At 33.8% G+C, this 115343-nt stretch carries 93 protein-coding genes, 6 tRNA genes and 3 rRNA genes (2 of these 102 running past the window's edge); 54 read left to right on the forward strand and 48 right to left on the reverse strand.

The genetic code is table 11. The annotated features are described in order from the left end of the window. Both OLM54_RS20970 and OLM54_RS20975 read right to left on the reverse strand, forming a co-directional pair. Window positions 1-1493 carry the 5' portion of a urocanate hydratase gene (locus OLM54_RS20970; RefSeq protein WP_264536472.1) on the reverse strand. The gene continues 484 nt to the left of window position 1, outside the view, so the window shows 1493 of its 1977 coding nt (coding positions 1-1493); it begins with the start codon at window positions 1491-1493; the stop codon falls past the left edge of the window. Window positions 1494-1645: 152 nt separating this feature from the next. After that, window positions 1646-1831: a DUF5522 domain-containing protein gene (locus OLM54_RS20975; RefSeq protein ID WP_264536473.1), complete on the reverse strand. Its 186-nt coding sequence runs from the start codon at window positions 1829-1831 to the stop codon at window positions 1646-1648. Window positions 1832-1945: 114 nt separating this feature from the next. On the opposite strand from OLM54_RS20975, the gene OLM54_RS20980 reads away from it, so the two are divergent. From OLM54_RS20980 to hemL, 4 genes are all read left to right on the forward strand, one after another. Further along, on the forward strand, window positions 1946-2281 hold the full coding sequence (locus tag OLM54_RS20980; RefSeq protein WP_264536474.1) for a hypothetical protein: 336 nt from the start codon (window positions 1946-1948) through the stop codon (window positions 2279-2281). A gap of 8 nt (window positions 2282-2289) precedes the next feature. After that, the gene (locus OLM54_RS20985) at window positions 2290-3186 is read left to right on the forward strand and encodes a 1-aminocyclopropane-1-carboxylate deaminase/D-cysteine desulfhydrase (RefSeq protein ID WP_264536475.1); all 897 of its coding nucleotides are present in this window, start codon (window positions 2290-2292) and stop codon (window positions 3184-3186) included. Beyond that, window positions 3179-4072, forward strand: coding sequence for a glucosaminidase domain-containing protein (locus OLM54_RS20990; RefSeq protein WP_264536476.1), 894 nt, complete (start codon window positions 3179-3181; stop codon window positions 4070-4072). The genes OLM54_RS20985 and OLM54_RS20990 overlap by 8 nt, the downstream gene beginning before the upstream one ends. A gap of 102 nt (window positions 4073-4174) precedes the next feature. Then, window positions 4175-5461, forward strand: a complete 1287-nt coding sequence (hemL, locus tag OLM54_RS20995; protein WP_264536477.1) for a glutamate-1-semialdehyde 2,1-aminomutase — start codon at window positions 4175-4177, stop codon at window positions 5459-5461. Window positions 5462-5505: 44 nt separating this feature from the next. Here the strand turns inward: hemL and OLM54_RS21000 are convergent, their stop codons facing one another. Continuing rightward, window positions 5506-6246, reverse strand: coding sequence for a hypothetical protein (locus OLM54_RS21000; protein ID WP_264536478.1), 741 nt, complete (start codon window positions 6244-6246; stop codon window positions 5506-5508). Between the two features lie 163 nt (window positions 6247-6409). Continuing rightward, window positions 6410-6856 carry a hypothetical protein gene (locus OLM54_RS21005; protein ID WP_264536479.1) on the reverse strand — a complete coding sequence of 149 codons (447 nt, stop codon included), beginning with the start codon at window positions 6854-6856 and terminating at the stop codon, window positions 6410-6412. A gap of 186 nt (window positions 6857-7042) precedes the next feature. Here OLM54_RS21005 and OLM54_RS21010 point away from each other — a divergent pair, with 186 nt between their 5' ends. Continuing rightward, window positions 7043-8068 (forward strand): 2-hydroxyacid dehydrogenase, encoded by a 1026-nt coding sequence (locus OLM54_RS21010; protein WP_264536480.1) that lies wholly within the window; start codon window positions 7043-7045, stop codon window positions 8066-8068. Window positions 8069-8132: 64 nt separating this feature from the next. Here the strand turns inward: OLM54_RS21010 and OLM54_RS21015 are convergent, their stop codons facing one another. The 3 genes from OLM54_RS21015 to lysS form a co-directional block, all read right to left on the reverse strand. Continuing rightward, complete coding sequence (locus tag OLM54_RS21015; protein WP_264536481.1) at window positions 8133-8435, reverse strand: type II toxin-antitoxin system RelE/ParE family toxin; 303 nt, start codon at window positions 8433-8435, stop codon at window positions 8133-8135. After that, window positions 8420-8653: a hypothetical protein gene (locus OLM54_RS21020; RefSeq protein ID WP_264536482.1), complete on the reverse strand. Its 234-nt coding sequence runs from the start codon at window positions 8651-8653 to the stop codon at window positions 8420-8422. Before OLM54_RS21020 ends, OLM54_RS21015 begins: the two co-directional genes overlap by 16 nt. Window positions 8654-8752: 99 nt before the next feature. Then, on the reverse strand, window positions 8753-10456 hold the full coding sequence (gene lysS / locus OLM54_RS21025) for a lysine--tRNA ligase (protein WP_264536483.1): 1704 nt from the start codon (window positions 10454-10456) through the stop codon (window positions 8753-8755). A 270-nt stretch (window positions 10457-10726) separates the two neighbouring features. Between lysS and OLM54_RS21030 the strand changes: the two genes are divergently transcribed. The 5 genes from OLM54_RS21030 to OLM54_RS21050 all read left to right on the forward strand — a co-directional run bounded on the left by OLM54_RS21030 (window position 10727) and on the right by OLM54_RS21050 (window position 14498). Then, window positions 10727-11452: a hypothetical protein gene (locus OLM54_RS21030; RefSeq protein WP_264536484.1), complete on the forward strand. Its 726-nt coding sequence runs from the start codon at window positions 10727-10729 to the stop codon at window positions 11450-11452. A gap of 65 nt (window positions 11453-11517) precedes the next feature. Then, window positions 11518-12273, forward strand: a complete 756-nt coding sequence (locus tag OLM54_RS21035) for a hypothetical protein (RefSeq protein WP_264536485.1) — start codon at window positions 11518-11520, stop codon at window positions 12271-12273. Between the two features lie 5 nt (window positions 12274-12278). Continuing rightward, window positions 12279-12980: a lipoyl(octanoyl) transferase LipB gene (gene lipB, locus OLM54_RS21040; RefSeq protein WP_264536486.1), complete on the forward strand. Its 702-nt coding sequence runs from the start codon at window positions 12279-12281 to the stop codon at window positions 12978-12980. A 12-nt stretch (window positions 12981-12992) separates the two neighbouring features. Then, window positions 12993-13820, forward strand: a complete 828-nt coding sequence (locus OLM54_RS21045; protein ID WP_264536487.1) for a helix-turn-helix domain-containing protein — start codon at window positions 12993-12995, stop codon at window positions 13818-13820. Between the two features lie 81 nt (window positions 13821-13901). Beyond that, the gene (locus OLM54_RS21050; RefSeq protein WP_264536488.1) at window positions 13902-14498 is read left to right on the forward strand and encodes an NAD(P)H-dependent oxidoreductase; all 597 of its coding nucleotides are present in this window, start codon (window positions 13902-13904) and stop codon (window positions 14496-14498) included. Here the strand turns inward: OLM54_RS21050 and OLM54_RS21055 are convergent. Further along, entirely contained in the window at window positions 14495-15154 is a 660-nt protein-coding gene (locus OLM54_RS21055) for a ribonuclease HII (RefSeq protein ID WP_264536489.1), read from the reverse strand. The genes OLM54_RS21050 and OLM54_RS21055 overlap by 4 nt on opposite strands. A 169-nt stretch (window positions 15155-15323) precedes the next feature. On the opposite strand from OLM54_RS21055, the gene OLM54_RS21060 reads away from it, so the two are divergent. The 5 genes from OLM54_RS21060 (at window position 15324) to OLM54_RS21080 (ending at window position 20975) form a co-directional block, all read left to right on the forward strand. After that, the gene (locus tag OLM54_RS21060; protein WP_413614458.1) at window positions 15324-17291 is read left to right on the forward strand and encodes a putative porin; all 1968 of its coding nucleotides are present in this window, start codon (window positions 15324-15326) and stop codon (window positions 17289-17291) included. A 48-nt stretch (window positions 17292-17339) separates the two neighbouring features. Further along, complete coding sequence (locus tag OLM54_RS21065) at window positions 17340-18701, forward strand: pyridoxal-phosphate dependent enzyme (RefSeq protein WP_264536491.1); 1362 nt, start codon at window positions 17340-17342, stop codon at window positions 18699-18701. 85 nt (window positions 18702-18786) lie between these two features. Continuing rightward, window positions 18787-19269 carry a 3'-5' exonuclease gene (locus tag OLM54_RS21070; protein ID WP_264536492.1) on the forward strand — a complete coding sequence of 161 codons (483 nt, stop codon included), beginning with the start codon at window positions 18787-18789 and terminating at the stop codon, window positions 19267-19269. Between the two features lie 76 nt (window positions 19270-19345). After that, window positions 19346-20620 carry a DUF2851 family protein gene (locus OLM54_RS21075; RefSeq protein WP_264536493.1) on the forward strand — a complete coding sequence of 425 codons (1275 nt, stop codon included), beginning with the start codon at window positions 19346-19348 and terminating at the stop codon, window positions 20618-20620. Between the two features lie 127 nt (window positions 20621-20747). Beyond that, complete coding sequence (locus OLM54_RS21080) at window positions 20748-20975, forward strand: PspC family transcriptional regulator (protein WP_042564002.1); 228 nt, start codon at window positions 20748-20750, stop codon at window positions 20973-20975. A 54-nt stretch (window positions 20976-21029) separates the two neighbouring features. Here the strand turns inward: OLM54_RS21080 and OLM54_RS21085 are convergent, their stop codons facing one another. Continuing rightward, window positions 21030-22535 carry an amino acid permease gene (locus tag OLM54_RS21085; protein WP_264536494.1) on the reverse strand — a complete coding sequence of 502 codons (1506 nt, stop codon included), beginning with the start codon at window positions 22533-22535 and terminating at the stop codon, window positions 21030-21032. A gap of 267 nt (window positions 22536-22802) precedes the next feature. Between OLM54_RS21085 and OLM54_RS21090 the strand changes: the two genes are divergently transcribed. The 19 genes from OLM54_RS21090 to OLM54_RS21180 all read left to right on the forward strand — a co-directional run bounded on the left by OLM54_RS21090 (window position 22803) and on the right by OLM54_RS21180 (window position 40437). Next, window positions 22803-23693: a ComEA family DNA-binding protein gene (locus OLM54_RS21090; protein ID WP_264536495.1), complete on the forward strand. Its 891-nt coding sequence runs from the start codon at window positions 22803-22805 to the stop codon at window positions 23691-23693. Window positions 23694-23706: 13 nt separating this feature from the next. After that, window positions 23707-24849: an acyl-CoA dehydrogenase family protein gene (locus OLM54_RS21095; RefSeq protein WP_264536496.1), complete on the forward strand. Its 1143-nt coding sequence runs from the start codon at window positions 23707-23709 to the stop codon at window positions 24847-24849. Between the two features lie 164 nt (window positions 24850-25013). Continuing rightward, window positions 25014-25208: a 30S ribosomal protein S21 gene (gene rpsU, locus OLM54_RS21100; RefSeq protein WP_007807454.1), complete on the forward strand. Its 195-nt coding sequence runs from the start codon at window positions 25014-25016 to the stop codon at window positions 25206-25208. 145 nt (window positions 25209-25353) lie between these two features. Further along, window positions 25354-26247, forward strand: coding sequence for a tyrosine-type recombinase/integrase (locus OLM54_RS21105; protein ID WP_264536497.1), 894 nt, complete (start codon window positions 25354-25356; stop codon window positions 26245-26247). Window positions 26248-26281: 34 nt separating this feature from the next. Next, complete coding sequence (gene hpf / locus OLM54_RS21110; RefSeq protein WP_264536498.1) at window positions 26282-26584, forward strand: ribosome hibernation-promoting factor, HPF/YfiA family; 303 nt, start codon at window positions 26282-26284, stop codon at window positions 26582-26584. A 91-nt stretch (window positions 26585-26675) separates the two neighbouring features. Then, a tRNA-Thr gene (locus OLM54_RS21115) sits at window positions 26676-26749 on the forward strand. A 52-nt stretch (window positions 26750-26801) separates the two neighbouring features. Beyond that, window positions 26802-26882: transfer RNA gene (locus OLM54_RS21120), tRNA-Tyr, on the forward strand. Window positions 26883-27000: 118 nt separating this feature from the next. Next, window positions 27001-27072 (forward strand) — tRNA-Thr (locus tag OLM54_RS21125). Window positions 27073-27127: 55 nt separating this feature from the next. Then, on the forward strand, window positions 27128-28315 hold the full coding sequence (tuf, locus tag OLM54_RS21130) for an elongation factor Tu (protein WP_042564007.1): 1188 nt from the start codon (window positions 27128-27130) through the stop codon (window positions 28313-28315). A 60-nt stretch (window positions 28316-28375) separates the two neighbouring features. Next, window positions 28376-28446 (forward strand) — tRNA-Trp (locus OLM54_RS21135). Window positions 28447-28464: 18 nt separating this feature from the next. Beyond that, window positions 28465-28662: a preprotein translocase subunit SecE gene (secE, locus tag OLM54_RS21140; RefSeq protein WP_041517377.1), complete on the forward strand. Its 198-nt coding sequence runs from the start codon at window positions 28465-28467 to the stop codon at window positions 28660-28662. A 10-nt stretch (window positions 28663-28672) separates the two neighbouring features. After that, a complete protein-coding gene (gene nusG, locus OLM54_RS21145) occupies window positions 28673-29224 on the forward strand; it encodes a transcription termination/antitermination protein NusG (RefSeq protein ID WP_029273444.1) in 552 nt (183 codons plus the stop codon). A 67-nt stretch (window positions 29225-29291) separates the two neighbouring features. Then, entirely contained in the window at window positions 29292-29729 is a 438-nt protein-coding gene (gene rplK, locus OLM54_RS21150) for a 50S ribosomal protein L11 (RefSeq protein ID WP_007807442.1), read from the forward strand. 13 nt (window positions 29730-29742) lie between these two features. Continuing rightward, window positions 29743-30432 carry a 50S ribosomal protein L1 gene (rplA, locus tag OLM54_RS21155; protein WP_007807440.1) on the forward strand — a complete coding sequence of 230 codons (690 nt, stop codon included), beginning with the start codon at window positions 29743-29745 and terminating at the stop codon, window positions 30430-30432. A 22-nt stretch (window positions 30433-30454) separates the two neighbouring features. Beyond that, on the forward strand, window positions 30455-30955 hold the full coding sequence (gene rplJ, locus OLM54_RS21160; RefSeq protein WP_264536499.1) for a 50S ribosomal protein L10: 501 nt from the start codon (window positions 30455-30457) through the stop codon (window positions 30953-30955). 91 nt (window positions 30956-31046) lie between these two features. Beyond that, window positions 31047-31418, forward strand: a complete 372-nt coding sequence (gene rplL / locus OLM54_RS21165; RefSeq protein ID WP_007807437.1) for a 50S ribosomal protein L7/L12 — start codon at window positions 31047-31049, stop codon at window positions 31416-31418. A 264-nt stretch (window positions 31419-31682) separates the two neighbouring features. Beyond that, complete coding sequence (gene rpoB, locus OLM54_RS21170; RefSeq protein WP_264536500.1) at window positions 31683-35495, forward strand: DNA-directed RNA polymerase subunit beta; 3813 nt, start codon at window positions 31683-31685, stop codon at window positions 35493-35495. Window positions 35496-35803: 308 nt separating this feature from the next. After that, the gene (rpoC, locus tag OLM54_RS21175) at window positions 35804-40114 is read left to right on the forward strand and encodes a DNA-directed RNA polymerase subunit beta' (RefSeq protein ID WP_264536501.1); all 4311 of its coding nucleotides are present in this window, start codon (window positions 35804-35806) and stop codon (window positions 40112-40114) included. An 11-nt stretch (window positions 40115-40125) separates the two neighbouring features. Continuing rightward, window positions 40126-40437, forward strand: a complete 312-nt coding sequence (locus tag OLM54_RS21180) for a DUF3467 domain-containing protein (protein WP_264536502.1) — start codon at window positions 40126-40128, stop codon at window positions 40435-40437. A 253-nt stretch (window positions 40438-40690) separates the two neighbouring features. On the opposite strand, the gene OLM54_RS21185 is transcribed toward OLM54_RS21180, so the two are convergent. After that, the gene (locus OLM54_RS21185) at window positions 40691-42283 is read right to left on the reverse strand and encodes a peptide chain release factor 3 (protein WP_264536503.1); all 1593 of its coding nucleotides are present in this window, start codon (window positions 42281-42283) and stop codon (window positions 40691-40693) included. Window positions 42284-42439: 156 nt separating this feature from the next. Further along, window positions 42440-43879 carry an alpha-amylase gene (locus OLM54_RS21190; protein ID WP_264536504.1) on the reverse strand — a complete coding sequence of 480 codons (1440 nt, stop codon included), beginning with the start codon at window positions 43877-43879 and terminating at the stop codon, window positions 42440-42442. Between the two features lie 515 nt (window positions 43880-44394). Between OLM54_RS21190 and OLM54_RS21195 the strand changes: the two genes are divergently transcribed. The 4 genes from OLM54_RS21195 (at window position 44395) to OLM54_RS21210 (ending at window position 52462) form a co-directional block, all read left to right on the forward strand. Then, window positions 44395-45828: a peptidylprolyl isomerase gene (locus OLM54_RS21195; protein WP_264536505.1), complete on the forward strand. Its 1434-nt coding sequence runs from the start codon at window positions 44395-44397 to the stop codon at window positions 45826-45828. Window positions 45829-45906: 78 nt separating this feature from the next. After that, window positions 45907-46860: an AAA family ATPase gene (locus OLM54_RS21200; protein ID WP_264536506.1), complete on the forward strand. Its 954-nt coding sequence runs from the start codon at window positions 45907-45909 to the stop codon at window positions 46858-46860. Window positions 46861-47294: 434 nt separating this feature from the next. Continuing rightward, on the forward strand, window positions 47295-50066 hold the full coding sequence (locus OLM54_RS21205) for a bifunctional aconitate hydratase 2/2-methylisocitrate dehydratase (protein WP_264536507.1): 2772 nt from the start codon (window positions 47295-47297) through the stop codon (window positions 50064-50066). A 131-nt stretch (window positions 50067-50197) separates the two neighbouring features. Next, on the forward strand, window positions 50198-52462 hold the full coding sequence (locus tag OLM54_RS21210) for an aconitate hydratase (RefSeq protein ID WP_264536508.1): 2265 nt from the start codon (window positions 50198-50200) through the stop codon (window positions 52460-52462). Window positions 52463-52542: 80 nt separating this feature from the next. On the opposite strand, the gene OLM54_RS21215 is transcribed toward OLM54_RS21210, so the two are convergent. Beyond that, complete coding sequence (locus OLM54_RS21215) at window positions 52543-53922, reverse strand: carboxypeptidase-like regulatory domain-containing protein (RefSeq protein WP_264536509.1); 1380 nt, start codon at window positions 53920-53922, stop codon at window positions 52543-52545. 238 nt (window positions 53923-54160) lie between these two features. Between OLM54_RS21215 and OLM54_RS21220 the strand changes: the two genes are divergently transcribed. Then, a complete protein-coding gene (locus OLM54_RS21220) occupies window positions 54161-55288 on the forward strand; it encodes a peptidoglycan endopeptidase (RefSeq protein ID WP_264536510.1) in 1128 nt (375 codons plus the stop codon). 7 nt (window positions 55289-55295) lie between these two features. On the opposite strand, the gene OLM54_RS21225 is transcribed toward OLM54_RS21220, so the two are convergent. Together OLM54_RS21225 and OLM54_RS21230 are read right to left on the reverse strand one after the other, a co-directional pair. Further along, window positions 55296-55685, reverse strand: a complete 390-nt coding sequence (locus OLM54_RS21225; RefSeq protein ID WP_264536511.1) for a response regulator — start codon at window positions 55683-55685, stop codon at window positions 55296-55298. Continuing rightward, complete coding sequence (locus OLM54_RS21230; RefSeq protein WP_264536512.1) at window positions 55675-57099, reverse strand: sensor histidine kinase; 1425 nt, start codon at window positions 57097-57099, stop codon at window positions 55675-55677. The genes OLM54_RS21225 and OLM54_RS21230 overlap by 11 nt, the downstream gene beginning before the upstream one ends. A gap of 572 nt (window positions 57100-57671) precedes the next feature. Between OLM54_RS21230 and OLM54_RS21235 the strand changes: the two genes are divergently transcribed. Continuing rightward, window positions 57672-59084: an APC family permease gene (locus OLM54_RS21235; RefSeq protein ID WP_264536513.1), complete on the forward strand. Its 1413-nt coding sequence runs from the start codon at window positions 57672-57674 to the stop codon at window positions 59082-59084. 212 nt (window positions 59085-59296) lie between these two features. Here OLM54_RS21235 and OLM54_RS21240 read toward each other — a convergent pair whose 3' ends face one another. The 5 genes from OLM54_RS21240 to OLM54_RS21260 all read right to left on the reverse strand — a co-directional run bounded on the left by OLM54_RS21240 (window position 59297) and on the right by OLM54_RS21260 (window position 63789). Beyond that, window positions 59297-59758: a DUF1810 domain-containing protein gene (locus OLM54_RS21240; protein WP_264536514.1), complete on the reverse strand. Its 462-nt coding sequence runs from the start codon at window positions 59756-59758 to the stop codon at window positions 59297-59299. 86 nt (window positions 59759-59844) lie between these two features. Next, entirely contained in the window at window positions 59845-60528 is a 684-nt protein-coding gene (locus OLM54_RS21245; protein ID WP_264536515.1) for an alpha-ketoglutarate-dependent dioxygenase AlkB family protein, read from the reverse strand. A gap of 36 nt (window positions 60529-60564) precedes the next feature. Next, on the reverse strand, window positions 60565-61941 hold the full coding sequence (locus tag OLM54_RS21250; protein ID WP_264536516.1) for an exonuclease domain-containing protein: 1377 nt from the start codon (window positions 61939-61941) through the stop codon (window positions 60565-60567). A 62-nt stretch (window positions 61942-62003) separates the two neighbouring features. Further along, window positions 62004-63263, reverse strand: coding sequence for a Y-family DNA polymerase (locus OLM54_RS21255; protein ID WP_264536517.1), 1260 nt, complete (start codon window positions 63261-63263; stop codon window positions 62004-62006). A gap of 76 nt (window positions 63264-63339) precedes the next feature. Then, window positions 63340-63789 carry a LexA family protein gene (locus OLM54_RS21260; RefSeq protein WP_264536518.1) on the reverse strand — a complete coding sequence of 150 codons (450 nt, stop codon included), beginning with the start codon at window positions 63787-63789 and terminating at the stop codon, window positions 63340-63342. Window positions 63790-63887: 98 nt separating this feature from the next. On the opposite strand from OLM54_RS21260, the gene OLM54_RS21265 reads away from it, so the two are divergent. Then, the gene (locus OLM54_RS21265; RefSeq protein WP_264536519.1) at window positions 63888-64661 is read left to right on the forward strand and encodes an XRE family transcriptional regulator; all 774 of its coding nucleotides are present in this window, start codon (window positions 63888-63890) and stop codon (window positions 64659-64661) included. Window positions 64662-64751: 90 nt separating this feature from the next. Here OLM54_RS21265 and OLM54_RS21270 read toward each other — a convergent pair whose 3' ends face one another. From OLM54_RS21270 to OLM54_RS21320, 11 genes are all read right to left on the reverse strand, one after another. Further along, the gene (locus tag OLM54_RS21270) at window positions 64752-65513 is read right to left on the reverse strand and encodes a phosphatase PAP2 family protein (protein ID WP_264536520.1); all 762 of its coding nucleotides are present in this window, start codon (window positions 65511-65513) and stop codon (window positions 64752-64754) included. Window positions 65514-65732: 219 nt separating this feature from the next. Then, window positions 65733-67454 (reverse strand): cell wall metabolism sensor histidine kinase WalK, encoded by a 1722-nt coding sequence (locus tag OLM54_RS21275; RefSeq protein WP_264536521.1) that lies wholly within the window; start codon window positions 67452-67454, stop codon window positions 65733-65735. A 130-nt stretch (window positions 67455-67584) separates the two neighbouring features. Beyond that, the gene (locus tag OLM54_RS21280) at window positions 67585-68706 is read right to left on the reverse strand and encodes a sensor protein KdpD (RefSeq protein WP_264536522.1); all 1122 of its coding nucleotides are present in this window, start codon (window positions 68704-68706) and stop codon (window positions 67585-67587) included. 93 nt (window positions 68707-68799) lie between these two features. Then, entirely contained in the window at window positions 68800-69876 is a 1077-nt protein-coding gene (locus tag OLM54_RS21285) for a porin (RefSeq protein WP_264536523.1), read from the reverse strand. A gap of 266 nt (window positions 69877-70142) precedes the next feature. Beyond that, the gene (locus OLM54_RS21290; RefSeq protein ID WP_264536524.1) at window positions 70143-70709 is read right to left on the reverse strand and encodes a K(+)-transporting ATPase subunit C; all 567 of its coding nucleotides are present in this window, start codon (window positions 70707-70709) and stop codon (window positions 70143-70145) included. 110 nt (window positions 70710-70819) lie between these two features. Beyond that, entirely contained in the window at window positions 70820-72853 is a 2034-nt protein-coding gene (gene kdpB, locus OLM54_RS21295; protein ID WP_264536525.1) for a potassium-transporting ATPase subunit KdpB, read from the reverse strand. Window positions 72854-72864: 11 nt separating this feature from the next. Beyond that, window positions 72865-74586: a potassium-transporting ATPase subunit KdpA gene (gene kdpA / locus OLM54_RS21300; protein WP_264536526.1), complete on the reverse strand. Its 1722-nt coding sequence runs from the start codon at window positions 74584-74586 to the stop codon at window positions 72865-72867. 117 nt (window positions 74587-74703) lie between these two features. After that, complete coding sequence (gene kdpF / locus OLM54_RS21305; RefSeq protein ID WP_073075461.1) at window positions 74704-74781, reverse strand: K(+)-transporting ATPase subunit F; 78 nt, start codon at window positions 74779-74781, stop codon at window positions 74704-74706. Window positions 74782-74956: 175 nt separating this feature from the next. Beyond that, on the reverse strand, window positions 74957-75238 hold the full coding sequence (locus OLM54_RS21310) for a hypothetical protein (protein ID WP_264536527.1): 282 nt from the start codon (window positions 75236-75238) through the stop codon (window positions 74957-74959). A gap of 309 nt (window positions 75239-75547) precedes the next feature. Then, on the reverse strand, window positions 75548-76891 hold the full coding sequence (locus OLM54_RS21315) for a sigma-54-dependent transcriptional regulator (RefSeq protein WP_264536528.1): 1344 nt from the start codon (window positions 76889-76891) through the stop codon (window positions 75548-75550). A gap of 51 nt (window positions 76892-76942) precedes the next feature. After that, complete coding sequence (locus OLM54_RS21320; protein WP_264536529.1) at window positions 76943-79387, reverse strand: histidine kinase dimerization/phosphoacceptor domain -containing protein; 2445 nt, start codon at window positions 79385-79387, stop codon at window positions 76943-76945. 209 nt (window positions 79388-79596) lie between these two features. Here OLM54_RS21320 and OLM54_RS21325 point away from each other — a divergent pair, with 209 nt between their 5' ends. Next, window positions 79597-81570 carry a sigma 54-interacting response regulator gene (locus OLM54_RS21325; RefSeq protein ID WP_264536530.1) on the forward strand — a complete coding sequence of 658 codons (1974 nt, stop codon included), beginning with the start codon at window positions 79597-79599 and terminating at the stop codon, window positions 81568-81570. Here the strand turns inward: OLM54_RS21325 and OLM54_RS21330 are convergent. The 3 genes from OLM54_RS21330 to OLM54_RS21340 are packed head-to-tail and all read right to left on the reverse strand — an operon-like array spanning window position 81567 to window position 84435. Then, window positions 81567-82352 carry an alpha/beta hydrolase gene (locus OLM54_RS21330; RefSeq protein ID WP_264536531.1) on the reverse strand — a complete coding sequence of 262 codons (786 nt, stop codon included), beginning with the start codon at window positions 82350-82352 and terminating at the stop codon, window positions 81567-81569. The genes OLM54_RS21325 and OLM54_RS21330 overlap by 4 nt on opposite strands. A gap of 19 nt (window positions 82353-82371) precedes the next feature. After that, window positions 82372-83382 (reverse strand): MBL fold metallo-hydrolase, encoded by a 1011-nt coding sequence (locus tag OLM54_RS21335; RefSeq protein WP_264536532.1) that lies wholly within the window; start codon window positions 83380-83382, stop codon window positions 82372-82374. Window positions 83383-83421: 39 nt separating this feature from the next. After that, window positions 83422-84435, reverse strand: a complete 1014-nt coding sequence (locus tag OLM54_RS21340) for an alpha/beta fold hydrolase (protein ID WP_264536533.1) — start codon at window positions 84433-84435, stop codon at window positions 83422-83424. A gap of 218 nt (window positions 84436-84653) precedes the next feature. On the opposite strand from OLM54_RS21340, the gene OLM54_RS21345 reads away from it, so the two are divergent. Together OLM54_RS21345 and OLM54_RS21350 are read left to right on the forward strand one after the other, a co-directional pair. Then, window positions 84654-85652 carry a polysaccharide deacetylase family protein gene (locus OLM54_RS21345; protein ID WP_264536534.1) on the forward strand — a complete coding sequence of 333 codons (999 nt, stop codon included), beginning with the start codon at window positions 84654-84656 and terminating at the stop codon, window positions 85650-85652. Window positions 85653-85673: 21 nt separating this feature from the next. After that, complete coding sequence (locus OLM54_RS21350; protein WP_264536535.1) at window positions 85674-85889, forward strand: hypothetical protein; 216 nt, start codon at window positions 85674-85676, stop codon at window positions 85887-85889. A gap of 107 nt (window positions 85890-85996) precedes the next feature. Here the strand turns inward: OLM54_RS21350 and OLM54_RS21355 are convergent, their stop codons facing one another. The 4 genes from OLM54_RS21355 to OLM54_RS21370 all read right to left on the reverse strand — a co-directional run bounded on the left by OLM54_RS21355 (window position 85997) and on the right by OLM54_RS21370 (window position 91266). Further along, on the reverse strand, window positions 85997-89536 hold the full coding sequence (locus tag OLM54_RS21355; protein ID WP_264536536.1) for an ABC transporter permease/M1 family aminopeptidase: 3540 nt from the start codon (window positions 89534-89536) through the stop codon (window positions 85997-85999). Between the two features lie 7 nt (window positions 89537-89543). Then, window positions 89544-90428 (reverse strand): ABC transporter ATP-binding protein, encoded by an 885-nt coding sequence (locus OLM54_RS21360; protein ID WP_264536537.1) that lies wholly within the window; start codon window positions 90426-90428, stop codon window positions 89544-89546. A gap of 113 nt (window positions 90429-90541) precedes the next feature. Continuing rightward, complete coding sequence (locus tag OLM54_RS21365) at window positions 90542-90748, reverse strand: helix-turn-helix domain-containing protein (RefSeq protein ID WP_008466864.1); 207 nt, start codon at window positions 90746-90748, stop codon at window positions 90542-90544. A 2-nt stretch (window positions 90749-90750) separates the two neighbouring features. Further along, entirely contained in the window at window positions 90751-91266 is a 516-nt protein-coding gene (locus tag OLM54_RS21370; protein ID WP_264536538.1) for a DUF2975 domain-containing protein, read from the reverse strand. Between the two features lie 181 nt (window positions 91267-91447). Here OLM54_RS21370 and OLM54_RS21375 point away from each other — a divergent pair, with 181 nt between their 5' ends. From OLM54_RS21375 to rrf, 6 genes are all read left to right on the forward strand, one after another. Beyond that, the gene (locus tag OLM54_RS21375) at window positions 91448-92449 is read left to right on the forward strand and encodes an LLM class flavin-dependent oxidoreductase (protein WP_264536539.1); all 1002 of its coding nucleotides are present in this window, start codon (window positions 91448-91450) and stop codon (window positions 92447-92449) included. Between the two features lie 945 nt (window positions 92450-93394). Continuing rightward, window positions 93395-94908, forward strand: a 16S ribosomal RNA gene (locus OLM54_RS21380). 121 nt (window positions 94909-95029) lie between these two features. Next, window positions 95030-95103 (forward strand) — tRNA-Ile (locus OLM54_RS21385). A gap of 145 nt (window positions 95104-95248) precedes the next feature. Continuing rightward, window positions 95249-95322, forward strand: a tRNA-Ala gene (locus OLM54_RS21390). A gap of 190 nt (window positions 95323-95512) precedes the next feature. Next, a 23S ribosomal RNA gene (locus OLM54_RS21395) occupies window positions 95513-98396 on the forward strand. Window positions 98397-98569: 173 nt separating this feature from the next. Further along, window positions 98570-98679: ribosomal RNA gene (rrf, locus tag OLM54_RS21400) — 5S ribosomal RNA — on the forward strand. Together the 16S, 23S and 5S rRNA genes with 2 tRNA genes alongside form the textbook arrangement of a ribosomal RNA operon. Before the next feature lie 274 nt (window positions 98680-98953). On the opposite strand, the gene OLM54_RS21405 is transcribed toward rrf, so the two are convergent. The 4 genes from OLM54_RS21405 to OLM54_RS21420 form a co-directional block, all read right to left on the reverse strand. After that, window positions 98954-99973, reverse strand: a complete 1020-nt coding sequence (locus OLM54_RS21405; RefSeq protein ID WP_264536540.1) for a proline-specific peptidase family protein — start codon at window positions 99971-99973, stop codon at window positions 98954-98956. Window positions 99974-100698: 725 nt separating this feature from the next. Next, the gene (locus OLM54_RS21410) at window positions 100699-101079 is read right to left on the reverse strand and encodes a hypothetical protein (RefSeq protein WP_264536541.1); all 381 of its coding nucleotides are present in this window, start codon (window positions 101077-101079) and stop codon (window positions 100699-100701) included. 5 nt (window positions 101080-101084) lie between these two features. Then, window positions 101085-101660, reverse strand: coding sequence for a hypothetical protein (locus tag OLM54_RS21415; protein ID WP_264536542.1), 576 nt, complete (start codon window positions 101658-101660; stop codon window positions 101085-101087). A gap of 55 nt (window positions 101661-101715) precedes the next feature. Further along, entirely contained in the window at window positions 101716-101862 is a 147-nt protein-coding gene (locus OLM54_RS21420) for a hypothetical protein (RefSeq protein ID WP_264536543.1), read from the reverse strand. A 340-nt stretch (window positions 101863-102202) separates the two neighbouring features. Between OLM54_RS21420 and OLM54_RS21425 the strand changes: the two genes are divergently transcribed. Further along, window positions 102203-102655: a macro domain-containing protein gene (locus tag OLM54_RS21425; RefSeq protein ID WP_264536544.1), complete on the forward strand. Its 453-nt coding sequence runs from the start codon at window positions 102203-102205 to the stop codon at window positions 102653-102655. Window positions 102656-102674: 19 nt separating this feature from the next. Here the strand turns inward: OLM54_RS21425 and OLM54_RS21430 are convergent, their stop codons facing one another. The 7 genes from OLM54_RS21430 to OLM54_RS21460 form a co-directional block, all read right to left on the reverse strand. Then, window positions 102675-102863 (reverse strand): hypothetical protein, encoded by a 189-nt coding sequence (locus OLM54_RS21430; RefSeq protein ID WP_264536545.1) that lies wholly within the window; start codon window positions 102861-102863, stop codon window positions 102675-102677. Window positions 102864-102923: 60 nt separating this feature from the next. Continuing rightward, on the reverse strand, window positions 102924-103409 hold the full coding sequence (locus OLM54_RS21435) for an HYD1 signature containing ADP-ribosyltransferase family protein (RefSeq protein WP_264536546.1): 486 nt from the start codon (window positions 103407-103409) through the stop codon (window positions 102924-102926). Further along, window positions 103378-103509: an RHS repeat-associated core domain-containing protein gene (locus tag OLM54_RS21440; protein ID WP_264538592.1), complete on the reverse strand. Its 132-nt coding sequence runs from the start codon at window positions 103507-103509 to the stop codon at window positions 103378-103380. Before OLM54_RS21440 ends, OLM54_RS21435 begins: the two co-directional genes overlap by 32 nt. 103 nt (window positions 103510-103612) lie before the next feature. Continuing rightward, window positions 103613-104485 (reverse strand): ankyrin repeat domain-containing protein, encoded by an 873-nt coding sequence (locus tag OLM54_RS21445; RefSeq protein WP_264536547.1) that lies wholly within the window; start codon window positions 104483-104485, stop codon window positions 103613-103615. Between the two features lie 9 nt (window positions 104486-104494). Further along, window positions 104495-108400 (reverse strand): DUF6443 domain-containing protein, encoded by a 3906-nt coding sequence (locus tag OLM54_RS21450; RefSeq protein WP_264536548.1) that lies wholly within the window; start codon window positions 108398-108400, stop codon window positions 104495-104497. 39 nt (window positions 108401-108439) lie between these two features. Beyond that, window positions 108440-110743, reverse strand: a complete 2304-nt coding sequence (locus OLM54_RS21455) for a hypothetical protein (RefSeq protein WP_264536549.1) — start codon at window positions 110741-110743, stop codon at window positions 108440-108442. A gap of 303 nt (window positions 110744-111046) precedes the next feature. Continuing rightward, entirely contained in the window at window positions 111047-111460 is a 414-nt protein-coding gene (locus OLM54_RS21460; protein ID WP_264536550.1) for a hypothetical protein, read from the reverse strand. Window positions 111461-111644: 184 nt separating this feature from the next. Here OLM54_RS21460 and OLM54_RS21465 point away from each other — a divergent pair, with 184 nt between their 5' ends. The 3 genes from OLM54_RS21465 to OLM54_RS21475 form a co-directional block, all read left to right on the forward strand. Beyond that, a complete protein-coding gene (locus OLM54_RS21465; RefSeq protein ID WP_413614459.1) occupies window positions 111645-112055 on the forward strand; it encodes a type IV pilin protein in 411 nt (136 codons plus the stop codon). 478 nt (window positions 112056-112533) lie between these two features. Continuing rightward, the gene (locus OLM54_RS21470) at window positions 112534-113937 is read left to right on the forward strand and encodes a GspE/PulE family protein (protein WP_264536552.1); all 1404 of its coding nucleotides are present in this window, start codon (window positions 112534-112536) and stop codon (window positions 113935-113937) included. 34 nt (window positions 113938-113971) lie between these two features. Beyond that, window positions 113972-115343: the 5' portion of a type II secretion system protein GspD gene (locus OLM54_RS21475; RefSeq protein WP_264536553.1), read on the forward strand. 812 nt of this gene lie beyond the right edge of the window; 1372 of the gene's 2184 nt are visible here — the first part of the coding sequence; it begins with the start codon at window positions 113972-113974; its stop codon lies beyond the right edge, outside the window.

A 115343-nucleotide genomic window follows, 5' to 3' on the forward strand; every position in this document is an offset into this window, starting at 1 on the left:
TGAGAACCTACAACCAATTTATTTTCCTGCGCACCTTTAATCCATTTAATATTATCCTGCATTTGCTGCTGAATTTCATTTGGAGCTGTTTTTGCCAATTCTTCTAAAACCTGACTTGCAATGTTATCTGTTTTTTGTAAATCTTCTGGTTTTCCAGATGTACAAACCCATCTAAAAGGACCAAAACCGTAATCAAAACACATTGGTCCCATAATATCCTGAACGTAACTCGGATATTTAAAATCGATATTATTCTCCGCCATTACATCTGCTCCGGCGCGGGAAGCTTCTAATAAAAAGGCATTTCCGTAATCAAAAAAGTAAGTACCTTTTGCGGTATGTTTGTTAATTGCTTTCGCTTGACGACGCAACGATTCCTGTACTTTTTCTTTGAATAATTCAGGATTGTTTGCCATCATTTCGTTCGCTTCTTCAAATGAAATCCCAACCGGATAATAACCGCCAGCCCAAGGATTATGAAGCGAAGTTTGATCTGAACCTAAATCAATTTTGATATTTTCTTTGTCAAAACATTCCCAAACATCAACCACATTTCCTAAATAAGCAATCGAAACCACTTCTTTATTGGCTTTCGCCGAATGGACTCTTTTAACCAATTCTTCTGTCGAAGTTACGATTTCATTAATCCAGCCTTGTTCGTGACGAATCTTGGTAATTTTTGGATTTACTTCGGCGCAGACCGTAATACAACCTGCAATATTTCCGGCTTTTGGCTGCGCGCCAGACATTCCGCCAAGACCTGAAGTTACAAATAAATTGCCTTCAGGATTTAATTTTATTTTTCTGAAACCATTCAAAACCGTAATCGTAGTTCCGTGTACAATTCCTTGAGGACCAATATACATATAACTTCCTGCCGTCATTTGTCCGTATTGCGAAACGCCCAAAGCATTCATTTTTTCCCAATCGTCCGGTTTAGAATAATTTGGGATCACCATTCCGTTTGTAACCACGACTCTAGGCGCTTCTGAATGCGAAGGAAATAATCCCATCGGATGACCTGAATACATAGTTAAAGTCTGCTCGTTTGTCATTTCAGACAAATATTGCATCGTTAATAAATACTGTGCCCAGTTCTGGAAAACAGCTCCGTTACCGCCATACGTAATTAATTCATGCGGATGCTGCGCCACAGCATAATCCAGATTGTTCTGAATCATGTGCATAATCGCTTTTGCCTGCAAAGATTTTCCCGGATATTCGTCAATTGGGCGCGCGTACATTCTGTAATCAGGACGTAAACGATACATATAGATACGACCGTATTTTTCTAATTCTTCTGAAAATTCCTTGATTAATTCAGCATGATGTTTAGCTTCAAAATAACGCAAAGCATTTTTTAAAGCCAGTTTTTTTTCTTCTGCCGAAAGGATTTCTTTTCTTTTTGGCGCATGGTTAATCGCTAAATCGTATGCTGCCTTTGGAGGTAATATACTTGGTATTCCTTGTTGTATTTGTTCTTTAAAAGTCATTTTTTTTATTTTAGATTTTAGTCCCGAAGCCTCGGGATAGATTTTAGATTTTTTTGAATCCGAATAATCAAACAACTAAATTAATTTAAGGTTAGTTTTAATGTAAGATTCACTTTGAAAAGAATTATCTCATTATCAAATTGGCACATTCTCTAATTAGCTTTCTTCTTTATTTCCCCGGTTCGTTTATCAAATCCATACGGACAATGACGGCAACCACTTTTACAGCAATATCCACGTTTTAAATGGTGTTTTTCAGTAAAGCATTTGTAACCTTCTGGTGTATAATAAAAATCTTCACCTTCGATTAATTTATTTTCATTACTTTGCTCTTTCATAAATCTGCTTTGGGTTCTTGTTTTATTTTCCCAAAAATCAAAAATAAATAATTTATTATGATTTTAATGGAATCAAACAATTTTACAGCTACAAATTTATAAATTTTACAGCCAATGTTTCTGATTGTTGCTAAATATTTAATTCCGAAAGGATATAGAGGAATGGCTGTATTTCCGTTTGTATTCATGAAATATGATTTGGATAAAACGAACGGAACTTTTGTGAATCATGAAAAAATTCATTTGAAACAACAAAAGGAATTGCTGGTTCTGCCTTTTTTTATCTGGTATTTTTTAGAGTATTTAATGCGTTTAATTCAATACAAAAACAAGGATTTAGCGTATCGAAATATTAGCTTTGAAAGAGAAGCTTATGCAAATGAAACTGATTTTGAATATTTGAAAAAGAGATCTTTCTTTCAGTTTTTAAATTACATCACATTAAAATAAAACCAATTTTGAACCAAGAAATTCATATTAATTTTCCAAATGATATCTCTTTGACAATTAAACGAGAAGACTTAAATCATCCGTTTATCTCAGGGAATAAATTGAGGAAATTAAAATACAATTTACTTCAGGCGAAAGCCGAAAACAAAACTACTTTACTGACTTTTGGCGGCGCTTTTTCGAACCATATTGCGGCCGTGGCTTATGCCGGAAAAGAGCAGGGTTTTAAAACAATTGGCATTATTCGCGGTGATGAACTTTTTGATAAAATTGATGAAAACCCAACCTTGAAATTTGCTCAGGAAAACGGAATGAATTTTGAGTTTATTTCGCGCGAAGAGTATCGAAATAAAAATGAAATTTCGTTTATGGAAAAACTAAAAGAAAAGTTTGGTGATTTTTATTTGGTTCCCGAAGGCGGTACAAATGAACTTGCCGTAAAAGGCTGCGAGGAGATTTTGACAGCGGAAGATGCTGTTTTTAATTATGTTTGCTGCGCGGTTGGAACTGGAGGAACAATTTCCGGTTTAATAAATAGTGCATTGCCAAATCAGAAAATTTTAGGCTTTCCGGCGTTAAAAGGTGACTTTTTAAAGGATGAAATTCGTATTTTTGCCAAAAAAGATAACTGGAATTTAATTTCTGACTATCATTTTGGAGGTTATGGCAAGATAAATTTAGAATTAATTGAATTTATCAATGCTTTTTTTGAAGAAAATAAAGTGCCTTTAGATCCAATTTATACAGGAAAGATGTTTTTTGGCGTTATAGATTTAATCTACAAAAATTATTTTCCTGCGCATTCAAAAATTTTACTCATTCATACAGGCGGATTACAGGGGATTGAAGGAATGAATATAAAGTTGAAGCAGAAAAAATTACCAACACTCAAAAGCAATGTTTAAAAAAATTACAATACTTTTCATAATCACAACTCTTGCAAGTTGTTCGTCGAGCAAACCGGCTATTGCCACAACCAAAAAGACGGCGGCGATTCAAAAAACAAGAACAGCTTCTACTAAAAAACCAACGTATACCAAACCAATTGCTAAATATCCAACGACCAATAATACAACCGAAGTTATTCAGTCTACTTCAAAAACGGTTGTAACCAGAAATGTAATTACAGATTATGTATTGCAGTATAAAGATATTGCAATGGGAAATATGCAGAAATACGGCATTCCGGCAAGTATTATTCTGGCGCAGGGAATTTTAGAATCAGGCGCGGGAAAAGGCGATTTAGCGATGGAAGCCAATAATCATTTCGGAATAAAATGTCATAAAGACTGGCTTGGTGAAAGTGTTCGTCATGATGATGATTCGGCTCAGGAATGTTTCAGAAAATATACAGAAGCTTCAGAATCTTACCGTGATCATGCCTTGTTTTTAGTTGGAAAAAACAGATATGCAACTTTGTTTACTTACGAAAAAGATGATTATAAGGCGTGGGCAAAAGGTTTAAGAGCCGCAGGTTATGCCACAGATCCTAATTATCCGGATAAATTAATTAGTTATATCGAACGTTATAATCTGCATCAATATGATTGTCAGGTTACCGGAAAAAGCTATAAACCTTTTGATAAACCAACTTCAGGTAAAAGTTCGTCAACTCCAACTAAAAGTTCGTCAAACGCAAATTCAAATGATCCTAATTTATACGAGGTACAGCAAGGAGATACGCTGTATTCGATTTCAAAAAAGTTCAACTTATTGGTTGATGACTTAAAACGAAAAAATGACCTTTCAGACAATGCTCTTTCGATTGGGCAAAAGTTGAAAGTGAGGTAGTTTTTTAGTTTGCAAGTCTCAATAACAGTTTTCAGTCTCAGTTCACAGTCATTTAAATCTAAAATCTATCCCGAGGCTTCGGGACAAAAATCTAAAATCATAATGATCTATAAAAGAAGTAGTCAGCTTTTTGCTGAAGCAGAAAAAGTAATTCCGGGAGGAGTAAATTCGCCAGTAAGAGCCTTTAAAGCGGTTGGAGGAACTCCTATTTTTGTAAAAAGTGCCAAAGGCGCTTATTTGTATGATGAAGACGGAAATAAATTAATAGATTACATCAACTCATGGGGACCAATGGTTTTAGGTCACGCTTATCAGCCTGTTGTTGATGCTGTAATCGAAAAAGCAAAACTGGGAACTTCATTTGGAATGCCAACAGAACTGGAAACTCAAATTGCTGCTTTAGCGGTTTCTATGGTTCCCAATATTGACAAAATAAGATTTGTAAATTCAGGTACAGAAGCTTGTATGAGTGCAATTCGTCTGGCTCGCGGATTTACAAAAAGAGATAAAATAATAAAATTTGCAGGTTGCTACCACGGACATTCTGATTCGTTTTTGATTCAGGCAGGGAGCGGAGCTGTAACTTTTGGTTCGCCAAATAGTCCGGGCGTTACTGAGGGAACTGCAAAAGATACTTTGTTGGCAAAATACAATGATTTAGAGAATGTAAAAACTTTAATCGAGGCTAATAAAAACGAAATCGCAGCAATTATTATTGAGCCAGTTGCAGGAAATATGGGATGTATTCCTCCTCAAAAAGGTTTCTTGCAAGGTTTACGTGATTTGTGTACGGCAAACGGAATTTTACTAATCTTTGATGAGGTAATGACAGGTTTTCGTTTGGCTCGCGGTGGCGTTCAGGAATTATATAACATCACTGCTGATATTGTAACTTTTGGAAAAGTAATTGGCGGCGGTTTGCCGGTTGGGGCTTTTGCTGCGCGTGAAGAAATCATGAATTATTTAGCACCGCTTGGTCCGGTTTATCAGGCTGGAACATTATCTGGAAATCCTTTGGCGATGGCTGCAGGATTGGCGATGTTGCAATCGTTAGATAATGATCGTGCTATTTTTACTCGTTTAGAGGAAAAAACAGCGTATTTAAAAGCAGGAATTGACAGGGTTTTAAAAGCAAATAATGTAGTTTTCACGATCAATAGAGTTGGTTCGATGATTTCTGTACATTTTGATGCAAATCCGGTTGTAGATTTTCAAACTGCTGCAAAAGGAGATAATGAAACATTTAAAAAATTCTTTCATGGTTTGTTAAACGAAGGTGTTTATATCGCACCATCTGCATACGAAACCTGGTTTATAACTGATGCATTAACGTATGAAGATTTAGACTTTACGATAAATGCGATTGATAAAGTTTCAAAGACATTCTAATAAACAAAAAAGAGGCTTTTAAAGCCTCTTTTTTTTGATCTCAATTACATTTTATCTTTTCGGTGATCTTTCATTTTGTCTTTATGTTCTTTTTGAATTGCTGTCCATTTTTTATATTGATCAGCATTCAAAATAGATTCCATTTTAGCATCTGTTGCTTTATGATCTTCTTCCATTTGTTTTTTCATGGCTTTTCTTTCAGCATCAGTTGGTTTTACGTCAGAGTCTTTTCGGCTCTTTTTAAGCATTTCCATTTTTGTACTTCTGTCAGATAAAAGCTGAGCAACTTGTTTTTGCTGATCTGCATTTAAGTTTAACTCCGTTGTTAATTTTTGCAAATGTGCCTGATCGCGTTCTTGTGAAGATTTTCCGTCTCTTTTGCCATTATGATCTCTGTGCCCTTTGTGTTCTTTTTTAAGTGCAGTCCATTTTGTGTATTGATCAGCATTTAAAATCGCTTTCATTTTAGCATCGTTGGCTGTTTTTTCAGCATCCATTTGTCTTTTAAAAGCTTCTCGTTCAGCGTCAGTAGGTTTTGTTTTATTGTCTTTTCTTGCCGCTTTAAACTTTTCCGCTTTGGCGCTTCTTTCTGCTAAAAGCTGCTTTACCTGTTCTTGTTGTTTCTTATCCAGACTTAATTCAGAAGTTAGTTTTTGTAAATGTTTCTCGTTACGTTGTTCTGGAGTTAAATTTTCTTTTTGATCACGTGCCGATTTCTGATTGATGTCTTGTGCAAAGCTTACTATTCCAACGAATAATAAAGCCGCAATAAATAATTTTTTCATAATTCGTTTTTTTTTTAGATTATACCATTTAGACTTCAAACAGTTTGCTAAGTTTAATGCGATTGTCAGATTTATCTTTTATTTAACAGAAAGTATTAATGAAAGCATAATGTATATGTAGAAATAAAAAAGAGGCTTTTTACGGCCTCTTTTCTATAAAATATTAATTGTTTTCTTTTCGGTATTCTTTAGCTTTATCTCTCATTTTGTCCTTGTTTTCCTCCTGAATGGTTTTCCATTTTGTATATTGGTCAGCAGTAAGAATTCCTTTCATTTTAGCATCATTTGCATCTTTTTCAGCCATCATTTCTTTTTTGAAAGCTTCTTTTTCCTCAGCAGTTAATTTTGTGCCTTTTTCTTTTTGCTCTTTTCTGGCGTCTCTTAATTTTTCAGCTTTGGCACTTCTTTCAGCAAGTAATTGTTTTACCTGTTCTTGTTGTTTTGCATCTAAAGTCAACTCCGAAGTTAATTTTTTTAATTGTTTTTCATTTCGTTGTTCCGGAGTTAATCTCTCTCTTTGTTCACGAGCTGGTTTTTGATCCATATCGCCATCTTGTGCAAAGCTTGCTACTCCAACGAATAACAAAGCTGCAATAAATAATTTTTTCATGATTTGTTCTTTTAAGGTTATAGCAATTAGACTTTATCAAATTGAATAGGTTTAATATAATATTCAGAATTATAAAATATTTAACAAATTGTAAGTTAATTCATAAATATCCCTGATTCTGTATAACATTAGAGAATTAATTCAGTATATTTAATATCAATAAGTTAAGAATTTAAGTAAAGAAGTATGAGTTTAAATACTGAATCAGATAATTCCAAAATCGCTTTTTTTTCGACACAGCCTTACGATAAAGCTTTTTTTAATAAATACAATGAAGATTTTGGTTTCGAATTGGCTTTTTTTGAAACACAGCTAAATCCGCAGACGGTTATTTTAATCGAAAACGCTTCAATTGTCTGCGTCTTTGTAAACGATATTGTCAATGAGGCAGTAATTAAACAATTGGCAGAAAAGAATGTAAAAATTATTGCATTACGTTGTGCGGGCTTTAACAATGTCGATTTAGAAGCTGCAAAAAGATACAATTTAAAAGTCTGTCGTGTTCCCGCTTATTCTCCACAAGCAGTTGCAGAACATGCAATGGCAATGATTTTAACTTTAAACCGAAAAACACACAAAGCGTACAACAGAGTTCGCGAACAAAATTTTTCACTAAACGGTTTGTTAGGTTTTGATTTATTTGGAAAAACAATCGGAATTATCGGAACTGGAAATATTGGAAAAGCGTTTGCTAAAATCGCTTTAGGTTTTGGATGCAAAGTTTTGGCTTATGATATTGTGACAAATCCGGAAATGGAAAAAGACGGAGTAAAATTTGTGTCGCTGGAAGAAATTTTTAAATCGAGTGATATTATTTCACTTCATTGTCCGTTAAATGATCAGACGAAACATATAATCAATAAAAAATCAATTGATTTAATGAAAGACAACGTTATGATTATCAACACAAGTCGTGGCGGATTAATTGAAACTGCATGCGTTATTGAAGGTTTAAAAGAAGGTAAAATTGGCTATCTCGGAATCGATGTTTACGAGCAGGAAGAAAAGTTATTCTTTAGAGATCTTTCAGCTGATATTATTCAGGATGATGCGATTCAGCGTTTAATGAGTTTTCCGAATGTTTTGGTTACTGCGCATCAGGCGTTTTTTACTAACGAAGCTTTAACGCAGATTGCTTTGGTCACTTTTAATAATATAAAAGATTTATTAACTAAAAATGATATTGAAAATAAAGCGGCGTTGTTGGTTTAAATTAAATTAAAAACCCGACAGGTTTTTAAAACCTGTCGGGTTTTTTGTTGGAACAATTAACTTATTATTTTAAAATTGTCTCTAGTATTTTAGGATTTTGTCGATTATCCCAAAACGCCATTATAATTAATTCTGTAGAAGTTGTTTTGTAAAAAATATTATAATGTCCTAATGTTGATGTTCTAATGTCAAGAAAACTTGTTCGAATGTAAATTTCAGGATTATTAGCTAAAAACTGAACTCTCTGAGTAATTTCATTAACGAGTTTTTTGGCATAAGTGGCTGATTTATTTCTTTTAGTCCAATATATTAGTGTTTTTCTTCTTTGTAAAACTGCAGTTTTTGTCCAGATTATTTTGATAGCCATTCTAAATCTTCTTTATCTAAATCATCTTGAGAGATAACTCTACCGTATTTTATATCTTCTTCACTTTCTTTCAACATCTGTATCTCATATTCCTCCAATTGATAAACTTTAGAGGTTTCTGCATTTTTTAGAAGAGTTCGGATTTTCTCTAGTAAACTTACATCTTCAACATTTTTTAGCTTGTCAAATATTTCTAATTTTATTTCCAGAGTATTCATAATATAATTATTTTCAATTTCAAACATATGTAAATATAAACAAAAAACCCGACAGGTTTTTAAAACCTGTCGGGTTTGAATATTATAAAGAATAAAAAATTATCCCACCAATTCCACAAATTTAAACTCACCTTCAACAGCAACTTTAGTCAAACCGTGTTTAGATAGATTTTTCATAGAAGCATCCCATTTTTTACCGCTTAAATTAGCAGTAATTTTTAATTGCTGAAGATCCATTTTATTTTCATTGCCTTTCAATAAATCTACTATAAATTTCTCTTCGTCAGACAATTCAATTTGAGCTTGTTTTTTCTCGGGACGCATTTGCGGGAACAATAAAACTTCCTGAATTGATGCGTTATTTGTTAAATACATAATCAAACGATCCATACCAATTCCCATTCCGGATGTTGGCGGCATACCGTATTCAAGCGCTCTTAAAAAGTCTTCATCGATAACTCCGTTTGCTTCGTCATCACCTTTTTCAGCCAAACGCATTTGGTCTTCAAAACGCTCACGCTGATCAATTGGGTCGTTTAATTCAGAATATGCATTTGCAATTTCTTTACCACAAACCATTAATTCAAAACGCTCAGTAAGTTCAGGATTATCGCGGTGTTCTTTACACAAAGGCGACATTTCTTTTGGATAATCAGTGATGAAAGTTGGCTGAATATAATTTCCTTCGCATTTAGCGCCAAAAATTTCATCAATCAGTTTTCCTTTCCCCATTGTTTTATCAACGTCAATTCCCATTCCTCGGGCAGCTTCAAACAATTCTTCTTCCGTTTTACCTGAAATATCAAAACCAGTAAAATGTTTGATAGAATCTGTCATGGTTACACGAGCATACGGTGCTTTAAAGTTAATTTGGTGTTCACCAAAAGTAACTTCGCTGGTACCGTTTACTGCAATTGCACAATGCTCAAGCAAACCTTCTGCAAATTCCATCATCCAGTTGTAGTCTTTGTAGGCTACATATATTTCCATTGCGGTAAATTCAGGATTATGTGTTCTGTCCATACCTTCATTTCTAAAGTTTTTCGAGAATTCATAAACACCTTCAAAACCACCAACAATTAATCTTTTTAAATACAATTCGTTTGCAATACGCATATATAGCGGAATGTCAAGCGAGTTATGATGCGTAATAAACGGACGCGCCGCAGCTCCACCAGGAATTGACTGTAAAACCGGAGTTTCAACTTCAAGATATCCTGCATCGTTAAAATAACCACGCATTGCAGTATACAACTTCGTACGTTTAATAAAGTTTTCTTTTACTTGCGGATTTACTGTTAAATCTACATAACGCATTCTGTAACGTAACTCAGGATCATTAAAAGCATCGTGTACATTTCCGTCTTCATCAACTTTTGGAAGCGGAAGCGGACGTAATGTTTTACTTAAAAAGGTAAATCCGTCAACACGAATACATTGCGCGCCCACTTTTGTCGTAAACAATTCACCTTCAATACCAATAAAGTCACCTAAATCAGTTAATTTTTTAAATACAGTGTTGTATAATGTTTTATCATCACCTTCACACAAAACATCGCGATTCACGTACAATTGCAAACGTCCTTCGCTATCCTGCAATTCAGCAAAACAAGCTTTTCCCTGATCTCTCACACTCATCAAACGCCCTGCAACGATCACCTTCTTACCTTCTTCAAAAGACTCCTTAATTTGCTTAGAAGTATGATTTACAGGAAAAAGATTAGCCGGATAAGGATTGATTCCTAAGTTGCGTAAGTTTTGAAGTTTTTCTCTTCGGATGATTTCTTGTTCTGATAATGCCATTTTGTGCTCTTTTTTAAGTGTGCAAAGATAAAGAAAAGAATGTAGATTTTAGAACGCAGTTTTTAGATTTTTTATAGTGGTAATTTTCATGTTTTCAAGAAGTTTTGGTTGGGTGTTTTGTCTTTGCGAGGAACGAAGCAATCTCACTATTAAAAATACACTTTGCGGATTCAGCAAGTGAGATTGCTTCGTTCCTTGCAAAGACAGCACTTAAAGAAAATGTAGAATCAAATAAAAACCTCCATATATTAGCAATTCAAAACTAAAAGAATGAAATTCATAAAAACCTTTTTACTTCTCATTATCTTTTCAAGCTGTCAAATTACTGAAACTATAACAATCAATCCTGACGGAAGCGGAAGCATTGAAACTGTTCAACTTAGGGATGAAAATAGTTATATGCAATTGGCAGGCGAAAGTTATTTGCATGAAGAAGCTTTTAAGGATACATCCTTTGTTTTTAAGGAATATATAGAGAAATATAAAGAGACATTTATGAAGTATACACCCGAAGAACAAAAATTATTTCAGAAATACTCGAATGTAAAAGTGCACATTAAAGAAAATTCTTTTGAGAAAGAATTTAAAACCATTTTTTCACTTGATTTCAATAAAGTTTCAGAAATCCCGGATTTGTATAAAACAGAAAATTATGCGGATGACATAAAATATAATTATGCTTTAACCGCTGAAAATCATTATTACAAAATAGCGTATGATTTTGACGGAAAAGTGTTTAAACGTTTGGTTTCAATTATAAATCCCGCCGAACTTCAAAAAACAAAAGTGCAGTTTAAGAATGCTGACCCTAAATATGCTTCCTTAAAATTAACACAAACGTATACGTTGAAATATCATTTTCCACGAAAAATAAAATCGGTTTCAAATGAAAAAGCGATTATTGGTTCTGATAAAAAAACGTTACGCTTAGAATTTCAACTTTCAGATTGTTTGCAGAATCCGGAAATGACGAATTTGGAAGTGGTTTTAGAATAGAATAAATAAATCCTGATTAAACAATTAAAAATACTCTTCGTATATTTGATAAAAAATTAACCACGATGAAATTATATAACCTACTTAGTTTTTCTTTTTTATTTGCAACATTAACAAGCTGCACTTTTACCGAAAATATTTATATAAACGATAACGGAACGGGAAAATTTTCTGTTGATATGGATGGTTCAGCTTTAATGGAAATGGCTGGAGATCAAATTGGAAACCAAATGGGAGCGGACGCTAAAAGAAATATTGATTCAACTTTTACCTTCAAGCAATTGTTAGCAGATAAAAAAGACAGTATTTCAAAACTATCTCCTGAGGCACAAAATGAGATTAAAAAACTGGAAGATCTTGTCGTTAATATTAAAATGAATGGCGAGAAAAAAGAATTTCTAATGACTTTTGGAAAGGATTTTAAAAATGTCAACGAATTACAGGATATTTTGCAATCAATGAGTACGCTTCAAAAATTAGAAGGCGGATCTAATGCTTCGAATCCTTTACCGGGTGGTTTAGGCACTAATAACAGTACGTTAAGTTATACGTATGACGGAAAGAAATTTACCCGTAAAGCAACAATAGATAAGCAAAAGTTGACAGAAAAAGCAAAAGATTCGGCAGCAGATATGTCTAAGATGGTTTTTGCCTCGTCTAATTATGTTTTAAAATATCATTTTCCTAAACGCATAAAAAAGGTTTCAAACCCAAGTGCTTTGTTTAGCGATGATAGAAAATCAATTACATTACAATACTCTTTCACGGATTATATGGAGAATCCTGACAAACTCAACTTTGATGTAGAGTTTGAAAAATAATAAAAATGAATAAAAAAATTCAACTTCAAGATTTAGGAAGTAGAGATTATAAATCGACCTGGGAATATCAGGAAGAACTTTTTAAAGACCTAGTCGATTTAAAAATCAAAAACAGAAGGGAAGAACTTGATCTTCCAACACCAAATTATCTACTTTTCGTTGAGCATCCGCATGTTTATACTTTAGGAAAAAGCGGCGATCTCGAAAATTTATTATTAAACGAAAAGCAGCTTGAGGCAAAAGGAGCGACTTTCTATAAAATTAATCGAGGCGGCGATATTACGTATCACGGACCGGGACAAATTGTAGGTTATCCTATTCTGGATTTAGAGAATTTCTTTACGGATATTCATAAATATTTACGTTTTCTGGAAGAATCAGTTATTTTGACTTTGGGAGAATACGGATTGGAATCTGGCAGAAGCGAAGGTGAAACAGGAGTTTGGTTAGGTGCCGGAACTCCGTTTGCGCGCAAAATTTGTGCACTTGGTGTTCGTGCTTCACGCTGGGTAACGATGCACGGATTTGCATTGAATGTAAACGTAGATTTAGGTTATTTTGATAATATTATTCCGTGTGGAATTCGCGGAAAAGGTGTTACTTCATTACAAGTTGAACTTGGCGTAGAAAAGGTTGATGAAGACGAAGTAAAAGCCAAAATCGTAAAACATTTGACTGAATTGTTTGAAGCTGAATTTATAAAATAGCTTCTTAAATAAATGGATATGGAAAATGCCGAAGAAAATAACAATTACAAAATTGCTGTTCCTTCGGCATTTTCTACTGTTTTCTCTCATTTTTACTTCGGAGAAAACAAATCCAATTTTCCTGTAACGAAAACATTATTGCCCAGTTTTCAAACCATTCTTATTTTTAATTTTGGAGCAAAAGCCTTTTTTAAGTCACAACAAAATACCATTCTTGAAATGGATAAATGCATTGTTTTGGGTCCAATTAAACAAGCAATCGAATATACTTTAGAGCCAGATTCAGAAATATTAGTAGCAAATTTTAAAGAAGATGCTTTTTACAGATTCTTCGGAAATGCTCTTTTAACGCATTCATTACCCATTCATCCGAATGCTTTAATTCCTGAAAATTGTTTTACGACATTATGGGAAGAATTAAAAAATATCGTTGATAATCAAAAGCGTGTCGATTATATATTAGAGTTTTGTAAGCCTTATTTAAGAGAGCAAAATGCAATAACAACTTTCCTGGCAGATTTTAAAGAAGAAGCTTTAAATCCAATAAAAGTAATTGCCTCAAAAATGAACCAAACGGAACGTAATATTCAGCTTAATCAAAAAAAGTTTTTTGGATATACTATAAAAGAGTTAAATCGGTATGAACGTTTTTTAAAAGCTGTTGAACAAATTGAGGAAAACATTTTGAATGATTTAAAAACAGACTGGCTTTCTATAGTTGATCAATGCGGGTATTATGATCAAAGCCAGTTGATTCATGATTTTAAATATTATATGAATATTTCACCAACAAAATTCCTCAAGTTTCAAAGTGATATCTGCAGCTCAAAAGCAGATTGAAATTCTCTTTTCGTTTTCTTACAATTCTTAATTATAATAGCGTTCTACATTTGTCATGTTCAATCTTAAAAAACAGAAAACATGAAAAATTTAGTTATTTATACGCATCCGAATTCTGGTAGTTTAAATCATTTTTTTAAACAAACTATTGTCGAAAACCTTCAAGAATCGGGACATGAGGTTATAGTTCGTGATTTAAATGAAATCAATTTTAATCCGGTTCTTTCTTTAAACGATATGAATGGTCAAAGAACGGGGCAGGTTGCCAATGATGTAAAAACAGAACAGGATTTTATTGCGTGGGCAGAGCAGATTATTTTTGTTTATCCGATTTGGTGGACTGGTATGCCGGCAATAATGAAGGGTTTTATCGATCGCGTTTTTAGCTACGGATTTGCTTATCGATACGATCAGGGAATTCAAAAAGGGCTTTTAACAGGGAAACAAACAATTATTGTCAATTCACACGGAAAATCTAATGCAGAATATGAAGCAACCGGAATGGATAAAGCACTTGCATTAACATCTGATAAGGGAATTTTTAATTATTGCGGACTGGAAATCAAACACCATTTTTATTTTGATAAGGCAGATCGCGCTTCTTCTGAAAATATTGCGGAATGGGAGAATCAATTAATTGCGATTTTAAAAGAAAATCAAATAGAGGAGAAAATTTAAAATTCCAATTCTAATTGTTCCGGCAAAAGTCTAAAACTCATTCGGTGGTATTTTGTTGTGCCAAATCTTCGAATGGCATCGCGGTGTTCTTTGGTTGGATATCCTTTATTTTGTTTCCAGTTATACATCGGAAATTCTTCATGGAGTTTATCCATATATTCATCGCGATACGTTTTGGCTAATATAGAAGCTGCGGCAATACTCAAAAATTTAGAATCGCCCTTTATAATGCTTTGGTTTGGAATTGATTTTAATAATTCAATTTCTGTTGAAGAAAACTGTTTTCCAAAACTGTTTTTTAAGCCTAATTTGGCATTCAGAGCACGGTTTCCATCCACAATAATAAATTCAGGAACCTGATTTAATTTCAAAATACATTCCTGCATTCCTTTCATAGAAGCATTGAGTATATTTATTTCATCAATTTCATCAGGAAGCAAATGTGTAACTGCAAAACAAATCGCATGTTCTTCGATTATTGGTTTTAAAAATGCTCTTGTTTTTTCAGATAATTGTTTACTGTCGTTTAAAATTTCGTGCTCAAAATGGGCTGGTAAAATTACTGCGGCAGCTGTAACCGGTCCTGCCAGACAACCTCGGCCAGCTTCATCAGTACCAGTTTCAAAAACAAATCCGGAGAAATTTTTTTCAAGCATTTTTTTAAAATTTAAAAGGCAATATTATAAAATTTTCTTTAAAAATATTCGTTCTTTAACTATTTGTCAAAGGAGTGGTATAAATTGAAGTGTTTTTTTATTTATACGTTTTTATCTTTTACCTTTGCCTGACAAATTTTGCCAAAATAATTATATATAAAGCTATCAAATGAGAATATTCTTTTTTCTATATCTATTAGTCGTACCTACTTTATTGTTTTCTCAAGAAAAAAAAGGGTCTAAAAGCAATTTAGATATGAATACAAAATATTCAAGTATTACTGATACATTGAAAAAGAAAGAAGCGAAAATAGCGAAAATCGAACAGTATCAAATTTATACTTTAGAGCACGATACAACTTATGCAGATACTTCTTTAACGCTAAAAAGTGCTTATAGACAAAATTATCTTCGTAAGGACAATTTCGGACTTTTGGACTTCCCTAATATTGGACAAACGTATAATACTTTGCAATATAGTTTAACTGATTTTTCGCCTTATCCGGAAATTGGCTTTAAGGGTAAACATTTTAGTTATCTTGAAGCTTATGATATTAGATATTACTCGGCAGCGACTCCTTTTACAGAGTTATTTTTTAATACAACTATAAATAAAGGTCAAAACGTAGATTCTTTTATTACGCTGAATACGTCAAAAAACCTTAATTTTTCTATTGCATACAGAGGTTTACGTTCTGAAGGGAATTATATAAATCAATTGGTAAGTACGGGAAATTTTCGTTTTACAACAAGTTATTTTACAACAGATAAAAGATATATTTTAAACGCTCATTTTACTTCTCAGGATATTTCAAATGAAGAAAATGGCGGTATAACAACGCCTGAAGATTTTGAAAGTGGAGATCCGGATTTTAAAAACCGTCAGAGACTGCAGGTTTATTTAACAGATGCAAAATCATTTTTAAAAGGAACGCGACTGTTTTTCGATCACGCTTTTAGGGTAAATCCAACGGAAGGAAATAATAATTTATATGTAACACATGAGTTTAATTACGAACATAAATTTTTCGAATACAACCAGCCAACAGTTGTTTCTACGGTTGATGGTGTTGCGGTAGAAAGATTTGGTGAATCTTATGTGGCGAATGGTATAAATGATCAGACGCGTTTTGAAAAATTATATAATAAAGTAGGTCTTGCTTACGAAAATTCACTTTTAGGAAAGTTCAACTTTTTTATAGATGATTACCGATCAAATTACGATTATAACAGAATCATCTTTAAAAAAGACGGCACTATGGTTCCGGATAATTTATATCTTCAGTTTAATAATGTTGGAGGTCAATATGAATATCAGAAGAATAAATGGAAAGGCCGATTTTTATATTCAAGATCAGTTACAAATCAATCACTTTCTGATTTGGATGCGAAATTACGTTACAATTTAAATGATAAAATACAGTTCGATTTTAGATACCGAAATATCAATAAATTGCCAAATAATAATTATAATCTGTATCAAAGTAGTTTTGTGGATTATAACTGGTCGAACGATTTTAAAAACGAAAAAATTAATTCGCTTAGCGCAAATATATATACACCTTGGTTAAATGCAGAGGTTCAATATACAGTTTTAAAAGATCATTTGTATTTTGATGATGTTTCTACAGATGCGCAAATTGCGGCTCAGACTCAAATTGTAAGCCCGGCACAATATGGAAATGTAATTAATTATTTGTCTGTTAAAGCCAATAAGGAGTTTAAATTTGGTCCTTTTGGATTTGATAATACATTTTTATATCAAAAAGTAGATCAGTCTGATTTAGTTTTAAACGTTCCGGATTTTGTAACCAGAAATACGCTTTATTATTCAAGTTACTTTTTTAAGAAAGCATTGTTTATGCAGACGGGATTAACTTTTAATTATTTTACTGAATATTATGGTAATGGTTATAATCCTGTTGTTGGAGAATTTTTTGTTCAGAATGATAAAAAAATTGGAGGATATGCTAACTTTGATTATTATATAAATTTCAGAATTCGCCAGACAAGATTTTACTTCAGAGCAGAGCATTTTAATGCTTCTTTTTCTGGAAACAACTATTATTCGGCACCTAATAATCCATATCGTGATTTCGCCATCCGATTTGGTTTAGTTTGGAATTTCTTCCAATAAAATCAGGTTCTTTACTATCTTAAACCAAATAAATTAAATTCATATAAAATGGACTTTTCAAATAATATTTTAGAAACAATTGGTAATACGCCATTAGTAAAACTCAACAAAATTGTTGCTGAAATCGATGCGTTAGTATTGGCAAAAGTCGAAACTTTTAATCCCGGAAATTCTGTAAAAGACAGAATGGCGGTAAAAATGATTGAAGATGCTGAGGCTGATGGCCGTTTAAAACCGGGCGGAACTATTATAGAAGGAACTTCGGGTAATACCGGAATGGGATTGGCGCTTGTAGCGATCATAAAAGGATATAAATTAATTTGTGTAATATCAGACAAACAATCTAAAGAGAAAATGGATATTTTGCGTGCCGTTGGTGCCAAAGTAGTAGTTTGTCCAACAGATGTTGAACCAACAGATCCACGTTCTTACTATTCGGTTTCAAAACGTTTGGCAGAGGAAACACCAAATTCATGGTATGTTAACCAATATGATAATATGTCGAACTCATTGGCACATTATGAGCAAACGGGACCTGAAATCTGGAGACAAACGGATGGAAAAATTACTCATTTTGTTGTTGGAGTAGGAACGGGAGGAACAATTTCGGGAGTTGGAAAATATTTGAAAGAGAAAAACCCGAATATTAAAATTTGGGGAATTGATACTTATGGTTCTGTTTTTAAAAAATATCATGAAACCGGAATTTTTGATGAAAATGAAATTTACTCTTATATCACGGAAGGAATTGGAGAAGATATTTTGCCTAAAAATGTTGACTTTTCTTTAATTGACGGATTTACTAAAGTTACGGATAAAGATGCTGCGGTTTATACGAGAAAAATTGCTCTTGAAGAAGCTATTTTTGTTGGAAATTCTGCCGGTGCCTGTATTAAAGGATTATTACAGTTAAAAGAACATTTCAAGCCTGAAGATGTTGTTGTAGTGCTTTTTCACGATTCAGGAAGCCGTTATGTGGGTAAAATGTTTAATGACGACTGGATGCGTGAACGTGGTTTTTTAGAAGAAAACATTACCAAGGCCGAAGATGTTATTAAAGATCATATTGATAAAGAATTAATTGTTGTTCGTACAGAAGAATTGGTTTCGCATGCGATTGAACGTATGCGTAAATATAAAATCTCGCAAATTCCGGTGGTAGATATTAACGGATTTGTTGGTTCTGTTGATGAAACAGATTTGTTTAGAAGTTATGTTGCCGATAAAAATGTTGCCGAAAAACCAATTAAAGAAGTAATGGGCAAACCTTTCCCGATTGTAAAATTAGGAACTACAATCGAAGAAGTTTCTAAGTTGTTTACCAAAGAAAATGACGCTGTTTTGGTAGAACTTGGAAATGGAAAACATCATATTATTACAAAATATGATATTATTGGATCGATAAAATAAGATAATTTTAATACCGTTATAAATCCATAAATCTAGTTTTAAGCCAATTAGATTTATGGATTTTTTTAGCTTAATATATTTAATAATGAATTTTACCGCCATAGATTTTGAAACTGCAACCGGATATCATCCTTGCTCTGTTGGAATTGTTACTGTCGAAAATGGAATAATTACGGATGAGTTTGTTACTTTAATTAAACCGCCTAATAATCAATATAATCCATATACGATTCAGGTTCATGGTATTTATCCTCGTGATACTGTAAACGCAAAATCATTTACGCAAGTATATCCTGAAATCGAAAGACGTTTGAGAAATAGAGTTGTAGTGGCTCATAATGAAAGCTTTGACCGTAATGTTTTAATGAAATCAATGGCTCTTTATGGGTTGCGATATGAAGATTTAAATATTGCTTTGAAATGGGAATGCACGGTTAAAATTTATAAAGCAAAAGGTTTAAAACCTACAAAGCTGAGTGATTGCTGTCGCGAAATGAAGATTCAGTTAAACCACCACGAAGCTTTATCTGATGCGCGCGCATGTGCTAAATTGTATATGCTGCGATAATTAAAATATTAATTTGTAGGATTAATATTATTTTATCTAATTTTAGGCTTTTATAAATTTTATATAAGCCCATAAAATGAAAGAAGATTTTCTTCATTATCTCTGGAAATTCAAAAAGTTTGATACATTGAATTTGAGAACTACCCGCAACGAGCAAATTACGATTATAAAATCCGGAGATTATTTAGAACTTTCAGGTCCTGATTTTTTTAATGCTCAGATTAAAATTGGAAATCAAAAATGGGCGGGCAATATTGAAATTCATTTAAAATCTTCAGATTGGTACGTGCATGGTCACGAAAAAGATAGTGCTTATGAAAATGTTATTTTGCATATCGTTTGGGAGCATGACATCGAAATCTTCAGAAAAAATAATACCGAAATTCCTGTTTTAGTTTTAAAAGATTATGTTTCTAAAGAAATAATAAACAATTACAATGCATTATTAAACCCTAAATCATGGATATTTTGCGAGAAGCAAATTGCCGGAATTGATGATTTTGTTTTTAAAAATTGGCAGGAAAGATTATTCTTTGAGCGATTAGAACGCAAATCAAAATTTATATACGATTTACTGGAAGAAACAAATCAGGATTGGGAAGCCGTTTTGTTTTGTCTCTTTGCTAAGAATTTCGGTTTAAATACCAACGGAAATTCATTTTTGCAAATTGCCAAATCAATTCCATTTACAATTATTCGAAAAGAAAGCTTTGAAGCCGAAAATCTTGAAGCATTGCTTTTAGGCATGTCAGGTTTATTAGATTTTGAGAAGGAAGATGTTTATTTTAAAGATTTGAAAATCAGATATTTTTATCTCTTGCATAAATACCAAATAGATAAAGTTTATACAGATCCTGTTGCGTTTTTTAAGCACCGTCCGGATAATTTTCCAACAATAAGACTTTCGCAATTAGCAAGTTTATATAACAAACATCAAAATCTGTTTTCTAAAATTATTGAGGCAAAATCTGTTGAAAATATTTATAAACTGCTGGATGTTTCGGCCAGTTTATATTGGCAAAACCATTATCAGTTTGATAAAGAAAGTCCGAAGAAATCAAAACCGTTATCAAAATCCTTTATTGATTTACTGATTATAAATACAATTATTCCTATTCAGTTTGCTTATTCAGGTATTATGGGAGAATCAATTTCAGAAGATTTAATTGTATTATTAAATGGGGTTTCTCCCGAGAAGAATTCTATTATAGATAAATTTAATTCCTTGAATGTTTTTTCAAAAAATGCTTTTGACACGCAATCTTTATTACAGCTTAAAAATGAATATTGCAATCAAAAAGCGTGTTTGAAATGCGCAGTAGGAATGGAATTACTGAGGAATGATAATTAGATAATTAGAAAATGGGGCAATTAGATAATTTTGTACTTTTGGGGTTATTATCTGAGTGAAGTTGTAATAATTATTATCCTGAGCGAAGTCGAAGGATAAAATCTAAAATCTAAAATCTAAAATCAATATGTCAGCTATTTTAAGACTTAAATTTTTCTTTGAAAAATACGGATTTCATGTTTCATCCAGATTAGCGGATAAACTGGGAATGCGTGTTACAAGCGTACGATTGTTTTTTATTTATATCTCGTTTGTAACGGCGGGTTTAGGTTTTGGTATTTACCTGACATTAGCTTTTTGGATTCGTCTAAAAGATTTAATTCGTGCAAAACGAACCTCAGTTTTTGATTTGTAATTTAAAATTTGACATAAAAAAAGCCCCTTAATTAAGGGGCTTTTCATTTATTTTTTATTCTTCTATTTCTTGTGGTCCGTTTAGTTTTGCTCGTTTTTTACTGTAAGCAAAATATACGATAATCCCTAAAGTTCCCCAGATCAAGAAGGCAATCCATGTTTCGTGTCTTACTTGCGTCATTAAGAATAAGTTAAAACATACACCTAAAGTTCCAACCAAATAAACAGCAGGAGTTCTGTAATGTCTTTCTAATTCAGGTTTTTTGTAACGTAAAATCATTACAGCAACACATACCATTCCAAAAGCTAATAATGTTCCCATACTACACATTTCGCTTACTTTCTCAATAGGAGTAAGTGCAGCAACAATAGATATGATAGTACCAACCAGGTAAGTACTTTTATATGGTGTTTTGAAGTTATGGTGTAATTTGCTAAAAAATGGAGGTAATAAGCCATCTCTTGACATTCCTAAGAATATACGGGTCTGACCTAACATCATCACTAACATTACAGAAGTTAAACCAGCCGTTGCAGCAATGGTTATAATAAATACAGCCCACGTTAATCCGTTTTCACTAAACGCAGATGCTACAGGAGCCGCTTTGTCTAATTGATCGTAATGAACCATTCCTGTTAATACTAATGAAACTAAAATGTAAAGAATTGTACAAATTATTAAGGAAGCAATAATAGCAAATGGTACATCTTTTTTAGGATTAATTGCTTCACCAGCCTGAGTTGATACAGCATCAAAACCAATATAAGCGAAAAATACAATTGTTGCAGCTGTTAAAACACCTCCAAAACCAAAATTCATTTTCCCTGTTAAATTTCCAAGATGATCCACCGCCGGAACTTCAGCAGGAATAAAAGGATGCCAATTGTCAACATTAATGTAAAAAGCACCGCAAATAATTACAAAAAGAACTACAGCAATTTTTACAATTACAATAATATTATTTGTACTTGCAGCTTCTTTAATTCCTTTAACAAGAATCGCAGTTACAACCCATGTAATCAAGAATGCAGGTAAATTAAAAGCAAATGTTGGAATGTCAATTAAGTCATTAGGAAATGCGATATTGTGTTCTCTGATTTTTTCTGTGGCTGTGGCTAAATCATTGCAGAGCCAAATGGGGATCTCGATTCCGAATAAATGAATGAGTTTTACAAAATAACCACTCCACGCAACGGCGACAGTGGTGGCACCCATCATATATTCCAGAATAAGGTTCCATCCAATGAACCAGGCAAAAATTTCACCTATCGTTCCGTATGCATACGCATAAGCAGATCCTTCTACAGGTAATACCGAAGCAAATTCAGCATAACATAAAGAAGCAAATAAACAGCCTATACCGGCAATAACGAATGATAAAGCTAAAGCAGGACCAGCAAAATCGTGGGCAGCGATACCAGTTAAAGTGAAGATTCCTCCACCTATAATTGCACCAATTCCCAACGAAGTTAGCCCCCACCTTGTAAGAACTCTTTTTAAATCACTTTTTTTCATATCAGCTTCAAAAGCTGATATTGGTTTAACTCTCCAAATTGACATACTATATTAGTGGTTTATTGTTATTAAGCTCCAAATGTATCGTTTTTTATAAAAAATAAAAACAATTACATGAGTTTAAGTTATAAAATCTTCAAAATTAATATTAGATCAACCGAAATTCTGTACTAACAACTCCATTCTGTCAACTTTACTTGCTAAAAAATGCATTATGTATTTTTTTTAAAATTATAATTATTTAGTATTTTTCTTATAAATAAGATCTTTTTTGACTTAATTTTGATTTTTTAAAAATTGAAAAGTTATCAAATGATTAATTTAAGATCCGTTACACATTATTTTAAGTTTACAAAGCAGCAACGAACAGGTATAGTTTTACTATTTGCAATTATTATAGCATTGCAAATCGTATATTTTGTTGTTGACTTTTCGATTCCGGAGAAAACTTTTCCTCAAGAACAACAATGGCTTTCTGTGCAATCTGAAATAGATTCTTTAAAAACAGTAAAATACAATGCTGTACCTAAGATATATACTTTTAATCCAAACTTTATTTCAGATTATAAAGGGTATAAACTGGGAATGTCAGTTCAGGAAATAGATCGATTATTGAATTTTCGAAAAGAAAATAAATATGTGAATTCAGCAAAAGAATTTCAGGAAGTAACTAAAATCTCCGATTCGTTATTAGCTGTTATTTCTCCACTCTTTAAATTTCCGGATTGGACTCAAAATAAAAAATCATTTAAAACAGATCGGGCAGAATATGTCCGCAAAGAATATCCTAAAAAAGAAAAAATAGTTTTATTAGATATTAATGAAGCAACTCAGGAAGATTTAATGAAAATATTTGGTATTGGTGAAGCTTTGTCATTTCGAATATTAAAGCAAAAAGAAATTTTGGGAGGTTTTGTTTCTATGGAACAAATGAAAGATGTTTGGGGACTTTCGCCGGAAGTTCTTTTTGAATTGAATACACATTTTAAGATTTTAACTGTGCCAAATTTTAAAAAGATCGCCATAAATGATGCTTCTTTAAAAGAACTGGCACAGTTTCCATATTTCAGATATGCCTTGGCAAAACAAATTGTAACTTATCGCAGTATGAACGGAAATTTTAAAAATATTGAAGATTTAGCAAAAATTAAAGATTTTCCTGTTGATAAAGCAAAAATAATTAGTTTATATTTGGAGTTCTAAAAAATAGAGTACAATGAATTTTGAATATAATGAAACGCAATCAATGATTGCTCAGTCAATAAAAGAGTTTGCTGAAAAGAATATCAGACCTAATATAATGGAATGGGATGAAGCACAAATTTTTCCTGTCGATTTATTTAAAAAATTAGGAGAAATGGGTTTTATGGGTGTTTTAGTACCAGAAGAATATGGAGGTTCAGGATTGGGATACCATGAATATATCACCGTTATAGAAGAAATCTCAAAAGTAGATCCTTCAATCGGACTTTCTGTTGCGGCTCATAATTCTTTATGTACCAATCATATTTTGACTTTTGGAAATGAAGAACAAAAGAAAAAATGGCTGCCAAAATTGGCAACTGCTGAATATATAGGAGCATGGGGTTTAACAGAACATAATACAGGATCTGATGCCGGTGGAATGAATACAACCGCTGTAAAAGATGGTGATTCCTGGATTGTAAACGGAGCAAAGAATTTTATTACGCATGCAATTTCTGGAGATATTGCAGTTGTAATTGTTCGCACAGGAGAAAAAGGCGATTCGAAAGGAATGACAGCTTTTGTTTTTGAAAAAGGAATGCCGGGATTTACATCAGGAAAAAAAGAAAATAAATTAGGAATGCGTGCCAGTGAAACAGCCGAATTGGTTTTTGATAGCTGCCGTATACCTGATGCAAATAGATTAGGAGAAGTAGGACAAGGATTTGTTCAGGCTATGAAAATATTAGATGGAGGGCGAATTTCTATTGGTGCTTTATCACTTGGAATTTCAAAAGGAGCGTATGAAGCTGCTTTGAAATACTCGAAAGAAAGACATCAATTTGGACAGCCTATTAGTAGTTTTCAGGGAATTTCATTTAAATTGGCTGATATGGCAACTGAAATTGAAGCTTCGGAATTGTTGTTGCACAAAGCAGCATTCTTAAAACAGCAGCATAAACCTGTTACAACGCTTGGTGCAATGGCAAAAATGTATGCTTCTGAAGCCTGTGTAAAAATTGCAAATGAAGCAATTCAAATTCATGGTGGTTATGGATACACAAAAGATTTTCCTGTAGAGAAATTTTACAGAGATTCTAAATTATGTACAATTGGAGAAGGAACTACTGAGATTCAAAAAATAGTTATCGCCAGAAATTTGCTGAAAGAGTAATCTCAGTTTACAGTCTCAGTAACCAGTAATTGAGACTGTAAACTGTAAACTGAGACTGCAAACCGAGACTATAAAATATTTTCAAAAATAATTAATAATTTATAACTCATAATTAATAATTAATACATACTTTTGCACCCTTAACGAGAGGAGGTGTCTATATTATGTTAATTATACCAATTAAAGACGGAGAAAATATCGATAGAGCATTAAAGCGCTATAAAAGAAAATTTGATAAAACAGGAACTGTTCGTCAATTAAGAGCACGTACTGCTTTTATTAAGCCTTCTGTTATCAAAAGAGCTCAAATTCAAAAAGCTGCTTACATTCAAAACATGAAAGATGGTTTAGAAAGTTAGTATTAGCTTTTCAGAAAATAATTACCGTTAGTTGTCAAGATTTTGATGCTAACGGTTTTTTTATGCTTAATTTTGAGATGAATATAGTTTTGATATATTATATAGGTGGAATGTTAAGTTTTGTGTAAAATGAAAAGGTTGTTTTATGAAATCAAATAAAGAAGCGTTTCGTGATTATTTACAGCTGGAGAAAAAATATTCTTCCCATACCGTCAACGCCTATTTAAATGATATAATGTTTTTTGAAACATTTAATAAAAACCATTTTGATCAGGATAATATTGAGCATGTAAATTATAGTCAGATCAGAAGCTGGATTGTTTCATTGGTGGATGCGGATATTTCGAATGTTTCTGTTAATCGAAAAATGGCTTCCCTAAAGGCTTTTTATAAATTTCTTTTAAAAACAAAACAAATAGAAGTTAATCCAATGCTGAAACATAAAGCATTGAAGGCACCTAAAATTATTCAAATTCCTTTTTCTGAAAAAGAACTTACAGATTTGATCAGGGAAGTTGAGAATCCTGTTGGGTTTGAAGAAATACGAGATAAACTCATTGTAGAAATGTTTTATACCACCGGAATGAGAAGAGCAGAGCTGATACATTTGATGTTTCGAAATGTAGATTTGTCTTCGAATGTGATTAAGGTTTTAGGAAAAAGAAATAAAGAGCGTATTATTCCTGTTCTTCCGGTTATTATCGGGCAATTTGATTCTTATATAAAGGAGAGAGCTTTGATTGAAAATATAGTTGACACAGATTATTTTTTTATTTCAAAAAAAGGGTTAAAATTGAGCGAATCTTTTGTGTATCGATTAATAAATTCTTACTTTAGTAGGGTCTCTGAAAAGGTAAAAAAAAGTCCTCACGTGCTTCGGCACACTTTTGCGACTCACTTATTAAATAATGGAGCAGATTTAAATTCAGTTAAGGAATTATTAGGGCATTCGAGTTTGGCATCTACACAAGTTTATACTCATAATAGTTTAGCAGAGCTTAAAAAAGTGTATACTAATGCGCATCCAAGAAACAAATGATAATTCTTAAATGTTTAACCCTAAAATTAGTATTATGAAGGTAGATGTTCATGCCGTTAACTTTACTGTTGACAGAAAGTTGGTAGATTTTATTCAAGAGAGAATGGATAAATTAGAAAAATTTTACGATCGAGTTGTCTCGGCCGACGTTTTTTTAAAAGTTGAAAGAACAAGTGATAAGGAGAATAAAGCAGTAGAGATAAAAATTAATGTTCCGGGGGATGATTTTTTGGTTAAAAAGCAATGCAAAACATTCGAAGAAGCAGTAGAACTTTCGGCAGAATCTTTAGAGCGTTTACTAGTAAAAAGGAAAGAAAAAATAAGAGCACACATATAATTGAAAAATTTTTTCAAAAAATGTTTTGATACAAAGATAAAATAGCTACATTTGCAGTCCGTTAGAAATAGCGGACTTTTTTATTGATATTGCCAGCGTAGCTCAGTTGGCTAGAGCAGCTGATTTGTAATCAGCAGGTCGTGGGTTCGAGTCCCTCCGCCGGCTCTAAATATTTCAAATACGATTTGAAATTGTTCATGCAAGTATTGATAAAAAAGGGGAGATACTCAAGCGGCCAACGAGGGCAGACTGTAAATCTGCTGTGTGAACTTCGCAGGTTCGAATCCTGCTCTCCCCACAATTTTGATTTCAGATTAATGATTTCAGAATTTAGATTTGTCTAAAAAAGATTTGAATTGATTCGGTTTTAGATTTTAATCTAAAATCAAGGATCTAAAATCTAAAATTAGGACTCTGCCGGTGTAGCTCAGGGGTAGAGTGCTTCCTTGGTAAGGAAGAGGTCTCGGGTTCAATTCCCGACATTGGCTCAAGTAAGTAGGAAATTGAAAATTAATATATAACTAAGATTAAAAATTAAGTAAAATGGCAAAGGAGAATTTTAATCGTTCCAAACCGCACTTAAACATAGGTACAATTGGACACGTGGATCACGGAAAAACTACATTAACTGCAGCAATTACAAAAGTATTGTCTGATGCTGGTTACTGTCAAGCAAAATCGTTTGATCAAATCGATAACGCTCCAGAGGAGAAAGAAAGAGGTATTACTATTAATACATCACACGTAGAGTATGAAACAGCTAACCGTCACTACGCTCACGTTGACTGTCCAGGTCACGCGGATTACGTAAAGAACATGGTTACTGGAGCTGCTCAAATGGATGGAGCTATCTTAGTAGTTGCTGCTACAGATGGTCCAATGCCACAAACTCGTGAGCACATCCTTTTAGGTCGTCAGGTAGGTATTCCAAGAATCGTTGTTTTCATGAACAAAGTGGATATGGTTGATGATGCTGAATTGTTAGAGCTTGTTGAGATGGAAATCAGAGACTTGTTATCTTTCTACGAATATGATGGAGATAATGGTCCTGTAGTTCAAGGTTCTGCTTTAGGAGGATTGAATAATGATCCTGCTTGGGTACCAAAAATCATTGAATTAATGGCAGCTGTTGATGCTTGGATCGAAGAGCCAGTGCGTGACGTAGCTAAACCATTCTTGATGCCGGTTGAAGATGTATTTACAATTACTGGTCGTGGAACTGTTGCTACAGGTCGTATCGAAACAGGTATTGCTAATACAGGAGATCCAGTTGAAATCATTGGTATGGGAGCTGATAAATTAACTTCTACTATTACAGGAGTTGAGATGTTCCGTAAAATCCTTGATAGAGGTGAAGCTGGAGATAACGTAGGTTTATTGTTAAGAGGTATTGATAAAGAATCTATCAAAAGAGGAATGGTTATCATTAAGCCAGGATCAGTAAAACCACACGCTACTTTCAAAGCTGAGGTTTATATCTTGAAAAAAGAAGAAGGTGGACGTCATACTCCATTCCATAATAACTACCGTCCACAGTTCTACGTACGTACAACTGACGTAACAGGAGTTATTACTTTACCAGAAGGAGTAGAGATGGTAATGCCAGGAGACAACTTGACAATCAATGTATCTTTATTAAGCCCAATCGCAATGAGCGTAGGTTTACGTTTCGCTATCCGTGAAGGTGGTAGAACTGTAGGTGCAGGTCAGGTGACTGAAATCGTAGGATAATCCTATAAAATATTTAAAAAGCCAGTTGATTTTCTTAATAGAAATCACTGGCTTTTAATTACGGGCGTAGTTCAAGGGTAGAATAGCGGTCTCCAAAACCGTTGATGGGGGTTCGAATCCCTCCGCCCGTGCAATATAAAATATATCAAATGACAAAAGTTACGAATTATTTATCAGAGGCTTTCGAAGAGTTAAAGTCAAATGTTACTTGGCCTGCTTGGGCTGAGGTTCAAAAATTGACAATTGTTGTAGCTGTATTTTCGGTTTTATTCGCCTTGGCAACATGGGGAGTAGACGAATTTTTTGCAAAAGCTTTGGCTGGATTTTTTAACTGGTTAAAAGGATAATTTTTTTGTGATGGCAGATAATAATGTGAAAAAATGGTATGTGGTTAGAGCTGTAAGCGGACAAGAAAATAAAGTCAAAGCTTACATCGAAACCGAGATTGCCAGACTAGGTATGGGTGATTATGTTTCCCAAGTTTTAGTACCTACAGAAAAAGTAGTTACTGTAAAAGAAGGAAAGAAAATGTCTAAGGATAAAGTTTATTTCCCTGGATATGTTATGATCGAAGCCAATTTAGTTGGTGAGATACCTCATATTATTAAGTCTATTACTAGTGTAATTGGATTTTTAGGTGAGATTAAAGGCGGAGAACCTGTTCCTTTAAGACTTTCTGAAGTAAATAGAATGTTAGGTAAAGTAGATGAGCTGGCTGTAAATACAGATACTCGTGCTATTCCTTTCAACTTAGGTGAAACTGTAAAAGTGATCGATGGTCCTTTTAATGGGTTTAATGGAACAGTTGAAAAAATTAATGAAGAAAAGCGTAAACTTGAAGTAATGGTGAAAATTTTCGGAAGAAAAACACCATTAGAATTGAGCTTTATGCAAGTTGAAAAAGTATAATTTTTGTTACATCTATAATAACCACTATAATCGCTTCCTATGATTATGGTGTTAAATTTTTTAAAAAATGGCTAAAGAAATTAGTAAGGTAGTTAAACTACAAGTTAAGGGAGGTGCTGCGAATCCGTCGCCACCGGTTGGACCTGCTTTAGGAGCTGCTGGGGTTAATATCATGGAGTTCTGTAAGCAGTTCAATGCTAGAACACAAGATAAACCTGGCAAAATATGCCCAGTACAAATTACTGTGTATAAAGACAAATCATTTGATTTTGTTGTTAAGACTCCTCCAGCTGCTGTCCAATTATTGGAAGCTGCAAAGCTAAAGTCTGGATCAGGTGAACCAAATCGTAAAAAAGTAGCTAGTGTTACTTGGGACGTTATCAAAGCTATCGCTGAAGATAAAATGGTAGATCTAAATGCTTTTACAATCGAATCTGCAATGAGCATGATCGCTGGAACTGCTAGATCTATGGGTATAACTGTATCAGGAGATGCTCCTTTTTAATTAAGAGAAAGAAATGGCAAAATTAACAAAAAAGCAAAAAGAGGCTGCTTCAAAAATTGAAAAGAACAAACTATACTCTTTAAAAGATGCAGCTGCATTAATTAAAGTTATAGCTTCTGCAAAATTTGATGAGTCTGTTGATATCGCAGTTCGTTTGGGTGTAGATCCAAGAAAAGCGAATCAAATGGTTAGAGGTGTAGTTACATTACCTCACGGAACAGGTAAAGACGTTAAAGTATTAGCATTGGTTACTCCAGATAAAGAAGCGGAAGCTAAAGAAGCTGGAGCTGATTATGTAGGTCTTGACGATTATTTACAAAAAATTAAAGATGGTTGGACAGATGTTGATGTTATCATCACTATGCCGGCTGTTATGGGTAAATTAGGTCCATTAGGTCGTATTTTAGGACCTAGAGGTTTAATGCCAAACCCTAAAACAGGTACTGTAACTATGGATGTTGCAAAAGCTGTTGCAGAGGTTAAAGCTGGTAAAATTGACTTTAAAGTTGATAAAACTGGTATCGTACATGCAGGAATTGGTAAAGTTTCTTTTGGAGCTGAGCAAATTTATGACAATGCACACGAAATTATTCAAACATTAATCAAACTTAAACCAACTGCTGCTAAAGGTACCTACATTAAAGGTATTCACCTTACAAGCACTATGAGTCCTGCAATTGCATTGGACCCTAAAGCAGTATAATTGGTAGTTAATAATTTTTAGTATGACTAGAGAAGAAAAATCAATCGCGATTGAAGATTTAACTGCACAGTTAGCTGGTACAAATATTATTTATGTATCTGATATTTCTGGATTAAACGCAGAAACTACTTCAAGCTTGAGAAGAGCTTGCTTTAAAGCAGGTATAAAATTAGAGGTTGTAAAAAACACTTTGCTTGCAAAAGCAATGGAAGCTTCTGCTAATGACTATGGTGATTTACCTTCAGTATTGACTGGTAATAGTGCTATATTTATTTCAGATGTTGCAAATGCACCTGGAAAAATAATCAAAGATTTCAGAAAAAAATCAGCAAAACCTGTATTAAAAGGAGCTTACATTAATTCTGAGATTTATATTGGAGATGATCAATTAGAAGCATTAGCTACTATCAAATCTAAAGAAGAACTTCTTGGAGAACTTATTGGATTATTGCAATCACCAGCACAAAGAATTATTTCTGCTTTACAAAACAAATTCGCTGGTAGCGAAGAAGCTGAAGCATAATAATTCGTACAAGGAATTTAATTTCCTTGTAGCTTAATTAGCGCACAATAAATAAATTATATTTTACAAATCATTTTAAACGATAGAAAAAATGGCAGATTTGAAACAATTCGCAGAACAATTAGTTAACTTAACAGTTAAAGAAGTTAACGAATTAGCAACAATATTAAAAGACGAGTATGGTATCGAGCCTGCTGCTGCAGCTGTAGTAGTTGCTGCTGGTGGTGGAGAAGGTGCTGCTGAAGAAGCACAAACTGAATTTACAGTTGTATTAAAAGAAGCTGGAGCTTCTAAATTAGCTGTAGTAAAATTAGTTAAAGAACTTACAGGTTTAGGTTTGAAAGAAGCTAAAGATGTAGTTGACGGTGCTCCAAGTAACGTTAAAGAAGGTGTTTCTAAAGAAGAGGCTGAAGGTCTTAAAAAATCATTAGAAGAAGCTGGAGCTGTAGTTGAACTTAAATAAGTTTACTCGGTTTTAAGAACTAGGTTTAGGTCTTGAGTTAAAGCTCAATGGCCTAAACCATTTTTCGTATAATAAAATATATCCCGTTTTATTATCAAATAGTTTAAAATACGAAAAAGTTTTTGATCAATACGAAGAAAAAAAATTGAACTTACTTTTACGGTTTATTTTTAAAGATGTATTGATTATAATAAGAAAGTATAGATTAAACAGTGTGTGTTTACACAAAAAATTACTTTTTTTTAATCAAAATTTTGTCCATTGATGATAACAAATCAGACTGAAAGATTGAATTTTGCCTCTACAAAAAATATTCCTGACTATCCGGATTTCCTAGATGTTCAGGTTAAATCTTTTAAAGATTTTTTTCAATTAGAAACTAAATCAGATGAAAGAGGCAACGAAGGATTATACAACACCTTCATGGAAAACTTTCCAATTACAGATACAAGAAATAACTTTGTATTGGAATTCCTTGATTATTTTGTAGATCCGCCACGTTATACAATTCAAGAATGTATAGAGAGAGGTCTTACTTATAGTGTGCCTTTAAAAGCCAGGTTAAAACTATACTGTACAGATCCAGAACACGAAGATTTTGAAACTATTGTACAAGATGTTTACCTTGGAACAATACCTTATATGACTCCAAGTGGTACTTTTGTTATCAATGGTGCTGAGCGTGTAGTAGTATCTCAATTACACCGTTCTCCAGGAGTTTTCTTTGGTCAATCATTCCACGCAAATGGAACAAAACTTTATTCTGCCAGAGTAATTCCTTTTAAAGGATCCTGGATAGAATTTTCTACAGATATCAACAGCGTAATGTATGCTTATATCGATAGAAAGAAAAAATTACCGGTTACAACTTTATTCCGTGCAATTGGATTCGAAAGAGATAAGGATATCCTTGAAATTTTCGACCTTGCTGAAGAAATTAAAGTTTCTAAAACAGGTATTAAAAAATATATTGGAAGAAGACTTGCTGCACGTGTATTGAACACTTGGCACGAGGATTTCGTTGATGAAGATACCGGTGAGGTAGTTTCTATTGAACGTAACGAAATTATCCTTGATAGAGATACTATTATCGACAAAGATAATGTTGAAGAAATCATTGATTCAAACGTTAAATCTATTTTGTTACACAAAGAGGATAATAATCAGGCAGATTATGCTATTATCCACAACACGTTACAAAAAGATCCAACAAACTCTGAAAAAGAAGCTGTTGAGCATATTTACAGACAATTGCGTAATGCAGAACCGCCTGATGAAGAAACTGCTCGTGGTATTATCGATAAATTGTTCTTCTCTGATCAACGTTATAACTTAGGTGAAGTTGGTCGTTACAGAATGAACAAAAAACTTGGTTTAGATATCCCTATGGAAAAGCAAGTGCTTACCAAAGAAGATATCATTACCATTGTAAAATATTTGATCGAATTAATCAACTCTAAAGCAGAGATTGATGATATTGATCACTTATCAAACCGTCGTGTTAGAACAGTTGGAGAACAATTGTCTCAACAATTCGGTGTTGGTTTAGCACGTATGGCTAGAACTATTCGTGAGAGAATGAACGTTAGAGATAACGAGGTGTTTACACCAATTGATTTGATTAATGCTAAAACATTATCATCAGTTATCAACTCTTTCTTTGGTACGAACCAGTTATCTCAATTTATGGATCAAACGAATCCATTAGCTGAGATTACACACAAAAGAAGATTATCTGCACTTGGACCTGGTGGACTTTCGAGAGAAAGAGCTGGTTTTGAGGTTCGTGACGTTCACTATACACACTATGGTCGTTTATGTCCGATTGAAACTCCAGAGGGACCAAACATTGGTTTGATTTCATCTCTTGGTGTTTATGCAAAAGTTAACGGAATGGGTTTCATTGAAACTCCTTACCGTAAAGTTACAGATGGTGTAGTTGATTTAGAAAGTACACCTATCTATCTAAGTGCTGAAGAAGAAGAAGGTAAAATGATTGCTCAGGCAAACATTGAAATGGATGCTTCAGGTAAAATTACAGCTAGCAATGTTATTGCTCGTGAGGAAGGTGACTTCCCGGTAGTTGAGCCATCTGCAGTACATTATACAGACGTTGCTCCTAACCAGATTGCTTCGATTTCGGCTTCATTGATTCCTTTCCTGGAACATGATGATGCGAATAGAGCCTTGATGGGATCTAACATGATGCGTCAGGCGGTTCCTTTGATCCGTCCGGAAGCACCAATTGTTGGTACAGGTTTAGAGCGTCAGGTAGCTTCAGATTCTAGAGTATTGATTAATGCTGAAGGAGATGGAACTGTAGAATATGTTGATGCTAACATCATTACTATCAAATACGACCGTACTGAAGAAGAAAGAATGGTAAGTTTTGATGCTGATGAAAAAACATACAACTTAATTAAATTTAGAAAAACCAATCAGGGAACAAGTATTAACCTGAAGCCAATCGTAAGAAAAGGCGACAGAGTAATTCTTGGACAAGTATTATCAGAAGGATATGCTACTCAAAATGGTGAACTAGCTTTAGGTAGAAACTTAAAAGTTGCGTTCATGCCATGGAAAGGGTATAACTTTGAGGATGCGATTGTAATTTCTGAAAAAGTAGTTCGTGATGATATTTTTACTTCTATCCACGTTGATGATTATTCATTAGAGGTTAGAGATACTAAGTTAGGAAATGAAGAGTTAACAAACGATATTCCTAACGTTTCTGAAGAAGCTACTAAAGATTTAGATGAAAACGGTATGATCAGAATTGGAGCAGAGGTTAAACCTGGCGACATTTTGATCGGAAAAATTACACCAAAAGGAGAATCAGATCCTACTCCGGAAGAGAAATTGCTTCGTGCAATCTTCGGGGATAAAGCAGGTGATGTAAAAGATGCTTCATTAAAAGCTTCTCCATCTTTACATGGTGTAGTTCTTGACAAAAAATTATTTGCAAGAGCCGTAAAAGATAAACGTAAACGTACTCAGGATAAAGATGCTTTAGGCGCTTTAGAAATGGAGTTTGAAACTAAATTTGTTGAATTAAAAGACAGATTGGTTGAGAAATTATTCCTGATCGTTAACGGAAAAACATCTCAGGGTGTAATGAATGATTTGGGTGAAGAAGTTTTACCAAAAGGTAAAAAATATACTCAAAAAATGCTTTACGCAGTAGAGGATTTTGCTCACTTGAGCAAAGGTCAATGGGTTGCCGATGACGCTACAAATAAAATGGTAAATGATTTAATTCATAACTATAAAATTAAGCTGAACGACTTACAAGGATCTTTAAGAAGAGAAAAATTCACTATTACAGTTGGAGATGAATTACCATCTGGAATCTTGAAATTAGCGAAAATTTATATCGCTAAAAAACGTAAACTGAAAGTAGGGGATAAAATGGCAGGACGTCACGGTAACAAAGGTATTGTTGCAAGAATCGTTCGTCATGAAGATATGCCTTTCCTTGAAGACGGAACACCGGTTGATATCGTATTGAATCCACTTGGGGTACCTTCACGTATGAACATTGGTCAGATTTATGAAACTGTTCTTGGATGGGCTGGACAAAATTTAGGTAGAAAATTTGCTACTCCAATTTTTGACGGTGCTTCTTTAGATCAAATTAATGAACTAACTGATGAGGCTGGAGTACCACGTTTCGGACATACATATCTTTATGATGGTGGTACTGGAGAGCGTTTCCATCAAGCAGCAACTGTGGGTGTAATTTACATGCTTAAATTAGGACACATGGTTGATGATAAGATGCACGCACGTTCTATCGGACCATACTCGTTGATTACTCAACAGCCACTTGGAGGTAAAGCTCAATTTGGAGGTCAGCGTTTTGGAGAGATGGAGGTTTGGGCACTTGAAGCTTATGGAGCATCAAGTACTCTTCGTGAAATCTTGACAGTTAAGTCGGATGACGTTATTGGTAGAGCGAAAACTTACGAAGCTATCGTTAAGGGTGAGTCTATGCCAGAACCAGGATTACCTGAGTCATTCAATGTATTAATGCATGAATTGAAAGGTCTTGGACTTGACATTCGTTTAGAAGAATAAATAAAGTTTTCAGTTATAGTCTCAGTATTCAGTTCACACTGAAAGCTGAGACTAAAGCTGTTTATTAAAATAAAAGTTTTTAGGATTTATACCCGTAACCCGTTCCGATTTTTTATTTAAACCTTAGAGGTTTTGTAATTAGCACTTCAAAATTGACGTTTGAAGTTTAGAGAAGTAATCCGAGGTAGTATTTTAGTCTAAAGTGAAATGTCTAAAAGTTCAGAAATGTCTTTTGACTTTCGACTTTCAAATTTTCGACTTAAAATGAAATCAATTTTTTAATTGCAGATAAATCAATAGTAAAAACTATGATGAATAATAGAAACAATAATAAGGATAAAAATCCAGTTAAAAGATTTAACAAAATCTCAATTGGATTAGCTTCACCGGAATCTATCTTGAAAGAATCAAGAGGAGAGGTGTTGAAACCAGAAACAATTAACTACAGAACTCACAAACCAGAACGTGACGGACTTTTTTGCGAAAGAATCTTCGGACCTGTTAAGGATTTTGAATGTGCTTGTGGTAAATATAAAAGAATTCGTTACAAAGGGATCATCTGTGATCGTTGTGGTGTTGAAGTTACGGAGAAAAAAGTACGTCGTGACAGAGTAGGACACATCAACCTTGTTGTGCCAATTGCTCACATCTGGTATTTCCGTTCTCTTCCAAACAAAATTGGTTATATCCTTGGTCTTCCATCTAAGAAATTAGATATGATTATTTACTACGAAAGATACGTAGTAATCCAAGCTGGTATTGCTAAAAATGCAGATGGAGAATCATTACAAAGATTAGATTTCTTAACAGAAGAGGAATATTTGAATATTTTAGATACTCTTCCGCAAGAAAACCAATATTTAGATGATATGGATCCTAATAAATTTGTTGCCAAAATGGGAGCAGAATGTATTATGGATTTATTAGCTCGTATTGACTTAGATGCTTTATCTTATGAATTAAGACACAGCGCTAACAACGAAACATCTAAACAACGTAAAACTGAAGCTTTAAAAAGATTACAAGTTGTTGAGTCTTTCCGTGAGTCTAACTTAAACCGCGAAAATCGTCCTGAATGGATGATTATGAAAGTTGTACCGGTTATTCCACCAGAATTACGTCCGCTTGTGCCACTTGATGGAGGTCGTTTTGCAACTTCAGATTTAAATGATTTATACCGTCGTGTAATCATCCGTAATAACCGTTTGAAAAGATTAATGGAGATTAAAGCTCCAGAAGTTATCTTGAGAAACGAAAAACGTATGTTACAGGAATCTGTAGATTCATTATTTGATAACACTCGTAAAGCTTCTGCTGTTAAAACAGAATCTAACAGACCATTAAAATCATTATCCGATTCATTAAAAGGTAAGCAAGGACGTTTCCGTCAAAACTTACTTGGAAAACGTGTGGATTATTCTGCTCGTTCGGTAATTGTTGTTGGTCCTGAATTAAAATTATTCGAATGTGGATTGCCAAAAGATATGGCATCTGAATTATACAAACCTTTCGTTATCCGTAAATTGATAGAAAGAGGTATTGTTAAAACAGTAAAATCTGCTAAGAAAATCATAGACAAAAAAGAGCCTGTAGTTTGGGATATCCTTGAAAATGTAATTAAAGGACACCCGGTATTACTTAACCGTGCTCCTACGTTACACAGACTTGGTATTCAGGCTTTTCAACCAAAATTAATTGAAGGAAAAGCGATCCAATTGCACCCATTAGTATGTACGGCATTTAATGCGGATTTTGATGGGGATCAGATGGCAGTTCACTTGCCATTAGGACCAGAAGCTATTTTAGAGGCACAATTATTAATGTTGGCTTCTCACAATATCCTGAATCCTGCAAATGGTGCTCCAATTACTGTACCTTCTCAGGATATGGTCTTGGGTCTATATTATATGACCAAAGAACGTATCTCTACACCAGAACATGTAATTTTAGGTCAAGACTTAACATTCTATTCTGCTGAAGAAGTAAATATTGCATTAAACGAAGGAAGATTAGAATTGAATGCTCGTGTTAGAATCAGAGCAAAAGATTTTAATGAAGCTGGAGAATTAGTGTTCAAAATTATTCAAACAACTGCAGGACGTGTATTATTTAATGAAGTAGTACCTGAAGCAGCTGGATATATCAATGATGTATTGACTAAGAAAAACCTTAGAGATATTATTGGACACATTTTAAGTGTGACTGATGTACCTACAACGGCAGCTTTCTTGGATAATATGAAAGATATGGGTTATAAATTCGCATTTAGAGGAGGTTTGTCATTCTCTTTAGGTGATATTAGAATTCCAGAACAAAAAACAAAATTAATTGCAGACGCCAGAGAGCAAGTTGAAGGTATTTCTGTGAATTATAACATGGGTCTTATCACCAATAACGAGCGTTACAACCAGGTTATTGACGTATGGACTTCAGCAAATGCTCAGTTAACAGAATTAGCAATGAAAAATATTAGAGAAGACCAACAAGGTTTCAACTCTGTATATATGATGCTTGACTCTGGGGCGAGGGGTTCTAAGGAACAGATTCGTCAGTTAACTGGTATGCGTGGTTTGATGGCTAAGCCTAAAAAATCTACTGCTGGCGGTGGAGAAATTATTGAAAACCCGATTCTTTCTAACTTTAAGGAAGGTCTTTCGATCCTTGAGTACTTTATTTCTACTCACGGTGCTCGTAAAGGACTTGCGGATACGGCTCTTAAAACTGCCGATGCCGGATACTTGACAAGAAGACTTCATGACGTTTCACAAGATGTTATTGTTAACATCGAAGATTGTGGAACTTTAAGAGGTGTTGAAGTTTCTGCTTTGAAGAAAAATGAGGAAATCGTTGAATCATTAGGAGAAAGAATTTTAGGACGTGTTGCATTGCAAGATGTTATAAATCCACTTACTAATGAAGTAATGGTTCAATCTGGTCACCAAATTACTGAAGCAATTATGAGAACTATCGAAGCTTCTCCAATTGAAAAAGTAGAGGTGAGATCTCCATTAACTTGTGAAGCTTTAAAAGGTATTTGTGCTAAATGTTACGGTAGAAACTTAGCTACCGGAAAAATGACACAAAGAGGTGAAGCTGTCGGAGTTATTGCAGCTCAGTCTATTGGAGAGCCAGGTACACAGTTAACACTTCGTACGTTCCACGTTGGAGGGGTTGCAGGAGGTATTTCTGAAGAATCTAGTATCGTTACAAGATTCAACGGTAGACTTGAGATTGAAGATTTAAAAACTGTTAAAGGTGAAGATAGTGAAGGTAATGCGGTTGATATCGTAGTATCACGTTCAACTGAATTAAAATTAGTTGACGAAAAAACTGGAATCGTTTTAAACACACACAATATTCCTTACGGTTCTAGTATCTTTGTTAAAGACGGAGAAACTGTTACTAAAGGATCTGTGATCTGTAAATGGGATCCATATAATGGTGTAATTGTTTCTGAATTTACTGGTAAGATTGCTTACGAGGATTTAGAGCAAGGACAATCGTTCATGGTTGAAATCGATGAGCAAACAGGATTCCAGGAAAAAGTAATTTCTGAAGCCAGAAATAAAAAATTAATTCCAACTTTATTGGTTTACGGTAAAGAAGGTGAATTGATTCGTTCGTATAACTTACCAGTAGGAGCCCACCTTATGGTTGAGAATGGAGAGAAAATTAAAGCAGGTAAAGTATTAGTAAAAATTCCACGTCGTTCTTCTAAAGCAGGAGATATTACTGGAGGTTTACCAAGAATTACCGAGTTGCTTGAGGCTCGTAACCCTTCAAACCCAGCGGTTGTTTCTGAAATTGACGGTGTTGTTTCTTTTGGAAAAATCAAAAGAGGTAACCGTGAAATTGTTATCGAATCTAAATTTGGTGAGATTAAAAAGTATTTAGTTAAACTTTCAAGCCAAATCTTAGTTCAGGAAAATGACTTCGTAAGAGCAGGAATACCATTGTCTGACGGTGCAATTACACCAGATGATATTTTAAGAATTCAAGGGCCGGCTGCTGTTCAACAGTATTTGGTAAATGAAATTCAAGAGGTATACCGTTTACAAGGGGTAAAAATTAATGACAAGCACTTTGAGGTAGTAATTCGTCAAATGATGCGTAAAGTAAGAGTTCAGGATCCGGGAGATACATTATTCCTGGAAGATCAATTAATTCACACTAAAGATTTCATCGTTCAAAACGATAAATTATATGGTATGAAAGTAGTTGAAGACGCTGGAGATTCTGCCGTATTGAAACCAGGACAGATTATTTCGCCTCGTGACTTACGTGATGAAAATTCATTGTTGAAACGTACAGATAAAAATCTTGTTGTAGCAAGAGATGTAATTACCGCAACTGCAACACCAGTTTTACAAGGTATTACAAGAGCTTCGTTACAAACTAAATCATTCATTTCTGCTGCTTCTTTCCAGGAAACAACAAAAGTACTTAACGAAGCTGCTGTAGCTGGTAAAGTAGATGATTTAGAAGGATTGAAAGAAAATGTAATTGTTGGACACAGAATTCCTGCGGGAACTGGTATGAGAGAATACGATAACACTATCGTAGGATCTAAAGACGATTACAATGAAATGATGGCTAATAAAGAAGAATACATTTATTAATTAGGGAAACTATGAGTAATCCGAAACAACAACAAGAGCAGATTAACATTGAGTTAGACGAAACTGTCGCAGAAGGAATTTATTCTAATCTTGCGATTATCAATCACTCATCATCAGAGTTTGTTTTAGATTTTGTGAGCATTATGCCAGGTATTCCTAAAGCCAAGGTAAAGTCAAGAATTGTCTTGACACCACAACATGCTAAAAGATTATTAAAAGCAATTGGTGAAAATATTCATCGTTTTGAAGTAGCCCACGGCGAGATCAAAGACACTGAACAAGCGCCAATACCGCTTAATTTTGGTCCGGCAGGACAAGCATAATACAAAAGCCCCAGTAATGGGGCTTTTTTTTTGTTAAAATCTGAATGTAGAAATCTGCACTTTGTCCGATTTTTATTTCACTTTATCGACTAAATTTCCTTGTGTAATTTTCTTGTCATAATTTAGACATTCCTAATAGAATACATTGAGTTTAGAATAAATATAATGACTTAGTAAGGTTGATTTAATTCAGATTAAAAAAAAGCGCTAATTTAATATTAGCGCTTTTTTTATGGTATTTCTAAAACAAAAATTAATCAAACTCTGATGTAAAGAATAATTTTACTGTAGGATATTTATTTTGTGTCATTTGAATTGTAAAGTCAGAATCGGCTAAAAATACCAATTGACCATATTTATCATGAGCTAAGAATTTTTGTTTAATACGTTTAAATTCTTTGAATTCATCATTTTTTGCATCATCAGGTTTTACCCAGCAAGCTTTATGAACAGGGAAGTTCTCATAAGTACATTTTGCACCATATTCATGTTCTAAACGATACTGAATTACCTCGTATTGAAGTGCTCCAACAGTACCAATTATTTTACGATTGTTCATTTCAAGCGTAAATAACTGCGCAACACCTTCATCCATTAACTGATCGACACCTTTGTCCAATTGCTTGGCTTTCATTGGGTCAGCATTGTTGATGTATCTAAAATGTTCTGGAGAGAAACTCGGAATTCCTTTAAAACTCATTATTTCACCTTCGGTTAAAGTATCACCAATTTTAAAATTTCCTGTATCGTGTAAACCTACAATATCTCCAGGATAAGAAATGTCTACAATTTCTTTTTTCTCGGCAAAAAAAGCATTCGGACTGGAAAATTTTAAATTTTTCTTTTGACGAACATGATAATAAGGTTTGTTTCTTTCAAAAGTTCCCGAAACAATTTTAATAAATGCTAAACGATCTCTGTGTTTTGGATCCATATTGGCATGGATTTTAAACACAAAACCAGTCATTTTTTCTTCTTTAGGATCAACCAAACGCGTTTCAGAATCTTTTGCTCTTGGTGATGGAGCGATTGTAACGAAACAATCTAACAATTCGCGAACTCCAAAATTATTTAAGGCTGAACCAAAAAATACAGGCTGAATTTTTCCGTCTAAATAATCCTGACGTTCAAATTTAGGATACACTTCATCAATTAATTCTAATTCTTCACGAAGTTTACCAGCTGCTTTTTGACCAACAATTTTATCTAATTCAGGATTGTTTTGAACGTCAGAAAAAGCGATCGTTTCTTCTATATTTTTACGGCTGTCACCGCTAAAAAGATTGATATTTTCTTCCCATAAATTATAAATTCCCTGAAAGTCATATCCCATACCGATTGGAAAACTTAAAGGTGTAACTTTTAATCCCAATTTTTGTTCCACTTCATCCATCAAATCAAAAGCATCTTTACCTTCACGATCTAATTTATTGATGAAAACAATCATCGGAATATTACGCATTCTACAAACTGCAACCAATTTTTCAGTTTGTTCCTCAACCCCTTTTGCAACGTCAATTACAACAATAACACTATCAACAGCAGTTAAAGTTCTAAAAGTATCTTCGGCAAAATCCTTGTGTCCTGGAGTATCAAGAATGTTGATTTTTTTATCTTTATAATTAAAAGCAAGTACAGATGTTGAAACCGAAATACCTCTTTGGCGTTCGATTTCCATGAAATCACTCGTTGCTCCTTTTTTGATTTTGTTGTTTTTTACAGCTCCTGCCTCCTGAATAGCCCCTCCAAACAACAATAACTTTTCAGTTAAAGTCGTTTTACCTGCATCAGGATGCGATATAATTCCAAATGTTCTTCTGCGTTCTATTTCTTTTAAAAAACTCATATTTCGTATAAATAAGGTTGCAAAAGTACTATTAATTAACGCTTAATAAAAATATTCACTTCTATAATTTGGGAACTATTTGCATTAAAGTCAGAGTTTATAAATAAAAAATAAGGCTGCTTTTTTAGAGCAGCCTTAGATTATCTTTTATATAAATTATTGGTTGATTGACCAAACCGAATATCCTTTAGGCGGACATTGTATTTTTACCCATTTATCTGCTTGTGTTGTTGGATACCAGGTTGAAGCTCCGGTGAAATCTTTAATTTGAGTGTTTGCCCAATTTGTTTCAACCCATCTTTCCTGCCATGATGTTGAGTTATTGATATATACAACTAACCCGGGATTTCCATTATATCCATTTCTTCTGGCAACATATTCATCATTATCAGAATATAAAATAGAAGTTGTTCCCGTCGCTTTATTATTATGAATCCAAATTAGATTGTTTAGTTTGCTTTTATCCAGCCATTCTTCGTAGTCCCTGTAGAAAATGGTTGGATATCCTTCGTGCGTTAAAATATAAGAATACGCCAATAATTTATTCGAAATTTCATCTGTATCGTGATTGGCAACAAATGTAACCGCTTTGTATGGATTTCTTTTCCACATCATATCATCGTTTAATAATGCCAGATTATTTCCGTCAAAAGCATCATTCATTTTATAATAGCAAGCAAAATCAAACACAGAACTATTTGCATTATTAGCCCACCATTCAAGCGTGTTTACGTTTGCATCCCAATATTCTCCAACAGAAAATCCTCCTACATTAGCATTCCATGAATTTACAACCCACGGGCCAAAACCTTTAACGTAATCAAATCTCCAGCCATCAAATTTCATCGTGTTTTTATAATATTTACCAACTCCGTCAGTTCTAAGCCACAGCCAATTTTGAACATTTGGAGCAGCGTGGCATAAATCAGGAAAACCACCAAAAGCCCCTTCGTCATTATTACCATAACTGTTTTTGTAAAAGTCATTATACGTACGCGGGAATTTTCCTGAAGCAATCCCTGTAAAATTAGTCCAGGTGCTTGTTCCTGTAAACGGATTAGCTTCAGATTGACCGCCACTATTATGATTGATTACAATATCCGCATATACTTTCAGGTTTTCGGCATGTGCATTTGTAATTAAACTTACCAATTCAGTTTTAGATCCAAATCTGGTTTCTGTCGAACCATTTTGGTTGTAATCACCAAAATCAAAATAATCTGTTGGGTCATATCCCATAGAGAAAGCTCCATTTTGTGCTTTAGAAGCAGGTGGTAACCAGATAGATCCAATTCCGGCATTACCCCAGGCGGCTACTTTACTACTAACAGTATTCCACCAGGTTCCGCCGGCAGGAACATCCCAATAAAAAGCCTGCATCATAACTCCGCCGCCCGGATTATCGACATATTTTGCGGTTAATGATTTTGATTCTCCCGTACTAAAGGGTTTTCCATCATGGTGAGTTACATTGATGATTTTAAATTGCTGGCTTTCAGCTCTTGTGTCGTTTCCAGTCGCTTCATTTTCAGAACACGAAGAAAAAAAGACCGAAATAGCAGCAAGGCAATACAGTTTTGCAAAAGGTTTTTTCATAATAATGATTTGGTTAAGGTTAGATAATAAAGTTTGTAATTATATAATATATCAGTGATAAAATAAATTATTCTTAATTTTAAGACTATAAAATATTAATTACGCATCTAAAGTATGTAAATTTTGCTATGTTGTAAATTATAAGAAAATATTTATATTACGAAAACGTTGTAGTGTTGAAAACTTTTAATTTGAGATCAAGAAATGACAATAAATTATTAAGGAAATAATTTTCTCTTTAACTGATAAATACTTCATAATGAGAGTTTACATTTGAAAGTATTGTTTATTGATATTCAACTTCTTATTAATCGAATTATGAGGTCATCCCATAATTTTTTGTTAATAGTATTGCTGATAGTTGTATTATGTAATTGAATTGTTATTTTTGTTCGTTATAAGTTAGAAGAAACTAGAAGTTAATTATTTAATATTTTCAGAATGATTTTTGAAAGAGAAATAAATGAATAGTTAGTTTAAATAAAGTCTAAGGCATTCAAATTAAATTTAAAATAATGTTATTAAAAAAATTACAGCTAAAAACAATTGATTACAAACTAGGGTTAACAATATGTTTTTTACTTTTTTTCAACTCATTTATTTCGGCACAAGAAATTATTCCGGATGTAGTAGCACAAAAACCGGTTGAAGTTCCATCTTCTGGACAGAAGCAAAAAATTGACGGTATTATAGCAACTGTTGGAGATTATATTGTTTTAGATTCTGATATTGATAAAGGATATTTAGAAATTACCAGTCAGGGAGGTTCAATAAAAGATATTACAAGATGCCAAATGCTTGGTAAACTTTTAGAAGATAAATTATATGCACACCAGGCTATTCAGGATAGTATTATTGTAAGCGATGCTGAAGTAAGAAGCATGATGGAAGAGCGTTTAAACTATATGCTGCAACAAGTTGGAGATATAAATAAAGTGGTAGCTTATTATAAGAAAAATTCTGTAGAAGAATTTAAAACTTATTTTGCAGACATATTAAAAGAGCAGAAGTTAGCTTCTGAAATGCAGAAAAAGATTATTGATGGTGTTGAAATTACGCCGGAAGAAGTTCGTAATTTCTTTAAAAAAATACCAAAAGATGAATTGCCAACTTTTGGAGCCGAAATGGAAGTGGCACAAATTGTAGTTGAGCCAAAAGTTTCTAAAGAAGACAAGCAAAAAGTAATAGACCGATTAAATGGCATTAGAAAAGATGTACTTGACGGATCTAGTTTTGCTACAAAAGCAGTTTTATATTCTCAGGATCCCGGATCATCTTCCGCCGGAGGTTACTATAAAATGACAAGAAAAACACCTTTTGTAAAAGAATTTAAAGATGTTGCTTTTAGTTTAGCTGAAGGTGAAATTTCTGAACCATTTGAAACTAATTTTGGATTCCATATTATTATGGTTGATAAAATAAAAGGACAAGAGGTAGAATTACGCCATATTTTAATTGCACCAACAGTTTCTGAAGATGCTTTGAAAGAAGCTAAAGAAAGAATTACAAACATTAGAAAAAAGATTGAAAGTAAAGAGATTACTTTTGCTGATGCTGCAAGAACAGAATCTGATGAGAAAGAAACAAGAGCAAATGGTGGAACTTTAGTGAATCCAAACACACAAGATACCCGTTTTGAGTTGACCAAAATGGATCCAACATTATACAGCCAGGTTTCAAATTTAAAAGATGCAGAGATTTCTCAACCACTTTTAAATACAGATGAAAAAGGTAAAAAAACGTATAAATTAATTACTGTTACGAACAGAATTGAAGAGCATACAGCTGATTATGCTAAAGATTATACTAAAATTAAAGAATTAGCTTTAAAAGAAAAACAAATCAATACTATTGCAAAATGGTTTGATACAAAAATAAAAGATACCTATATTAAAATTATCGGAGAGTACAGAGATTGTGCTTTTACAAACAATTGGCTGAAAAAATAATTTTTATTAAATAAATAAAAAGAGTTAGTTTTATGATTTCATAGCACTAGCTCTTTTTAATTTTAAATACATTCATAAATGTCTGACGTAACAGCAATTCATAATTTAGTTCAAAAACGCAACGAATTAAAAACCGAAATAGCAAAAATCATTGTAGGGCAAGACGCCGTTGTAGATCAAATTTTACTTTGTATATTTTCCGGAGGACACGCTCTTTTAATAGGAGTACCGGGTTTAGCAAAAACATTATTGATAAATACTTTGTCTCAGGCGTTAGGATTAGATTTTAAAAGAATACAGTTTACACCGGATTTAATGCCTTCTGATATTTTAGGAAGCGAGATTTTAGATGAAAACAGAAGATTTAAATTTATAAAAGGACCGGTTTTTTCTAATATTATCCTGGCAGATGAGATCAACAGAACGCCGCCTAAAACACAGGCAGCTTTGCTTGAGGCAATGCAGGAGCGCTCGGTTACAATTGCCGGCGAAAACCATAAGTTAGATTTACCTTATTTTGTATTGGCAACGCAAAATCCAATTGAACAAGAAGGAACTTATCCATTGCCGGAAGCTCAGTTAGACCGTTTTATGTTTGCCGTAAAATTAGAATATCCAAGTTTTGAAGAAGAAGTGCAAGTCGTAAAACGTACAACTTCTGATGCCAAAACAACAATTAATCCTTTGTTTACAGCGCAGGAAATTATCGATTTTCAGCACTTGATTCGAAGAATTCCTGTAGCAGATAATGTTATTGAATATGCCGTGTCTTTAGTAAGTAAAACACGTCCTGATAATGCTTTGTCAAATGATTTTGTAAAGAATTATTTAGATTGGGGAGCAGGACCAAGAGCCTCTCAGAACCTAATCCTGGCAGCAAAAGCACACGCCGCTTTTAACGGTAAATTTTCGCCGGATATTGAAGATGTAAAAGCAGTTGCAACCGGAATTTTGCGTCACAGAATTATCAAAAATTATAAAGCAGATGCTGAAGGAATAACAGAAGAAATTATCATTCAAAAATTATTATAAAAACATAGAAAATTCAAGAAAAGCCTAGCATTTAATTGTTAGGCTTTTTTTGTTTTAATCGACGTTGATGTTGTAAAATTATCTTTAATAAAAGCTTCATAAATTCTATGATGAACATTCTTGAAAAGTCGATTTTTATGGCAACTATAACGATGTAAATTCTAATTTAGAAAGGTTCTTGATTTAAAACGGCCTTAAAATAACGTTTGTTTATAACAACAAATTTCGACTTTGTTAAAGAAAAGATTTTAAAATGTTGAAAAATCATTTTTTTAATAAAAATTTGATTTTTTAGCAAAAACGAGCATTCAAAATCGTTTTTTAACAATAATAATTTTTGAAAAGGCGACTTCCATTATATTTTTTTTAATTCTCGGCTTTAATAACTAAATTTGCGAACAAAAAAATAAAAATACCTACAAAAGACTTTTAATATGAATATTTATCAGGATTACATTAAAGAGATTGCTGATCGTAAAGACCAGGGACTTCACCCAAAACCAATTGATGGTGCTGACTTATTAAGCGACATTATTGAACAAATTAAAGATGTAAATAACGAGTACAGAGAAGATTCTCTTAAATTCTTTGTTTATAATGTTGTGCCGGGAACTACCAGCGCTGCAGGTCTTAAAGCTAAATTTTTAAAAGAAATAATTCTTGGTGAATTTGAAGTAAAAGAAATCACGCCTGCTTTTGCTTTTGAATTATTATCTCACATGAAAGGCGGACCTTCTATCGAAGTGCTGTTGGATTTAGCTCTTGGTGATGATTTTGTTACTGCCAAAGAAGCTGCAAATGTTCTTAAAACACAAGTTTATCTTTATGAGGCAGACACAGACCGCCTAAAAGAAGCTTTTAAAAATGATAGTGTAATCGCAAGAGAGATTCTTGAAAGTTACGCAAAAGCAGAATTTTTTACTTCATTGCCAGAAGTAGTTGAAGAAATTAAAGTGGTTACTTATATCGCCGGTGAGGGTGATATTTCGACTGACTTGTTGTCTCCGGGTAATCAGGCTCACTCACGTTCTGACCGTGAACTTCACGGTAAATGCATGATCACTCCTCAGGCACAAGACGAAATCAAGATGCTGCAAGCACAATATCCTGATGCAAGTGTGATGTTAATTGCAGAAAAAGGTACGATGGGTGTAGGTTCATCCAGAATGTCAGGAGTAAATAACGTGGCTCTTTGGACAGGTAAACAAGCAAGTCCATATGTTCCATTTATTAATATTGCTCCAATTGTTGCAGGAACAAACGGTATTTCTCCAATTTTCCTAACAACGGTTGACGTTACGGGTGGTATTGGTTTAGATCTTAAAAACTGGGTAAAAAAGCTGGATGCAAATGGCGATATTATTCGTAATGAAAATAATGAACCAATTTTAGAAGAAGCATACTCTGTAGCTACCGGTACAGTGCTTACCATAAACACAAAAACTAAGAAACTTTATAACGGAGACAAAGAATTAATTGATATTTCTAAGGCATTCACGCCTCAGAAAATGGAATTTATAAAAGCCGGAGGATCATATGCAATTGTATTTGGTAAAAAACTTCAAACATTAGCAGCGAAAGTTCTGGATATTGAAGCTCCGCTTGTATTTGCTCCATCAAAAGAGATTTCTATTGAGGGTCAAGGTCTTACGGCAGTAGAAAAAATCTTCAACAGAAATGCTGTTGGAATAACTCCGGGTAAAGTATTACATGCAGGTTCAGATGTTCGTGTAGAAGTTAATATTGTAGGTTCACAAGATACAACTGGTCTTATGACGGCTCAGGAATTAGAGTCTATGGCAGCAACAGTAATTTCGCCAATCGTAGACGGAGCATATCAATCTGGTTGTCATACAGCTTCTGTATGGGATAAAAAAGCGCAGGCTAATATTCCAAAATTGATGAAATTTATGAACGATTTCGGTTTAATCACGGCTCGTGACCCGAAAGCTGTTTATCACTCCATGACAGATGTAATTCATAAAGTTCTTAACGATATTACAATAGACGAGTGGGCTATCATTATTGGTGGTGACTCTCATACAAGAATGTCAAAAGGGGTTGCTTTTGGTGCAGACTCAGGAACAGTTGCTCTTGCACTTGCTACCGGCGAGGCTTCAATGCCAATTCCGGAATCTGTAAAAGTGACATTTATTGGAGAAATGAAAGGTTATATGGACTTCCGTGATGTAGTGCATTCAACACAATCTCAAATGCTTAAAAAGTTTGGTGGTGAAAATGTATTCCAGGGAAGAATTATTGAAGTTCATCTTGGAACTCTGACTGCTGACCAGGCATTTACGTTTACAGATTGGACTGCAGAAATGAAAGCAAAAGCGTCTATCTGTATTTCTGAAGATGATACTTTGATCGACTCACTGGAGATTGCAAAAGGAAGAATCCAGATCATGATCAATAAAGGTATGGATAATCACAAACAAGTTCTTCAGGGATTGATTAACAAAGCAGATAAGAGAATTGCCGAAATTAAATCAGCTGAGAAACCAGCCTTAACTCCGGATGCAAATGCGAAGTATTATGCTGAAGTTGTTGTTGATCTTGATCAAATTGTAGAACCAATGATTGCTGATCCGGACGTTAATAATGTTGATGTTTCTAAACGATATACGCACGATACAATCAGACCATTATCTTTTTACGGAGGAGTTAAAAAAGTAGATCTTGGATTTATCGGTTCTTGCATGGTTCATAAAGGAGATATGAAAATCCTTGCTCAAATGCTTAAAAATATAGAAGATTTACATGGTAAAGTTGAGTTTAAAGCGCCGCTTGTGGTAGCGCCGCCAACTTATAACATTGTAGATGAGCTTAAAGCCGAAGGTGACTGGGAAGTTTTACAGAAATACTCAGGTTTCGAATTTGACGATAATGCTCCTAAAGGTGCAGCACGTACAGAATACGAAAACATGTTGTATTTAGAGCGTCCGGGATGTAACCTATGTATGGGTAATCAGGAAAAAGCTGCAAAAGGAGATACTGTAATGGCAACTTCTACACGTTTGTTCCAAGGAAGAGTCGTAGAGGATACTGAAGGTAAAAAAGGAGAGTCATTACTTTCTTCAACACCAGTAGTAGTATTGTCTACAATTCTTGGCAGAACTCCTACAATGGATGAATATACAGCCGCAGTAGAAGGTATTAGCTTAACTAAATTTGCACCATCAAGCAAACAATTAGTGATGTAATACACATGATTAGTTATAATCATTATATATAAAAAGCCCGAGTGATAAACTCGGGCTTTTTCTTTTCCAGCTCCTCAATTATTTGTAACTTGTCATGTTCAAAATAAAAAAAACAAAAACAATTATAACTTATGGCTTTTGATATTGAAATGATTAAAAAAGTGTATGAGAACATGCCCGATCGTGTTGACAAAGCACGCGAGATAGTTGGTCGTCCACTTACTTTAACGGAGAAAATTTTGTACAATCACCTTTGGGATGGAAATCCAACAAAGGCGTTTGGAAGAGGAGTAGATTATGTTGATTTTGCACCAGATCGTGTAGCATGTCAGGATGCAACTGCTCAAATGGCATTATTGCAATTTATGCACGCCGGAAAAGCTAAGGTGGCAGTACCTACAACAGTTCACTGCGATCACTTGATTCAGGCAAAAGTAGATGCCGCAACCGATTTGGCCAGAGCAAAAACACAAAGTAACGAAGTTTTCGATTTCTTATCGTCAGTTTCAAATAAATACGGAATTGGTTTCTGGAAACCGGGAGCCGGAATTATTCACCAGGTAGTACTTGAAAATTATGCTTTCCCTGGCGGAATGATGATTGGTACCGATTCTCACACTGTAAATGCAGGTGGTTTAGGAATGGTAGCTATTGGTGTTGGTGGAGCAGATGCTGTAGACGTTATGTCCGGTATGGCTTGGGAATTAAAATTCCCTAAATTAATTGGAGTAAAATTAACTGGTAAATTATCAGGATGGACTGCTCCTAAAGATGTAATCCTTAAAGTTGCCGGTATCCTTACTGTAAAAGGTGGTACAGGTGCAATTGTTGAATATTTTGGCGAAGGAGCAACTTCTATGTCTTGTACCGGTAAAGGTACTATTTGTAACATGGGTGCCGAAATTGGAGCTACAACTTCAACTTTTGGATATGATGATTCTATGAGTCGTTACTTACGTTCTACAAACAGAGCCGATGTTGCCGATGCTGCAGATAAAGTAGCTTCTTACTTAACCGGAGATCCGGAAGTTTATGCTAACCCGGAACAATATTTTGATCAGGTTATAGAAATTAACTTAACAGAATTAGAACCACACTTAAACGGTCCTTTTACACCGGATTTGGCTACTCCAATTTCTAAAATGAAAGAAGAAGCGATCAAAAATAACTGGCCATTACAAATTCAGGTTGGTTTAATTGGTTCATGTACAAACTCTTCTTACGAAGATATTTCACGTGCAGCTTCTTTAGCCAGACAAGTAAGTGCTAAAAACTTAAAAACTAAATCTCAATTTACCATTACCCCAGGTTCAGAAGTAGTACGTTATACAATTGAAAGAGACGGATTTATTGATACTTTCGAGAAAATTGGTGCTACTGTTTTTGCTAATGCCTGCGGACCATGTATTGGTATGTGGGACAGAGATGGTGCGGAAAAAGAAGAAAGAAATACAATCGTTCACTCTTTCAACCGTAACTTCTCAAAACGTGCAGATGGTAATCCAAACACTTTAGCCTTCGTAGGTTCGCCGGAATTGGTAACTGCAATGGCTATTGCCGGTGATTTAGGTTTTAACCCATTAACAGATACTTTAATCAATGAAGATGGAGAAGAAGTAATGCTTGAAGCTCCAACAGGAGACGAATTGCCTCCAAAAGGATTTGATGTTAAAGATCCGGGATTTCAGGTTCCGGCAGAAGACGGTTCAGGAGTTCAGGTTGTAGTTAGTCCAACATCTGAACGTTTGCAATTATTAGCTCCGTTTGATGCATGGGATGGAAAAAATATTACCGGTGCTAAATTATTAATCAAAGCATTCGGAAAATGTACAACCGATCACATTTCTATGGCTGGACCATGGTTGCGTTTCCGCGGACACTTAGATAATATTTCTAACAATATGTTGATTGGTGCTGTAAATGCATTCAACCAAAAAACAAACTCCGTTAAAAATCAATTAACCGGAGCTTACGATGCAGTTCCTGCTGTAGCTCGTGCATACAAAGCGGCCGGAGTCCCATCAATCGTTGTGGGAGATCACAATTATGGTGAAGGTTCATCTCGTGAGCATGCTGCAATGGAACCACGTTTTTTAGGCGTTAAAGCGGTATTAGTAAAATCTTTTGCACGTATACACGAAACAAACCTTAAAAAACAAGGTCTTTTAGGATTAACATTCGCTACTGAAACTGATTATGATAAAATTCAGGAAAATGATACCATTAATTTTACTGATTTAACCGAGTTCGCTCCGGGAAAACCATTAACATTAGAGTTCATTCATGCAGATGGTACAAAAGATATTATCTTGGCAAACCATACTTACAACGCAGGTCAAATTGGCTGGTTCGTTGCGGGTTCAGCATTAAACTTAATTGCTGCCGGAAAAGCATAATCTAAAAATTTTAATTATACCAAAAACGCTCTGTGAAAACAGAGCGTTTTTTATTTAGTATTTTATATTTTTTTATGAATTTATGGATTCACTTTAGAGTCATTGTTGATAGCTGAAAAAACTTTGATTCGATCTGGTTTAGTAGCTTCAAATTCGTCAATAGAAATGTTATACACACTAGTCGATGGTGTTTCAGAATAATCATTATACGTATATCCACCAATAATATATAACTTACCATTAGAATAATACATTGCAGAAGATTTTAAGCCCAACTCAATTGCGTATTCTTTTAATTCCTTAGATGTTATATTATAAGTAAGCATTTTTTTGTCTTCAAAACAATAAATAATATTATTGCAATATGTCACAGCAGGCTTTTCCAACCCAGAAAACAACTCGCCTTGAGTTTCGTATTTTTCTGTAGTCAAATCAAAAGTCTCTACTTGAGTCAAAGTTTTTCCGTTAAAACCACCAATCAGATAAACTTTATTGTCAATTAAAATCCCAGATGCTTGTTTTGCAGTTGGCATATCTGCAAGTTGATACCAATATCCCGAAGTTATATCATAAAGATGTACCTTGTTTGTAAATGCCGTTGGGCCTTTTTCATTTGCTTTTATAGAGCCGCCCATTACAACAATATTATCTTTATAAGTAAAAGAAGCAGCATTTGAAGCTTGGTGAGGATATGTTTTATCAATAGTTATCGTTTGTCTATTCGTGTCGAAAACTTCAATCTGATCTTGTAAATATTCAAATTTTCCATTAGCTGAAACTCTTTTTCCGCCTAAAATATAAATTGAATTGTTGTAATAATTAAGATTATGATAAGCCCTTTTTTTGAATTTTACTTCAGAGGCTTGCCAGGAATCCGTCTTAATATCGTAAATCAACATTTTGTCTTTGTAGACCTGACCATTAAATTGAAACTGAAGTTCTTTTAAATAATCTGCCATGGTAAAATCGGGCTTTTCTCTTTTAATTTTGTTAAAAGCATCCATTTTAAAACTCGCATCTCCGCCAATAACATAAATCTTATCATCCTTTAAAACAGAACCAAATGCGAAAATGCCATAAGGTAAAGATGCTGCTTTATTAAAGCTTAGTTTTGATTTCAGTTTTAATTTATGATTTGCAGAAATTGTTAGTCCGGATAAATTTTCTATTTCTTCATAAAGAAAAACCGTTGGCTTTTCTCGGATGTCACTCAAACTTATTTTTCTGGAAATATATCCAATATGAGAAAATTCTAATGTATCATTTTCTCTAAAATTTGATACATATTTTAATGAAAACTGCCCTTTTTCATTAGTTAAACCAATAGTATTTGTGTTCAAAGAACGTACATTAACATCTTCAACAGGTAAATTTGTTTTTTGAGAAATAACAACACCTTTTATGTTTTGAGCAGTCAGAAATAATGGAAATAAGACCAGAAATAAGAAGATTTTTTTCAAAATATGTTCATTTAAAATTACCGAATTATTTTTAAATACTATTTTTCGTATAAAACGCACGTTTTTAACTAATTAGCTCAATTTTCATGCCGAATTTGTTAATTTGAACCTAAAGAGATGTTAAAAAAGGCATTTTTTTTGCATAAAAATGTTAAATTCGCCTTATTAGTAAAAGAATCGTTCTTTTTTTGAGTTTTATAAATGAAGCACAAAATTTAAAAAAAATTCCCCCCAAGAAATGAATTTTAAGTTAGTCGTCATATTGTTGTTTTTAAGTTTAAATGTTTTTTCGCAGGAAAAATATATAAAGCATACTATATCTAAAGGTGAAAATATCACTGTAATTGCAAAAAAATACGGAGTAAAACCCAAAGCTATTTTAGATGCAAATCCTAATGCACCTAAAATTTTAAAACTAAACTCAGTTTTACTAATTCCAAATTCAAATCAAACTATTGTTGCAAATGAAGCTATTGTAAATAATAATACTCCAGGAACTCACGAAGTTTTAGCAAAAGAAACGCTGTGGGGAATCTCAAAAAAATACAATGTTTCAGTCGAAGATTTAAAAAAGTCAAATCCGCTTTTAGAGACAGAAGGTTTAAAAATCGGACAACAAATTATCATTCCATCTAATACAGTTGCGGTTTCAGAAAAACCATTCGACGATCTAAAAATTGTCACAGATGTTGAAGTAGTTGTAGAAGTTCAGCCAAAAGAAACGAAATACGCAATTGCAAAAAGATACGGAATAACCGTTGCAGATTTAGAAAAACAAAATCCGTTTATTAAAGGAAATTTACCGGTTGGTTACGTCCTGAAAATCCGAACGACAAAAGAAAAGGCTGACGCAGCGGCGGCACTTTCAACACCAAATCAGGAAGTAAAAGAAACATTACCATCCTCTCAAGGACAAATTGCAGAAACGCCAACAATTAAAACAGACTCAACCAATACCGTTATAAAAGTGGCTAATCATTCAGAATTAGTCGATCAGTTAGTTGTAAACGCAACAGAAAATATCGGAACAAGATATCGATCGGGCGGAACCACAAAAGCGGGTTTTGATTGTTCAGGTTTAATGATTTCAACCTTTAGCGCTTTTGATATTAAATTACCAAGAAGCTCAATCGAACAATCACGAATAGGAATGAAAATTACCGGTGATGAGGCTCAAAAAGGCGATTTGATTTTCTTTAAAACAAATGGCAGACATCAAATTAATCACGTTGGAATGGTTGTAGAAGTTGCTGATGGAGAAATTAAATTTGTACACTCCTCAATTCATGGCGGTGTAATGATTTCATCAACAAAAGAACCATATTACCAAAGAGCATTTTCGCAGGTAAACAGAGTTTTACAATAGTAACGAATTAATTAAAATGTATTTTCTCTTTTAAACACTCCACAGATAAAGGTTTATTTAAAAAAGCAGTAACATAATTATTCTCTTTAATTCTTTTAATTTCGTCCGGATCCAAAGTTGATGAAAGTACATAAATCTGAATTTCTTTTTTAAATTCGGCGTTAAATTTATCGTATTCCTCCAAAAAGCCAAATCCATTCATTATAGGCATTTGAATATCTAATAAAATAATTAGAGATCGGTTTAAATCCTGATGGTTGTGTAGCCATTCTAAACCTTCTTCACCATTATTCGTGATATTTACCTCACTATCAAGAGATTTCCTTATAAGCTGTGTGATAACAAGCTGATCAATCAGATTGTCTTCAATTAATAAAAAGACAGGTTTAAATTCCATGAGCGTTTGGTATTGTTACAATAAACTTACTTCCAATATTATTTTCTGAGGATACACAAATATTTCCTCGAATGTTTTCAACCGCTTCCTTCACTATATACAATCCCAGTCCGGAGCCTTTATTTTTGTTTGTTCCAAAATACATTTCAAAAATGTGGTCTTTAAATTCATCTTTAATACCAATTCCGTTATCAGATATTTCAATTTTATTGCAGCCTTCATCGATGTATGTTCTTATAGCTATAAACATTTGCTGCTTGCTATTGTCTGCATATTTAATAGCATTTGAAAGCAAATTAGAGATAATAATTTGCAGGCGTAAGCCATCACTTTCAATTTCATCAACAAGTAATTCTTTTGTTATTGCGATTTGGTTTGCATTTTCAAAATGCATTAACTGCGAGATCGCTTCATCAAATATTTCACGTAAACTAACAGGTTCCATGATAATTTGTTTTCTCTTATTCTTAGAATAATCAATAATGTCGCTTATAAACTGATCTTGTCTTGCCAGACTTGTGTACATTAAAGTCAAATATTCCCTAATCTGATTTACATTATCTTCTTGTTGCGTAATTTCTATAAGTCCTTTTAAGGAAGTTATTGGTGATCTCAAATCATGTGATGCGCTATAAACAAAACGATCAAGTTCATGATTAACATGTATTAAATTTTCATTTTTAATTTCTATTTCTTTTTTAGAAACAACTAAGCGTTTTACCATTATCGAATAATAAAGGCAAACACTGCAAACGATAATTAGAATAAAGAGAATATTAGTAAAAATAAGTAAGCCTTTTATTTTTCTTGTTCCTTCGCCTAATGTATTCGAAAAATTGCGTTCATTAATAGTAAGCTTATCGCTTATTGCACTAATTTGCTGAAGAAATTTTTGCTGATCTGTATCAGTCAGTAAATTGTACTTTATTTTGGCATTAATTTGTTGCCCCGTAACAAATAATTTAAAGATTAATTTATCGCCTTGTTCCCATTCATTAATCGCCTTGGCTAAAAAAGAAACCTGTTTAAAATTTACAAACAGCCAGATAAGGTCATCTAAATCTTCCTCGTGATTTCGACCAATCAATAATGCTTTTCGGGCAATTGCATTATCTCCGGCTTTCAATAAAGTTACTCTTGCTGTACCGTCTCCTTGCGGAACTTTAAGTTCTTCCAGATATAATTTCCATTGATTTATATCTTTAGTGTATAGATAAGTTATCAAATGGCGCGAAGCATCTTTTTGACCTTTTGAATAATGTGATTCACCATTTACATAAGCTCGCGTTGCTGATAAGGTTTTGATAGTGAAAAAGTTGATGCAAATTAATAATGCGCAACAAACAAAAACAATTAAGAGAAGAACAAAAACATTTGCGAAACGTAATTTCTTGAAAATTTCAAATTTAAACATAGTTTCTTGATTTGTAGGTTAGTAATTTATTCCAATCTTGTGGTCAACTTTTTTGATAGAAAACACCGTTCTTTAATAATCGTGGGGGTCTGATTATTATTAATTAAATTAAACAAATGTTAATAAAACGTTTAATTTTTAAGGTCAATCTACCGATTAACTCAAATTTAATAAAAAAATATTACGCTTTTACAAGCAGTTTGTTTTTTCTTGTTAAATTTTATGCTTAATAATAATTTAGATTTAACTATTTGATTTTTAAATATTTATATTATTTATGCTTGTTATTTTTTAGGTTTCAACTAAAAAAAATAGATTTTTTATAAAGAAATATAATCAGAATAGCGTAGAAATCAATACTTTTTTTGTTTAATCATTGTTGGCTTTTCAGACGATTTACTTAACTCATAATAAAAAATGGACAAGTCATTTTTTACATGAAGTATTGTGTGAGAAATAAAAACCAATACTAAAGTTTACTGACCATTGGAAAGATAGGTTCAAAAATAATTTCAAAGAATCTAAAATTTCAGAAAAAAGTATATCTTTAACCAACCCAAAAACATAAAATAATGCAAGAAAACGATCAGGAAAATTTTAAAAGAGAACTCGGATTACTAGACGGAACCATGCTTGTTGTAGGTTCTATGATTGGCTCCGGGATATTTATTGTAAGTGCCGATATCGCCAGACAAGTAGGATCTGCGGGATGGTTGACTTTAATTTGGCTTATTTCAGGATTAATTACCATTATTGCGGCAGTGAGTTACGGCGAACTAAGTGCCATGTTTCCAAAAGCGGGTGGACAATATGTATACCTGAAAGAAGCATACAATAAACTAATTGCCTTTTTGTATGGCTGGAGTTTTTTCGCAGTAATTCAAACCGGAACAATTGCTGCTGTTGGTGTGGCTTTTTCAAAATTTGCGGCTTATCTGTATGAGCCTTTAAGTGACGAAAATATATTGTTTGAGTTAGGTTTTTTTAAACTCAATGCAGCACAAATTGTTTCCATTTTTACGATTGTTTTATTGACCTATATTAATAGTCGCGGTGTTAAAAATGGAAAAATTTTACAAACCGTTCTTACTATTATTAAAATTTTATCATTAGTAGGTTTAATCGTTTTTGGATTAACGCTTGCAGCAAAAGCTTCAATTTGGGATGCCAATTGGGCAGATGCATGGACTACACGTTCTTATAATGCTGAAAGCGGTTCATGGTTACCAATTAGCGGAACAGCCTTGATTACTGGAATTTCTGCCGCAATGGTAGGATCTTTATTTTCAAGCGACGCCTGGAACGGGGTAACATTTATTGCCGGAGAAATTAAAAACCCAAAACGTAATGTTGGTTTCAGTTTGTTTCTTGGAACATTTATCGTAACCATTATCTATGTTCTAACCAATTTGATGTATTTGGCAGTAATTCCTTTAGACGAAATCGCAACTGCAAAATCAGATAGAGTAGCGGTAGTAGCTTCGCAATATATTTTTGGAAATATCGGAACACTAATCATTGCAATTATGATTATGATTTCGACTTTTGCCTGCAACAACGGTTTAATTATGGCGGGTGCGAGAGTATATTATACAATGGCAAACGACGGTTTATTCTTTAAAAAAGCGGCAGTTCTTAACAAAGCAAGCGTTCCTGCATGGGCTTTATGGGCACAATGTGTTTGGGCTTCGGCATTATGCTTAACCGGAAAATATGGAGATTTATTAGACTTTGTAATCATCATCGTTTTGATTTTTTATATACTGACAATCTACGGAATATTCATTTTGCGTAAAAAAATGCCAGATGTAGAAAGACCATATAAAGCGTTCGGATACCCGTTTTTACCAATGTTGTATATTGTAATTGCAACGGCAATTTGTATTTCACTGTTAATTACAAAATTTTCCACTTGTGGATGGGGAATTCTAATTATGTTAATCGGAATTCCGGTATATTATTTAACAAAACCGAAAGAGAGTTAGGGGAAAAAAGTTGCTAAGATTTTAAGCAGCTAAGATTCTAAGTTAAAACCTTTTCGAAATTATAAAAAAGAAGCGCCTTGTTAACTACAAGGCGTTTCTTTTTTATAATATCTGTCTAGTCCTGAAATAACGATACACAATTACAGTGCAAAAAAAATCAATAATTAACCTTCAAGCCAGGCAAATAAACGTGTATTTTTGCGGTTAAAAAATTAAACTATTTCAGGTTCAATAGAAGATTTTATAGTTGAATTAATAATAGACAAAGTAAGAGGATCTTCTTCTCCGGAGAAAAAAGCATCCAGAATTTCTTTAAATATTGGATTTGTATTTTCAGCCAAAGAAAAAAGCGTCATGGAAGAACGTAATTTTCGAGCATCTAAATCTCCAAAAATACCATCTGCAGATTTTCTTTTAAAAGTTAAAAGCAACTCCGAAATTTCTATAAGATGTTTTCCTAAAATAGGATGTTCTAAAAATTCAGTTGCTTCCTTTAAATCGGCAATCGCATAATAATTTGCATTATCACTCGTGCCTAATCCTTTTAACTGAGGAAAAATAAACCACATCCAGTGAGTTTCTTTTTTTCCTTTTTTAATTTCAGAAAAAGCAGTAAGATAAAGTTTATTTTGTGCATCTAAAAAACGCATTAAATCATTGTTTGAGTAAGCCATTTTGGTATTATATATATGAAAAAAAGGGTGCGAAAGTACTAAAAAAATTAAGGTCTGCCTAATAAAAGGTTCATACTGTGAGTGTTTTAACTTTTAGAGGAAAATTTTTGTACACTACTTCTAGTGTGAAAATGTTTTACATTATCTTCCTTTCTATAAATTCTCCTAAAAGTTAAATTGATTCTCGGCAATACATTTCGGGCTGTTTTAGGAACCTGATGCTGCCAGTAACTATTGGTTGTTCCTGCCATCAAAAGAAAAGATCCATGATGTAAAGGAATCTCAATCTGCGGTATATCTTTTCTAAATTTATGACGCAGTCTAAACATTCTCGTTTCTCCAAAAGTCACCGAAGCAATAATCGGATTCTGTCCCGTATTGTGTTCTTTATCACTATGCCACGCCACGCCATCTTTGCCATTACGATATAAATTAAGCAATAAAGCATTAAAATCAAGCTGCGTTTCTTTCTCTACGCGACTTCTAATAGTCAGTAATTCATAAGTCCAGTCTGGACCATTTTGATCTGCTCCAACATTATCTTTGTCTTCATACCAGGCAATCATTCTGGGAGCAGTAACCGTTTTATCAAAAATTTCCATTTCATATTCCCTCCATTTCGTTTGATGAAGTAATTTTTCATAAAAACGATCAGATTCTTCTTTAGTGAAGAAATTATCAATCAAAATCAGTTCAGTATCAGGCAGGTCATATATAATTTTACCGCGGTTTCCCGTAGTAAATAATTCAGTATCATTAAATAGTGTCATAAGTCAATGTTTAAGGTTATAGCTCTATTTTAAAATTTATTTTAAGAAATGCTTACTAAAAAAAACTTTCCTCGGATATTTCTCAGCATAACTATAGATTAAATGCGTTATATATTGATTGCTTTTATAAGGCGTAACATAATCTTTTATCTCTGACGGCTCAGTAATTACAACATCTGACGGAATATAGCCCATACCGTAAAAGTGCCCATTTTCGACCCAGACACAACTCCGCTCATCTGCCGATCTGCCTTTGTCAATAATCGCAAAACTTGGTCTGTTGTTTAAAAAAAAATCAATTGCATTTTCGACTTTCTCATTATGATCCAGAACTTCGGGTAAATCTGTTGTATCATTATTTGGCATATTTTCTTCTATCGAAATACAGTATTTACAAAACCTGTAATCAAGTTCAAATTGTTTCGCCAGACTTTGCAATAAATTTATGCCTTCATGTATACTATTGAAATGCTCAATGGAGGATTGAAATTTACTGAGTTTTCCAACGGCCAGATATTTATAACCACTGCGCGCTTCATATTGATAGAGCCCGTATTTTGATTCAAAACGTTTTAAAGCTCTGTTGTATGTAGGCCAAAGTTGTTTGATTTCAGTACATTCTAAAAGCAGAGCCATTAATTCGGTAGCACAAATTTCAAAGGAAATACTATAGATATCCCGTAAAAAATTTTGTCTTTGCGAATTCACATTATGACCGCTAAAATGAGAAGCTACACGTTTTTTTATATTGATTGCTTTTCCAACATAAATCACTTTTTTAACCTCATTATAAAAATAATAAACACCAGGTTTTTCAGGTAAATTATTAAAATCGTCAGGCGGCAGATTAGGAGGCAAACGCTGATCTTGCGACGTATTTTTGATCATTTTTGCGATATGTCCTTCATAATCCCACTCTAATAATCGGGAAAATAATATGGCTGTAGCATCAGCATCGCCGCCGGCACGATGTCTGTTTTCTAAAGATATATCTAATGAATTGCAAAGATTTCCTAAACTGTAAGATCCAAATCCGGGTCTTATCTTTCTTGCTGCCCGAACGGTGCACAATTTTCTCGCCGTCCACTTAAACCCCGCTTGTTCAAGTTGATGGCGTACGAATGAATAATCAAAATTGACATTGTGCGCAACGAAAACACGATCAGCAAGCATTTCCAGTACTTTCTCTGCAATATCATCAAATATAGGAGCGTTAGCTACCATTTCGTTATTAATGCCCGTTAAGCCAAAAATTGACAGCGGTATTTCCTTTTCAGGATTTACCAGCGTCTCATAGCGATCAATCACATTTGTGCCGTCATGAATAATAATGGCAATTTCTGTAATGCGGCTGCCACCCGCGTTACCACCGGTGGTTTCAATATCTACTATGGCATATTCCAGCTTTTTCATGTCTATTATATAACGTAAAATCGATTGTTTTCTGTTGATTTATATTTTTTATCTAAGAAGATTTAAACTTTAATCGTAATAACATCTTTGAGTAAAGTAGAAAACTTGGGAGATAAACTGTTTTGCCTCATTTTCCATTGCCGCCCCAAAGACTGCACGCCGAATTTAATTTTATTATTACCGTAACTTTGGTTCATTTTATCAATCACTCTCATTAAAGGCTGATGTTTTGGATTTGAAGTTTCGAATAAATTAAGCTGCGTTTCACTATTTGGCGTTAATCCCATTACAATTACACCCGCTTTTTTATAACGATAACCCTTTTTAAAAATAGCTTGAAATCCTTTTTGTGCGGCCTCATTAAGTTCTATTGTTGAATTGGTTGGAAAATCAGTAGTAATGGTAATACTTCTTGAATAATGTGATTGCTCGTTCTTTAAAAAACTAGTCTGGATAAAAACAGTTACCATATTACAATGACAATCCTGACGCCTTAATTTCTCAGCACAGGAAGCTGTAAACGTGCTGATTCGTTCTGATATTTCTTCATAAGTAGTATACCTTTTTTCGAAAGACCTCGTAGTAGCAATCATTTTACGATCTGCAGCATCTTCTAAATCCAAAGTTGGTTTGCCTTCTAATTCATGTTTTAACCGAAGTCCGACTACAGACATTTCTTTTCTTACCCAAGCATCCGGAAGCTCAGTAAAGTCATAAGCCGTGTTGATTTTTTTTAATTTAAGCCGTTTGGCGTGTTTTCTTCCAATTCCCCAGACATCTTCAATTTTAGTCCATTTTAATGCTTTAATTCTTTTTTCTTCAGAGTCAATACAATAAACACCCTGCGTACGATCTGCAAATTTTCGTGCAATTTTATTTGCCACTTTCGCCAAAGCTTTGGTAGGCGCAAAACCTATACTAACAGGAATGCCCGTTCCTTGTGTCACTTCTTTCCGCATTTTTAAACCCAGCGTATTGAGATCAAATAAATCGTAACCTGAAAATTTCAGGAAAGCTTCATCAATACTGTAAATTTCGATTTCGGGAGTATAAGTTTGAAGCAAATTCATTACCCGATTACTCATATCACCATATAACGGATAATTAGAAGAATAAACAAAAATGTTTTTTTCTTTAAAAATAGATTCATATTTAAAAGCAGGAATAGCCATTGGTATGCCCAATGCCTTAGCTTCATCAGAGCGCGAAATAACACAGCCATCATTGTTAGAAAGAATAACGATAGGTTTTCCTCTTAAACGTGGATCAAATACTCTTTGACAAGAAGCATAAAAATTGTTACAATCGACTAAAGCAAACATTTCTAAACGTATTTTTTATTTCTATTTTGTTACCCTGATTTATCAATCTGAGCGAAGTTCGAAGACTGACAATTATTTAAAAGGATTTAATACTGTGAATCACAATTCCCCAAATCACAAAATTATTTTCCGGAGTTACTTTTATTGGTTGATAATCTTCATTTTCGGCAATAAGCCAGATGATATCTTTTTCTATTCTGATACGCTTTACAGTAAATTCACCATCAATTTGGCAGACAGCAATTTTATTGTTTTGCGGTTCCAGGCTTTTATCAATAATCAATAAATCACCATCATTAATACCAACATTTTTCATAGAATGTCCTTTTACCCGGGCAAAATAAGTAGTGTATTTATGTTTGATAAATTCTTTGTTAAGATCAATCGATAATTCAATAAAATCATCAGCAGGCGAAGGAAAACCTGCGCTGATACCAACATCAAAAAAAGGCAGTTTTATTTCCGAACTTACATCCGGAATATACAATTCTATTGATTTTGTGGTATTTATATTGCTCAATTTCATAATCACTTCAAAAATTTGTTTTTTTGTATATTACAAAATTAGTACAGATGATAACATTTTTTTGTATATTTGTTGTTCCAAATTATAACAAATTAATTATGTCCTTATTTTCAGATAACATCAGAGCATTGAGGGTTAAGCATAAAATATCTCAGGAGAAATTAGCTGAAAACCTTAGAATTACCCGAGGAAGATACGTTAAATACGAAGACGGAACTTCAGAAGCGCCGTATGATATTTTAAAGCAGATTGCTTTATATTTTCATATGAGTATCGATTTATTATTGTCTGTCGACATACGTAAAATCGATATAGAAAACTTGATAAAACTAGAAGGAAACCGACTCATTTTACCCATACAAGTAGATAGATTTGGAGAGAATTTTATTGAAATTGTATCTCAAAAAGCAAAAGCAGGATATCTAAACGGATATGCAGATCCGGAATATATTGAAAGTCTACAGCAAGTTTCTCTTCCGTTTTTAGACCCGGGAAAACACCGTGGATTTCCTGTAGAAGGCGATTCGATGCCACCGCACGAAGACGGATCTATTATTATTGGTCGTTATGTAGAAAGGCTGGGAGAGGTAATGGATGGCAAAACATACATTTTAATTACTAAAAATGAGGGAATGGTGTATAAACGTCTCAATAAAAACAAAAAAAATGCTTTGGTTCTGGAATCAGACAATCGTTTTTATCCAAATTATGAAGTGAAAGCTTCTGATATTTTAGAGATTTGGGAATACGAATGCAATATCGGAAGAAGCGATAAACGTCATGAACAGACAGAATCTCAAAGCATGAAAGATTTGCTTCTGGAGGTGAAAAGAGAGGTTATGGAGATTAAGAATAATACATCGAATACGTAATTTTTTGCCACAGATTGCATCGATTTGAAAAATCTAGACAAAGCCATTCAAAAATCCTTTTAATCTGTGCAATCTGTGGCAAAAATAAAACTAAAAAACTTTCACAAAACTCAAACCATATTGCTGACCATTATAAAAAGGCATTATCATAGAAGTAGATTTAGTTTCAGAAGATGATTTGAATAATTTTTTTGTGATATACGGATTCATCCAATATGCCAGTTTGGTACTCAAAATACCAATTCCGGCTCCGGCAGCAACATCAGTTAACCAATGGCGATTGTTGTAAATTCTAAATAATCCTGTTCCCGTTGCAACGGCATAACCTGCAATTCCGTACCAAATCGATTTGTCTTTGTATTCCTGCCATAAAAACTCCGCTCCGGCAAAAGCAGTTGCGGTATGTCCGGATGGGAAAGAGTTATTCGAACTTCCGTCTGGGCGTTCTTCATGTACAAGTGACTTTAAACCTAAAACTGTCGAAGCCATTATAACATACGAAGTCACAAAAATCACAGAACGATCGCGCATATTATTTTTTCCTTTAACACCAAAAGCGTTTAAAGCATAAACAGACGCTGCAGGCGCATATTGCGAGAAATCGTCAATCGTGATTTTTTCATCAATATCTTCGGTAACTTCTGCTTTTATTTGATGATTGAAACTTAAAAGCTGATCACTTTCAAGCCCAATAACGCCGTACCCAATTAATACGCCCGGAATAATCAATTGTTTATAATTGAATTTTAATTGATGTGAAGTGCTGTCAATTTTTGTTATGGAATCGTTTTGTTGTGCATTTACACTCAAAAAACCGAATAGAAATACCAGAGAAATCGCTTTGTAAAACATCTTTCGTTATTGTTATAAGTTGCAATAATAACGAATGTGTGATTCAACTATTTTGGGCTTAATCTAACTTTAAGTCAATATTAATTTGTTGGTTTTAAAAGAGATATTTTGATTAAGATTGGCTAAATATCAATGACAATATCAATGACAATATTAATTTCAACGAGCCTACGGCTCTTTATCATTTTTCTTTTAACAATTAACAATTAACATTTAATCTTAAACTTTCAACGAAAACCAAAAAGTACTTCCCAAGCCTAAATTGCTTTCTACTCCAACAAGACCATTTTGAGCTTCAATAAATTCTTTGCTGATTGCCAATCCCAATCCGGTTCCTGATTTTTGACTTCCCGGAATTTTGAAATATTTATCAAAAACTTTGTCTTTGAACCGTGTATCAATTCCTTTTCCGATATCGATAACCTGAAATACAATCTGATCGTTTTCTTCTTTTAATCGAATGGTAATTGTGCTTTTTTCAGACGAATACGTAATAGCATTTGAGAGATAATTAATCAAAACCCAGCCTGTTTTTTCACTATCGGCTTTTACATCTTGCAAATTTTCGTCGGCATCAATAACAAGTTTAATCTGTTTTTGATCGGCTTGAACTTTTACGGCTTCAACAGCATAATTTACGATAGCATACGGATTGCTTTTTTCAATATTCAACTGAATATTTCCGGTTTCTAATTGTGATAAATTGAGCAATTCGCCTGTAATTTTTAATAATCTTTGACTATCATCTTTAATGCTTTCAACCAATTGTTTTTGGTCGTCGTTCATGTTGCCGGTTGTAGTATTTTGAAGCAATTGCAAACTCAGTTTTATAGATGCAATTGGCGTTTTTAATTCGTGTGAAACGGTGGCAATAAAATTTGTTTTAGCAAAATCAAGCTCTTTAAATAAAGTAATATTTCGCAGAATAATGACATCGCCAATATTAATTTCTTTTTCTTCTCCTGTTGGCGTTATTGTTATGTTGAGGATTTCTTTATCAAAATAACTTTCTTTTCCATTAGCAAAGATTTTTAATGTTTTCTTTTTCTGAGAATCCGTTGTCAGCTCTTTCAAAATTAAAGAACGCATTAAATCATTTGATAAAGCCAAAGTCGAAGCCGATTTTCCAATAACATCCTCCAGTTTCAAACCAATAATTTTCAATGCTTCATCATTCGCAAACAAAATAATTTCTTCATTATCAAGCCCAATAATTGGATCGTGCATATTATTGATCAGCGTTTCCAATCGTTTCTTTTCGAAAAATAATTTGTACAAATTACTATTATTATATTCCTGGAGTTTTTGCGCCATAGTATTAAACGATTTTGCTAAATCTCCATATTCGTTGTGATTGGTAAAATGCACACGTTCTGAATAATTTTTATTTGCAATTTCCTTAATACTTAGCGTTAATTCCTTAATAGGATTGGCAATATTGTGAGGTAAATTTATAAGCAGATTAAAAGCAATCAAAAAACATAAAGTTCCCACAATGGCAATCCATAAATTGGCCGTTTCAGCGGTATGTTTGGCGATGTCGCTTTTTTGTTTAATGGCATTCATATTGAGCTTCATAATCTCAAAAATGTCTTGCCTGATTTGCATTTTTAGAGATTCATCAGCGCTGTTTTTTTCTAAAAGAACAAAGTTTCTCTTTAGATTATCTGTGCCTTTTTTCTCTCCAGCTTCCGTAACATTTTGTGTTTGTTTTTGAAGGTTTTTACTAAAAGTAATAATCGCTTTATCTCTATTAGTAGTGATTTCATCCAAAGACAAAAGCATGTTTCTGGAATATTCAAGCGTATTATAATTTGCTTTCAGAATATTTTCAGTGTCTTTTTTTATAGAGAAAATATAAAAGGCACTCACCAAAGTAAGTATAATTATTAATAAAAATAATAACCCAACTCCCAGATTTAATTTAGTTTTAATTCTCATGACATCATTGCGAGGAACGAGGCGATCTCACCCTCTAAATTTAATTATTTGTTTTTTGGTAAAAAGTTAATTGTAAAATGTAAAATGACTTTCAAGAAACATCTCATATTTTACAGAAAACATTTCACATCTAAGATAAAATAACAAGATCAGCATTCGATAAAGACAGACTATTTAGCAAGCGTCTAAAAATCGTTGTAGACAAAATTACTTTAAATAAATTCAAATGCGGTTTCCCGATGCAAACAGTTGTAATATGTTTTTCTTCAACAGTCATTAAAATAGCATCAGCAATATTTTTGTGCTCTGTTTTAATTACTTCTGCGCCCAATTGAACCGCCAGTTTAAAATTATTAATCAAATGGCGTTGTTTGTCTAATGCTATTTTGGTACTGCTTTCTTTAGGTGTTTCAACATATAAAACATACCACGATCCGTTGTAATAACTTGCCAAACGAGCTGCTTTTCTAATCACAATTTTAGCCGTTTTATCATTACTGCTAATACAAGCCAAAAGTTTTTCATGTCTTAAAGCATGTAGTTGAGGTACTTCGCTTTCAACCTTTCTCACAACCTGACTCGCTACTTCTTTCAAAGCCAATTCACGCAATTGTAAAATCTGATCTGACTTAAAGAAGTTCGTCAAAGCCGTCTGAATTTTATCAGCCGTATAAATTTTCCCTTCTTTCAAACGCGAAATTAAATCTTCTGCTGTTAAATCGATATTCACCACTTCATCTGCCAATCGCAAAACATTATCCGGAATTCGTTCCTGAACATCAACATTTGTAATGCGTTTTACATCTTCATTTAAGCTCTCTATATGCTGAATATTCACTGCCGAAATCACATTGATTCCCGCATCTAAAATTTCTAAAACATCCTGCCAGCGTTTTTCATTTTTGCTTCCTTCAACATTCGTGTGCGCCAATTCATCAACAATTACGACTTCAGGTCTCAGGTTGATAATCGCCTGTACATCTAGTTCTTCCAGCTCTTTCCCTTTATAGAAAATGGTTCGCCGCGGAATAACGGGCAAACCAGATAAAAGTTCATGCGTTTCCTTTCGCATATGTGTTTCGATGTAACCAATTTTCACGTCGATTCCGTTTTTCAACAACGAATGTGCTTCCTGCAGCATACGATACGTTTTCCCCACACCGGCGCTCATTCCAATGTAGACTTTAAACTTTCCTTTTCGTGATTTCTGAATTAAATCGAGAAAGTGCTGTGCATTATTTTCTTTTTCCATTTTTTATGGTGTAACATGTTTCTTGTGAAATGTAAAATGACTTCTGTAAATGATGTGTTACATTTCACATTTCACAAAAAACTTTTTACTTAATTAGAAAGAAATCGCCAACGAAGTCGTTACAAACGTATTCGTATCCGTTGGAAGATTGTCTTTTGTAAATATTTCATCTTTACTCGAAAGATTTCTTGCCTCGATTCTAAACATTACATTATCAGTAACTAAGTAATCAAAGTTAGCTGAAAATCCGTAAGTTTTAAAACCATTTGGAGTTTCAGTTGCGATAATAACTCCTTTTTCATCACTATAATATTCGCCACGAGCCGCAAGCTGAATTTTATCCGTTGGTTTGTATTGCAGAATCAAAACTGGCGAAAACCAAGTGTCATATTTATTACTGTTTTTTGCCGCTTGTTGCGATCCAACATCAAAACCAGCCGTAACATTTGTTTTATCCGTTACCTTAAATTGTCCGTAAAAGTTGTTAAAATAACGCCATTTTTTATCGATATCTGGCTGCTCATTTCCAACATAAGTACTCCAGTTCAAAACCACTTTGTCCGATGGTTTGTACGTAACTTGCGTTCCAAAAGCAGGCGTTTGATTGCCTTCCACTTTCTCAATACGTTGCCAGCCATTCAAATACATTCCGGCTAAATACCATTTTCCTGACTCAGATGTGTAACCAATTTTAACTCCTGCTTCATAATAAGGCGAGTTTTCAGCCAAAATACTTCGTGTTAAAGTCTGGCAATCTTTACCAATTGCACTTTCAAAACCAATATGTGCCGGCATAATTCCCGCATCAATCCATAAATTATGACTTTGCGAAATCTTCACGCCAACATTTGCCTCGTATATATTTTTCAATAAACCTTGCTCTGCCGACATATTATATTCAGCGTAAGTTCCAGCCATTAAAGCAAAATTTCCACGAACATTATCTTTCGAATAATTCACTTTCGCCAAACCTAAATTGATGTTCACTTCATTGCTTTTATTATAATTGTAAAAAAAGCCTGGTCGCGTATGATCTTCCGGTTTTCCGAAATCATAACTATAATAAGTTTCGACATATCCCGAAAACGTAAACGGGCTTTTTGTTTCTTCTTGTGCATGTAAATTGCTAAAACCAAAAGCGATTAAAGCAGTAAGTATTATTTTTTTCATTTTTGTGGTATTCAATTATTTATTAAGTAGATTTTTTAGGAGCTATTTCCCGCTATCCGTTTCAATCTTTTACTTTTTAAAGAAAAAAGTAAAAGGATTTCCACTACTATCGGGGCTAGGGCTTTTGGGGTAAAAAAGGGCGTTCATTATCCTAACAGGTTTCCAAAACCTGTTAGGTATTTATTATAAAATTTAGTTTGTCATTGCGAAGATCTTTGTCAAACCCGACAGGTTTTTAAAACCTGTCGGGTTTAAAAACTCAGAACCTAAGAACCTTTTTTAGAAAGCTCATCCAAAGCCACATTCAATTCCAACACATTCACCGTTGGAGTTCCCATAACTTTTGGCGTATTAATATTCGCTTCAACCAAAGCTTTTACTTTATCTTCAGCTAATTTTCGTTCTTTGGCAACACGTTTCACCTGAATCAAAGCGCCTTGCGGTGAAATATTCGGATCTAAACCGCTACCAGAAGCGGTCACCATATCTGATGGAATCTCAGATTTTTTCAAATACGGATGAACAACTAAAAACGTGTCGATTCTTTTTTGAACCAAAGCTAAATAGTCAGCATTACTTGGTCCTTTGTTGCTTCCGGCACTTCCTGCAGCATTATAATCCACAGCCGAAGGTCTTCCCCAGAAATAATTTGACTTATCGAATTTCTGACCGATTTTTTGGTATCCAACCACTTTTCCGTTAACCGAAATAGTTTCTCCTTTTCCGTGATTAGGAGCAAATTGTGCAATTCCGTAAATCGCAAGGGGATAAATAACTGCAAACAGAATTACGGTAAGCAGTGTCAATTTTAATAGTGAAAATATTGTTTTCATGTTTCTAATGTAAAATGTTAGATATAAAATGTTAGATGTAAAAGTGATCTGTAAATTGTTATATGTGACTTTTTGATTTAGTCATTTCACATTTTACAAATCACATTTCACTAAATAAACATAGCTACCAGTAAATCAATTAATTTAATTCCGATAAAAGGGACAATTAATCCACCTAACCCATAAATCAACAGATTTCGTTTTAGGATTGCACTTGCACCAATTGGTTTATAATCAACACCTCTCAACGCTAACGGAATCAATATCGGAATGATGATCGCATTAAAGATTACCGCTGATAAAATTGCACTTTCAGGACTGTGCAAACGCATGATATTTAAACCTTCAAGCGCAGGAATTGCAGTAATAAAAAGAGCAGGAACAATAGCAAAATATTTCGCAACGTCATTTGCAATAGAAAAAGTAGTTAAAGTGCCTCGAGTCATTAAAAGTTGTTTCCCAATTTCGATAATCTCGATTAATTTAGTTGGGTCATTGTCAAGATCGACCATGTTTCCGGCTTCTTTTGCAGCCTGAGTTCCACTGTTCATGGCAACACCTACATTCGCTTGTGCAAGGGCAGGAGCATCGTTCGTTCCGTCACCCATCATGGCAACAAGTTTACCTAAGTTTTGCTCGTTTTTGATGTAGTTCATTTTATCCTCAGGTTTCGCTTCGGCAATAAAATCATCAACTCCGGCAGCTTCGGCAATAAACTTCGCCGTAAGCGGATTATCTCCGGTAACCATCACCGTTTTTACACCCATTTTTCTCAAACGGTCAAAACGTTCTTTCATTCCGGTTTTAATGATATCCTGCAATTCGATAACACCTTGAACCTGATCGTTTTTAATTACGACTAGTGGCGTTCCTCCGTTTGTAGAAATATCAATTACTTTTTGAGCGGTATCTTCAGGGAAAGAATTCCCGGCTTGTTTTGCAATATTTTTTGCAGCATCCTGAGCTCCTTTTCTAATATTGGTTCCGTCTTTTAAAATAACTCCGGAAGTTCTCGTTTCTGCGGTAAATTTGATTAAAGTAGCACCTTCAATTGATAATTTATTGGCAGTTTCGGCACCTGCCAGTTCCACGATACTTTTCCCTTCCGGAGTGTCATCTGCCAATGAACTTAACACAGCAGACTTTATAAAATCTTCTTCAGTAACACCTTTTGCAGGGTAGAAATTTGTTGCTTTTCTGTTTCCAATGGTAATTGTTCCGGTTTTATCCAAAAGCAATACATCAATATCTCCGGCAGTTTCAACTGCTTTTCCTGATTTTGTAATTACGTTGGCACGCAACGCTCTGTCCATTCCCGCAATACCGATTGCTGATAATAAACCTCCAATTGTAGTTGGAATCAAACAAACGAACAGTGCAATAAAAGCCGCAATCGTGATGGGTGCATTTGCATAGTCGGCAAACGGTTTAAGCGTAACGCACACAATCACAAAGATTAAAGTAAATGCGGCTAATAAAATGGTTAAGGCAATTTCGTTTGGTGTTTTCTGGCGGCTTGCACCTTCAACCAAAGCAATCATTTTATCCAAAAAGCTTTCGCCAGGTTCAGAGGTTACAATTACTTTAATTTTATCAGATAGTACTTTTGTTCCTCCGGTTACAGATGATTTATCACCGCCTGCTTCCCGAATTACAGGAGCACTTTCTCCGGTAATGGCGCTTTCGTCGATAGTCGCTAAACCTTCGATAATTTCACCATCGGTTGCAATTAAATCGCCGGCTTCACAAACGAAAATATCTCCTTTTTTCAATTCAGATGAACTGATATTTTTGATTTCTCCGTTAGGCAAAATTTGTCTTGCAGGAGTTTCTTCACGTGTTTTTCTTAAACTATCGGCTTGAGCTTTTCCTCTTGCTTCGGCAATAGCTTCGGCGAAATTGGCAAACAAAAGCGTTGCAAGTAAAATTAAAAACACAATTAAATTATAAGTAAAACTACCTTGGTCAGTTGCTCCCATTAAAATGGAAACACAAACAGCAAACATAATGGCAGTTCCTATTTCTACGGTAAACATTACCGGATTTTTGATCATCATTTTTGGATTCAGCTTCACAAAAGATTGCACTAAAGCTTCTTTTACTTGCTTACTTTCAAACAATGATGTGGATTTATTAGTTGTCATTTTCTTTTATATTATTTTAAAGTAAAATATTCTGCCAATGGACCTAAAGCCAACGCTGGGAAGAATGATAAAGCGGCAATAATCGCGATTACGGCAAAAACCATTATTCCAAAAATAGAAGTGTCGGTTTTTAAAGTTCCTGCACTTTCCGGGATGTATTTTTTATTCGCCAATAATCCTGCAATTGCCAATGGCCCAACGATAGGAATGAAACGACTCAACAGTAACACAATTCCTGTAGTGATATTCCAGAACGGATTGTTGTCTCCCAAACCTTCAAAACCAGAACCGTTATTGGCAGCGCTTGAAGTATATTCGTATAACATTTCTGAGAATCCGTGATGTCCTGGATTGTTTAACCAGCCTGTTGCATTTCCGCTAAACCAGTAACCCATTGCGGTATCATTTGCAGCAAAATAAGATGCTAAAGCTGTTCCGGCTAATATTAATAAAGGGTGAAGAATGGCGATGAAAGCAGCAATTTTAACTTCCCGTGCTTCGATTTTCTTCCCTAAAAATTCAGGTGTTCGACCAACCATTAATCCGGAAATAAATACTGCCAGAATAATGAAAATATAGAAGTTCAAGATACCAACTCCACAACCGCCGTAAAAGGCATTCACCATCATAGCAAGCAATTCCATAGCACCAGAAACTGGCATTGAACTATCGTGCATACTATTTACAGAACCTGTAGAAATTACTGTTGTTGCAATACTCCAGAATCCTGAAACAGCTGGTCCAAACCGAACCTCTTTTCCTTCCATAGCTCCGGTTGTTTGAACAATTCCCATTTTTTCGATAGCAGGATTTCCGTTCATTTCGCTCATCATTGTCGGGATAACTAATAGAAGGAATCCAACCGTCATAACTCCGAAGATTACGTATGATAATTTCTTTTTCTTTAGATAAAAACCTAAAGCAAAAATCATAGCAAACGGAACTATTAATTGTGACCATAATTCAACTGCATTGGTAAAATAAGTTGGATTTTCTAATGGATGCGCTGAGTTGGCTCCGAAGAATCCACCACCATTTGTACCTAAATGTTTGATAGCAATAAAAGCAGCAGCAGGTCCGCGGGAAACGTCAACGTGATCACCTTGTAAAGTTGTGATAGAATCTTTACTGTCAAAATCCATTGGTGTACCGCTGAATGCTAAAATAGTAGCTACAATAACGGAAAGGGGTAATAAAATACGTGTACAGCTTTTGATGAAATAGTCGTAAAAATTACCTAGTTTTTCTGTAGTTCTTTCTTTCATTGCATTGAAAATTATTGCTGCAGAAGCCATACCAACACCAGCAGAAACAAATTGCAAGAACATCAAAAACATTTGTGATAGGTAAGAAACGCCGCTTTCACCTGAATAATGCTGTAAATTACAGTTTACGACAAATGAAATGGCGGTGTTAAAGGCCAAATCCGGTGTCATGTTTGGATTATTGTCGGGATTTAAAAACAACGATCCCTGAAATAATAAGACGAAAAAGCAAAGAAAGAACCAAATCATATTGATACTTAAAAGTGCTTTTAAGTGTTGTTTCCAGTTCATTTCTTCAGTGGAATTAATGCCGCTGATTTTAAAAATAAATTTTTCAATTGGATTGAAAATTGGATCAAAAAGTGTTTTATCTCCTAAATAAACTTTAGCGATATATTTTCCTAACGGAATGGCTAAAACTATCGAAACGATAAAAATACTGATGACGCCTAATAATTCTGTGTTCATAATATGTGAGTTTTTGTAAAATGTTAATTGTAAAATGAGAAATGTGATTTGTAAAATGAATTGATGAATAGATCTAGTTTTTACATTTCACATAAAACATTTTACTTTTTACATGATTTAAAATTTTTCGGGTTTGATTAATACATAAACCAAATAGCCAAAAACGGCGATGGAAACAATAAATAGTGCAGTCATGATTTAGATTTTTTCAAAAAATTCAACTGATTTAAAACAAATCGCAAACAACACAACGGCCAATGCGAGTAAAAGAATAGTGATTAACATAGGTTTTTATTTTAGATTTTAGAATTCAGATTTTAGATTGTGTTTGAACGATTAAACAATTAAACAGTTAACCGATTAAACTTTTTTATACACCTGACGTATTAATTTGTTTGATATATTCCGCTTTAAGCGTTTGAGGAAATAAATGTGAAATATTGCAGTGACGTACTTCCATAAAAGAAGAAACTGAAAAAACATACACATTCGAAATGGCGTTTTTAGTTTCTAAACTTCCTGTAATAAAAAGACGCTCGGCAAGTGCCAGACATTTTTTTGCTCTAACGATGTTACCAGAAATGATAGATTTTTTGGTAATCTCGGCAAAGCGCTCGGCTTGTTTGTAGATTGAGGTGACTTGATTTTTCATGAGAATGAATTTTTATGTTCTTCCCACTTATGCCAAAAGTCAGACCGAAAAAGGGTTATAACGGTTAAAGTGCTGCCAATAAAAGGATTGTAGCTTCGTGCCAAAAAGCAGGCATAAAAAAAGCCTATCAAAATGATAAGCTTTTATTGAAATGATAGGTTTGTCTGAATTCGTTCCAATTTCCTGCAAGGTTTTCAAAACCTTGTAGGTATTCTAATTATTTGAAACCGTTAGGATGTAAAATTTAAACCTACAAGGTTTTGAAAACCTTGCAGGATCTGATATGCTGATAATTGGAATTTATATTTGTTATTGTATACTATACTCTTCCAGTTTTCGATATAAAGTCGCAATACCAATTTCCAGCAAACGGGCAGCTTCTGCTTTATTACCTTTCGTATAATTTAAAACTTTTTGAATATGCAGTTTTTCAATACTTTGCATAGAAAAAGCCGACATTGATTTGGTTGCTTTTTCAGGTTGATGCTGCATTTCATAAGGCAAAACATCAGCGGTTAAAATATCACCATTACTTAGAATTACAGACCTTTCGATGACATTTTTAAGTTCGCGAATGTTTCCCGGCCAGGAATAATTTTCTAATTTCTGAAGAAAATCATCTGAAATAGTTAATGTTTTTTTATTCGTTTTTTCAGAAAATTGTTTGACGAAATATTGCGTAATTAAGGCAATATCTTTTATTCTTTCCCTTAATGGAGGAAGTTTAATTTCGAAAATATTCAATCGAAAGTATAAATCAGAACGAAAACGGTGTTCGTCACTTTCTGTTTTTAAATCTCTGTTTGTAGCCGCAATTAATCTGAAATTTGATTTTTTTGGCGTTGTGTCTCCAACCGGAATATATTCGCTGGTTTCTAAAACGCGTAATAATTTGGCTTGCAATTCTATTGGCATTTCTCCAATTTCATCCAGAAACAAAGTGCCGCCGTTGGCTTCTTCTATAAAACCTTTTTTATCTTTTAGTGCTCCGGTAAAAGCGCCTTGTTTGTGACCAAAAAGTTCACTTTCCAGAATTTCTTTGCTAAAAGTACTGCAGTTTAAGGCAACAAAAGATTTGCCAACACGATTGCTATTTTCATGAATTGCTTGTGCAAAAACCTCTTTTCCGGTTCCGGTTTCTCCGGTAAGTAAAACAGTAGAATCGGTTTTGGCGACTTTTTTAGCCAGATCAATTACTTGTTCGATTCCTTTAGATTTTCCGATAATGGTATTGAAAGAATATTTATCTCCAATGCGTTTTTCAAGCTGTTTTACTTTTTTCTGTAAATGAGATTTTTCAACAGCTTTATACAAAAGCGGAATAATTTTGTCGTTGTCATCGCCTTTTACAATATAATCAAAAGCGCCATTTTTCATTGCCTGAACGCCATCCGGAATATTCCCGAAAGCCGTCAATAAAATAACTTCTATTAAAGGAAAGCTTCCTTTTATGTTTTGCAGAAAATCAACGCCATTTCCGTCCGGTAATTTTACATCACATAAAACGACATCAATTTCGGTTTGTTCTAATTTTTTAAAACCCGATTTTAAATCTTTGGCTTCAAAAACTTCAAATCCTTCCGATTTTATAATGCGTGCCAGCAGACTTCTCAGTTTTTCTTCGTCGTCTATAATTAAAATTTTGTGTGTCATTTGAGGAAAAGGCTAAAATCGTAATTTACTTTCAGAAGGCAAATTTAGGATTTAAATTACTTCTCTTTTTTGATTCAATGGAAATTCTTGCGAAAATTCAATTTTCAAAATAGTTCCGTTATTATTTTCCATCGTAAATTTTGCATCCAAATCATCACTTAAACCTTTTATCAAACTCATCCCGAATGAATTGCTTTTTTTAGTGTTGAGGTTCATATCAAGACCAATTCCGTTGTCAGAAATATTTAATAGATATTTGTTGTCTAAAATTCGTTCAAGCTTTACAGAAATTATTCCGGTGCGATCTTCAGGAAAAGCATATTTAATCGAATTTGTAATGGCTTCATTCAAAATAAGTCCAAGCGGAACGGCCTGTGCCACATCTAATTCTAATGGATCAATTTTTACTTCGAACCTAATTCTCTGACCAAGCGAAAAAGACTCACGTAAATATTCAACCAACTCCCGTATATAATTAGGCATATTAATCGTCGAAATATTTTCAGAATTATATAATTTTTGATGAATCAAAGACATTGAATGTATTCTATGTTGACTGTTTTTTATGGCTGATAAAGCCATATCGTTATCCAAATAAGCAGATTGTGAATTTAGCAGACTAATGACGGTTTGCAGATTGTTTTTTACACGATGATGAATTTCTTTCAACAACCATTCTTTTTCATTAAGTAAATGATTTAAATTGATATTTTTCTGATTAATTTCTTTTTCTTTCTGCTCAAGTTTGGCGTGATTTCGCTGTTTTAAGCGGTAACGATTGTACAGCAAACCAATGATAATAAGAAGCAATAGTAAAAAACCAATAGATAAATTATTTAAGAGTTTTGATTTTTGTAATTGGCTCTGCTGCAATTTTGCCTGATCGTTTAATAGTTTAATTTTTTGCTCTTTATTGACCGTTTCATATTGAATTTTAAGCTCTTCAATTTGTTTGTTTTTAGCATAATTAATCAAAGAATCACTCATCTTTTTATAAATTTGGTAATGTTTTAAAGCCGATGAATAATTGCCATTTAATGAATCAGTTGTGGATAAGGAAATTTCAAGATCCGGTAAGTTATAATGCTGATTATTTGCTTTAGCTAAAACTGAAATTTTATCAGCATATAATTTCGCTTTGTCTGCCTGATGTCTGCGCGCATAAAAATAAGACATTGAGGCATACGCATTTGAAACATCCAGTAAAGTTTGCGGACCATTTAATTGCTGTGCCGAAAGATCCATTTCTTTAAAATATTTCTCTGCCAAGGCATAATTTTTTAATCGATCGTAACAATTTGCTTTTGTAAAATTCAAAATCATTTTGTCGTACGGGTTCGTTGGCGGAAATTTTACAGTAACAGAATTGATGTAATCAATAGCTTCCTGATTTTTTCCCTTTGATGATAAAGCCGCAACAAGACTCATAAAACTTTTATACCAACTTCCGGCACTTATATAATGTTGTCCATAATAGACACTTTTTTGATACATTTCTGCAGCTTCTTCATAATGACCTAAAACCAGATAAACGTTTCCGAAACGCAAATAAAACGTATCAGCAAAATTATAATCGTTAAGGGTTTTTACTGTTTTAATCGTTTTTAAAGCATAATACAAAGAGCTTTTGATATTATGTCGGTTAAGCTCTATATATGAAATTGCCGATTCTGTAAATTGAGTATGTTTAAACCCAATTTTTCTTTGGTTGTATAAGTTTTGATAAAATTCTTTATTGGCTAAATTGATGTTTCCGCTGAAATAATGTATTGTAATAAGCTTTAGATGCATTTCTATCGCCTTTTCCTCTAATCCTAATGTTTTGTAAAGTTGTATCGCTTCGTTTAGGATTTTTTCTTTTTCAGGATCGGGAAAAGGTAAAGTAGAACCTTCATTTGCCAAGGCATCGGCAAGAGCCTTTTTATCATTTTGTTTTCGGCATTCGTTTACAACTCTGCTAAAACAATTTTTACTTTCGGTAAAATTATGTTCCTGATTATAGTATTTTCCCAGTAATAATAAACTTTCATGCTTCCATTTTATAATTTTAAGCTGATTGCTTGTTTGTACCGCTTCATTAATATATTTGAAAGCATTTTGAAGATCTTCGGGTTTTGTTCCGGGTTTATAAAGGTAAAAACTTCCCAGCTGAAGCAGCAATAAAATTTTGTCTGAACCTTTTGCCTGGGATAAAAGTTTTGTGGCAGCATTTATATTCCCTTTTTTAATCAATTCACTGCCAATTATTATATTTCCATTTTCGTTATATCCTTCATCATAACTTAGCGAAAGAGGTAAATTGTACGCTTTTGTAGTTAATACCGCCGAACTGTCTTCGTCAATCTTTCCTTGATTTGTTGCATACAAAAAAGTAGTACAAAACTGAAATAGCAAACGCTTCTTTTTTAAATCATAACCTGCTGTTGAAGTGGATGTTTGCGCAACGGAATGAAGAGAAATAAGAAGTAAAAAGTAAAAACAAAAAGCTTGTTTCATGATGAGGTTATAATTAGGTTTTTGGAAGTTTTTGTGGTCAAACAAATATAGAAATAAACCAAACAGATTTTTTTAAATAATATCAGGAAAATTCACATAAAAGATATTTTTTTTGTTTTAAATTTGAAATAATAACGATTTTAATTAGAATAATTAAGTAATTTTATACCAGTCAATTACACTAATTACATACAAAAAATACCACATTTATGAAAACGGTTCTCGGCGATATAAATACTGAATCAGTGACTACATTAAAAAAGCGAATTTTAATTGTTGAAGATCAATTTATTGAAGCTCATGATTTGCAATTAATTCTTGAAAAAGCAAATTATGAAGTAACCGGAATTACACGTTCTGTTGATCAGGCTTTAGAACAGATTCAAATAGAAAAACCGGATTTGGTTTTTGTGGATATTATGCTAAAAGGCAGCAGAAACGGAATTGAACTGGCGCAGATTTTAAAAGAAAACCGTATTGGTTTTATTTACATTTCTGCCAATTCAAGTAAAAGTATTTTAGATCAGGCAAAGATTACGCAGCCTTACGGATTTATTGTAAAACCTTTTCGCGAACAAGATGTTTTAACAACACTCGAAATTGCTTTTTATCGTCAGGAATATAGTTTGGAATCGCAATTAATGCAGCAATTTCAGCTGCAAAACAGCATTGCAGAAATTACCAAATTAAAACTTAAATGGGAAGATGCTTTATTGGCATTCGCAAAAGTAGTACAAGCTTTTATCTCATTTGATTATTTAGAAGCAGGTTTTACAAATACAATGCATTATGCAAATCTTGGAATAATGCGTAAAAATATAGATGATTATCAGATTATTAATCCGGATAAATTTTCGAAAATAGCCGATATTTCGGTAAAAGAGTTAAACGAGACATATAAAAAATCTAAAATAGATTTAAAGCCAATTGTTTATAGCGAAGAAGCGTTAATCAATAATTTTCAGGTTGCACCTATAAAAGGATTGATAGCGCATAATTTCGGGATTAAATCGTATTTGGTTTTTCCGATTTCGATTGCAGCAATTCAAAAATTTCATTTCACGTTCTACAGCCGTAATTTTAATGTTTATTCAGCAGATAGTTTAAAAGTTTTGGCTAATCTCGAAAATACATTTGTTCAGTTTATTGCTAAAATGTACCTAAAAACAGATTCTGAACCTTATCAAAAAGAAACCATAATTAAAGAAGTAAAACCATTAAATAAGTCAGTTGGTTTTGAGGGAATAATTGGAAATAGTTCTCAAATGATTACTGTTTTTGATTATATCCGAAAAGTAGCTCCGTCAGATACTTCGGTTTTAGTTTTGGGAGAAAGCGGTACGGGAAAAGAAAAAATAGCACAAAGTATTCATGCCTTGTCGCCCAGAAAAGATAAACCTTTGGTGATTATAAATTGTGGCGCCATTCCTGAAAATCTTGCCGAATCATTACTTTTCGGACATGAAAAAGGAGCTTTTACAGGAGCAATGGATAAGCGAATTGGTAAATTTGAATTGGCAGATGGCGGAACAATTTTTCTGGATGAAATAGGAGAGATGCCAATGGAACTTCAGGTAAAATTATTACGTGTTTTGCAGGAAAGAGAAATTGAGCGTATTGGCGGAGGATCGCCAATAAAAATAGATGTGAGAATAATTGCTGCCACCAATAAAAATCTGGAAGAAGAAGTAGCCGCAGGAAGATTTAGAATGGATTTGTATTATCGCCTGCACGTTTTCCCGATTATGGTTCCGTCGCTTAAAAAACGAAAAGAAGATATTCCTGATTTGGCAAATCATTTTATAAAAGTCTATAGTGAAAAAATGGGACGAAAATCTCCGTCACTTTCAGATTTTGCGCTGCAGCAAATTGCAAACTACAATTGGCCGGGAAATATTAGAGAATTAGAGCACGTAATGCAACGCGCTATTTTATTGACTGATGGAAATACAATTAAGGATATTGAATTTTCGACATCTTCAAAAATGCATGCAGAACAAGCAAGTGAATCATTTTCGATTAAAACCATTTTAGAAAATGAACGCGATTACATTTTATATATTCTGAAAAAATGCAATGGAAAAATATCAGGAATTGGCGGAGCTGCTGAAATTCTGGATATTCATCCATCGACATTAAATTCAAAAATTAAAAAACTGGAAATAAAAAGAGAAATGAATTAACTTATTTTCTCTAACCAATCTGCGGTAAAACTCGCGACTTCTTTCCAGTTAGCTTGTCCTAAAACAAAATGATTTCGACCCCTAAATTCTTTGAAAGTGGTTACTGAATCAATGTTTTTGTATTTTTTAAAATTGGAATAATTTAAAGAAGACGGAACAATATGATCTTCAGATCCTGCAATAATCAATAACGGAGGATGAGGTTTTGTAAAATCGATTTTGGCCGTTTTTGTTAAACCGTCTCTCAACGCTAATTTAGATTCCGGAACAACCAGTTTTTCATAAGATTCTTTCTGTTCTTCAAATAACATTCCGTTTGTAAAAGCATATTGCCATTGTTTAAAAGGCATTAAAAATGTTTTTTTCAGCGAAGTAAAAAAACCTAAAGCTCCCCAGGTTCCTTTATAAAACGAAAATTTAAACGTTATTAATCCTTGCGGAGCGACAGAATGTATCGCAACTCCGGCAACGGCAAGATCTTTTTGAAGCAGCAATTGCGTTAAAAGCCCTCCGTATGAATGACCAATTAAAATGGGTTTATTGGGTAATTTTTCGATTATTTCGGTATAATAATCAATCAGATTCTGCAAGCGTATTGACGCCACTTTTTCATCCGGATGTCGGCTTCTTAAAGCTTCAGCCGATTCATTTTTGTACAACCAGGGCGGGGCAACTGCTTTATATCCTTTATTTTCAAAAAAGATAATCCATTCATCCCAACAAGAATGGCTAACGAATGCTCCCGTAATAAACACAACTGTTTTAGTATTTGATAGATTCATAGCGCAAATTTTAAATTAGTTATTTCCCGTTTTCTTTAATATCCTTGTATGCATTAGGAACATTGAAATTAAAATGAAGCCAGTTAAAAAGCTCATATCCCTTATCAAACTCTTTCATTGTAACAGCTTTTTTTGTTTCATCTAAAGTCAACCCTTTATTTACTGCATTTTCTACATTGGTTTTTAAAGCTTCGACATAATCAATCGTGTATTTTATTCCGGCTTTGTTCGTTATTCGGCCATGACCGGGAACTACAATATCCTTATCTGAAATCATGTTATAAATTTTGTTCAGATTGTTAACCGGCTCTAAAAAATAACCATCAAATAACCACGGAATCGCCGGACTTTCGGCAATAAAAGGATTTCCTGCCCATAAAACATTTCCTGACGGAGATTTTAAATACACAAAAAGATCTGCCGGAGATTGTGCCGTTCCAACATTCAAAATCTCGACAATATTGCCATTTCCCATATCAATTTTCATGTTTTGATTTTTTGATATCGTGATGTCGGCAGCACGATAAACACTTTCCTCAATTCCTCTGTCTTTGCCAAAAAGCATAATCATAAACTGTTTGGTATTATCATAGTTTTTAGAAAGATTCTCTTTGCAAAATTCATTCTGGATAATGATCGTTTCTTTAGGAAGTAAATAATTTCCAAAGCAATGATCACCGTGATCACTCGTATTTACGGCATATACAATTGGTTTGTCAGTTACAGATCGTATCAAATTATAAAGCTGATCGTAAAGTTTTTTACTCAGTAATGTTTCGATAACCAAAACCCCTTTTTCACTCACAATAAAACCCGCCGAAGTCGCCTGTGGAATTCCTTTTGTAGTTTCATTTTCTACCGTATTCGGAGAAACTACATATACATTTGCCGTTATTTTATGCAGTTTTAAAGTTACCGTATTGGCATCCCAAATAGGCACATGATTTGGCATAGGAAACTGCGCATAAACATTTGTGTTTATAAAAAAACACAACAATAATATGACAAGTCCTGAAATTATTTTTTGCATTTTCATATCTGATTTTCTGGATTAATTGGAACTGGTTTTTTATTTTGCAAGGAAAAAAGCAAGTAAATCTTTTTGAACCTGAGCTGTGTTTTCCTGAACCAACCAATGTCCTGAACCTGCAATTTTTGATTCCGTCACATTTTCGGCAACTAATTTTGAATGATCTTTTAGAAAAGCTGCAGCAAAATATTCTCCGCCCATAGCCAGCAAAGGCATTTTTAGTTTCGTTTTCATAAAAATCAGATTGTCTTTTCCGTCCTGAGGGAAATTTCCAAACCATTTAAAACTAGATTTCGCAGCATCTTTTACAGCATAAGCTCTCACAAATTCAGCCGTTTCTTCAGCTGTAAAAGGATCTTTTACATGCCCGACCATTGGCCAGAAATTAACCAAAAACTCCTTTTCTTTACCTTTAACAATATCTCCCGAAGCCGGCCATGCAAAAAAGCCAAACCACCATGCCGAAGCCGAAACTTTTGACCAAACCGGCTCAACACCAGGAAGAAGCGCGTCCATTAAAGCAATTTTTTTAACTTCACTGCCATATTGAGCAGCATAAGCGTACGCAACCATAAGCCCAATATCATGCCCCGCAAGATTGATATTGTTGTATCCCAGTTTTTTTACCAATTCATGAATATCAGTAGCCATCGTTTTTTTATCATAACCGGATTCTGGTTTGTCAGATTCGCCAACACCTCTTAAATCAGGAGCGATAACGGTAAAATGTTTTGAAAGTTCAGGCAGCAAACGATTCCACATATACCAGTTTTGCCCAAAACCATGAACCAAAACCAGCGGATCTCCTTTTCCTCCAATTACATAATGAATTTTAACACCATTAACCAAAGCAGTTTCGTGCTTAAAATTTGCCGGCGGATTTGCAGGTTTCACTTCTGATGAAACAGTTGTATCTTCAGTTTCCTGAGAAGTAGTTTTTGTGGCATCTTCTTTTTTATTGCAGCTAGTAAGCATAAAAAAACTGATTGTTACCAGACATAAAATTTTTTTTGTTGTTTTTGACCAAACATTTTGAGCAGTAGTTGATTTCATAATTTTAGTATTAGATAATTAAATTGATTCAATTTTTTAACTAACCAAATTACAGACCTTTATTTTATATAGTTGATTTTTAGTTAGTTGTGAATTAAAAGCAAGACAGATTATTCTTATTTCGTTAAAACACAATCAACAATATTGAAATATCATTTTTTAAACAGATTTATTTTTAAAGAAATGTATCTTTAGAAATTCTAAATCTGATGTTTCAAATGAAAATACCACAATCCCGAATGAAAACATTTTTATTCACAATAGTTCTCATTATCAATTCGGTTTCTTTTTGTTTTGCAAATAATTCAAACCTAAAAACAGACTCTTCAAAAACCAGAACTATTTCATTTAAATTAAAATTAAAGTCGGCAGATCAAGTAGCAATTAAGGCTGCGGCTTTAAAATTCAATAAACATTTAGCGTACAGTTTTACGGTTGATGATGGTTATCGATCAACATATTTAACTGCATTTCCATTATTTAAAGGAGGAAAAATAAGCGGACCAACAATCAGCGAATGGAAAAATGATCAGGGCGGAGACGGAACCACTTCAAAAGGACTTTTTTATTCAGATGGATTAGGAAATAAAATTCCGTTTAAACTTGGTTTGGCAATTAATGGCGCAGCAATTGGCGATTCACCCGTAAATCGTGGACATCTTTCGTGGGCGGAAGTAAAAGAAATGTACAATGCAGGTTGGGATGTATTGAATCACGGTTTTCATCACGCCACAAAACACGGAACTAATTTTCTGACAGAAGTAACTGAAAATACTGCTTCGATACAACAAAATCTGGGTTTTACAATGTCGCATTTTGTAGTTCCCGGCGGAGAAAGCGATCCCGGATATCAGTTAGAATATGAAAGAGACGCGCTTGCAAATGGTTCTTTTTCGGTAGCATCGTATGTTGGCGCGGGACCGGTAATTGATGTGAAAGAAAAAATAAATCTTGATAAAATGATCTATGCCAGAACATTTATTCAAAGTTCAAAAGATACAGTTGGATTTAAAACAATGGATCGGTTTTTAGCCACTTTCGATTCAGTAGCAAAATTGCAAAATCCGGTTTGGTATAATGCATTTACACACGGAGTTGGAAATCAAAATTTATGGTCGTTAAGTATGCGCTTTCCTGATTTTAAATATTATATGACTGCTATCGCAAATAAATACGGATCAGAAGGAAATGATTCTGTCTGGATGGCGCCCTGGTAGGAAGTTTACGAATATATTTGGTTGCGTGACAGAATTAAAATCAAGTACGAACAAACAAATAAAGAAGGTCTCGTAACAATTGAAATTCCTGAAATTCCGCAAACATTCAGACATCGTGAAATTTCGTTAGCGGTTGATACTTCTTCAAAATTTGAAATAGAATCAAACTCAAAAGATTTTAAAATTTCAAGCGATGGAAAAACAAAACATAAATTAATTACAATTCAGTTGGAATAATTATTTTGCCACAGATTAAAAAGATTTATTCTGATTGTAATATTTGCATTAAAATTTTAACACAAGTAAAAAAATCATTAAAATCCTTTAATCTGTGGCAAAAAACTTTAATCAATCTCCTTTTCGTTGTCTTTTATAAAAGTATCAATATTCTTTGAATACGGATCAACAACAATAAGTTGAGGTTTGTTTTTGAGTTTGATTTTCCCTTGTACCGAATTATTTTTAATGGAAAACGGATAAGCAGATAATTTTCCGTTATCATCATAAACACCAACATCAATTATAGTATCGTTGGCAATCAATTTTCGTTTTCCAGTCGCATTTTCTGAATATTTTTCAGAATTTACGCGGAATGAAACTTCATAAAAATCATTTTTTTTCTGGCTTTCAACAGCTACAATTTTTGACGAATAGGTAATAATTTGTTTAAACATTTCATCTAATTTATAATGCAGTTTTTTATCGGTAACCGAATAAATTTCATTTAACAAATCTTCAGAATCCGGAATTTGACTGGGATATTTATAATGAATCAGAAAATTTTTCAAAGCCAGATTCACTTTTTTCTCTCCAATTAATAACTGCAATTGATGCATAATAAGTATTCCTTTATCATAAGGTAAATGAGGCGTTTCGTAATTTGTTTTATAAAGAGGCGTTTCAGGTTCAAAACTTCGGCTGCTTAGATATAAATCCAGATGAATTTTTAAAGTTTCTAAAGTTCTCTCCAAACCATGTTCTTTTTCATATAACATTAACTCTGTATATTGAGCCAAAGTCTCGGTCAAAATCCAGCTTCCTTCTTTTTGCTCCGGACTAATTTGCGCATTTCCCCACCATTCATGCGATAATTCGTGAGCCGTTAATTGGTTAATTACATCTTCCTTATCTTTATGTGAAATGTCGCTGTAAAAACCAAAATTTTCTTTCATATAAACCGTAGACGGATAAGAAGTGGCGGCAAAACCATCGGCGAAAGCAGAAACTTCGGCATAACGAATGGTTTTATACGGATATTTGCCAAAATTATTTTGACAATAATCGAGAGTGTTTTTTACATCGGTAATCAATTTTGAAACATTTCGATAATGCCTTTTATCGTAATAAACTGCTATTGAAATTCCCCTATAATTTGTTTTTTTGATTTCATATTCAGCAGAAGAAAATGCAAACCTGAACGGAATTTTTCCATTTGATTTATAATGAAAATAATTGCGATCGTTTTTTTTCCATTTTCCAATTAAATCGCCAACTCCAATAACGGTTTGATTTTTTGATGTAGAAACTACAGTTTCATAATCAATAAAATTTTGTGGAATTACCGATTTGTCTTCCAGTTTTTTTAACGGACTTTGAGCGGGTAAATGCCTTTTTAATCGTTCTTTTTTACTGCTGATTTCATTAGAATCCTGATAACCAAAAGTGGGATAATAACGGCTTATTCTCATAAAAGAACCATTTTCGATTATAGAATTAAACGAAGTATGACCTTTAAAAGGCGACCATTCTGATGCAAACGAAAAAGAAATCTCCATTTTTTGATGCGGTTTCAGCGGTTTTGATAAACGAAACCAATAATGGTTGAATGCTGAAACATCATTTATTTTTTTAGCATTCGGAATTTTAATTGAAGTTAGTTTCGAATTTCGATCTATATATAGGAGTAAACTATCAATTGGTTTTTCAGAATTGTTTATTAACTGATAAGTTCCTTTTACTTCATAACGATTTTCATCAGGAAATAAAGCTACATTACTGCTAACTGAAGTTATTATGGGTTGTACTAAATGAGTGTATTTTTTAAATTTCAACTCATATTGTTCGCTCCAATTGTTCTGATCTTTTTCAGTGATGTACGGATATTCAATATTTGTTTTGTGAAAAATATAACTTCCAAAACCGATAAAAAGAGCAATTCCTAAAGTAAAAACTGTTTTTTGATTTTGATTAAAAGAATATCTTTTGAATGATTTTAGGATGGAAGAATTTCGTTTATATAAAATTCCGGTTGAAATTAAAAGTATTAAAGCTAATCCTAAATTGTATAACATTGAAACATGAAACGGAAATGTATATTTTTCGAAACCATTCAAATCAAAATATTCTCTTTGAAAAGCATCTCCAAATCTCAATAATGGATGCAAAATACCCAATTGTTTGCCAATTCCGGTACTTAATAAAATCGTAATAATGGTTGCCGCCGAGAGACCTGCATATTTATTAGGAATAAGAGTTTGAATAAAAACAATCAAAACCGAAATCAATAAAATAGGTAAACCGAGATAATAGAATAAAGAAATGTAAAGTCCAAATTCTATTGGAGCATTGGCATAAACAATTTGAAAACCAAAACCTATCAAGATCGTAAAAGCAATAATAAGTAACGGAATCGTAAAAAGTGAAATTAATTCGGCAGATAAAACTACTATTTGAGAATATGGTGTAGTATTTTCGAGCATCTCAAATTTTGAATTTTCGCTCCTATATAATAATTCGTTGCTGTAAAATAGAATTATTAAAATCAGAATAAAAGGCAAACGATCCATAATAGTGCTAATCATCAAAGCTGTATTTGTAATGTTTTGCGCCAATCTGATTCCGCCATCAATCTCATCCGAGATTTCAATTAATAATAATCCTGAAAATAAAAGAACAATTAAGATAAACGGAATTCCCTTTAAAATTAACGAAACATCCATTTTGATAAAACTTTTTAAAACTAAAAGATTGTGTTTTAAAGTTTGAAATTCAATATTTTTTGGAACTTCTTTAGAAAATGAAACAATTTCAGTTTTAGAAACCCTAATTGATTTTGCTTTTTTAATTTTTGTTTTTCGAAAGGAGAAGAAACGATACGAAAGTAAAATCAATAGTAAAGAAACGCTCATCCAGAGCATTCGGTTTAATAAAAAGTTGCCGGATAAATCGAGCAGATTATTATTTTTTTCAAGTGAAGTCCAATATCGTGTTTGTTCTAAAAAAGCCGCCAGCCCAAACGGATCTATTTTTGCTGCAAAAGACATTGCTGCGGCAGATGAAGGAGAAGCATTTGCAAAAATTGGAGAATTCGAAAATAAGGAACCCGCAATATATAGGATATAAATAAGGAACCCGCCAACATAAATAAAAAGTTTACTTCGCGTTAACCAAGCCAAGGCGGTTAAGATTGAAAGACACAATAAGATATTAGGAATTACTAAAACCAAATAAGGCCAAAGATAATTTAGAAATAAAAACGGGCCAATTTCATCTTTTGCAAGCCACGGCATTAAATGACCAATCATCATTCCAACGATAAACATTCCAAAAGAAATAACAGCAACACCAAAAGCAACGATAAATTTGCTTCCCAAATAATTAAATTTAGAAATAGGAGTAGTGAAAACGATCGAATCAAATTTGGTTTCATATTCCTTTAAAAAACTTTGGGCAATTTGTAATGTAATAGAAAATATTGTGGTTAACGAAATTAAACCAATTGCATAAGTAAGCACATAAGGACCATTTTTGTAAGCGCCGGAAAACGAAAAATTCGCAAAAGCGCTAACAAGAAATCCAAAAAACAGATAAATTAAAAATGTGACATAAAAACTCCAGTTTTTGGTATTGTTATGCCATTCAAATTGTACTAATTTTGAAAACATAACATCATTATTTTTTAAGTTGATTTTGATTTAAAACACTAAAGTAAACATCACTCAAATCCGGAGAAATTAAGTTAAAGCCAGATTCAGGCTGTTCGTCTGAAAAAACATGAATGTTCAATTTTCCGGAATTTAAATGTGACGAAATAATATTGAAATGATTTTGATATTCATTTAATTCGTTTTTTTGAATTGTTTTAACCCAAATTTTGTCTTTTAAAGTATCAATAACTTTATTTGGATTTCCTTCCAAAATCAATTTTCCGCCAGAGATGATAGCCATTTTCGTGCACAAATCCCGAACATCTTCGACAATATGAGTTGATAAAAGCACAATAATATTTTCGCCAATCTCGCTCAATAAATTATTAAAACGGTTTCTTTCTTCAGGATCGAGTCCGGCAGTTGGTTCATCGACAATAATAATTTTAGGATTTCCAAGTAAAGCCTGCGCAATACCAAAACGTTGACGCATACCGCCAGAAAACGAATGCACGGCTTTGTCTTTGTGCTGCAGTAAATTAGTCTGTTGGAGTAAGTTTAAAATCTGATTATGCCTTTCTTTTTTGTCGACAATTCCTTTTAAAACTGCCAAATGATCGAGCAAACGATAAGCAGATATCTTTGGATAAACGCCAAATTCCTGAGGCAGGTAGCCTAAATTCTCCCTGATAAACATTGGATTGTCAAGAATATTGATGCCGTTAAATTCAATAATTCCCGAAGTTGGTTCCTGCAAAGCGGCGATAGTTCGCATTAAAGTTGATTTTCCGGCTCCGTTTGGACCAAGTAATCCAAACATTCCGTTCGTGATTTCTAAAGATACATTAGCCAGTGCCTGAGTGCCATTCTCATAACTTTTGCTGAGATTTTTGATTGATAAACTGTTCATTTTTAATTGATTTAGATGATTGATTGTAAATAATATTTGAAAAATAGGCAATAGAATTCCTTCCGACTTAAAAAAGCCGGTTTTATATTATGATTAAGTTCTAAAAAAAAGAATTATTCGCTTACATACTCTAAAATATCGCCGGGCTGGCAATCTAATATTTTGCAAATAGCCTCAAGAGTATCAAACCGGATTCCTTTGGCTTTTCCGGTTTTAAGTATCGATAAATTAGCAGGCGTTATATCTAGTTTTTCTGCCAATTCCTTACTTTGCATCTTGCGCTTGGCAAGCATAACATCAACATTTACGATTATTGGCATAGTTATATAAATAAGTCTTGTTCGTTCTGAAGGTTTAAACCCTGTTTGAAAATCGCTGCCAGAAAATAAGCAAATATTCCCAGCATAAAATGCAATAAAATAAAAATGCTCACTTCGTTATCTAACGAAACAAAAATAGAAGCTAAAAAAATCGTAATACCGGGCAGCAACAAATTTGCCAGATAAAATCGCTTTAAATGACTAATTCCGTTTTGAGTAAATAATTTAGGCTGAAAAAATACTTTAAAAACATTACTGCTCAGTAAAAAGAAAAGTCCGTAAAGAGAAAGAGGAGATAAAAAATCAAAAATTATATACGGAATATTATAATCGCCTAACATTAATGGACGTTCCGTAAAGGGATAATATATCTGAAAAAATTTTCCGTTTTCTTTAAAATTCAAAGACCATCCGGTAATTAATGCAACAAAAGAGTAAAGAGCTAACGTAAAATAAACAATAGCCAAAAATCGCGTAACATAAAATAAGATTTTCGAAACAAAGTGAGTCGTTTTCATTTATACTAAAATTTAGTTTGTTGTTGCAAATGTATAATTAATTATCGTAAAACAATAATTAATTATTAAAAAATTGATAATTGTAGCGTTTTGATAAGGTCGAAAACATTATAATTCTATTAACATTAGAAAATAAAAGTCATCTCTATAAATGAATTAATTTTGTACAAATTAAAAATTCATGAAAAACCCAATTTCAGTCTCTATACTAGAACTCGCTATTATAACTCAGGATAGCAACGCAACCGAAACATTTCAAAAAACAAAAGACATAGCACAACTTGCAGATCAATTAGGATACAAGCGATTTTGGCTGGCAGAACATCACAATATGGCACATGTCGCCAGTACCGCTACGGTAGTTTTAATTGGTTTTATTGCCGGTAATACAAAAAATATTCGAGTAGGTTCCGGCGGAATCATGCTTCCAAATCATTCTCCTTTAGTAGTTGCCGAGCAATTTGGAACCCTGGAAACACTTTATCCTAACCGAATCGATTTAGGTTTAGGAAGAGCGCCGGGAACAGATCAGCCAACAGCCGAAGCAATCAGGAAAGATTTTTTTGAGCAGGCACAGCGCTTTCCTCAAAACGTAAGCAAACTACAGGATTATTTCTCGACAGAAAATGCTACAGCAAAAGTTCGCGCATTTCCGGCCGAAGGTACAAATATTCCCATCTGGATTTTAGGTTCAAGTATGGAAAGTGCTGCTCTTGCCGCTGCTTACGGATTGCCTTATGCCTTTGCCGGACATTTTGCACCGCGCCAAATGATTCAGGCATTTGAATTCTATCGCGAAAATTTTCAGGCATCAGATGTTTTAGACAAACCAAAAACGATGGCATGTGTAAATATTATTGCCGCAGATACTAACGAAGAAGCTGAAAAACTATCAACAAGTTTATACCAAATGTTTCTGAATTTAATTCGCGGCGATCGAAAAGGACTGCAGCCGCCTGTAGATTCACTCGATGATATCATGAGCGAAGAAGAACGCTTTCATGTCGATCAAATGACAGCTTGTACTTTTACAGGAAACAAAGAGCAGTTAGTAATCGATCTTAAAAAATTCATAGATTATTCAAGAATTGATGAGTTAATGGTAACCGGTCCAATTTTCGATCATCAGGCAAAACTAAAAAGCATTCAAATCACTAAAGAAGTAATCGACGCTTTAAACTAAAAAGATATACTTATATATAAGGTACATTTTCATACTATATATAGGAGTAAAATTCACTCTGCCAAACCCGACAGGTTTTCAATCCCGAAGTTTCGGGACTGTCGGGTTTACTATTGATACGCATTTATTATAATTTGAATCAGGAGCCATTTCCCGCTATCCGTTTCAATTTTTTGCTTTTTTAAAGAAAAAACCAAAAGGATTTCCTTCTGAAGCTTCGGGACTATCGGGGCCAGGCAGCGGTTTTGAGAAGAAACATTTAGTATAAAGAGCAGGAAAAAGCAGAACTTGGCGACTTTGCGCCTTTGCGCGATTCATAAAACCCAGTAAAAACAAACTTTGCGTTTTAGCGCCTTTGCGAGCAAACTACCCAAAACAGGCAAACCCCGTCAAAAGCAGGATAGCCATAAAAAAACTTCGGGTTGTAAAAAACGTTATACCAGCGAGTTATAAAAAAGATTGAAATTATATAAAAAAAAGGCTTGTAAATGTAAATAAAGGTGCTACTTTTGCACCCGCAACAACGACGGGCGTTCACTGAAATACTGGCAGGCAAATACAATCGGAAGGAAAATTTATTTTCAAAAAAGATTAAAAAAAGCTTGTGAGATTTGAAAACAGATGTTACATTTGCACCCCGCAAAACACGGAAAGTTCATTGATAGATTGGTAAGGTTTGGGAAGGAAAAAGGGAATGAAAATTTCTCAAAAAAAACTTCAAAAAACATTTGCCAGTAAGAAATAAGTTTTCTACTTTTGCACCCGCTTTGAAACACAAGCGAGACTAAAAAGAAATACACGTTCGTAGACATATTGAATTGACAGCCGCTTTAACAGAGATGTTAGAGCAAAAGAATAAGAGTAAGATAATCGAGAGATTAAAAAGAACCGATAGAGACTGATTCGAATAACAATACGATCTTGATTAATTGAGATCAACAATATACGATGAAGAGTTTGATCCTGGCTCAGGATGAACGCTAGCGGCAGGCTTAACACATGCAAGTCGAGGGGTATAGTTCTTCGGAGCTAGAGACCGGCGCACGGGTGCGTAACGCGTATGCAATCTACCTTTTACAGAGGGATAGCCCAGAGAAATTTGGATTAATACCTCATAGTATAGTACGGCCGCATGGCTGAACTATTAAAGTCACAACGGTAAAAGATGAGCATGCGTCCCATTAGCTAGTTGGTAAGGTAACGGCTTACCAAGGCAACGATGGGTAGGGGTCCTGAGAGGGAGATCCCCCACACTGGTACTGAGACACGGACCAGACTCCTACGGGAGGCAGCAGTGAGGAATATTGGACAATGGGCGCAAGCCTGATCCAGCCATGCCGCGTGCAGGATGACGGTCCTATGGATTGTAAACTGCTTTTGTACGAGAAGAAACACTGCTTCGTGAAGCAGCTTGACGGTATCGTAAGAATAAGGATCGGCTAACTCCGTGCCAGCAGCCGCGGTAATACGGAGGATCCAAGCGTTATCCGGAATCATTGGGTTTAAAGGGTCCGTAGGCGGTTTAATAAGTCAGTGGTGAAAGCCCATCGCTCAACGGTGGAACGGCCATTGATACTGTTAGACTTGAATTATTAGGAAGTAACTAGAATATGTAGTGTAGCGGTGAAATGCTTAGAGATTACATGGAATACCAATTGCGAAGGCAGGTTACTACTAATTGATTGACGCTGATGGACGAAAGCGTGGGTAGCGAACAGGATTAGATACCCTGGTAGTCCACGCCGTAAACGATGGATACTAGCTGTTGGAAGCAATTTCAGTGGCTAAGCGAAAGTGATAAGTATCCCACCTGGGGAGTACGTTCGCAAGAATGAAACTCAAAGGAATTGACGGGGGCCCGCACAAGCGGTGGAGCATGTGGTTTAATTCGATGATACGCGAGGAACCTTACCAAGGCTTAAATGTAGATTGACCGTTTTGGAAACAGAACTTTCGCAAGACAATTTACAAGGTGCTGCATGGTTGTCGTCAGCTCGTGCCGTGAGGTGTCAGGTTAAGTCCTATAACGAGCGCAACCCCTGTTGTTAGTTGCCAGCGAGTCAAGTCGGGAACTCTAACAAGACTGCCAGTGCAAACTGTGAGGAAGGTGGGGATGACGTCAAATCATCACGGCCCTTACGCCTTGGGCTACACACGTGCTACAATGGCCGGTACAGAGAGCAGCCACTGGGCGACCAGGAGCGAATCTATAAAACCGGTCACAGTTCGGATCGGAGTCTGCAACTCGACTCCGTGAAGCTGGAATCGCTAGTAATCGGATATCAGCCATGATCCGGTGAATACGTTCCCGGGCCTTGTACACACCGCCCGTCAAGCCATGGAAGCTGGGGGTGCCTGAAGTCGGTGACCGCAAGGAGCTGCCTAGGGTAAAACTGGTAACTAGGGCTAAGTCGTAACAAGGTAGCCGTACCGGAAGGTGCGGCTGGAACACCTCCTTTCTAGAGCCTTAGTGTTAGTGGAAACACACGCTGGGGAAAAAAGAAGAAGCTTTATGGGTTTTGATTTCAAGGCTATTTTACTCTTGCTGTTAGTTCAAATAATAAATTTTAAGTAAAACAGAGTCTCGTAGCTCAGCTGGTTAGAGTACTACACTGATAATGTAGGGGTCGGCAGTTCGAGTCTGCCCGGGACTACTAAAATTTAGATTTAAGATTATAGATTTTAGATTTAAAGTTAAGCTTAAAAAAGGAAATTCTGGAAGTTGGGATTCACCACAGGAAATTAGAGAAGAACTCAAGAAATCTAAAATCTGAATTCTACAATCTAAGATTGAAAAATGGGGGATTAGCTCAGCTGGCTAGAGCGCCTGCCTTGCACGCAGGAGGTCAACGGTTCGACTCCGTTATTCTCCACGATTTTAGTCATAAAGTCTAAAGTTATAAAGTCCAAAGTGATTCACTTGACGACTTTTGACTTTTGAGCTTCGACTAAATAAAGTTCATTGACATATTGAGATAAGAAAATAATAAAAAGTAGAAAGCGTTTTTTACAATTTATTGTAAAAGACAAAAAAAACGGTCATAATTGATTTTATGATTGGTACAATAAGCAAAATAAGGGCGTATGGGGGATGCCTTGGCTCTCAGAGGCGATGAAAGGCGTGATAAGCTGCGAAAAGCTGCGGGGACGGGCACACACCGATTGATCCGCAGATACCTGAATGGGGCAACCCACTATGTTGAAGACATAGTACACCGATAGGTGGGCAAACCCGCTGAACTGAAACATCTAAGTAGGCGGAGGAGAAGAAAACAAAAGTGATTCCGTAAGTAGTGGCGAGCGAACGCGGATTAGCCCAAACCAGTGTTGTTACGGCAATGCTGGGGTTGTAGGACCACGACATTTTATGCACAAGGAACCGGAAGTTGCTGGAAAGCGGCACCATAGAGGGTGATAGTCCCGTATGGGTAACAAGTGTAATAGATAGTGGTATCCTGAGTAGGGCGGGGCACGTGAAACCCTGTCTGAATTTGGCGGGACCATCCGCTAAGGCTAAATACTCCTGAGAGACCGATAGTGAACCAGTACCGTGAGGGAAAGGTGAAAAGAACCGTGAATAACGGAGTGAAATAGATCCTGAAACCATACGCTTACAAGCGGTCGGAGCCCTTTCGTGGGGTGACGGCGTGCCTTTTGCATAATGAGCCTACGAGTTAACGTTGCTGGCAAGGTTAAGTGGTTAAGCCACGGATCCGTAGCGAAAGCGAGTCTGAATAGGGCGCTTTAGTCAGTAGTGTTAGACGCGAAACCGTGTGATCTACCCATGGGCAGGTTGAAGCTGTGGTAACACACAGTGGAGGACCGAACCGGTTGACGTTGAAAAGTCTTCGGATGACCTGTGGGTAGGGGTGAAAGGCCAATCAAACTCGGAAATAGCTCGTACTCCCCGAAATGCATTTAGGTGCAGCGCTGTGCATAAAGTTATATAGAGGTAGAGCTACTGATTGGATGCGGGGGCTTCACCGCCTACCAATTCCTGACAAACTCCGAATGCTATATAATGTTTCACAGCAGTGAGGGCTTGGGTGCTAAGGTCCAAGTCCGAGAGGGAAAGAACCCAGACCATCAGCTAAGGTCCCCAAATATACGCTAAGTTGAAAGAACGAGGTTTGTCTGCCCAGACAGCTAGGATGTTGGCTTGGAAGCAGCCATTCATTTAAAGAGTGCGTAACAGCTCACTAGTCGAGCGGACGAGCATGGATAATAATCGGGCATAAGCGTATTACCGAAGCTATGGATTTACAGTTTACTGTAAGTGGTAGGGGAGCATTCTAACAGGGTTGAAGGTGTATCGTCAGGTATGCTGGACTGGTTAGAAAAGAAAATGTAGGCATAAGTAACGATAATGCGGGCGAGAAACCCGCACACCGAAAAACTAAGGTTTCCACAGCTATGCTAATCAGCTGTGGGTTAGTCTGGTCCTAAGGCGAACCCGAAAGGGACAGTCGATGGCTAACGGGTTAATATTCCCGTACTACTAATTACTGTGATGGGGTGACGGAGTGATGAAAGCGCCGCGAACTGACGGAATAGTTCGTTGAAGTACCTACCTATAAGATGCGCAGGCAAATCCACGCGTCTTGGGGAAATACGATAGTACTCGGAGTCTTCGGACAAAGAGATAGTGCGCCTAAGGGCTTCCAAGAAAAACCTCTAAACTTCAGGTAATTAGTACCAGTACCGTAAACCGACACAGGTAGTTGAGGAGAGAATCCTAAGGTGCTCGAGAGATTCATGGCTAAGGAATTAGGCAAAATAGACCTGTAACTTCGGGAGAAAGGTCGCCCCCAGCAATGGGGGCCGCAGTGAAGAGGTCCAGGCGACTGTTTATCAAAAACACAGGGCTCTGCAAAATCGTAAGATGAAGTATAGGGCCTGACACCTGCCCGGTGCTGGAAGGTTAAGAGGAGATGTTATCTTCGGAGAAGCATTGAATTGAAGCCCCAGTAAACGGCGGCCGTAACTATAACGGTCCTAAGGTAGCGAAATTCCTTGTCGGGTAAGTTCCGACCTGCACGAATGGTGTAACGATCTGGACACTGTCTCAGCCATGAGCTCGGTGAAATTGTAGTAACGGTGAAGATGCCGTTTACCCGCAGTGGGACGAAAAGACCCTGTGCACCTTTACTATAGCTTAGTATTGACCTTGGATAAATGATGTGTAGGATAGGTTGGAGACTGTGAAGTGGCGTCGCCAGGCGTTGTGGAGTCATTGTTGAAATACAACCCTTTGTTTATCTGAGGCCTAACCCCATATTGTGGGGGACATTGCTTGGTGGGTAGTTTGACTGGGGTGGTCGCCTCCAAAAGAGTAACGGAGGCTTCTAAAGGTTCCCTCAGTACGCTTGGTAACCGTGCGTAGAGTGCAATGGCATAAGGGAGCTTGACTGAGAGACATACAGGTCGATCAGGTACGAAAGTAGAGCATAGTGATCCGGTGGTTCCGCATGGAAGGGCCATCGCTCAAAGGATAAAAGGTACGCCGGGGATAACAGGCTGATCTCCCCCAAGAGCTCATATCGACGGGGGGGTTTGGCACCTCGATGTCGGCTCGTCACATCCTGGGGCTGGAGAAGGTCCCAAGGGTTGGGCTGTTCGCCCATTAAAGTGGCACGCGAGCTGGGTTCAGAACGTCGTGAGACAGTTCGGTCTCTATCTACTGTGGGCGTTAGAAATTTGAGTGGATCTGATTCTAGTACGAGAGGACCGAATTGGACAAACCTCTAGTGTATCTGTTGTCCCGCCAGGGGCACCGCAGAGTAGCTACGTTTGGAAGGGATAAGCGCTGAAAGCATATAAGCGCGAAACCCACCACAAGATGAGATTTCTTTTAAGGATCGTGGAAGATGACCACGTTGATAGGCTATAGATGTAAAGGCAGTAATGTCATAGTCGAGTAGTACTAATAATCCGTAAGCTTATGTACACCCTTTTCCTCCCGAGCAATCGGGAGGGAGAAACTTTCTAAAACTAAAATACTTTCTTTATCTCAGTATGTTAAGATATTTGCCCGTCGCGGGCAGTCTTTAAGTCGAAAGATTAAAGTCGAAAGTCGAAAGACCTGCCACTTTATGACCTCGGACTTCAGACTAACAACCTTAAGGTGGTTATTGCGGCGGGGCTCACCTCTTCCCATCCCGAACAGAGTAGTTAAGCCCGCCTGCGCAGATGGTACTGCAGTTTTGTGGGAGAGTATGTCGTCGCCTTTCTTTTGAAAAACCCTATCCAAAACGGATAGGGTTTTTTGTTTTGCAATAATTTGTAATGAAAATTTATATGTATCTGAAATAAATAATAATCTATATTACTTGGTGAATTATTTAAAGAAATTATACTCAATTTTGATAATCGTATAATTTAGTAGTTGAAGAAGATTATTAATTCATTTAAAATTAATTCAAAAAAAACTCCTTTAATAAAGGAGTTTTTGAAAAGGGTACATTTAAAACCGTTATTTAGTTTATGTTTTTTGTTTCTTTATAGCTAATATTTATTGCTATTTACATCATTTATAAATTGAATTACGCCATTCATAAAAACTTTTTGATCATCCCACATAGCTAAATGGCTTCCGTTTGGGCAGTATAGAAAACGTCCTTTTTTGACTAATTTACTTTGTTCTTCCATTGCTTTGGGGTCCATAGTATCGTATTTTGCACCAATCATTAATGTTGGGATAGTAATTTCATGAAGGCGGTTTTTTATATCCCATTTAGCTAAACGACCGCTGATTCCAAATTCACTAGGTCCTTGCATTAAAGTGTAGATTTCTGCATTTACATGTTTACTGGCTCTATTTAAGCCGTCTGGCCATTCTTTTAATCGGCATAAATGTTCTTTATAGAAGTTAGGTATTAATAATTCCATATAACGTGGATTATTGAAGTCTTTTTTAGCTTCCAAAGCTCTTATTTCTGCAAGAATTTCTGGCTTCATTTGTTTCGCCAATACTTCATCTGCATACTTACCATATTCTGGGGCACTTGCAACCATATTAGCAACTAATAACCCTTTTAAGTTTTTTTGATATTTTAGTGCATATTCCATTGCTAGAATTCCTCCCCAGGAATTTCCTAAGACATAAAAATTATCTTTATCAGCACTAATAGCTTTACGAACTTGTTCCACTTCTTCTACAAATCGTTCTGTTGTCCATAAACTACTGTCTTTTGGCTGATCGCTGTAATAAGATCCTAATTGATCATATTCATAAAATTCAAAACCTTCACGTTGAAAGAAAGTTTCGAAGCATTCCATATATTCATGCGTCATTGCGGGACCTCCATGTAAAAGCAAAATTTTTATTTTTGGATTATTTCCAAAACGTTTTGTCCAAACTTTAAACTCTCCAACAGGTGTTTTAATTGGAATCATTTTTACTCCGGCTGACTCAACAGCGCCGCTTTGATCGTAAGTGAAATAATCTGAAAGTGTTTGGGATTTATTTTCATTTTTACATGATATAACCAAAATGACTAGCGCTAAGAGACTGATTGGACGCATATTTTTGAAATTAAGTTTATACAATATTGGATTAAAAATACGAATTAATATTAAAATTAATGAAATTTGTAAAACGTTTAAAAATATGATTTAATTAGTTTTTACAAATATTAAATCAAAAAGCCATTCCGTTACGGGAATAGATTTCTGTTTCATAGATTGTGGTGTAGAGGAGACGTTTGCACAATATTTCATAATGACTCTTCGAGAGTCACAGAAGTTGAGTCCCAATTCGTCTTGAACCTCCTTGCTGTTATAATTATACTTGTAACTTTCTACACAAAGGGATTCGTGCATAAGTGGACATTATAGTATTTTATTATATGAATCTATTGTTTTCCTATGATAAGAGAGAACACTATTAAAGATCAGAGTAAAGAATATAAAGACGTCATAATATTGTAATTCTGTTCTAAAAAGAATTTATTAAAATTAATGTAGTAATTGAGCTAAATCTTAGTATTAAATTTTTCATCATTTACTTGACTCCAAGTTTTAATTTTTCATCAACTCTTGTTCCAATATTTTCGAAGCTCTCGCACAAATCCTTATCTTTTTTGCTTCTGAAAAAACGATTGAGTGCTATTTTTTTTACTTAAATAAATTCAATAGTTCAAAATCTTCTTTTCAATAAAATTACCTTTTAGAAACTTATATTTTTCGATTTTATTCTTCTTAATAACATCAAACAACTTAATCTCGCTATCATACTCATATTTCAATTGTTAAACCATTGACACTGAATAAGATGAATTAATAACTAGCTTTAATCTGAACTCATCTTCTGGCAAATCATGATTTCTAGATAATAAATCCATTGCATAAATCAGTTCTCGATTTTTTATTTTGTTAATTTTTTCAGGATTAATATTTTTATCAAATGTCTTAACAATATCCATCGACAATGAATCTGCACTTAGATTGATTTCTCTTTTATAATCTAAATGATTCTCTTTATTTAAAGTATTAATTGTGTCTCTGAGCCAATTTTTGAAAATAAGTTCATTCTTATTTTGGGGTGGATTAATTTTTTCTTCTTTGTATCTACAATTAATAAAAATCAAAAAAATCAAACTAATAAATATTATTTTTTTTAATATATCCATAATTATTATAAATGAAATCTTGTGTTATTTTGTTTTTTTTCTCCTCTACCAGTAGTGATGTTTGTATATATAGTGTTACCAATAATCTTTGTCGCCGATATTTGATAACCTTCTTTTTTATAAGTGAACCCAGAAACATCTATACCGCCATTATTGTCTTTTTTATATGTTGATAATAATCCTTTTGAGTCTTCGCTCCAAGTATAACCTCTATGACTATTACTCCATTTAGAAGATATTAAATCAATTCCATCCCAACCATTTGCACCTCCACTATAATCACTAAATCCAGAAACGCCTTGTGAATTCCCTATAGCATTTATCGCTGCACCCATTGCAAATTTCGAATTCTTATCTCCTAACTCCATAAAGGATGATAAATTACCTTGCGTGGCTCCTTGAGCAAAATTATTATCATACATGACTGCATCGTCCAAAGTAGGGACTTTTCTAGAACCTCCTCCATCAATAAAATTAATAGTGACATTACCAATCGCAAAAGACTCGTTTTTACTTCCACCTGATTCTGCATGAATTACAGAAGCAAAGGCAAGTAACACTTCATTCGTAACTCCTTTCAATTCAGTAGATTTATATATATTCGTTTTTCCTCCACCAATAGGTTTGTAATCACCATTATTTTACAACATAAACTTTTTGGTCATCAATTCCGTCATTACCTAGCCAATCACCATCATTAGTATAATAAACACCATCTAACATTCCGTCAGGATCAATCTTCAGAATAGGATTGTTTCGTACATGATTATAAGAGACAGTCAATTACGTTTTTCAGCCATTGAGTCTAAATTCATAAACCTTCCAATAGTAGGATCTTAATTACGTGCCTCATAGTCGTAGAAGTTAAGCCCAGTTCATCTTGAAGTTCTTTTCAACTGTACTTATACTTGTAACGAGCCTCACGAAAGGATTCGTGGGGAGCTGTGTAAAAATATCCATTGTAATAAATTATTTAGCACTTTTAATGTTATCTTTATTTTATAATTTAATTTAAAAAAAATAGTTTAAAAGAGGAATTAATGCTTCTTTATCTGAACGAAGTTTTATCATGATAATAGAAGTATTCCAAATTAAAAACAATAATAATTAGAATTCGACAATTATGATTTCATACATAGAATTTGGCAACATTTTCAAGCTAGAAGGGGTCACTAGCTTTGCGCACGGTTGCAATTGTGCTGGAGCAATGGGCAAAGGTATTGCATTACAATTTAAACAAAAATACCCGAAAATGTATCTTGAATATAATAAGTTATGTAAAGAAGGACAATTTTCTTTAGGCGATCTATTAACTTATAAACATGAAAATGAGGTCATTTTTAATTTAGGCACTCAAAAAACATGGAGAACTAATGCTGATATATCTGCTATTGAAAGTTCCTTAAACAAGATGTTGTTATATGCTTCTAAAAATAATATTTTCAAAATAGCATTACCGAAAATTGGTGCTGGTTTGGGCGGTCTCAACTGGAGTGATGTAAAATCTACGATTGAAAAAGTAGCTCAAAAATACCCAAAAATAGATTTATTTGTTGTCGAGAATTACAAAGAATGAATTAAATAGGCCCTGTTTTTTATCGATCATTCCAAACTTCATTAAACATTTCATCTGAAATATAATCAGATTCTTCTAAAGCTAATTCATCAAGTGATTGATCATAAAGAAAGGATTCTCCATGTTGAGGATTATCATTTGTCAAATAGACTTTTCCAAAATCGCTTATTTCAAGTTGCCTAATTGCTTTTCCGTTGTGAAAATGCATATAGAAAAGGACATTTTATTCTGCCCAATATTTTTTTATAAAAACTTCTTCCATCATTTATTATTGTTTGAAAACTGAAACACCATGATTTACTATTCTTCCTTGTAATGAGAGAGTACCTGTATTTGGAACTAAGAAATTATTAGGAGTGTTCTCAATTACTTTTAATCCACCTAAATCAACATCAATAAAATTTGTTAATTTCTTAGAGTTCCAAGGCACTCCAAATAATCTTCTTGATACTTGCCCAGAAGTCAGATCTCCAGCCACTAGATCAGTAAAATATTGCCCCGATCCATGTCTAGCATTCTTTGCACCTACAGATGATATTAATTCTCCCGATTCCATTATTGCCTGATTATGTTGTACTGCTACCTCATGAGTATAGAGAGTTTCTCCATTTTCTTTTTTAAAATTTAAATAATCTGTTGTATTACCGCCTTTATTGCTTACTTGTGTTGTTGCTCCAGTTACTAAATCAATATCATATTCATTAGCCATCATCCCATCAGGATCAATAAAATAAACAAGGATTATTAAGTGCATAAGTATATGGACTAAATTTTCTTGATACTTCAGCTAGTGGATCAATATTCATCCAGCGACCAAGAGCAGAGTCATAATTACGTGCTCCATAGTCGTACATATTAAGCCCCAGCTCGTCTTTCAATTCTTTTCCGTTGTACTTATACTTGTAACGAGCCACACGAAAGGATTCGTGCGGGAGCAGGGGGAAAAAGGGGATCGAGTTAATATTTTTTAATGTAATTTTCCCAATCTTTCGGGTATTTCTTTTTGATTTTTGTTAATATGTAATCAGGAATAGGCTCATTAGTATAATTCAAACCTTTTTCTTTCAAAAATTGAATCACTTCAAGTTTACTTTTATACTGCTCAGATTCTAAGTCAATTATGCATTTTCGTAATGCCTCTAAAATATAGACATCTTCTCCGTCTACTGTCTTATATAACACTAAATGGAAATTCGCACCGTTTTGTAAAAGATATAATAATACATCCATCTTTTCACTAGTAATAGCTTCTGAAAGAGGTAAATCTGTATGACCAAAATTGCGATAGTTTACATTTGCACCTGATTTAACCAGAAGTTTAACTTTCTCCAAACTATTAGGGTCTACATAACTAATCGCTGCCAACAAAGCTGTTTGCCTAGCTTCATCATCCCTTTTAAACGGAGCAGTTTCAATAGCATTGGGATTTCCTTTGTATTTTAAAATTAACTCAATATATTTCGGATCGTTATTATTAGCTGCGCAAATAACAGCTGACCCACTTCTATATGAATCCATAACATTTGGGTCGGCTCCTGATGCTAATAATAATTTTGTAATTTGAAATTGGCTATTTTTTATCGACAACATTAATAGGGTATTTCCAAATTTAGGCTCTTTAAAATCAATATTAACCTTCGTATTCTTAATAATTTTTTTTATCTTAATAGTATCCTCATCTTCAACTGCTTTTGCTAATTGCCATGCGGGAGTTTTTTGAAACAATCGATAATCATTTCCTAATAAATTTTCTTTATTAACGATGTTTTCTCTGTTATTACAGCTAATAAATAATAAAATTGCAGCAAAATATATAGTTAGTTTTTTCATGATTTTAAGTTATTTATACTTGTTCCACCAATTTGATACTGAATTTTTAACAAATCCTCCAAAGGATTGTGTTCTTAAGCCTTCAATGGCTGAATCGATACTATGTCCATTAGCCACTCCCTGAGTACTTCCTGGATCAATGTAATGTTTAGTCCCTCCAGCAGTTGGTAATCCAGTAGCACCTTGTAACGCATTAAGGGGGTCAGTTATAACAATATATGCATCAGTTGTTGTTGATTTTTGAAGACCTCCAGGTGAAAATACGGATAATCCAGCAGCATTAAAAGTTACAGCATTGTCTCCTGTTGCAATTGCATTTGCTTCGGCTAAACCGCCTCCCAGAGAATGTCCTGTAAATGTTAATTCAGCACCTTTAAGACTTGCATCTAGTTCTTTTGCATTATCAGTGGATTGTTTATATTGTTCAGCCATACCAAATATTTGCTTTACATCTTGTTTGGTATCTTTCATATCTTCTGTTCCAGCAGTAGCATAAGTATATTCTGTTTTCCCTTTAACTGTTCGTTCATAAACCTGAGATTTAAATCCTGTATCATTATTACTTAGCGTTAGGCCCCTTCCTACGCTAGAGACTTTCCAGCCTCCTATTAATTTCACCTTGTCTCCATAAACATGTTTTGACATAATTGCTGCTTCTAATGGGGATGGTATTGCTATCATTCCATCTGGATCAATAAAATAAACAGGATTATTAAGAGCGTATGTATAAGGACTAAACCTTCTAGATTTTTCCGCCAATGGATCTATGTTCATCCAGCGACCAAGAGCAGGGTCATAATTACGTGCTCCATAGTCGTACATATTAAGCCCCATCTCGTCTTGAAGCTCTTTTCCATTGTACTTATATTTACTCGCTGGATTTGTAGAAGTTACAGCAGTATTATACCCTTGATGTTTTAGCCCAAAAGGATAATAATTATTTTCTTCTACTATGGTTAAATCTTTATTATAGCTTAAACGGATATTTCCAAGATGATCTTTATATTGGTAAATATACTCATAAACGCCATTATTATTACTCACATATCCTTCTGGTTGCGGAAAAAACTGCAATATATTGTTTTCGTACTGAAATCCATTTGCATAATCGGTTGTGATATTTCCGGCTATTTTACGTTGTTTTATTCCTGCTGCATCATATGTATAACTGATTGTACCGCCCGGAAGTGTTATTAGTGTTGGGAGATTTAAGTTATTATATACTATATTGGTTATGCCTTTGTTGGCATCGGTTTTCATGTTGCCGTTATCATCATATGTATACTCGACAGGAAGATTGGCACCGTTTTTAAAACCTTCATTTGGGTCTGCGTTGTCTTCTACTTTAATAATTTTATTACCTGCATCATATGTATAAATTAAATCATCAAAAATAGACATTACTCTTTTAGAGGTTCCGGTGTTTTTAGGCCTGATTCCTGTTCGGTACATGCTCATGATATTTCCGTTTTTATCATACGATGCCATTTCTTCCTGATCGTTTGACTCCCCAACCGCATATATTAACCTGTCTAGTTGATCATAACCATATGCATAATTTTTTAAACTGCTATCATAATTTGTAGTTTTCCAAAATGTCTGGCTGATATTACCATTAAATAGAGGGGTAGATATATTATTAATATCATTATAATTTAATTGAAAAGCGAATAAATTGTTTCCAATTGCATTTATATTATTAATACCTTTTAACCAACCTCTAATGTTGTAAGTATAATCAATGTTTTGAAGGCGTGGCTGTGTTGTTTTTCCTCCAACTCCTTTTGCTGTCAATTGCCCTAAATTACTATAATTATTACTTACAATTAATTCCTGTGCCTGATTATTGATGGTTTGCTTTTGAGTTAACAAACGTCCGGCATGATCATAAGAATAGCTATCTGTTATTGTTATTAAAGCATCATCTCCTTTTTTATGTGAATTTGTTGTCTCAAGGATTTTACCTGCAAAATCAAGTTGTGTTTTTACTGTTGAAGTAACTGCTAAATAATTATTATTATTGTAATTATAGACAGATCTTCCTTTTGAATCATAATAGCTCACACTAGTAATCCAATTATTGGTATCTAAAATGCGTACTTTCGAGCATGTGTTTAATCCTTTAGGGTTAGTAATACTAGTAATGCTATAAGATGATACTGCGTCTCCGCCATCTAAGTCAATGTATTTATAATCGTCATAATAATTTATAACAAACAAATCTATTCCTAAGTTTGGGAAAACATTGTTTGAATAGTTTAAATTTGTTCCATTGATGTTTAAAATTGCGGTTTGTTTATTTTCTGATACTGTACCGCTCTTATCTGCTAATGCCTGAATAGTAGCTCTCGTTGTATTTGTTGTATTAATATATTCTCCTGTATATACAGATCTGTTAAAAACATCATATTTTGTAAAGAGCCATTTATTTGAAGCTCTTAAATTAGCATCTTGAGTTAATAATAGTCGGTCTAGTTTGTCATAAACAAGATATTCTACATCTTTACCAGGCAATCTTTTCTCTATTAATCTATTTTTTGTATCATATTTATATTGATAACACAAATTGTTTAAAATAATACTATCCGGTTCAGTGCGATAACCACTGCAATTAGTGGGTAAAATAACAGTAAATGTAGCAGAAAAACTGGTTGAAGGTACACCGGTAATACTAGTGAGTTTCAGTTTTCCATTCACTATGCTTGCATTGTAATCACCATTAGATATGGTTCCTAAATTTATATCTGGTAAGGTACACGGTGAAGTTAATAAGTCTTGAGGATTATTGCTTAAGAACGACGAATTATAACCGCCGCTAAAAGCAACTTTTAGAACATTGTTTACAATTGTAACTGTTACTGAACCTGATCCACTTGTAGTTCCTGAAAATACTGATTGATTGAAAATTTTATTAAAATCCTCAAAACCACCAACTGACTGTTCTGTTTTAATTAAAGCATCTGTATTTGCTAAAGGTGGAATTACATACGTTAAATTCCCATATTCGTCATACAAATAATAGGTGTCATGATTTACATTGGCTAATGTTCCATTTACTTTTGATTCTCCAAAAATTCTTTTTAGAACTATATTCCCTTCCTTGTCTATAAATTCATGTGTTGTATTGTTATCTCCATCAGCCGTGACCCAGTTCTCGTTTTTGACAATTTTTTTATTTAACAAACCAACAACGTAATATGATGATGAGTAAATTTTAGAATCAATTGTTTCTGAACCAATTTTTGATCTAATTAAAAATTGTTTTACTTCATTTTCCTGATTGGTTTGATAGTCAAATTTTATTTCATGCCCATTTCCCAAAGCCCAATCTGATCCTGGAAAAGCTTGTTTCATTATCCGGCTAAGAGGCGAATGTTCAAAATCTTTTTGTGAAAATGGATTTGGTTTTGAATTATTGATATCAGCAGGATAATTTGATTTATAATAATTATTTGTATTTGCTATAGCAGCATTTCTATAAGAAGCTAAATTAATCGAAGTATCCATGTAGGGAAGAAATTCCATTTTTTGCCTTCCAATTGAATCATATGTTATTGTGGTTATTATGTCTTTAATGCTAGGAGAGGCTTTAATATTAATATTTTGCATAGGTCTTCCTAATCCGTCAAAATAGTTAATAGTTTCTATCACATCACTATTTTTAGTGATTTCTAAAGATGTATTCATTGGGGTTTGAAATACTCTCGTAAAAACATAATTTTCATTACTAAACTGATTGCTGCGATAAGCATCAGATTCTATTTTGGCAATGAAAGTACTTCCGGGTTTTATCCAGGCATTTGGTTTTAATGTAATACTTTCTGAAGCAATAAGGGTCTCTGTACCAGTAATGTTATAATTGTTTTCTTTAACAATTGTCACAGGAGTTTGAGCATTGCTATGAAATCCAATCAATAAAAACAGAGTGTATTTTAATATATTCTTCATTTGATATTAGTTTTTATAGTTATATTGGTTTTCAGAAATTAATTTGCCTTCAGCATCTTTAATCGATATTAATTTTCCGAAATTGTCATAATTATAACTGATTTTATCGCCTTTTGGATCTGTAATAGTGCTTACTCCAACTAAAGGAATATGTGTATAAGTAGTAATCATACTGTTTGATAATGAAACATTATTTCGCAGATTATTTATTGTATCAAGATTAGTTTCATTATAATTATTTAGTGTAGTGGTTGTTATTCCTAATGCAGCAGCCACTTGTGTATAAGTAGCATTCTCTATTTTTGCGATAGGCACAGTTTTATTATAACCCCAAATAAAGACAGTATAAATCCCTTCACCAGAATGAAATTCTACTAAATTCCCTGTTGCATCGTAATTATCATAAAACATTGATTTTTGGTTTGCTGAATTTCCTAAAGGAATAACATCTATTTTTTTAGGCACTGTAATATTTGAGACTTCGCCATATTCATAATTGATCTGTTCCTTAACTTTAGCATTAGTAGTAATTGTTTTTAGAGAGGGGAGATTCCAAATATTTTGTTTATAGGGATCAGTGTAAAGAATACTTTCATTGTAAAATTCTCCATTTTCGATATTAGATTTAGAAATTCGAGCAATAAAGCCATTGTTATACGCATAAGATGTAATTGCTGTTACAGCACCTTTATCAAAATAATTATTTTCAGTTTGTTTTTGCAGTAATGTTTCTTTTCCAAAAATTGGATAAAAACTAATCTGATATCGAGGTAATTCATCTAGAGTTCCATCACTATTATATTGAAAAAATTCTCCATAAAAACTTACTCTGGCTCCATAATCTATTACACTTCTATTCTTTAAGTATTGATAGATTGTTTCCTTTACTCTAAAATCTTTAGAATTAAATATATTTTCTGTTAGTATAGAACCATTATCTATATCATCATTTGAATAAGTATAATTATTAATTGATCTTACATTATCCAGATACACTACATTCTCTGCTCTGTTTTGAAATGTTTTTTTTATGTAACCATTGTTGATGTTGCTAAATTCAGTAATCTTAACAGTGTCGTATCCAACATAATTAGATATTCCGTTTGGTGATACATTGAAGTAATTATTAGAAGACAGTCGATATACTGTAACTCCATATAGATATCCAGTGGAACTTGGATGGCTGGCAGTATTAGCATAAGAATTTGTTTTTGCTGCTAAAAGAGGTATCATCGTTTTACCACCTTCGTACTGATAAGTTTTTGCAGTTGCAATTGAGCCATTAGAATCAAAATTCGTGATTTTTTTTATTCTTAGCCCATTTCCTTTTGTTCGTGTTTGAGCTTCGTCTTGTATTGAATAAAATAAATTACTGGCTTCATTTAATTCATACTCAAAAGTTGTGTAACCTTTAGTTGGATATTTTATCTTTTCTAGTATAGAGGCTTTTGCATAATCTTCATTAGCATTTAAATTATTTCCATTGTTACCAAGAAAATTATAATACTTAAATTGAATTGGATTTGGAATGATAGAGGTATTTTGATTACTACCATTATAATACCCCCAAAAATCTATTGCAAATGAATTTTTTTGAGGTAGATTTTGGCTATTATATGTAAAATTGTATTCTTGATCATTGATTGTAACGGAATTCAATTTTAATCTATAAAGATTTGTGTTCTGATTGATGATTGATTGTGCTTCTGTAAACACATTTGTTGATGTAATTGCATTGAAGTAGCCGTAATCAAATTTTACTTTTTTAATTTTTCGATTATTTTGATTATTCAATACAATAGAATCTAATTTTTGCAGCAATGAATGATCTGTTCTATTTGAATAATAAAAATTTAATTTACCTTCATTTGATGTTATTGAATTTATTAATTTTAAGTTTTGCTTGGAAATATTATAAAATATTTTGCTATACTCACCATGACTATTATCACCAGTTGGGATAAAAACATAATCAGGGAATGATATTTGCGATTGACCAAAATAATCTAAAGTTACCTTGTTAAATGGCTTAGTAGAAAAATGGCTTCGAGAATCCACTTTCGATTTGGTATATTCTTGTGTATATGATGGACTATAGGAGACATTGTCAATATTTATATAATCAATAATTGTTTCTTTTTTATTTGGTTCAATGATTTTTGTTAATTTCCAAGTTCTAGAATCAATAATAGTTGTGGCAGAAGGAGCAGAACTTTGATTTTTTATATTCTCTAATGCAGCAAATTCATATATTGTGCCTGTAGGTGCAGTAATTATAAATTTAATTTCGGTATTACTGATATAAGTCAAAGCAATTTTATATCCATCTTTATTTAAAACTCTAAAAACTAAAGTATTTGAAAGTGTCGAAAAATCATTTATAAAGACTAATGACTGACCTAAAAAATTGGCAGTAAAAATATCAGGTTCAGAATCGAAATTACCATTATTTATAATATCTGCTGTGTGAGATAGTAATCCCTTATAAATAGTATATTCACCATAGTTTATTTTATTTCCGATTGTAATTGGAATTTCAGTTACTTGTGGGTATACAGTTCCTGGCGGATCACAACGATCGTATTGATTTCGTGCATAAATGCAGGGATAAGGTTATGCAGAAGGATATACGTATCCTTGAAAATCAGGTCTCATTTTAAAGTATTGAAAATATAACGATTGAAGATCATCAACATCATTAATGCTTTGAGTTATTGTTCCTAAATTCATATCCCATCCTAAGCCTACCAGACCAGGCTGGTCAGTTACTCTGTTTCCACTTGTCGCGGTATATGTCAAATTAAATGGAACTTGTGAAAGCTGCACTAAAGGAATGCTGATATTAGCAGAACCATTATATTCATTTAACCCAATTTCCTGAAATTTAAATAAAGAAGCAGCACTTGGAGTTAAAGGCATATTTGGCATGTATTGTTTTTGAATTTCTACGCTTGTTTTGATTTGTGCTGACGTATTAATACTTGAAATAAGTGTTAAAAGAAAGATAATTTTAATTTTTAAATGCATGGTTATTTGTAATTTATTGATTCTTTGACGGTTGCCTGAATTTGAGTAGTACTAATTTTAACGGCAATTATAGTAAAAAAATTCTTATAATTTTAAATAAATATTAACAGAATATTTCTTAATGGATCTCTGGTTTTTTTCTCAATAAAAAAGATATATTTGTAAAAATTAATTACACTTTGCTTTGAAAAAAAATCTACTAAAAAAAGTACCTTCATTCAATCTTCAAGAGATGTTAATTGTATTAGCAATCATTGGTATATTACTATTAATTGCGTTGCCTAATTTAATGCCGCTTATTACTAAAGCTAAAAGCGTAGAGGCACAAGTACAGTTAAAAGCCATTTATAATGCTGAAAAACAGTATTATTTTATGTATTCAAAGTACAGCCCTGATTTTACGGAAATAGATTTTGAAGCTCCAAAAACTACTAAAGAAAATGGCAGCGCTAATTATACTTACGAAATTATTCAATCTGATAATACTGCTTTTAAAGTAAAAGCAACTGCTATTACGGATTTTAACGGTAATGGTGTTTTTAACGTTTGGGAAATTGATCAAAATGGTGTTCCAAAGCAAATTGTAAACGACTAGATGTGGTACTTAAAACTACTTTTAATTATTGTTTTTGCAATTGTTTTATTTCAGGATTTTAAGAATCGGCTGGTATACTGGTTCCTGTATCCAATTATCGGAATTTTAGCATTTGCAATACAATCTTATAGTGTACCAATAACAATTGCGTTCTCTAATTCGAGTTTTAACTTGTTATTTGTCGCCCTTATATTGGGAGTAAGTTTTGTATATATCCGAATTAGAAAGCTGGACTTTCTAAACGCAATAGGAATTGGTGATATTTTATTTTTTATCTTCATATCTTTCACTTTTTCAATCGTATCATTTTTGGTATTATTTGTTTTTGCACTATTATTTTCTCTGATTTTACATTTTGTATTAGGCAATAAAAAAGAGCAGCAAACAGTTCCTTTAGCGGGCTATATGTCACTTTTTTTTGGAGTAGTATATATAACTACCTTTTTTTATAACAGTTCTTTTTTATACGCTTACTAAAATGGAGAAATTTGATATTCCAATAGAGTTTCAACAGCTTGTAAGGTCAGAACAAGCTTATTATTACAGAATTATTCCTTTTGGAAAAAATGAGCAAACGGTTTTACTAAAAACAGATGCTGATGATATTATAAGCCTGCAAAATGAATTAGGAATTTTACTGAGTTTTCAAGTTCAGTTGGAAGCAGATTCAACAGAAAATATAAACCGGTATTTGAGTACGAATTATCGAAAAACGTCTAATAATAGTGTTTCAGAAATTCATTATACGTCAGATTTTTTAGAGAAAATTGTATTAAATGCAAAAGAAATAGGAAGTAGTGATATTCACTTTGAACCATATGAAAAAAATGCAAGAGTACGTTTTCGATTAGACGGAAAACTTAAAGAACAATTTCATATTTCGGTTGAAGAATATCCTATTATTGTAAATAAAATAAAGATTAGGGCACAGCTTGATATTTCCGAAAAGCGTTTGCCTCAGGACGGACGTATTACAATGGTTACAGATTATCAGGATTTTGATGTTCGTGTGTCTGTTTTGCCAACTTTACACGGCGAAAAAGTTGTGTTGCGTATCTTAAGCAAAGACACCAGTCATATTGATATTAATTCGCTTGGTTTTACAGAAAAAGAATTAACAGCTTATCTTGAAAATATAAAACGACCGAATGGAATTGTACTTATTTCAGGACCAACCGGATCTGGAAAAACAACGACATTATACGCTACATTAAAAAAGCTAAACGTTCCCAATACAAATATTTTAACTGTTGAAGATCCGATAGAATATACATTGGAGGGAATTAATCAGGTTCAGTTAAAAGAAAATATAGGACTTGATTTTGCAACAACACTTAGAACTTTTTTACGACAAGATCCTGATATTATAATGGTTGGAGAAATTCGTGACGTAAATACGGCAAATATGGCAATACGTGCCGCTTTAACCGGACATCTTGTTCTTTCAACTATACATACCAATTCAGCCTGGGCAACCGTTTCAAGGTTAATTGATATGGGAATCCCGGCATTTTTAATTGCAAGTACTTTAAACATCAGCGTTGCGCAGCGTTTAGTTCGTAAGCTATGTGATTCTTGTAAAAACGAAGAAACAATTTCATCAGCGATTTTTCCAAGTGGATTTGAGATTCCAAATAATTTAAATTCACATCATGTTGCAGTTGGCTGTGAACATTGTTATCATACAGGTTATTCAGGAAGAAAAGCTATATATGAAATTTTGCCAATTGGCAGCGAATTATCGAATCTAATTAAAAACAACCAACTTGATATTGACGACTATCTTGAAGAAAAAAACATTTTTACACTAAAACGTAATGCATTGTTATTAATAAAAGAAGGAATAACTTCTGTTGATGAAGTTTTTTCATTACTCTTGTAAAATATATAAAAAGTCCTACAACTGATATAAATTCATGAAAAAAATAATTACTCTATTTTTAATACTAATTTTTCAAATTTCATTTTCGCAGGAAAATAGAATATTACAACTTAAAAATAATATCGAATCCATTACTCCCGATGCTCCGGGTTTAAATGAAAAGATCAATGTTAATATAAAAGAAGCTTCATTGTCCAGTTTTTTATTGGCGGTATCTCAGGTTCATAAACTTAATATTAGTGTAGCACCTAATTTAAGTCAGATTAATATTGTAAATAATTTTTCGGATGTTACAGTTGGTGATTTAATTATATTCTTATGTAAGGAATATAATTTAACCATTGATTTTACAGGAAATATTCTTTCTATAAAATCATATGTAAAACCAGTAGAAATTCCGACTTTAAAAAATATTGATGTTACGTATGATCTGGCTAATAATTTGCTTTCTTTAAATTTAAAAGATGATAAATTATATGATGTTTTTAGAAAGATTATGGACGAAAGCGGTAAAAATTTAGTTTTTGCCCCGGGTCTTGAAAATCAACTATTAACAGTATATATTAAAAACATGCCTTTTGATGCTGCTTTGAATAAATTAGCATTTGCAAATAATTTAAGCGTAAATAAATCAAGAGATAATTTCTATATTTTTGATAAAATTGAAGGAAATTTTGTTAGTGAAGGTACAGGAACTACAAACGGAGAAATAAGACAGAATAAACCTCAAAGACCAAGAAAATCAAATTTTTTCTTTACAATAGTTGATAGTGAGAAAAAGTTATTAGATGTTGATTTCGAAAATACTCCCATTTCGAGTATTGTTTATGATATAGGACATGAGTTAGATATTGATATGTTTATTTCCAGCCCGCTTGAAGGTGCTGGTAATGGAACGGTGAAAGCTAAGAATATTACTTTTGATGATCTTTTGGTGAAATTATTTCAAATAAAAACAGATAGCAGTCCTTCATCTAATACTAATTCGCAGCAATTTAATAACAATTCCGGAGGTAATACAGCACCACCATCAGGAGGTTCTTTTACTTTTATGAAAAGTGGATCTATTTATTATTTTGGTACGAAAGATCAATTAGTAGTTAGAAATATCAAGTCGATTCCTTTAATGCATCGTTCTATTGAAATTTTAAGTGATCCTTCAAAAGAGGGTAGAAGTGCCGGTAGATTAAATAATACGAATAGTTATTCAAATTATAATACGTTTGATAATAATAGTAGTAATACAAGCAATAGTAACAGATCGAATTCTAATTATCAAAATAATAATTCAGCAAGCAGCAGTACAAGTTCATCAGGGAGTAACCCATCAGAATCAATTTTGACAATTATTCCTGATGAAATCAAAAAAGATTTAGACATTAAGATCGATAAAGAATTAAATAGCT

Origin of the sequence: Flavobacterium sp. N1736 (assembly GCF_025947065.1) — a bacterium.
GTDB lineage: Bacteria > Bacteroidota > Bacteroidia > Flavobacteriales > Flavobacteriaceae > Flavobacterium.

Excerpts from the sequence above, each read along its gene's own strand:
- OLM54_RS21195 (WP_264536505.1), top strand. The coding sequence starts at position 44,395 with ATGTTATTAAAAAAATTACAGCTAAAAACAATTGATTACAAACTAGGG.
- OLM54_RS20975 (WP_264536473.1), bottom strand. The coding sequence starts at position 1,831 with ATGAAAGAGCAAAGTAATGAAAATAAATTAATCGAAGGTGAAGATTTT.
- OLM54_RS21085 (WP_264536494.1), bottom strand. The coding sequence starts at position 22,535 with ATGTCAATTTGGAGAGTTAAACCAATATCAGCTTTTGAAGCTGATATG.
- OLM54_RS21035 (WP_264536485.1), top strand. The coding sequence starts at position 11,518 with ATGAAATTATATAACCTACTTAGTTTTTCTTTTTTATTTGCAACATTA.
- OLM54_RS21270 (WP_264536520.1), bottom strand. The coding sequence starts at position 65,513 with ATGTTTTACAAAGCGATTTCTCTGGTATTTCTATTCGGTTTTTTGAGT.
- OLM54_RS20980 (WP_264536474.1), top strand. The coding sequence starts at position 1,946 with ATGTTTCTGATTGTTGCTAAATATTTAATTCCGAAAGGATATAGAGGA.
- OLM54_RS21240 (WP_264536514.1), bottom strand. The coding sequence starts at position 59,758 with ATGGCTTACTCAAACAATGATTTAATGCGTTTTTTAGATGCACAAAAT.
- OLM54_RS21180 (WP_264536502.1), top strand. The coding sequence starts at position 40,126 with ATGAGTAATCCGAAACAACAACAAGAGCAGATTAACATTGAGTTAGAC.
- OLM54_RS21070 (WP_264536492.1), top strand. The coding sequence starts at position 18,787 with ATGAATTTTACCGCCATAGATTTTGAAACTGCAACCGGATATCATCCT.
- OLM54_RS21265 (WP_264536519.1), top strand. The coding sequence starts at position 63,888 with ATGTCCTTATTTTCAGATAACATCAGAGCATTGAGGGTTAAGCATAAA.
- OLM54_RS21250 (WP_264536516.1), bottom strand. The coding sequence starts at position 61,941 with ATGAAAAAGCTGGAATATGCCATAGTAGATATTGAAACCACCGGTGGT.
- OLM54_RS21405 (WP_264536540.1), bottom strand. The coding sequence starts at position 99,973 with ATGCGTCCAATCAGTCTCTTAGCGCTAGTCATTTTGGTTATATCATGT.
- OLM54_RS21050 (WP_264536488.1), top strand. The coding sequence starts at position 13,902 with ATGAAAAATTTAGTTATTTATACGCATCCGAATTCTGGTAGTTTAAAT.
- OLM54_RS21320 (WP_264536529.1), bottom strand. The coding sequence starts at position 79,387 with ATGAAACAAGCTTTTTGTTTTTACTTTTTACTTCTTATTTCTCTTCAT.
- OLM54_RS21095 (WP_264536496.1), top strand. The coding sequence starts at position 23,707 with ATGAATTTTGAATATAATGAAACGCAATCAATGATTGCTCAGTCAATA.
- nusG (WP_029273444.1), top strand. The coding sequence starts at position 28,673 with ATGGCAGATAATAATGTGAAAAAATGGTATGTGGTTAGAGCTGTAAGC.
- OLM54_RS21090 (WP_264536495.1), top strand. The coding sequence starts at position 22,803 with ATGATTAATTTAAGATCCGTTACACATTATTTTAAGTTTACAAAGCAG.
- kdpA (WP_264536526.1), bottom strand. The coding sequence starts at position 74,586 with ATGAACACAGAATTATTAGGCGTCATCAGTATTTTTATCGTTTCGATA.
- OLM54_RS21190 (WP_264536504.1), bottom strand. The coding sequence starts at position 43,879 with ATGAAAAAACCTTTTGCAAAACTGTATTGCCTTGCTGCTATTTCGGTC.
- rpoB (WP_264536500.1), top strand. The coding sequence starts at position 31,683 with ATGATAACAAATCAGACTGAAAGATTGAATTTTGCCTCTACAAAAAAT.
- OLM54_RS21080 (WP_042564002.1), top strand. The coding sequence starts at position 20,748 with ATGTCAGCTATTTTAAGACTTAAATTTTTCTTTGAAAAATACGGATTT.
- rplK (WP_007807442.1), top strand. The coding sequence starts at position 29,292 with ATGGCTAAAGAAATTAGTAAGGTAGTTAAACTACAAGTTAAGGGAGGT.
- OLM54_RS21225 (WP_264536511.1), bottom strand. The coding sequence starts at position 55,685 with ATGGAATTTAAACCTGTCTTTTTATTAATTGAAGACAATCTGATTGAT.
- hpf (WP_264536498.1), top strand. The coding sequence starts at position 26,282 with ATGAAGGTAGATGTTCATGCCGTTAACTTTACTGTTGACAGAAAGTTG.
- OLM54_RS21335 (WP_264536532.1), bottom strand. The coding sequence starts at position 83,382 with ATGCAAAAAATAATTTCAGGACTTGTCATATTATTGTTGTGTTTTTTT.
- OLM54_RS21425 (WP_264536544.1), top strand. The coding sequence starts at position 102,203 with ATGATTTCATACATAGAATTTGGCAACATTTTCAAGCTAGAAGGGGTC.
- OLM54_RS21055 (WP_264536489.1), bottom strand. The coding sequence starts at position 15,154 with ATGCTTGAAAAAAATTTCTCCGGATTTGTTTTTGAAACTGGTACTGAT.
- tuf (WP_042564007.1), top strand. The coding sequence starts at position 27,128 with ATGGCAAAGGAGAATTTTAATCGTTCCAAACCGCACTTAAACATAGGT.
- OLM54_RS21430 (WP_264536545.1), bottom strand. The coding sequence starts at position 102,863 with ATGCATTTTCACAACGGAAAAGCAATTAGGCAACTTGAAATAAGCGAT.
- OLM54_RS21075 (WP_264536493.1), top strand. The coding sequence starts at position 19,346 with ATGAAAGAAGATTTTCTTCATTATCTCTGGAAATTCAAAAAGTTTGAT.
- rplL (WP_007807437.1), top strand. The coding sequence starts at position 31,047 with ATGGCAGATTTGAAACAATTCGCAGAACAATTAGTTAACTTAACAGTT.
- OLM54_RS21000 (WP_264536478.1), bottom strand. The coding sequence starts at position 6,246 with ATGAAAAAATTATTTATTGCGGCTTTATTATTCGTTGGAATAGTAAGC.
- rplA (WP_007807440.1), top strand. The coding sequence starts at position 29,743 with ATGGCAAAATTAACAAAAAAGCAAAAAGAGGCTGCTTCAAAAATTGAA.
- rplJ (WP_264536499.1), top strand. The coding sequence starts at position 30,455 with ATGACTAGAGAAGAAAAATCAATCGCGATTGAAGATTTAACTGCACAG.
- OLM54_RS21375 (WP_264536539.1), top strand. The coding sequence starts at position 91,448 with ATGAAAAACCCAATTTCAGTCTCTATACTAGAACTCGCTATTATAACT.
- OLM54_RS21370 (WP_264536538.1), bottom strand. The coding sequence starts at position 91,266 with ATGAAAACGACTCACTTTGTTTCGAAAATCTTATTTTATGTTACGCGA.
- OLM54_RS21015 (WP_264536481.1), bottom strand. The coding sequence starts at position 8,435 with ATGGCTATCAAAATAATCTGGACAAAAACTGCAGTTTTACAAAGAAGA.
- OLM54_RS21365 (WP_008466864.1), bottom strand. The coding sequence starts at position 90,748 with ATGCCAATAATCGTAAATGTTGATGTTATGCTTGCCAAGCGCAAGATG.
- OLM54_RS21345 (WP_264536534.1), top strand. The coding sequence starts at position 84,654 with ATGAAAATACCACAATCCCGAATGAAAACATTTTTATTCACAATAGTT.
- rpoC (WP_264536501.1), top strand. The coding sequence starts at position 35,804 with ATGATGAATAATAGAAACAATAATAAGGATAAAAATCCAGTTAAAAGA.
- OLM54_RS21460 (WP_264536550.1), bottom strand. The coding sequence starts at position 111,460 with ATGCATTTAAAAATTAAAATTATCTTTCTTTTAACACTTATTTCAAGT.
- OLM54_RS21005 (WP_264536479.1), bottom strand. The coding sequence starts at position 6,856 with ATGAAAAAATTATTTATTGCAGCTTTGTTATTCGTTGGAGTAGCAAGC.
- OLM54_RS21065 (WP_264536491.1), top strand. The coding sequence starts at position 17,340 with ATGGACTTTTCAAATAATATTTTAGAAACAATTGGTAATACGCCATTA.
- OLM54_RS21330 (WP_264536531.1), bottom strand. The coding sequence starts at position 82,352 with ATGAATCTATCAAATACTAAAACAGTTGTGTTTATTACGGGAGCATTC.
- OLM54_RS21255 (WP_264536517.1), bottom strand. The coding sequence starts at position 63,263 with ATGTTTGCTTTAGTCGATTGTAACAATTTTTATGCTTCTTGTCAAAGA.
- OLM54_RS21260 (WP_264536518.1), bottom strand. The coding sequence starts at position 63,789 with ATGAAATTGAGCAATATAAATACCACAAAATCAATAGAATTGTATATT.
- OLM54_RS21275 (WP_264536521.1), bottom strand. The coding sequence starts at position 67,454 with ATGAGAATTAAAACTAAATTAAATCTGGGAGTTGGGTTATTATTTTTA.
- OLM54_RS21470 (WP_264536552.1), top strand. The coding sequence starts at position 112,534 with ATGGAGAAATTTGATATTCCAATAGAGTTTCAACAGCTTGTAAGGTCA.
- OLM54_RS20990 (WP_264536476.1), top strand. The coding sequence starts at position 3,179 with ATGTTTAAAAAAATTACAATACTTTTCATAATCACAACTCTTGCAAGT.
- lysS (WP_264536483.1), bottom strand. The coding sequence starts at position 10,456 with ATGGCATTATCAGAACAAGAAATCATCCGAAGAGAAAAACTTCAAAAC.
- OLM54_RS21010 (WP_264536480.1), top strand. The coding sequence starts at position 7,043 with ATGAGTTTAAATACTGAATCAGATAATTCCAAAATCGCTTTTTTTTCG.
- rpsU (WP_007807454.1), top strand. The coding sequence starts at position 25,014 with ATGTTAATTATACCAATTAAAGACGGAGAAAATATCGATAGAGCATTA.
- OLM54_RS21315 (WP_264536528.1), bottom strand. The coding sequence starts at position 76,891 with ATGACACACAAAATTTTAATTATAGACGACGAAGAAAAACTGAGAAGT.
- OLM54_RS21220 (WP_264536510.1), top strand. The coding sequence starts at position 54,161 with ATGAATTTTAAGTTAGTCGTCATATTGTTGTTTTTAAGTTTAAATGTT.
- OLM54_RS21285 (WP_264536523.1), bottom strand. The coding sequence starts at position 69,876 with ATGAAAAAAATAATACTTACTGCTTTAATCGCTTTTGGTTTTAGCAAT.
- OLM54_RS21060 (WP_413614458.1), top strand. The coding sequence starts at position 15,324 with ATGAGAATATTCTTTTTTCTATATCTATTAGTCGTACCTACTTTATTG.
- OLM54_RS21020 (WP_264536482.1), bottom strand. The coding sequence starts at position 8,653 with ATGAATACTCTGGAAATAAAATTAGAAATATTTGACAAGCTAAAAAAT.
- secE (WP_041517377.1), top strand. The coding sequence starts at position 28,465 with ATGACAAAAGTTACGAATTATTTATCAGAGGCTTTCGAAGAGTTAAAG.
- OLM54_RS21325 (WP_264536530.1), top strand. The coding sequence starts at position 79,597 with ATGAAAACGGTTCTCGGCGATATAAATACTGAATCAGTGACTACATTA.
- OLM54_RS21210 (WP_264536508.1), top strand. The coding sequence starts at position 50,198 with ATGGCTTTTGATATTGAAATGATTAAAAAAGTGTATGAGAACATGCCC.
- kdpB (WP_264536525.1), bottom strand. The coding sequence starts at position 72,853 with ATGACAACTAATAAATCCACATCATTGTTTGAAAGTAAGCAAGTAAAA.
- OLM54_RS21290 (WP_264536524.1), bottom strand. The coding sequence starts at position 70,709 with ATGAAAACAATATTTTCACTATTAAAATTGACACTGCTTACCGTAATT.
- OLM54_RS21230 (WP_264536512.1), bottom strand. The coding sequence starts at position 57,099 with ATGTTTAAATTTGAAATTTTCAAGAAATTACGTTTCGCAAATGTTTTT.
- kdpF (WP_073075461.1), bottom strand. The coding sequence starts at position 74,781 with ATGACTGCACTATTTATTGTTTCCATCGCCGTTTTTGGCTATTTGGTT.
- OLM54_RS21310 (WP_264536527.1), bottom strand. The coding sequence starts at position 75,238 with ATGAAAAATCAAGTCACCTCAATCTACAAACAAGCCGAGCGCTTTGCC.
- OLM54_RS21435 (WP_264536546.1), bottom strand. The coding sequence starts at position 103,409 with ATGCACTTAATAATCCTTGTTTATTTTATTGATCCTGATGGGATGATG.
- OLM54_RS21280 (WP_264536522.1), bottom strand. The coding sequence starts at position 68,706 with ATGGAAAAAGAAAATAATGCACAGCACTTTCTCGATTTAATTCAGAAA.
- OLM54_RS21360 (WP_264536537.1), bottom strand. The coding sequence starts at position 90,428 with ATGAACAGTTTATCAATCAAAAATCTCAGCAAAAGTTATGAGAATGGC.
- OLM54_RS21205 (WP_264536507.1), top strand. The coding sequence starts at position 47,295 with ATGAATATTTATCAGGATTACATTAAAGAGATTGCTGATCGTAAAGAC.
- OLM54_RS21105 (WP_264536497.1), top strand. The coding sequence starts at position 25,354 with ATGAAATCAAATAAAGAAGCGTTTCGTGATTATTTACAGCTGGAGAAA.
- OLM54_RS21440 (WP_264538592.1), bottom strand. The coding sequence starts at position 103,509 with ATGTACGACTATGGAGCACGTAATTATGACTCTGCTCTTGGTCGCTGG.
- OLM54_RS21045 (WP_264536487.1), top strand. The coding sequence starts at position 12,993 with ATGGATATGGAAAATGCCGAAGAAAATAACAATTACAAAATTGCTGTT.
- OLM54_RS21030 (WP_264536484.1), top strand. The coding sequence starts at position 10,727 with ATGAAATTCATAAAAACCTTTTTACTTCTCATTATCTTTTCAAGCTGT.
- OLM54_RS21340 (WP_264536533.1), bottom strand. The coding sequence starts at position 84,435 with ATGAAATCAACTACTGCTCAAAATGTTTGGTCAAAAACAACAAAAAAA.
- OLM54_RS21355 (WP_264536536.1), bottom strand. The coding sequence starts at position 89,536 with ATGTTTTCAAAATTAGTACAATTTGAATGGCATAACAATACCAAAAAC.
- OLM54_RS21235 (WP_264536513.1), top strand. The coding sequence starts at position 57,672 with ATGCAAGAAAACGATCAGGAAAATTTTAAAAGAGAACTCGGATTACTA.
- OLM54_RS21200 (WP_264536506.1), top strand. The coding sequence starts at position 45,907 with ATGTCTGACGTAACAGCAATTCATAATTTAGTTCAAAAACGCAACGAA.
- OLM54_RS21410 (WP_264536541.1), bottom strand. The coding sequence starts at position 101,079 with ATGGATATATTAAAAAAAATAATATTTATTAGTTTGATTTTTTTGATT.
- OLM54_RS21245 (WP_264536515.1), bottom strand. The coding sequence starts at position 60,528 with ATGACACTATTTAATGATACTGAATTATTTACTACGGGAAACCGCGGT.
- OLM54_RS21445 (WP_264536547.1), bottom strand. The coding sequence starts at position 104,485 with ATGAAAAAACTAACTATATATTTTGCTGCAATTTTATTATTTATTAGC.
- OLM54_RS21185 (WP_264536503.1), bottom strand. The coding sequence starts at position 42,283 with ATGAGTTTTTTAAAAGAAATAGAACGCAGAAGAACATTTGGAATTATA.
- lipB (WP_264536486.1), top strand. The coding sequence starts at position 12,279 with ATGAATAAAAAAATTCAACTTCAAGATTTAGGAAGTAGAGATTATAAA.
- hemL (WP_264536477.1), top strand. The coding sequence starts at position 4,175 with ATGATCTATAAAAGAAGTAGTCAGCTTTTTGCTGAAGCAGAAAAAGTA.